The following is a 114,911-nucleotide window of genomic DNA, read 5'->3' on the forward strand; positions in this document are numbered from 1 at the left end:
CGCGTCGGTGCCGCGCGTGCTGGCGCTCGGGGCCGCGTGCTCGGTCCTGGTCGAGATCGCCCAGTACGCCTTCCGCCTCGACCGGGTCACCTCGGTGGACGACGTGCTGGTCAACGCGGCCGGGGCCGGGCTGGCCGCGCTGGCGTCGCGCCGCTGGTGGCGTACGCCCGCACCCCGGCCGGAATTGGTGACGGCAGACTGAGTCGCATGCGTGTGCTGATCGTGGAGGACGAGCCGTTCCTGGCCGAAGCCGTGCGGGACGGCCTGCGGCTGGAGGCGATCGCGGCCGACATCGCCGGCGACGGCCACTCGGCGCTGGAGCTGCTCAGCCTCAACTCGTACGATCTCGCCGTCCTCGACCGCGACATCCCCAGCCCCTCCGGTGACGAGGTCGCGCGGCGCATCGTCGCCTCGGGCAGCGGCATGCCGATCCTCATGCTGACCGCGGCCGACCGCATCGACGACAAGGCGTCCGGTTTCGGGCTGGGCGCCGACGACTACCTCACGAAGCCGTTCGAGCTGCGCGAGCTGGTGCTGCGGCTGCGTGCGCTCGACCGCCGGCGCGCGCACGCCCGGCCCCCGGTCCGCGAGATCGCCGGCCTGCGGCTCGACCCGTTCCGCCGCGAGGTCTTCCGCGACGGGCGCTACGTGGCGTTGACCCGCAAGCAGTTCGCCGTGCTGGAGGTGCTGGTCGCCGCCGAGGGCGGGGTCGTGAGCGCCGAGGAGCTGCTGGAACGCGCCTGGGACGAGAATGCCGATCCGCTGACCAACGCCGTACGCATCACGGTCTCGGCGCTGCGCAAAAGGCTCGGCGAACCGTGGATCATCGCGACCGTGCCCGGCGTCGGCTACCGGATCGACGCGTCATGACCGTCCGGGTCAAGCTCACCCTCAGCTACGCCGGGTTCCTCATGCTGGCCGGGGCGCTGCTGCTCGCGACGGTGTGGGTCTTCCTGCTGCGGTACGTCCCCGACCAGGGCCTCATCGTGCCCGGCACCCCGCTCACGGGCATCTTCCCGACCCGCTCGAATCTTCTGCACACCTTCGCGCCCCGCGCCGCCGTCGTGCTCGCCTTCCTGCTGGTCTTCGGCCTCACCGGCGGCTGGATCCTGGCCGGCCGCATGCTCGCCCCGCTGACCCGCATCACAGACGCGGCGCGCCGGGCCGGCCGGGGCTCGCTCTCCCACCGGATCCGCCTGACCGGCCGCCGCGACGAGTTCCGCGAGCTCTCCGACGCCTTCGACGCGATGCTCGAGCAACTCGAGTCCCACGTGGCCGAGCAGCAGAGATTCGCCGCGAACGCCTCCCACGAGCTGCGCACCCCGCTGGCGATCTCCCAGGCCCTGCTCGACGTGGCCCGCAAAGACCCTTCCCGCGTACGCCCTGAGCTCGTCGAACGCCTCCACGCCGTGAACGCGAGGGCGATCGACCTGACCGAGGCGCTGCTGCTGATGAGCCGCGGCGACACCTTCACCCGCGAGCCGGTGGACCTCTCCCTGATCGCCGAGGAAGCCGCCGAGACGCTCCTCCCCCTGGCCGAACAGCGCCGAATCGACCTATCCGTGACCGGCGACGCCGCCCTGACCCGTGGCTCCCCGTCCCTCCTGCAGCGAATGGCCACCAACCTCATCCAGAACGCGATCGTTCACAACCACCCCACCAACGGCACCGTACGGATCCACACCGCGACCGACGGCTCGACAAGCCTGCTGACGGTCGAGAACACCGGCAACCCGGTCGCGCCGCACCTCGTACCGACCCTCACCGAGCCCTTCCAGCGAGGAACAGCCCGCGTACGCACCGACGAGCACGCGGGCCTGGGTCTGGGCTTGGCGATCGTGAAAAGCATCGTCCAGGCCCACCACGGCGCTCTCACTTTGCAACCCCGCCCGGGCGGCGGCCTCCTCGTAAGAGTCCGCCTCCCCCGCACCGCATAGAGGCGCTCAGACTGCTGCATTTGCTTGCTTTGCTTTCTCAGTTGACGCTATCGTGGCGTCGGAGGTGACCTGAGATGGCAACCATCGAGGTTGATGAAGAAACGAAGCGCACCGTCTCGTTCGCGGCCCGGATGGCGCATCTCACCGAAGGGGCGGTCATTCGTCGATTGATCGCGACCAGCACCTGGACAGAAGAGGAAGCGCCACGCGCCACCGCCCAGGGTGTGGCGATCTACGCCGACTACGACGGGCATCGAGTGCGTGCGCGATACTTCGAACCGGCCCGGGTCGAGATCGTCGATGGCCCGCTCGCCGGCCAGTCGTTCAAGAGCCCGACCGGGGCAGCACGAGCCGTGATCAGGAACTTCAATCCTGACATCAACGACAACCGCAACGGTTGGGCCTTCTGGCAGATCGAGGACGAGACCGGCGGACGCCGCTCGCTACAGTCGATCCGTCCTGGCGCCCTGCGATCCGGGCGAGGCTCTTTGCGAGGCCAGCTCGCCGCCTCGGACGACTGGGATTCCGATGAGACCAATGACGGCATCGCCCGCGATTTCGGGCTGGCGCCGTGAGCCTGCTTCTCGACACTCACATAGTGCTGTGGTGGTTGGCCGACGATCCCACCCTGGCCGACGACGTCAAGGAGCGACTCGACCAAGAGGCCGACATCTACATCAGTTCAGCGACCGTATGGGAGGTCGCGATCAAGCATGCACTGGGCAAGCTCGAGCCACCCGAGCTGCCAGAACAGGTCCGCGACAGCGGCTTCCAGCTTCTCAACATCACCGCCGAGCACGGGATAGCGGCGGGCCGGCTGCCCATGCACCACCGCGATCCCTTCGACCGCATGCTGATCGCGCAGGCGCAACTCGAAGGCCTGACGCTGGTGACCCGCGACGCCCACATACCGAAGTACGACGTCGACGTGTTGCCCGTCTGAGTCGACGGGCCGCCACGCTGTCAGACCAGCTTGGGTGCGCCAGCCGTAGTTGAAAATCAACGCATGGCCCGATCGAATCGTCACATCCATTGAGCTGATAACAATGTCCGGTTATTTGGATACGAAGTCGGAGCGGCCACCGGCTTTGTGACGTTGGGTCGCTTTCACTCATCCTTACGAGGTTGAGCTTCTCGATCGCATCGCCGCTGGTCACACGCCCCTAAACGAAAGCGGCACCGCCCGTGTGGGCGGTGCCGCTTCCTCTTGTGGAGGTGCCGGGAATCGAACCCGGGTCCTTCGTCGCTTTGTCAGGGCTTCTCCGAGCGCAGCTCACTGTGCCTCTACTCGGCCCCTGGAATCACGTGAGCGAGTTCCTGTGACGGGCCCAGTCGCTGATTAATCTCGCCGTGAGGCCCCCGCGACCGGGACCTGTTGGCCAACCTCCTAGCTGATGCCGGAGATCCGGGACGGAGGTGTTCCCGGTCCGACAAGCTTGCTACTCGCCTCAGGCGGCGAGAGCGAAGCTGGAGCGCTTGGTTTCGGCGCTTATTGTTTTCCGACGACCGATTCTCGAGACGACGTCGGCTTCCTCGGCTCGCTTCCCCTGTCTCCACATTCGAAGTCGAAACCAGTCACCCCCGTGGGGAGTGCCAGGATCTTGCTAACTGCTTGTCCAGCTTACCTGACGCGACAAGAGCCGCCCACCGCATTACAGCCCGCTGGACGGGCGTCACCACGCCCGGTCTTGGACGTCTGGAAGCCGAACCTCGCGGAACGGCCTGGCTCGAGGCGTCCACCGGTCAGAACAAGCGTGCTGCCGTCCAGATTCCCGTTCGCGCCCCAGACGCCGCGCAGGCGCAGGTTCTCCAGGCCGGAGTGGCTGACCGTCACCTTCCACTCGACCGCGGTGTCGCCCTCGTTGACGACCCGGACCGATGCCATGTAGCCGGAGCTCCAGCTCGCGGTCACCGACACCGTCGCCTCGACGTCGGTGCGGGCCGGCGGGGGCGGCGACGCGGGCGGGGCTGCCGGCGGGGTTGCGGGAGGCGACGCCGGCGGCCGCGGGGACGAGGACGACGGCGCGGGCTTGGTGGTCGCGGCCGGCCCACCGGTGGACTTCTGGGTCGGTGTCCCGTCGGGCGCGGGGTCCGACGTGCGGGCGGTGGCCGAGGTCTTCGACGACGGCGAGGGCGTTCCTGACGTCGTACGGGAAGGGGGTTTGGAGGTGGCGCTCGCCGGGGCCGCCACCGTGACGCGGGGAATCGCCGGCAGCACGACCGCGGGGGCGTTGGACGCCTCGGCGGGACCCACCGCACGGACCGCGATCCAGACGGTCAGCAGCACCAGGATCGCCACGGCGAAACTCAGGACGAACCGAGCGGTACCGAACAAGCGCACCGAGTGGACCCCTCCCCACGGACCGGCGCCGAACGTGAAAACGCCGGCGGGGAAGGGTACCTGTCAGGCCATGCCTTTGGCACGCCGGCCGAGCGAGCGCGTGATCTCCTTCTGCGCGTCGCGGGAGGCCAGGTCTTGCCGCTTGTCGTAGCTCTTCTTGCCCTTGGCCAGGCCGATCTCGACCTTGGCGTAACCGTTGTTGAAGTAGACCTGGAGCGGCACGAGAGTGAGGCCGTCGTCGCGCAGCTTCGTGCGCAGCTTGACGATCTCGTCGCGCTTGAGCAGCAGTTTGCGGACGCGCCGCGGCTCGTGGTTGGTCCAGGTGCCCTGGGTGTATTCCGGGATGTGCAGCCCGTGCAGGAAGATCTCGCCGTTGCTCTCGTGGCCGAACGCGTCGGTCAGCGAGGCCCGCCCGGCCCGCAACGACTTCACCTCGGTGCCGGTGAGCACCATGCCCGCCTCGTACGTATCGAGGATGGTGTAGTCGTGGTAGGCCTTGCGGTTGGAGGCGACGACCTTGCGACCTTGTTCGCGTGGCATGCCGCCGAACCCCCTGTGAAATGAGTGATGGAACTTCAGAATCCTAGCCAACTACCCGCCCATGAGTGAGCGGGCTTGCGTTTACTTCCCCGCTGGCTGCGAGGTCAGGCCGCGTGTGGGTGATTGGCTGCACCCCAGCCGTCGGCGCCACGCTGGGCGATGTTGACGGCTGCGTTGACGTCTGCGGAGGCAACGACCCCACACGAACGGCAGTTGAAGGTGGCCTGGTCGGGCCGGTTCCGCTTGTCCCGGTACCCGCACTTCGAGCACGTCTGTGACGTGTGACGCGGGTCGACCTGGACGAGCGGGACACCGGCCCGGCGGGCCTTGTAGCTCAGGAAGCCGCCCAGTTGAGCGAAGCTCCACGAATGCAGTGCGGCCCGTTGGGGCTTCCTCAGCCGGACCCTCGCACGGATGCCTGTCAGTTCTTCGACGGCGATACCGCGCGAGGTGCGTGCAGCCTCGGCCACAATGCTTTTCGAGACAACGTGGTTGATGTTGGCGGCGTTGCGGGCTTCCTTCTTGTTACGGCGGGCCAGCAGCCGCTTCGCGGACTTGGTGGCCTTGGCCTGCAACCGGGCGCGCAGCCGGACCTGGCGGCGGCGGTAGCGGTTGAGCCGCTTCCCGGCATAGGTCTTGCCGTCGGAGGTGGTCGCGATCTGCACGATGCCCAGATCGACACCGAGCCAACCTTGCGGATCGATCAGGTCAGGCTCTACGACCTCGACGGTGGCATACCGGAACCACATGCCGTCACGGTGAACCAGGTCGGACTCACCGACCGGCAGGATGCCGACAGCTTTGAGCTGGTCCGGCGAGCCGGTGAACGCCACGTTCTTGACCCGGCCGGCGGTGGTCCAGATGGACACAGTGCGGGCATCGTGCTGCCACGACAGCATCCGCGCGTCGTACGGCTGGGCGGCGTCCCACCGGAACCCGATCGGGTCGCTCTCTACCCGACGTCGACGCTTACTGCCCGGCTTGCCGTAGTTGCCGGCCTTGAGGTTCGCCTTCAGCGCGGCGTACGCGTCGGCGACCTTCTTGATGACGTGCTGGGCGGCCTGCGCGCCGAGACCGTAGTCGGCCTTGATGCCCTGGTAGGCGCCCTTGCGCAGGTCGTAGTTGCGGTAAACGCCGCTCACGCGGGCCATGACGGCGACATCGGACGCGGCAGCGTTGCAAGCACGCAGGGTCGCCTCCAACGCCGCTGCCTGCTCGGGCGTCGGCAGGAGTTTGACCTGCACGACCAGCTTCACCCGACCACCGTATCGTTTGCCCTGTGTGACCACGATGGACCCCAGACCCCGTTGTCCGCCGCAGTCGCTCGGTCATATCCAACCTCCCCATCCGCTTGGTCCTCGACACCAAGTACCGGCACGCGGCACTCACCGACCCGACCCTCACCCGCAGCGAGCAGATCATGGCCGTGTGCCGGGATTTCGGCGCCGAAGCTGGTCAACAGCCTCAAGGGCGTCCCGGCCCGCAACCTACGCCAGGAACACGGCCCCGCCTGCGTAAATACCTGCGGGCGGGCACCCGTGGTCGCCGTCGTACTTCGCCGGTTCGTGCGGCGGAGCACCACTCTCCGTGGCCAAGGAGTACATCGAAAACCAGAAACGTCCCGCTGGGTGACGGCTTTCCTCCCAGCCCTGAACGGCCTGGGTTCCAGCCTTACGAACTACTGAAGTCTCAACACAGACAGGGCGGCAGATAGTTCGCCGGGTCGCGGGGCGAGCCGTCGAAGCGGGTCTCGAAGTGCAGATGGTTGCCGGTCGAGGCGCCCGTGGTGCCGACGCGGCCGATCACCTCGCCCCGGCGGACGAACTGGCCGACCTGCACGAGAATCGCCGATTGGTGGCCGTAGCAGGTCTGGAACCCGACGCCGTTGATGCGGCCGTGGCTGACGCAGGTGTAGCGGCCGTACCCGCCGGCCCACCCGGCCCGGATCACCCGGCCGAAGGCGGCCGCCCGGATCGGGGTGCCGCCGCCCGCGGCGATGTCCATGCCGGCGTGCAGCTGCCACACCCGGTAGTAGGGGTCGAACCTCGATCCGTAGTCGCTCGACTTCCAGCCGGACACCGGCATGAGCAGGCGCCCGCCGCCGTACTGGCCGTCGCCGGCCTTGAGCGAGTAACCGCGCAGCGCCGCCTCGATCCGCGCCTCCTCGGCCTTGGCCGCCTCGTAACGGGCGAGCACGGCGGAGCGCTGGGCGTTGGCGACCCGCAGCGCGGCGGCGCGGGTCTGGGTGAGCTTGTCGAGCGCGACCCGGGCGCGTTCGGCGGCGGCCTGCGCCGAGCGGGCGGCGCCGAGACGGGCGCGGGCGTCGGCCTCGGCCTCCTCGGCGGCGCGCTTGGCGAGGCCGGCGCGGTCCTGTTCCGTACGGGCCTCGCGGCGGGCGTCGACCAGTTCCTGCACGTCCTCCTGCTGGCGGCGCATGATCTGGTCGACGAGGCCGAGCCGCTGCATCATGTCGGCCGGGCCGCGGGCCTCGACGAGCATGTTGATCCGCGCGATGTCGCCGCCCATGTAGCTGGCCGTGGCGATCTCGTCGACCCGTTCGCGGGCGCCGTCGACGCGGTCCCGCGCCTGGTCGAACCGTCCGGCGACGGTGGCGTACGCGTCCTGGGCGGTCCTGGCCTTGCGGCTCGCGGTGTTGGCGGCTGTCTGCGCGGCGGCGACGACGCCCCGGGAGGTGGCGACCTTCTTCTGCGCGGCGGGCATCGCGGCGGTCGTGGCCTCGAGACGGCCGGCAGCCGCGCGGGCCACGTCGGTGGCATGTTCCAGTACGGCTTCAGCCCGCTGGACGGCCTTGCCGGCGCGCTCGGCGGCGTCGTCGGGGTCGGCGTGCGCGGGGTGCGGCGCGATGAGCAGGCACGCGCAAAACAGCAGAAGCGCCCATTTTCGGCTATGTCTACGTTTTGACCGCACGAAGAGCACGGTAACGCGACCTTCAGGGTCTTTGGCCCTAAAACGCCCAACGGCCGCGTCCCCTTGATCGGGAACGCGGCCGTCGTGTGTTCAGCGTGAGGGCGTCAGACCTTCAGGTAGAAGCGCAGGGTGACCCACGCGGTGACGGCGCTGACCGCCGCGCCGACCGCCGCCAGCAGCGGCAGCATGAGCCAGACGTTGCCGTTCTCGATCGGCGTGAGGATGGTCGTGAGGGCCTGCAGCTTGTTGTCCAGCAGCACCACCTTGCTCACGAAGAGCGCGATGAAGCCGAGGACCGCGCCGATCAGACCGGCGACCACCGCCTCGAGCACGAACGGCGCCTGGATGAACCAGTTCGACGCACCCACCAGCTTCATGACCGCGACCTCGCGGCGCTTGCTGTAGGCAGCCACCTGGATCGTGTTTCCGACGAGGAGCAGCGCGGCCAACGCCATCACCCCCGCGACCACAAGGGCACCCACCTGGATGGCGTTGAAGATGTTGAACACCTTGTCGAGCAGCGCCCGCTGGTCGATGATGTCCTGAATGCCCTGCATCCCGGTCATCTGGTCGGTGAACGTCTTGTAGGTCTCGGGGTTCTTCAGCTTGACCCGGAAGGACTCCGGCAGGCTGTTCGGCCCGACCGACGCGACGAACTCGGGCGAGTCCTTCCAGAGCTCCTGGAACCGCTTGAGCGCCTCTTCGCGGGTCTCGTAGGTGCGTTCCTTGACCAGCGGGTTAGCCGAGATGGCGGAGTCGATCGCCTGCCGCTGCGCCGCGCTGACGTCCGGGCGCAGGAAGATCGAAACCTCGATCTCGCCGTAGTAGAAGCTCTTCATCTGGTCGACCTGCAGATAAAGCAGCACACTCGCGCCCAGCATGGTCAGCGAGACCGACAAGGTGATGATCATGGCGACCGTCATCGTGACGTTTCGCCACAGGCCCACCAGGACCTCGTTGAGGACGTACTTCAAGCGCATCGGGGGGTTCCTTCCGGGACTCCGCGCGGTTCTTCAGTCGGGGGAAAAAGCGGAGCCGGCCTCAGCCGTAGACGCCGCGGGCCTGGTCGCGAACGATGCGGCCGCTTTCGATTTCGATGACCCGTCGGCGCATCTGGTTGACGATGTTGGAGTCGTGCGTGACCATCACGACCGTCGTACCGGTGCGGTTGATCCGGTCGAGCAGTCGCATGATCTCGATCGAGGTGTCCGGGTCGAGGTTTCCGGTGGGCTCGTCGGCGAGCAGGATCAGCGGCCTGTTCACGAACGCCCGGGCGACCGCGACGCGCTGCTGCTCACCACCGGAGAGCTCGTGGGGGTAGCGGTGTTCCTTGCCGCCGAGACCGACCAGCTCGAGAACCTCGGGCACGACCCGCCGGGACACGGCCTTGGTCTTGCCGATGACCTCCAGAGCGAAGGCCACGTTCTCGTACGCCGTGCGGTTGGGCAGCAGACGGAAGTCCTGGAACACGCAGCCGATGGAGCGACGGAAGTGGGGGATCTTCCACGACCGGATCGAGGTCACGTCCTTGCCGTTCACCTCGACCCTGCCCTGGGTCGGAGCGACCTCGTGGAGCAGGAGCTTGATGATCGTGGACTTGCCGGAACCGGAGGGGCCGATGAAGAAGACGAACTCACCCTTCTCGATACCGACGCTGACTTCGTCCAACGACGGCCGAGACGCCTTCGGGTACGTCTTCGTCACGTTCTCAAGCTGAATCACGGGAAGGCAGTCTACGCGGTGTAACGGAATCTCCAAGTCCGCCGGGTCCGTCAATCTGCACCACGGGTAAAGAAAACCTCGGCCGGACGGCGGCGTCTGACCGAGCGTTCAGACGCCGTGGCAGTCCGTGCCGAGGCGAGCCGTGCAGAGTGGATCAGGACGACTTCTGCGACGTCTTACGCCAGCGGATGCCGGCCTCGATGAACTCGTCGAGCTCACCGTCGAAGACCGACGTCGGGTTGCCGGTTTCCTGCTCAGTACGCAGATCCTTGACCATCTGGTAGGGGTGCAGAACGTACGAGCGCATCTGGTCGCCCCATGATCCAGTGGTGTCCTGCTTGAGCCCCGCCATCTTCGCCTCCTCCTCCTGACGCTTGCGCTCGAGCAGTCGAGCCTGGAGCACGCGCATCGCGGAGGCCTTGTTCTGAAGCTGCGATTTCTCGTTCTGACACGTCACGACGATGCCCGTCGGAATGTGCGTCAGCCGCACAGCGGAGTCGGTCGTGTTAACGCTCTGTCCACCAGGACCCGACGAACGGTAGACGTCGACGCGCAGCTCGTTGTCCGGGATGTCGATGTGATCGGTCTGCTCGACCACCGGCATCACCTCGACGCCGGCGAAGCTCGTTTGACGCCGGCCCTGGTTGTCGAACGGGCTGATACGCACCAGACGGTGGGTGCCCGACTCGACGCTGAGGGTGCCGTAGGCGTACGGGACCTTGACCGCGAAAGTGGCCGACTTGAGCCCGGCCTCTTCCGCGTAAGAGGTTTCGTAGACCTCGGTCGGGTAGCCGTGACGCTCGGCCCAGCGCAGGTACATGCGCATGAGCATCTCGGCGAAGTCGGCCGCGTCGACGCCGCCGGCGCCGGCCCGGATGGCGACCACCGCTTCCCGGGAGTCGTACTCCCCGGAGAGCAGGGTGCGCACCTCCATCTCCTCGACGGCCTTGCTGAGGCCGATCAGCTCTTCGCCGACCTCGTTCACCGACCCCTCGTCGCCCTCGGCCTCGGCCATCTCGAGCAGAAGCCCGGCGTCGTCGAGCCGGGAACGGAGACGATCCATCTTGGCGATTTCGCCGGAGACGTACGAAAGGCGGCTATTGACCTCTTGTGCACGGGCCTGGTCGTCCCACAGGTCGGGCGCAGAGGCCTGCTCCTCGAGATCCGCCTTGTCCCGCCGCAGCTTGTCGACGTCCAGGACGTTCTCGATGTTGCGCAGGGTGGCGTCGAGGGTCTTGAGTTGCTCGGGGTAGTCCGCAGCGGTCACAACACTCAAGACTACGCCGCCCCGCCCAGAAAGCTGGCCGGGGCGGCCCAGTCGTCAGTGGCCTCGTCACTGGCCTCGTCAGTCGCCTCGTCAGTTCGCCGGAGCGATCTTGAGCCAGCTCAAGGCGGCCTTGTGATAGGCGACGGCGAACTCGAGGGCGGCGGCGCCGTACTGATCGCCGGCCTTCTTGGCCTCCTTCGCCTGCTCCCGGGCCATCGCGAGCGCCTCGGAGTGATACTCGGTGGACGCGGTGTAAAGGGTCTGCAGCTGATTGCCGCTGTGCTGATCGCCGAAGGCGACCCGCAGCGCGACCGGGTTGCGCAAGGCGTCCCGGCCCGGGGCCTCGGCAAGCCACCGGCTGAAGGCTCGCTTGCCGGAGGCGGTGATGGCGTAGGGCTGGCTGGATCGTGGGCCTGGCTTGCCGAGGCGGACGTAACCCATTTCGGCGAGAACCGGCAATTCGCGGTAGACCTGGCTCCGCGTCATCGACCAGTATGGCCCGAGACGGCGTTCGGCAGCCGCCATGAGCTGTCCGCCGGTCATCGGCCCCTCGTGAAGCAGGCCGAGCAGAGCGGCAGCCGTGGGATTGATCTGAGAGTCGGGCATGCCTTCTAAGCTGCCACTTTGTCGCGCCGACGTCCAGGATTTCGCCCGATCCGTCCAGTTTGCGTCTCCACAAGCGACTGTCGCGCACAGACTGTCCGACCACGAGGGTCAAGACGGCGCGTTCTGCCTAAAAAATCGCCGTTGACCAGCTAAAATGGCGCTAGCCAAACGGTCAGACGGCGATGCCGGGCAGCAACCATCCGAAAACCGGACACAAAGCCGCTGAGAAACGGCCGCGCTCCCAATAAATGCGACATTGACCTCGGTTTCGTCGCGCCAGGACGCGGTTTCGGCCTTCGGACGCCCTTCGAGGCCCCCTTCAGACGCCCTTCGAGGCCCCCAGAATCGCCGCGTACCCTGAGCCCCATGACAGAGCAGGAGGTCGCAGCGGCCCCTAAACCGGCTGCCGCCGCCGAGCAGCCCTCGTCGAACGGTCTTCTGCTGGCCGGCGTCACGCTGGTCTGGATGGGCGCGATGCTGTGGTCGGCGCGCGCCACCATCACCGGGCGCGTCGACGTCGAAATGGAGGTCACCTCCACCGCCTACGCGCTGCCCGGTGCCATCTCGGCCAGCATCGTCACCGGGTCCACCGTGGCGCTCGCCGTGCTGGCCCTGCTGAGCCGCCGTCGCGAGCTCGGCGCGAGCACCCGTTTCGCGATCGCCACCGGCACCGGCCTGGTCCTCGGCATCCTGGGCGCCCTGGTGATCGTCACGATCAACACCGAGGGCTGGCTGTACGCGGTGGTCGGCGGCACGGTCGCGGCCGCGTCGACGATCGGCGGCGCGCTGGCCGGCTTCCGCATCCCCCGCGTGATCAACGCGGCCGGCTGGGCGTCGGTGGCCGTCTTCGTGGTCGGCTTCGTGCTCAACGTCTTCCAGGGCCCGCTGCTCGACGTGCTCAGTTCCGACGACGCGTCGTCACGAGCCAACGCGACACAGTGGTTCACCTACGGCCAGGGGCTGCTCAGCGGTCTCGCGGCGGGCATCGTGTCCTATCTCGTGCTGCGCCGCGCCCGTCGCCGCTCCGGCGAGCTGGACGTGCCCTGGCCGCTCTACGGTCTCGCGGGCGCCGGCCCCGGCCTGCTGCTCGTGATCGCCGAGATCCTCACCCGCACGGCCGGGCACCGCGTGCTCGACCTGGCCGGCCGGGTCAGCGAGCTGGAACTGGTGGTGCAGCAGACGCTCAGCGGTGCGCGGCTCAACAGCGCGCTGATCGTCCTGTTCATCGGCGCGATCAGCGGCACCATCGCGGTCGGCCGCACGATCAGCCCCGCCACCGACGACGAGGAAGAGCCCGCCCCCGCGAGCTAGGCCCTTCGCGCTCGCGGTCCGTTTCCCGGCGGCCCCGCACCGGCATCCAGCTCGCGCGGCCGCCGGCGGGGCACCGACGCGACAGAGCTCTTCGGAGCCGAGCTAGACCAGTTCGTCGAGCTCTGTCACCGCGTACCACTCCAGCTCGTGGTCCTCGGCGCTGTCGACCGTGAACTGGGCGTCGGGATCGCCCGCGGCGGCCTCGTCGACCACCTCGGCCGCAGCCGCCACCGCCTCGGCCGCGTCGGTGCCGTCAACGTGGATCGCGGCAATCTCCTTGAGCGACACCGGCTCGGGCAGCCGCACGGTGCTGGAGCCGAGCTCGACGTCCTCGCGCACGAGCGCCGTGGACGGCACGTCGGCCGAGACCACGACCCGCCGCCGCGGCGCCGCCGGGTCGAGGCGCAGCAGGTGGAGAGCGCCCTGGGCGGCCCGGGTGAAGGCGACGTATTCCAGCTCCTCCTCGTCGCCCTCCGCATACCACTCGCGGAGCGCCGGAGTCACGGCGTGCGCCTCCAGCGGCCCGGAGCCGAGGCTGCCCTTCGCACGCAGGGCCGCGAGCATCGGCACGGTGGCCGGCACGTAGACCCGGACCAGCTCGGTGATCGGCACGTCTCCTCCTGCGGTTGGACCGTCCCCGTAGTACACCGCCGCCGCGGTTTCGGGGTAGGCCCATTCCACCAGTCGTGCCCGGATCGTGGCGGGCCGGGGCGGCCGGCCTGTGGACAACCCGCTTTTGTGGATAACCCGGCCTGCTCCCACCTCCCGGGGCTAGTGTCGGCCGCCCCGGGTGGGAGAGGGCTCGGTGACAAGAGCTCAACAGCCGCAAGCCTCGGCCATCACCGGAGCAGTGCGAGGGTCGGCCGGGGCCATGACGTCGCCCAGCGGCGTGCGCAACGGAAATCCCTCCCGCACCCAATACTCGACGCCTCCGATCATCTCCTTGACCGCATAGCCGGCCCGGGCCAGCACGAGAGCCGCCCGGGTAGCGCCGTCACACCCCGGCCCCCAGCAATAGGTCACCACGGGCACCGCCGGGTCGAGTCCACCCGGCAGGTCCGCGGTCGGCCCGTGCACCGCCCCGGGAATGTGTCCCTGGTCCCAGGCCTGCTTCGACCGCGAGTCGACCAGCACGAAGCCTGGCTCCCCGCTCGCGAGGGCCGCCCTCACGTCGGCGACATCGGTCTGGAAAGCGAGCCGGGCGGCGAAGAATTCAACGGCGGTGATTGTCATGACACATCACGCTAGGTGCACGAACGCCACTGTTACATGGTCGTTCCCCGGCACATCTGGCGCTCGGCCGGGGAAAGACGCTTAAATGGCCGCCATGACCACGGATGCCGCGCTCGACCGTACGGACTGGCAGCTACTGACCGAGTTGCAGAAGGACGGCCGGACCTCGTACGCGGAACTGGCTCGTGCCGTGGCGATGTCTCCCAGTGCTGTCGCCGAGCGGATTCGCCGGCTCGAGGACGCGGGCGTGATCGCGGGCTATCGGGCCAGCCTCGACCCCGAGCGCCTGGGTCTTGAGGTGATGGCTTTCGTCCGGCTGCGCTACCCGACCGGCAACTACCGGCCCTTCCACGCCCTGCTCGATTCGACGCCCGAGATCGTCGAGGCTCATCACGTGACCGGCGAGGACTGCTTCGTGCTCAAGGTTCTGAGCCGCTCGATGCGTCACCTCGAAGAGATCACCGGCCGCATCGCGGGTCTGGGCCCGGTCACGACGAGCGTGGTCTATTCGAGCCTGCTCACCGGACGTGCCATCTCCGAGCCGAAGTGAAGCCATCGGTGGCAAACTGAGGCATTCAGGGGGTGAGATGACCGAACCACGCTTCCTGCTGCTCCCTGACGTCGCCGCCGAGCTGAACGTCTCGGAGTCGCAGGTCTATCACATGGTCCGTAGCGGCGAGCTCCCCGCGATCAAGATCGGCGGCCGGGGTCAGTGGCGGGTTGAGCGCGCCCGGCTCGAGCAGTACATCGAGCAGAAGTACGCCGAGACGGCCGACTGGGTGGCCCGGAATCCGCTGAACGCCGCCGAGGAACGCGACTGAACCACCCGGTTTGTCCCTCTTCTCGCCTGGCCAAGTTCGATCTCATCGCGCGTTGACCCGTCTTCAAAATGCCGGAGACAATCGTCGTCACAGGCAAACGAAGGCAAACAAAGGCAAACGCAAGATCGTGACAGGACTGGGGTGGGTGGAACGATGAACAGCACGTTGGAGGCAACCCTCACAGAGGCCGCGCCAAGCCGCCGCCCCCATCGCCGGAAAGGGCCGCAGACCACCGTCACCCTGCGTCCCACCCCGCGCTGCGAGCCGCCCTTCGACGACGAGTTGGAGCCCATCGTCTGGGCCACCGCCCACCAAATGGCCCTCGACTGGCCCGCGCCGGCGCAGCGCCCCACACCGGCGAAGCCGAATGACGCGCCCCCGGCCGCCATCGCCGGCGCCTCGGCCGACGCCAGGCTGGCCGTCCGCTGCTTCGTGCGCACCTGCGTCGAGGTCCTCAACGGTCACCGCCCGGCCGCCCACCTGCGCCGCCTCTCCCGCCCGATGGAGGCGTCCGAGGTCGTCGCTCAGGGCACGGCCGCGGCCCACCGCGTGGCCGATCTCCGCAAGGCCTCCCACCCCGGCCGCCGCACCCCGCGCCGCACCGCCCCCGTGGCCGTCATCCGGGTTGTTCTCTGCGAACCGCGCCCGGGCGCCATCGAGGCCGCCGTGGCCCTGTTGACCGCCGACCGCACCTGGGCACTGGCCCTGCGGCTCGAACTGCACCAGGAATCCTGGCGCGCCACGGCGTTGCGCCTCGTCTGAGAGCCCCCGGGGCGCCTGCCGACCACGCCCGGCAGCGGGCGTTCCGGGCCGGGACAGACGAACGGCCCGCGAGCAAGAACGCTCGCGGGCCGTCGGAAAGCTGGCTCAGGCGGCTCCAGGAGCCCCGTGGCAGCGCTTGTACTTCTTGCCCGAGCCGCAGTAGCACGGCGCGTTACGCGACGGCCCGTTCGACTCGGTGGCCTGGCGACCCGCGGTCCGCGACGACGTGTGCGCCGGACCGGCCGGCACCGGGGAACCGCCGGGGCCGATGCCGAGCGCCGGAGCCTCCTGCCGGGTCGGGCCGCTCTGGATCACCGGGGAGCCCTCGCCCGCCGCGCCGTCGATCGCCGGTGCGGTGTACTGCAGGTTCTGCGGACGACCGGGGCCGCCCAGACCCTTGGCCCGCACCTCGACGCGGTCGGAGTCGGTCTCGTTGTCGCCGGGGGCCATCACGCCGCCGGCCGGCAGGGGCACCGCCTTGCTGGGGTCGACGGTCACCGTGGGCTGCTCCTCGACCTGAACCTCCAGGTTGAACAGGAACCCGACCGCCTCCTCCTTGATGCCCTCCATCATCTGGTTGAACATGTCGAAGCCCTCGCGCTGGTACTCGACCACCGGGTCGCGCTGGGCGTACGCCCGCAGGTTGATGCCTTCCTGCAGGTAGTCCATCTCGTAAAGGTGCTCGCGCCACTTACGGTCGATGACGCTGAGCAGCACCTGGCGCTCGAGCTCACGCAGCGCCTCGGCCCCCAGCTCCTCTTCGCGGGTCGAGTAGGCCGTGCGGGCGTCCTCGACAAGCTGGGCGGAGAGGAACTCCTGGTCGATCGTGCCGCGTTCGCCGCCGGACTCCTCGACGATGTCGTCGATCGTGAGGCTGACCGGGTAGAGGCGGCGCAGGTTCGTCCAGAGCTGGTCGAGATCCCAGTCCTCGGCGTAGCCGTCTGTGGTGGCCGCGGTCACGTAGTCGGCGACCACGTCGTCGATCATGTTGGCGACCTGGTCGTGCATGTCCTCGCCGTCGAGCACGCGCTTGCGCTCGGCGTAGATGACCTGGCGCTGCTTGTTGAGCACCTCGTCGTACTTGAGGACGTTCTTGCGGATCTCGGCGTTCTGACCCTCGATCTGGGTCTGGGCGCTGCGGATCTGCCGGGTCACCATCTTGGACTCGATCGGCACGTCGTCGGGGATGTTGAACCGCTCCATGACGGCCTCGACCGCACCCGCGCGGAACCGCTTCATCAGGTCGTCCTGCAGGGACAGGTAGAACCGGGACTCGCCCGGGTCGCCCTGCCGGCCGGAGCGGCCGCGGAGCTGGTTGTCGATGCGCCGCGAGTCGTGCCGTTCGGTGCCGAGCACGTAGAGCCCGCCGGCCGCCTGGACCTCGGCGGCCTCTTCCTCGCAGGCCTCCTTCCAGATCGGCAGCACCTCTTCGAGGGCCTTCGCGTACTCCTCCGGGTTCTCGACCGGGTCGAGGCCGCGCTGGGCGAGCTCGTTGGCCGCGAGGAACTCGGGGTTGCCGCCGAGCAGGATGTCGGTGCCGCGGCCGGCCATGTTGGTGGCCACCGTGACGCCGCCCTTACGTCCGGCCTGCGCGATGATCGTCGCTTCCTGGGCGTGGAACTTCGCGTTCAGCACGCTGTGCGGGATGCCGCGGCGGCGCAGGAGCTGCGAGAGGATCTCGGAGTTCTCGACCGAGACCGTGCCGACCAGGATCGGCTGACCGCTGGCGTGGCGCTCGGCGATGTCCTCGATGACGGCCTCGAACTTGGCCTTCTCGGTCTTGTAGATGACGTCGGGGTGGTCGATGCGGATCATCGGCCGGTGGGTCGGGATCGAGACGACGCCGACCTTGTAGACGCTGTTGAACTCGCCGGCCTCGGTCTGCGCCGTACCGGTCATGCCGCCGAGCTTCTCGTACAGGCGGAAGTAGTTCTGCAGCGTGATGGTCGCCAGGGTCTGGTTCTCCTGCTTGACCTCGACGCCTTCCTTCGCCTCGATGGCCTGGTGCATGCCCTCGTTGTAGCGGCGGCCGTGCAGGATGCGACCGGTGAACTCGTCGACGATGAGGACCTCGCCGCCCTCGTCGACGATGTAGTCCTTGTCCCGCTTGTAGAGCTCCTTGGCCTTGATGGCGTTGTTCAGATAGCCGACCAGCGGGGTGTTCACCGACTCGTAGAGGTTGTCGATGCCGATGCGGTCCTCGACCTTGGCCACGCCGCGCTCGGTGATCGCGATGGTGCGCTTGGCCTCGTCGACGTCGTAGTCGGCCTCGCCCTCCTTGCCGCGCTGCAGCCGGTTGACCAGGGCGGCGAACTCGCCGTACCACCGGGCCGAGTGCTCGGCGGGACCGGAGATGATCAGCGGCGTACGCGCCTCGTCGATGAGGATCGAGTCGACCTCGTCGACGATGGCGTAGTTGTGGCCGCGCTGCACCAGTTCGTCCTTCGACCACGCCATGTTGTCGCGCAGGTAGTCGAAGCCGAACTCGTTGTTCGTCCCGTACGTGATGTCGCACTGGTAGGCGGCCCGGTGCTCGATCGACGGCCGGTTCGGCAGGATCACGCCGACGGTGAGGCCGAGGAAGACGTGCACGCGGCCGACCCACTCGGCGTCGCGCTGGGCGAGGTAGTCGTTGACCGTGATGATGTGCACGCCCTTGCCGCTCAACGCGTTGAGGTAGGCCGGGAACACGCCGGTCAGGGTCTTGCCCTCACCGGTCTTCATCTCGGGGATGTTGCCGAAGTGCAGGGCCGCGCCACCCATGAGCTGGACCTCGTAGGCCCGTTGGCCGAGCACTCGTTTCGCGCCCTCGCGAGCCACCGCGAACGCCTCGGGCAGCAGCGAGTCGAGGGACTCGCCGTCCTGATAGCGCTCTTGGAACTGCTGGGTGCACTCGCGCAGCTCTTCGTCGGTGAGGTCGACGTAGTCGTCCTCGATCGAGTTGACCGCTTGCGCGATCGCTTTGAGCCGTCGCACCATGCGGCCTTCGCCGGCGCGTAGGACCTTTTCCAATATCGACACGGGTCAGCGCTCCCCTAGACAGTCTGCCGAACCATCGTAGGCATCCTTCCGCCGGAGCAGTGACCCGAGCCTCCGGTTAACCGCACAAAGGGTGCGAAACTACACATCAAGTTCGCTGAGAGCGCAGGAGTTCAGGCAGGATAAGCCGGGAGAAGGAGAGGGCGGGACCATCGCACAGATCAACGGCACAGGGGTACGCCTCCGGGCGTTTCGCGCCGACGACGCCGAGGCACTCGCCATCGGGCTCGACGATCCGATCACCCAACGGTTCCTGCCCTCGTTGTCCACCCCGTTCACCCTCGCGCACGCCGAGCGCTACATCGCCGAGCGTGTCGCGGCCACCTACGCCGAGGGCGGCACGCTCTACGCCATCGCCGATCCCGAGACCGACGAGCTGCTCGGCGGCATCGGCTTCGACAAGGTAGTGCCTGCTCGCAGGCAGGCCGAGGTCGGTTACTGGGTCGGTCCGTGGGCCCGCGGACGGGGTGTGGCGACGGCCGCGCTGCGATCCCTGAGCCGGCACGCCCTGGCCCACGGTCTCGAACGGCTCGAGCTGCTGGCCCACTGGGAGAACCCGCTCAGTCACAGGGTCGCCCTCAACGCCGGTTACACCCGAGAGGGCGTACGTCGTGGGGCCGAGCCCGGCCGCGGCGGCGAACGCGACGACATGGTCGTCTTCACCCGCCTCGCCGCCGACTCGGGCGACCCTCCGCCGCGCCTTTTGCCCGATCTTCCGGGCGGCGAGCTCACCGACGGCGTGGTGCGTCTGCGTCCGCTCGGGCCGGGCGACGTCGACTTCCTCACAGAGCTTCGGGCACTGCCCGACGTGATCAACACGAGCGTGCCGCCGGTCGCCCCCACCCGGGAACAGAACCGTCGCCGCTGCGCGTGGGCCGAGGCGCAATGGCTTGCCGGCACCCGGGCCGACCTGGTGATCGAAGACGTGGCCGACGGGCGGCCGGCCGGCGACATCGGCCTGTTCTACGACGAGCCCTTCACCCAGCAGGCGATGATCGGCTACAGCATGCTGCCGGCCTACCGCGGGCGGGGTTTCCCGACCCGGGCGGCCCAGCTTCTGTCGCTGTGGGTCTTCGCCGAGACCGGCGTCGTACGGCTCATCGCCGGCGCCCACCCGGACAACCTGGGTTCCCAGCGGGTGTTGACCAAGGCGGGCTTTCATCAGGAGGCCTACCTGCGCAAACGCCTGCCGGGCCCGGACGGGACACGCACCGACGACGTGCAGTTCGTCCTCCTGGCCGAGGACCTTCTGAACTGAAGGCCCCCGGCGGTGATGGGTGACTAGCCCGTGGTCTCGAGCGACAGGATGCCGTAGTCGTAGCCGCGGCGGCGATAGACGACGCTGGGACGGCCGCTGTCCTTGTCGAGGAAGAGATAGAAGTCGTGGCCGACGAGCTCCATCTGGAAGAGGGCGTCGTCGACGGTCATCGGGTCAGCGGGGTGTTCCTTCTCCCGCACGATGCGCCACGGCTGGTCCTCGTCATGTTCCGCGAGGGCGGTGGCGACCGGTGAGGTCTCCTCGGCCGTTTGGGCGAGGAGGAGGTCGGTGGGCAGGCCGGCGGTGGCCGCCGCCACTGACATGGGGGCGTGACGCCCGCGGTGCACCCGGCGCCGGTCGGCGGAGCGCCGCAGACGGCCGTCGAGCTTGGTGATGGCGCAGTCCAGGGCTGCGTAGAAGTCCTTGGCGCAGGCCTCGGCGCGAATCACGGGGCCTCTCGTCATGACGGTGATCTCGACTCGCTGGCACGTGTCGGACTGGCGTGGATTGCGCTCGTGGAACAGCTCGACGTCTGTCCGGATCAGCTTCTGGTCGTAGCGCTCGACCTTGCTCAACTTGTCGGCGACGTGTTCCCGGTAGTGATCGGGAACCTCTACGTTGCGGCCCTTGACGACAATGTCCACTCGTGACCTCCCCCAACGTTTGCTTCTACAGACCCCTCCGACCGCCCCGCCCACCGCCCTGAAGACGGCTGAAGGCAGAGCTATTGGGAGCCGGGGGCGCCGTACTGCGACGCGGTGTTGATGATCGGCGGCGACGCCGTGAACGACCCCGATGGTCAGCTCACTGGGCGTGACCGATGGCGAAGTAGACGACTCCTTTCCGGTGCGGCGGTTCGCGGGAACGCTGCGCCTGGCCGGGTGGGCGGGATGAGCCGTGACTCATACCCTCGTCACAAAGACGCTAACGTGCCGACGCTCTCTCGTCACCCCTCGTTCGGGATACCGAATGCCCGAGGTTCCACCTTTTCTGTGACCCCAGGCGAGAAATTACCGAAACCGGATGACGACGATCTCCGCAACTGTGTGGCAGCTAACACCGCTGCACCCGCGACCTGCATCTTCGCCTCCTCGAGCCGACCCGTAGCGGCGGCCAGAGTGGCCCCCGTGGTGACGATGTCGTCGACTATGACCAGCGTGCCTTTCGGGGGCCCGGAGCGCCGCGGAACGCCGATTCGGGCCCGCCGGATTCGCAGGGAATCCTCAGCTACGGCACGCCGATCAGCCACGCTCAGTGACGTAGAGTCAGGGCGCGGTAACGCTTCGAGCCGAGGGGTGACAGAAGCGTCCCAACCCGCCACGCGCAGCCGCCGCACAGCGTGTGCGGCCAACCGCATCATGTGATCGCCGTGCCGCTCCCGGGCCGCCGCGGCGGTCGACGGCACGGGCACGAGAGCCACCGGTGTCCCGCGCGGGGCGAGGGCGGCCACCGCGGTCGCCAGCAGACCGCCGAGCGGCTTGGCCAGCCGGTGCCGGCCCTTCTCCTTGTAAGCCAGCAGCGCCCCGCGCAGCGCCCCGTCGTAGGGCCCGACGGCCACACAGACCGGCCAGCCCGGCGGGGGCGAACCCGGCGCGGTGCGGAACGGCCTCAGCGCCTCCAGACGCGCGGCGCAGGTCGCGCACGCGCCGTAGCGCAGCGGCACCCGCTCGGCCTCGCACCCGGCGCACGGGGCGGGCAGCACCAGGTCGGCGAGGTCGGCGAGAAGCCCGGCCACGGTCGTGCTCAGCCCAGGAAGAACGGGGCGGTCGGGCTGCCGCCGGACGACGGCGACGGCGCAGGGCCGGCCAACTGCTTCACGGTGATCTTCTCGGCCACGCTGAGTACGTCGTAGGCCTCGGTGCCGGCCATGTACGACTCCGAGTCCGACCACTCGCCGCCGTTCACCGGGCTCGACGGATAGGCCGTCAGGTAGGTCACCTGCTGGGAGCCGATGTCGTCGAGGCGGGTCTTGGAGAGCGCCCCGTCGATCGTCATGTCGAGCACGGCGTACCGCTCGTCCCCGGCGTCCCTCAGCGCACCGGCCACCACGAGGTAGGTCTCGCTGCTCCACGCCACCGCCGTCACCGTCTTCAACTTGGGCGCCAGCACCTGCTCGGGCTGGTTCAACGCGACCCCGTCGCCGCTGGTGTCGAGCGTCGCCCGATAGAGCCGGCCACCGCTGGTCACGGCCACCCGATAGCCGTCGGGAGCCACAGCGATCGCCGAGATGGGGCCCGGGGCGCCCGGCCACTCGACCGGCTGGGCCCGCGAGCCGACGGCGTCGAAACTGTAGAGCTTGTTGTTCATGGTGATCAGCCCGATCGCCCGGGTGGCGACGTCGCCGGCGGGCACCTGCGCCCAGACCGGCACACCGAGCGCGCCCGAGAGGAGACCCACCTCTTTGAGGTCGGCCTGCTCGCCCTGCGGCGCCTGCGCCACCCGCAGTTTGCGGCCGTCGCCCGATCCGGTCACCAGCGCCGCATAGGTGCGGGTCGGCGACGCGCTGAAGGCGGCGGAGGCGACGTTCTTGTTCGCGGCCGGCTTGATCAGGGGCACCGGCTCGTCGACGTGCGGCGACTCCATGAGCCGCCGGATCACCCCGCTCTGTACGGCGAACCGCTCGGGCGCGTCAGCGAGCCGATAGGCCGGATTACTGTCCAGGAACTCGCCGTCGACGCTGCGGACCGGGTCGTTACGGCCGATCTTGATCACGACCGTGCGCGCCTTCAACGGCCGGATGGACCACTGGAGCTGCCGTCGCAGCCGGTCGATCGCGCCCGCGTCGGCGCCCTGCGGAATCGCCTTCTCGTTGAGGTTGACCTCGAGCGTGTCGTTGTTGATCGCGGGCACGTTGTCGGCCAGCTGGGTGCCCTGCGGCAGGCTGTGGACCGCTTCGCGCAACCAGGGGGACGGGCCACCGGTCAGCCAGTCGAGAATCGTCGTCGGCTGCTGCACGCCCGGCACGGTGCGCGGCATGTAGCGCAGGTCGGGCACGAGCCCGGTGTTGTCGTTGTTCCACCAATAGATCGTGCGGCGGTAGTAGAACGATTCGAGCGCCTTGTCGGTCATCAACATCTCGGCCGGCGCGTTGAGCAGGTACAGACCTGTGCGGCCCTGCACCGAGCCGACCTCGAACGTGTACGACACGGGGTCGGTGGAGACCTGGGGGTGGAGCACGCCGTCGCTGGTCAGCGTGCCGACCACCTGCACCCTGAATGTGATCCTGGCCTGGCCGGGCGAGTAGTTGGGCTCCTCGACCTCGCGAACGATCTTGATGTCGTTGCCGGTCGAGAAACGGGCCGCCTCGTCGGGGGCCAGGAACGTCTTCACCCGGTCCAGCGCGGTGCCGGGGTCGCCGGCCGCCGCCTGCAGGTAATAGTCGGCGAGCGACTCGGTGTCGGTGGCGTTCTCCCTTGTGTACTGGGTCGGCGGCGGAAGCTCGACGCCGACCGAGCCCCCACCCGACGGCCCGTCGCCGACGACCGTCACGCTGCTCTCGTCCGGGATGCCGCACCCGCCGAGCAGGAGCGCGCCCAGCACGAGCACGGCACAGAGCCGACGCTTCATCAGAGCACCTCAGCTTTCGGCCCGGATGCTTTCGGCCCGGAAGCCTTAGGCCCGGAAGCATCCGGCTCGGACGGTTCCGCCGTGGTTTCCGGCGCGGTCTCGTCGACGGTGCGGTCGCGCGGGATCAACGGCAGCGGCGCCGCGAGCAGCCGGTCACCCGAGCGCACCGGCAGGGTGAGCCGGAACTGGGCACCCTCGCCGGGGGCGCCCCACGCCTCGAGCCAGCCGCCGTGCAAGCGCGCGTCCTCGGCACTGATCGACAGGCCCAGACCCGTACCCCCGGTCTGTCTCGCCCGGGACGGGTCGGCCCGCCAGAACCGGTTGAAGACCAGCCGTTCCTCGCCCGGTTTGAGGCCGATGCCGTGGTCGCGCACCGTGATCGCGACCGCGGACTCGTCGCTGGCCAGGGTGACCTGCACCGGTTTGCCCTCGCCGTGCTCGACGGCGTTGCCGACCAGGTTGCGCAGCACCCGCTCGACCCGGCGGGGGTCGACCTCGGCGATCACCGGCGTGTCGGGCAGGTGCAGCTCGATCGTCACGCCGACCCGCTCGGCCAGGCCGGACAGGCGGTCGGCGACCCGCTCGACGATCGGCACGAGATCACTGTGCTCGGCGTCGAGGGCGGCGAACCCGGCGTCGAAGCGGCTGATCTCGAGCAGGTCGGTCAGCAGGCTCTCGAACCGGTCGAGCTCGGCCTGCAGCAGCTCGGCGCTGCGCGCGACGGCCGGGTCGAACTCGTCGCGCTCGGCGAAGATCAGATCGGCTGCCATCCGTACGGTGGTCAGTGGGGTTCGAAGCTCGTGGGAGACGTCGGACGTGAACCGGCGCTGCAGGCGGGACAGCTCTTCGAGCCGCACGATCTGGCGCTGCAGGTTCGCCGCCATCTGGTTGAACGAGGCGGCGAGAAGAGCCAGGTCGTCTTCGCCGTCGACCTTCATGCGCTGGTCGAGCAGGCCGGCGCTGAGCCGCTGGGCGGTGCGCGCGGCGACCCGCACCGGCGTGACAACCAGACGGGTGACCAGGCCCGCGATCACCCCGAGCATGATGACCAGGGCCAGGCCGGTGGCCAGCACCGTCGTGCGGATCTGGTTGGCCGCGCTGTCCTCGGTGGTCAGCGGCACCAGGTAATAGAGCTCGACGTGACCGAAACTGGTCGGCACCGGGGAGCCGGTCACCAGGTATTTCGTGGTCCGGCCGTCGACCCGGGCGGTGACGATCTGGCGGGCCACCTTCTTCTCGTCGGAGACCTCACGCCTCAGGTCGAGGGTGATGAGCTGGTCGGTGTCGACGTTCGACGACGTGATCGACGGCAGCTCGGGGAACTGGCCGGCCCGCATGGACACCACGGACCCGCCGGACTCGGTCGGGTCGCCGTCGGCCAGCTGGTTCACGATCAGGCTGAACGTTTCCGGCAGTTTCGGATCGCGTGCGGCCGGGTTGGTCGTGAGCTGCTGTTCCGCGTACGCCACCTTGTTCCGCATCGAGACCTGGACCTCGTCCTGCGCGCGGTTGAGCAGGATCTTGGCGCTGCGGTCGGCGATGAACCAGCCGAACGCCCCGACGAGCAGGCTCGACGCGACCAGGGTGAGCGCCACGACGCGCAACTGGAGGGAGCGCCGCCAGGACCGGCGGGCCGGCGACGACCACACCTCGAAGCGGCGCGCGAGGACACGCCAGTATCGCCGCAGGACCCTCAGGGTGCGGCGGACGGGGAGCGGAAGCCAGGTGGGAGCACGCATTACGCGGCAAGATTAGCCGCTCGTCGCGCCTAGCCGGTGCCTGCCTTGTAGCCGACCCCCCGCACGGTCAAAATGATCTCGGGCCGCTCGGGGTCCGGCTCGATCTTGGCGCGCAGCCGCTGCACGTGGACGTTGACCAGCCGGGTGTCGGCCGCGTGGCGGTAACCCCACACCTGCTCGAGCAGCACCTCGCGGGTGAAGACCTGGCGCGGCTTGCGGGCCAGGGCCACCAGCAGGTCGAACTCGAGCGGCGTCAGCTTGACCTCTTCACCGTCGCGGGACACCGTGTGGGCCGGCACGTCGATGGTGATCTGGTTGCCGGGCGGCCCGATCGTGAGCATCTCGGGCGCCGCGTCCTCACCCCGGCGCAGCCGGGCCCGCATGCGCGCGACCAGCTCCTTGGGCTTGAACGGCTTGACCACGTAGTCGTCGGCGCCGGACTCCAGGCCGAGCACCACGTCGACGGTGTCGCTCTTGGCGGTCAGCATGACGATCGGGATGCCGGACTCGGCCCGGATCGCCCGGGCCACGTCAATGCCGCTCATGCCGGGCAGCATCAGGTCGAGCAGCACGATGTCGGGCCGGCTCTCGCGGAAGGCGGCCAGGGCTCGCTCCCCGTCGGCGACGAACGAGGGCAGGAATCCCTCACTCCGCAGGACGATGCCGAGCATCTCGGCCAGCGCTGGATCGTCATCGACGACGAGTACCCGGGCTCTCATGCGGTCCAATATTGCACTGTCCTCCCGAACCCCACGTACCCCGGGGGCGATCTTGCACAAATCAGGGGTCAGCTTAGGCGATCCGAAGGCCCGGAAGCGACACCCGGTGGCAGAACGGGCGGCCCCGCGAGGGACCGCCCGGCCGGCTACCTGTAGATCAAGCGCCGGGCCGGTCGAACTCCCCGGCCCGCACACCGGCGATGAAGCCGGACCAGTCGGTGTCGCCGAACGCGAGCACCGGACCGGAGGCGTCCTTCGAGTCACGCACGAGCACGGCCGACGGGACGGTCGCGACTTCGACGCAGTGGCCCGCGGCTCCGCTTCGAGTGCTCTTACGCCAGGAAAGAGTGGCGTCCTGCATCGTGGTTCCCCTTCCGAGGGTGTTAAAGGCACCCCCATTTCAGCTCACGATGCGGTCAGCAGGCGGAGCGCTTCCTCCCTCTCAGCGACAGCCGTTCGGCTCAACTCTGCCGACATCGAGCGTTCCCGCAGGTCAGACAGAGCGTCCCGATAGACGTCGACGTCGGCCGGCTTCACTCGGAAGAGACCACCGGTAAGGCCCTCGCTGTGCGCGACCGGCGCCCGCGTGCCCGCTTCGAACTCCAGAACCATGAACGGCTCGGTCATGCCCGCGTGCGCGCCGGCGCTGAACGGAAGCACCAGAAGCTCAACCCCCGGACGCCCGCTGGCCTCGACCAGCCGCGCCAACTGCCGCCGCAGAACCTCACGCCCGCCGACCTCGCGATGCAGCACGGCCTCGTCGAGCACGATACGCAACATCGGCGGCGGATCCCGGGTCAGCACGGCCTGACGGGCCATGCGCAGAGCGAGGCGCCGCTGGATGGTCTCGGCCGCGCCGACATCGGCCCCGACCTCGATCACGGCCCGGGCGTATTCGTCCGTCTGCAGCAGACCGGGGACGACCTGCGGTTCCCACTCGCTGATCAGCACGGCCTCGGCCTCGAGCGCGACGTATTCGTCGTAAGGGTCGGGCACCGAGGACCGATAGGGCGTCCACCACGCGCGGGCGCGACCACGACTGGCGAGCTCGCGCAGGCGATCACGGTCCTCGACCCGTACGCCGTAGGTGGTCAGCAATCGGTCGAGATCGGGCTCGGTGATGCCGGTGTGCGCGGTCTCGATGCGGCTCAGCTTGGACTCGGACCAGCCGAGCGCGGAGGCCACAGCGGCCCCCCGGCGGGCACCACGAAGGCGGCGCAGCTCATTACCGAGCTCGAGCCGCGCCGTGGAGGTCGCCCTGGCCATGCGGAACACCATAACGGCACATCGGTCGCTGTCTGCAACTTGCATTGCACGCTCTGCACTTGCACGCAGGTCAGAGGCCATGAAGTAATAGAGGTCGGCTACGGGCTCGGGGTGGCGGCAAACACCACCGACCCGAAGAAACGGGTCCCGTCCGTTCGCTCGGACGGGACCCGCTCTCGTCCGAGCGTTGAAGATCCTTAAAACCGCTTTCCCGTACGCCACGTGGAGCGCGACAACCGCGAGCACGACTCCTGCACGTCTCGCGCCGCCCTCTCCCGTCGTGGCCGGGCCCACTGCCGCGACTTTCGCCACGAGATCGAAAAAGCCGTCATCGCCCAGAGTCGGCCGGCGACCCCCGAGTCCTTGCGGCGAGGTTTGTCCGCTATGGGAAAAGGCACCGACCCCGAAGAGCGCCACTTGACCAGTCACCCACACGAGTTAGCGATCGAGGGCATACGGGTCTTGAGCACACCGATGGGCATGAGCGAGCGGATCGAACCGCACGCGAACGGTGGCAGGGGTGAACCGGCGCGGCAAGGGCGGGATACGGCCCGCGCGGCAAAGGGCGGGATGCGGCCCGCGCGGCAGGCGGTGGCGCGGCGGTCGAGGTCGCAGCGCATTGACGCATGGGCCGCGAAGCGCGAATAGCGAACGGGACGACAGGCCTAAGCCCGTCGCCCCGTTCATCCCCCCGGTTTGGTACCGCGCGCGTCCGTGGGACCCCCCGATCACCAATGACGCTGCGTGTTTATAGATTCACACTCCGCACAGGCCATGTCAAGCAAATCCGGAAATTTCCTATTTTCATTGTCTAACTGGGCGTTGCTAACGCTTCACCATCCGCCGTCAAGCAACCCGCCTCGACGGTAGGACCTTTCGGCCGGGCATCGACCCTGACAAGCGCTCTACTGCCCCGTAGTCGTCAAGCCCAGCCCGTACACACCTCTAGCCGCCCCACCCACCCGGGGAGAGGCGGGGCCGACCCTACGCTTCCCGGCGCACAACCGAGCCGAGTTATCCACAGGCGCAACGCGGCCACGAGCGGCTGGAAGTGCCGCCTGGGCGCCACGGGCGGTTCAGCGACGTAGAAGTCGGCCACGGCTGGACCGCGGTGGCTGCTCTGGTCGCCGCAGCCGCGGTCCAGCCACGAGCGGCTGGAAGCGGCCGCCGCCGAAAGCAGGTCAGGCGGGAACGGCGGCCACGAAGACCTGGCCTGTTCCGGCGACCTTGATGGCACCGGCGTCGGCGGGTGCGTAGGCCGCTGTGCCCGGCGTCAGTTCGACCGGGGTGCCGTCGACGGCCTCGCCCACGAACACGTCGCCCGAGACCGCGAGAATGATGCGCGGCCCCGAAGCCGGGATCTCCGTGGGCGGCCGGGTGCCGTCCATGTCGATTCTGAGCAGCTCGAAGTCGGGGACCGGCACCGACCACGTCGCGATGCCCGGGGCCACCTCCGTGCCGTGCAGGATCGGGTCTTCCAGGACCTCGAAGCGCAGCACGTTGAGCAGTTCGCCCACGTCGACCCGCTTGGGGGTCAGCCCGCCGCGCAGCACGTTGTCGCTGGCCGCCATCAACTCGACGCCCGCCCCGCGCAGGTAGGCGTGCAGGTTCCCGGCCGGCATCCAGATCGCCTCGCCGGGCTGCAGCCTCACGTGGTTGAGCAGCAGGGCCACCAGCACGCCGGGGTCGCCCGGATAGTGGCCGGCCAGATCGACCGCCAGCACGGACGACGGGTCATCGGAAGCCGAAGCAGCGGCCACCACCGCCTCGATCAATGGCGCCCGGTCGTCCGCGGGCCAGGTCAGCAGGGTCTGCACGGCCGTGCGCAGGTCTCCCCCGCGCAGCGAGTCCACCACCGGCGCCAGCGAGGCGATGCCGAACGCCTCGATCGCGTCGGCCGCGACAATCGGCGACCGGAAGCCGCACAGGGCCTCGAACGGGGTGATCGCGACCAGCATCTCGGGCTTGTGGTTCGCGTCGGTGTAGTTCTTCGGCAGGCCCGGGTCGGCGTCCTGCCGCGCGAAGGCCAGCTTCGCGTACGCCAGGTCGGGGTGGGCCTGCAGCGACAGCGGGCTCTCGGCCGCCAGCACCTTGAGCAGGTAGGGCAGGCGCGGCCCGTACGCGTCGAGCACCGCCTCGCCGAGCTGGCCCTTCGGGTCGTCGGTGATCAGCGCCTCGAGGCTGACCGGGCCGCCGGACGTGGCGACCGTGGCGGGGTCGCCGGGGTGGGCGCCCAGCCACAGTTCGGCCTCGGGCTCCGCCGTCGGGGCCGGGCGGCCCTGCAGCTCGGCGATGACGGTGCGGGAACCCCAGGCGTACGGCCGGACGACCCCGGTCAGCGAGTAGACGCTCATGATCGACAGCGTACCGAGGTCACGGGGCTGGCGAGGACGGAGATGCTAGGGCGGGACGATAGACGTCGGGCTCGATGTAGATGACCCGCGCGATCGGCACCGCCTCACGGATGCGGGCCTCGGCTTCGTCGATGCGGCGAGCCAGTTCGTCCGCCCGCTCCGCCCCGGGCACCGCGATCTTGACCGCGACCAACAGTTCTTCGGGGCCGAGGTGCAGCGTCTTCATGTGGATGATGCGTTCGACGCCCTCGCCGGCCAGAACCGCCTCTTCGATGCGGCGGGTCGACTCGGCGCTCGCGCTCTCGCCCAGCAGCAGGCTCTTGGTCTCGATGGCCAGGATCACCGCGATCGTCACCAGCAGCAGGCCGATCGCCGCGGTGCCGATGCCGTCCCACACGCCGTTGTCGGTGATCAGCGTGAGGGACACCCCGAACAGCGCGAAGACCAGGCCGAGCAGTGCGCCCGAGTCTTCGAGGAGCACGACCGGGAGTTCGGGCGCCTTCGCCCGGCGCACGAAGTTGACCCAGGAGGTCGTACCCCGGGTGCGGTTGGACTCACGGATCGCGGTGATGAACGAATAGGTCTCGAGGCCGATCGCGACCACCAGCACCAGGACCGGGACCCACTTCCAGCTCTCGATCGGCTCGGGATGCTGGATCTTGTGCCAGGCCTCGTAGAGCGCGAACAGGCCGCCGACGCTGAACAGAATGATCGAGACGATGAACGCGTAGATGTAGCGTTCCCGCCCGAACCCGAAGGGGTGCTCGGGGGTGGCCTGGCGGCGGGACCGTTTGCCGCCGATGAGAAGCAGTAGCTGATTACCCGAGTCGGCCACCGAGTGGATCGCCTCGGCCAGCATCGACGACGAGCCGGTGAGCAGCCAGGCGACGAACTTCGTGACCGCGATCCCGATGTTCGCTGTCAGGGCCGCGACGATCGCCCTGGTGCCGCCTTCAGCACTCACGTGGAACCACCAACCCCAGGATCACTGCAGCGCCTCGGGCAGTGGGTTCGACAGCTCTTTCATCTCGCTGATCGCGGGGACCGCCATCGGGTCGAGGCCGTGGGCCAGGGCGAGGTAGAGCGAGGCGAAGTCGGGCACGGCGGTGAGCGAGGCCAGGCGCTCCAGCGCGGACCCGCCCTCGGCGGTGAGCACGTCGCAGCGCACCCCGCGCCGCTCGGCCAGGGTCTGCACCGCGTCGGCCCGGCGCTCCTCGACGGCGACCGGCTCGTCCGCGTCTTCCTCGGGGTTGAGCCCGCCGTCGCGGAACAGCACGAGCCGGAGCCGGGTCGCGTCGGTCTCCTCGGTTTCGGGGTCGGCGAAGATGTCGCGCGACGACTCGGCGAGCCCGCCGAAGACGCCGTCGAGCAGTCCGACCCGGCCTCGGCCGGCCTCGCCCAGCGCGCCGGCCATCACGGGGTAGCGCGCGTTGGCGGCCAGCGTGTCGGCGAAGCGGCGAGCCGCCACCGTGGCCAGCGGGGACGAGCCCCAGACGATCGGGATCGAGCCGGCCAGGCCCAGGGCCAGCGCCTTGGCCGGGTTGACGAACGAGTCGGCGCCGGGCCGGCAGCGTTCGGCGTCGGCGTCGAGCCGGGTCGCGGTCTCGGCCAGGTCAGCCTCGTTGACCTTGACCAGGCCGATCGCGCGGGCGGCGAGCAGCACCGGCACGGCGAGCCCCCAGAGGCTGGCACGGGCGGGCGCGCGGCGCGGCACGGGGAAGAAAGGTGCACGGGCGCGGGCGGCCATCGCCTCGAGTTCGGAGTCGGGGTTGCCGACGGCGACCAGCCGGGCGCCGCGCCGGGCGGCCGCCTCGGCCGCGGCCAGCGCCTCGGGGCTGCGGCCGGAGGCGGAGACCGCGATGACCACGTCGGCCGCGCCGACCCAGCCGGGCAGGCCGGGGCTGCGGTGACCGATGATCGGCACCGGGCAGCGCGGGCCGGCCACGGTCGACAGGATGCTGCCGGTCAGACCCGCGGTGCCGATGCCGGCGACGACGACCGCGCGGGGGCGGCCCTCGTCGGCCAGCATGCTGAGGTCGGTCTCCGCGGCGAGCGCGGCGGCCTCACGCACCTGGGCGCCGGCCGACGCCGTGGCGCGCAACATGCCGCCCGGGTCGTTGGCGAGCATCGACTTCTCGTCGTCGAGCGCGGACTCGTCGACGTGCCGGTGACCGTGCACGCCGGCGCCGCCCTCGAGCGGACCCGCCATCAGGCCGCACCGTCCGCACGGTCGCCACCGGCGGGCAGTCGCGCCTCGTCGAGCAGGAGAACCGGGATGTCGTCGCGGATCTCGAAGATGCGCCCGCACTCGGTGCAGGTCAGCGTCTGAGCGTCGGCGTCGTGGGTGAGCGGCGCGTGATGGGTGTCCGGACAGGCCAGGATGTCCAGCAGTTGCGGATCGAGGGCCACCGAACGGCTCCTTACATGACGAAAGACATGACGAAAGGATGAGGCCACACGATCCTAGTGCGGTGGGGTCGAACGTTCATCGCGTTGGGGCCGGGTCCGATGGCGATAAGTACGGTCCGTGAAGACGGCTTGTCGCCGGGCGTGATGCGGGTCACGATGGGTGGGTCAGGAGGTGGCTCCTTGCCCAACCCGTGGCTCGCCCTCGACGCCGGTGCCGACCCCGTCGAGCGCATGCGTCTGGTCGGGCGTGCCCATGAGCGCTTCGTGACCGGTGAACCGTCCGCCGGGCCGCCGATGCGGTCGGTCGTGGCCGACTCGTGGCGGCGTTCCGCGGTCGCGCTGCCGAGCGCCGACGCCACCGCCCCGATCGAGCTCAGCGACGACGATCTTGAGTCCTATCGCGCCGCCCATCCGCTGGCCCGGGCCCTGCCGATCTTCCGCGACCTGCTCGGCGGCCTGGCCGAGGACGGGGAGCACCTGATGGCGGTCTGCGACGCGTACGGGCGCCTGCTCTGGGTCGAGGGAACCGCGAAGGTCCTGCGCGGGGCCGAGGCGATGAACTTCGTGCCCGGCGCCCGCTGGGACGAGGCGCACGCCGGCACGAACGCGCCGGGCACGGCCCTGGCCATCGATCACCCGCTGCAGATCTTCGCGACGGAACACTTCAGCCGCTCGGTGCAGCGCTGGACGTGCGCGGCCGCCCCGATCCACGACCCGGCCAGCGGGCGGCTGCTCGGCGCGATCGACGTCACCGGCGGTGATCATCTGGCCAACCCCCACAGCCTTGCTCTCGTACGGGCCACCGCGCTCGCCGCCGAGGCCTATCTGCGCGGTCATCTGCCGACGGCGGCGACCTCGGGTCTGGTCGCCGCGCTCGGTCGCAACGAGGCGCTGCTTACCTTCGAGGGCCGGCAGTGGCGTCTGGGACGTCGCCACTCCGAGCTGCTGGTGCTGCTGCTGGCCCACCCCGAGGGCAGCACCGGCGACGAGCTCGGCTTCGCTCTCTACGGCGACGACACGAGCCCCGTGACCGTGCGCGCCGAGTTGTCCCGGCTGCGCCGCGCCCTGGGCCCCGAGCTGATGGAGTCGCGGCCCTACCGCTTGCGGGCCGAGGTGGGGGCCGATTTCCGTACGGTCGTGCGGCTGCTCGAGCTCGGGCGGACCGCTGAGGCGCTGGAGGCGTACGCGGGACCGCTCCTGCCCTCCTCCGATGCCCCGGGCGTGGCCAAGCTGCGGCGGCTCGTCGATGACCGGCTGCGCTCGGCGCTGCTGGCCGCCCGCGACCGCACCCTGCTGCAGACCTGGCTGCACTCCCCGTGGGGCGCCGACGACCTGCAGATCTGGGAGGCGTACGCCCGGTTGTTGCCCTCGACCGCGGCCGACCGCCCGTTCGCCCTGGCCCGAATACGCGAGCTCCAACATGAATACGGTCTTGCAACGTCGATGCAACGTAGCCGTAACTAACGTCGGCCGTACCCCAGAGGTACGGAGGCTGTCATGACCGTCTATTCCGCGCCCGGAACCGAAGGCGCCATCGTCAACTACGAGTCGCGTTACGACCACTTCATCGGCGGCGAATACGTGCCGCCCGCGAAGGGGCAGTATTTCGCCAACCCCAGCCCCGTGACCGGTGAGGACTTCTGTGAGGTCGCCCGGGGCACCGCCGAGGACGTCGAGAAGGCGCTGGACGCCGCGCACGGCGCCGCCGACGCGTGGGGCCGCACCTCGACCGCCGAACGCGCGAACATCCTCAACAAGATCGCCGACCGGATGGAGCAGAACCTCGAGAAGCTCGCCGTCGCCGAGTGCTGGGAGAACGGCAAGGCCGTCCGCGAGACGCTGGCCGCCGACATCCCGCTGGCGATCGACCACTTCCGCTACTTCGCGGGCGCGATCCGGGCCCAGGAGGGCACGGCCGGCGAGATCGACGACGACACGATCGCCTACCACTTCCACGAGCCGCTGGGTGTCGTCGCCCAGATCATCCCGTGGAACTTCCCGATCCTGATGGCGGTGTGGAAGCTCGCTCCCGCGCTGGCCGCCGGCAACGCGGTCGTGCTCAAGCCGGCCGAGCAGACCCCCGCATCGATCCACTACTGGATGTCGCTGGTGGCGGATCTGATCCCGCCGGGCGTCGTCAACATCGTCAACGGGTTCGGCGTCGAGGCCGGCAAGCCGCTCGCCTCGTCGAACCGGGTCGCCAAGGTCGCGTTCACCGGCGAGACCACCACCGGCCGGCTGATCATGCAGTATGCCTCGGAGAACCTCATCCCGGTCACCCTGGAGCTGGGCGGCAAGAGCCCGAACATCTTCTTCGAGGACGTGGCCCGGGCCGACGACGACTTCTACGACAAGTCGCTCGAGGGCTTCTCGATGTTCGCGCTCAACCAGGGCGAGGTCTGCACCTGCCCGTCGCGGGCGCTGATCCAGCAGAGCATCTACCCCGACTTCCTGGCCGCCGGCGTAAAGCGGGTGGAGAACCTGAAGCAGGGCAACCCGCTCGACACCGACACCCAGGTCGGGGCGCAGGCCTCCAACGACCAGCTCGAGAAGATCCTGTCGTACTTCGACATCGGCCGGCAGGAGGGCGCGAAGGTCCTCACCGGCGGCAGCCGGGCCGACCTGGGCGGCAACCTGGCCGGCGGCTACTACGTGCAGCCGACGATCTTCGAGGGCAACAACGCGATGCGGATCTTCCAGGAGGAGATCTTCGGGCCGGTCGTGTCGGTGACCCCGTTCGCCGACTACGCGGACGCCATCAAGATCGCTAACGACACGCTCTACGGCCTCGGCGCCGGCGTGTGGACCCGGGACATCAACACGGCCTACCGCGCCGGGCGGGCGATCAAAGCCGGACGGGTCTGGACCAACTCGTACCACCTCTACCCGGCCCACGCCGCGTTCGGTGGCTACAAGCAGTCGGGCATCGGTCGCGAGAACCACAAGATGATGCTGGACCACTATCAGCAGACGAAGAACCTGCTGGTGTCGTACAGCCCGAAGGCCATGGGCTTCTTCTAAACCGATGGCTACCAGGGTAGATGTGACCCCCGCGGCTGCCGACATGATGCGGCAGTTGCGGGGTCAACACGGTCCGTTGATGTTCCACCAGTCCGGTGGGTGCTGTGACGGCAGCTCTCCGATGTGCTATTTGGAGGGTGAGTTCCGCACCGGCCAGTCCGACGTGCTGCTCGAGTCCCTGAAGATCGACGGGGTGGACGAGCCGATCACGTTCTGGATGTCGGCCTCGCAGTTCGAGCTCTGGAAACACACCCACCTGACCGTGGACGTGGTCCCCGGACGCGGTTCCGGTTTCTCGCTGGAAGCGCCCGAGGGCGTACGGTTCCTCATCCGATCGCGCCTGCTCAGCGAGCAGGAACTCGCCGAACTCTCCTGATCAGAGAGAGGTCTATCTCGTCACCCGCTGATCCGCGCACCGCCGCCGTCACGTATCAATGAAGACGGCGGCGGTTTCGCGTCGCCGGCACGCGACCGTGTTGCCGACCGACGAGGACAAGAGTGCGAGACGCTTTTCTACACTTCCTGACCTCTGTACGCCGACGGGTAGCCCCCGCCATCGCCGGGCTTCTCATGGTCCTGCGAACCCTCGATCGCCGCGCGTTCGACCTTGCACGCAGAGTGATCACAATAGAGCGGACCGGTGACGAAAACCCGGTCGAGTCCTCCCCCAAGCGTGTCGATTCACGCCGGGAAGTCGCAATTGGAGCCTTCCGCGCGGCAATGTCGGCAGTAGGACGACATGGGGAGGCTTTCATGCGGCTGTCCCGCGTCCGGAAGGCGATCCTTCTCGGTCTCGTGCTGCTCGCCATCGGCGCGACCGGACGGGCCTCGGCGGGCCCGATCGCCCAGCCGGCCGAGGTGCTGGCGGTTCCGGCCACGTCGGTCAGCGCGAAGCCGAAGCCGACCCCGGTCAAGACCAGGACACCCAAGCCGAAGCCCACCAAGCCGGACGGCCGCAAGGTCGTCAACCCACGCTTCGCCGGCCCGGCCGGCAGCCACATGCTGACCGGCACGAAGGGCGTCGCGCTGACCTTCGACGACGGACCCGACCCGGCCGAGACGCCGAAGATGCTCAAGCTGCTGGCCCAGCATCACGTGAAGGCCACGTTCTGCCTGGTCGGCGACAACGTGCGGCGGCATCCCGCGCTGGTGCGACAGATCGTGGCCCAGGGGCACACGCTCTGCAACCACACGTGGGACCACAGCTTGAAGCTGGGCAAGGACCCGGAAGCCAAGATCCGCGCCGACCTGAGCCGCACGAACGCCGCGATCCGCAAGGCCGTGCCCGGCGCGAAGATCAAGTATTTCCGCGCGCCCGGCGGCAACTTCACGCCCCGCCTGGTGAAGACCGCGAAAGACCTGGGGATGATCTCGATCTATTGGAAGGTCGACCCGCGCGACTGGGAGCACAAGAAGGGCGAATCGTCCGCGGCGCACCAGGCCAAGGTCATTCGCCAGATCGAGAAGCACTGCCGGCCCGGCGCGATCGTGCTGTCGCACGACTATGCCCAGCCGGACACGATCGCGGCCTACCGCAAGCTGATCCCCTGGCTCAAGAAGCGATACACGCTGGTCGCGCTGCCCGGCTAGTGGGACGGCGGGATGACCCGTAGGTGACCCCGGCGGCCGGTCTGGTGGCCGGGGAGATGCTCCGGCTCGTCGCCGCGCGGCGGCGGCGCGGGCGCGCGGGCCGACTCGCGCACGGCGTCGGCCAGCGCGACCAGGTCGTCGGTGGTCGGCGGCGGCGGGGCGAAATCGCCGTCGTGGCGGACCAGTTCCCAGCCCCGGGGGGCGGTGAGACTGCGGGCGTGCGGCTCGCACAGGTCGTACGTGTGGGGTTCGGCGAAGGCCGCCAAGGGGCCGACGACCGCGGTCGAGTCGCTGTAGACGTAGGTCAGCGTGGCGACCGCCTGTCGGGGACAGCCGTTCCGGGAGCAGCGCCGTGGTGACCTCACGGCGGCACGTTATCGCTCCGGCGGCCCGCGTGGGCGCCGAAACCGTGCGACACGCCGACCCACGATGCATCACGATTTCGTCATGGTCGTCCGACACGCGGCACCCGATGGGGCGAATTAGCGGCGTTCGGACCCGAAGGGGCGAATCACCGCGACGGGGGCAGGTCTGACTCCGGGTCACACCGTCGGAGGACTAGACTTGCGCGGTGACCACCAGTCCTGCCCGACGCGGCGACCCGTCCCGAGCGGCGGGCAAGTCCGCTCCCGGGCATCCCCCGCGTCGCGACCGGCACGGCCGCGGGCTGCGCGGCCGGCTCGTCCCGGCGACCGTGCCGCTGGCCCGCACCAAGGCCGAGATCTTCGACGACCTGGTGCTCGACACGGTCGAGAGCCTCGAACGCCGCTACGCCAAAGAGCTGGCCGGCGTCGAGTTCGCGGTGGAAGACGTGCCGCCCGACCTGAACGTCTACGACTCCGACGTGCTCGAGGACGGCGAGGTGCCGCTGGCCCGGCTGCTGCCCGGTCGCCCCGGCCGGCAGGAGCTTCCCCCTCGAATCGTGCTCTACCGGCGGCCGCTGGAATTCCGGGCGATGGACCGCGAAGACCTCGCCGACCTCGTCCACGATGTGATCATCGAGCAGGTCGCCAACCTGCTCGGGGTGGATCCTGACGAACTTTCCTGAGGCTCAGGCGCTGAGCCGGCTCAAGCAACCCGGCGCTTGAGCTTGCGACGTTCCCGCTCGGACAGTCCACCCCAGATGCCGAAGCGCTCGTCATGCCCCAGCGCGTATTCCAGGCACTCGGCCTTGACCTCGCAACGACCGCAGATCCTCTTTGCCTCCCGGGTGGACCCCCCTTTTTCCGGGAAGAAGGCTTCCGGATCGGTCTGCGAACACAGCGCCCGCTCCTGCCACTCGGGCGCGTCCCCGAGCAGGTCGACCCCTTCAACCTGCGCTTCCATCGGCGTGCCTCCCAATTTCCGCGCCGGAACCCGGCGCTGACCCCCCACGCACGCGGCGTGTTTTTTGCGGGCCGGACGCCTGCATGGTGCAGCGCCGCAGCCCACAACCCCACCGAAATTACACGCGTGTAAGACGTGCGTCGTCAAGCCGAACCTGATAAATAGGCCCGTTTCCCCGGCGCGCCTTCGGCGCGTCGTGGTCCCGTTCCTGCCCTATCTGTCCGAAGGCCCGCCAGGTAACGCGCTCCGTCCCACACGCGTCCAATTTAACCCGATTTGTGATCTACCGTCGACCGTAGGTCGTGGTCCGCTCCACCGCCGGGCGTCCGGCCGCCGCCGCGAGTTCCTTGAGCTCAGCGACCGTACGAGCCGATCCGTGCTCGGAACCCGCCATTCGGGAGATCGTTTCCTCCATCAGGGTGCCACCGAGGTCATTCGCGCCCCCGTTGAGCATGATCCGGGTACCGTCGTCGCCGAGCTTGACCCACGAGCACTGGATGTTGTCGATGCGACCGTGCAGCAGGACGCGGGCCATCGCATGGACGACCCGGTTCTCGCGCCAGCTCGGGCCGGAGCGCGCGATGCCGGCCAGGTAGATCGGCGCGTTGGTGTGGATGAAGGGCAGCCCCACGAACTCGGTGAAGCCGCCGGTCACGTCCTGGATGCCGGCCAGCACCCGGAAATGGCCCAGCCACTGTCGGGGGTGGTCGACGTGGCCGTACATCATGGTCGAGCTCGACCGGATGCCGAGCTGGTGGGCGTTGGTCACGACGTCGATCCAGGCGCTGGCCGGGAGCTTGCCCTTCGTGAGGACCCAGCGCACGTCGTCGTCGAGGATCTCGGCCGCGGTGCCCGGGATCGTGCCGAGGCCGGCCTCCTTGAGCTCGGCCAGCCATTCGCGCACCGGGACTCCGGCCTTGGCCGCCGCGGTGACGATCTCCATCGGCGAATAGGCGTGCACGTGCATCTCGGGGACGCGGTTCTTGATCGCGCGGATCAGATCGGCGTACGCCGTCACGGGCATCTTGGGGTCGATGCCGCCCTGCATGCAGACCTCGGACGCGCCGTCCTGCCAGGCCTGCTCGGCGCGGTCGGCCACCTGCTCGACCGAGAGGCGGTAGGCGTCGGCGTCTTTCTCGCGCTGGGCGAAGGCGCAGAACCGGCACCCGACGTAGCAGACATTGGTGAAGTTGATGTTCCGGTTGACCACGTAGGTGATGTCGTCGCCGTTGACCGCCCGACGCAGGTCGTCGGCGATGCGGGCGAGCTCGTCGAGCGCGGGACCGTCCGAGTTGAACAGGGCCATCGCCGCGTCCTCGTGCTCGGGCAGCAGCAGCTTGGCCGGGTCGGTCGAGGCCAGCTTGAGACCGGCCAGCACATCGGACTCGAGCCGTCGCGGGGCCTCGGTCGTGATGTGGGCGGCCACCTCGTCCCAGTCGCCGTAGACGTCGTCGAAGTCGGAGCGGCGGTCGCCCGTGCGGCCCTCGGTGTCGATCGTGGCGAACAGATCGGTGCGGCCGGAGCCGTACGCGTCGTCGGGCTCCTGCCAGGGACGGCCGATCACTTCGGCGTCCTCGCGAGCCAGACCGTCCTCGCCGGACAGCGCGGACACGTGCGCGGCCAGACGCGGGTCGAGCCAGCCCTCGTTGCCCCGCCGCACGAACTCGGGATAGATCGTCAGACGCTCGCGCAGCTCGAACCCGGCCTCGGCCGACCGCTCCCGAAGCAGGTCGATCTGAGGCCACGGGCGCTCGGGATTGACGTGGTCGGGGGTCACCGGCGACACGCCGCCCCAGTCGTCGATGCCGGCCCGCAGCAGCAGCGAGAACTCGGCGTCGATCAGGTTGGGCGGCGCCTGCAGCCGCGCCCGCGGCCCCAGGATGACGCGGCCGACAGCCACGGTGGCGGCCAGTTCGCGCAGCTCGGCGTCGGGCATTCCGCGCATCGCCGTGTCGGGCTTGGCGCGGAAGTTCTGGATGATGACCTCTTGGATGTGGCCGAACTCGCGCGCGGTGCGGCGCATCGCGAACAGCGCGTCGACCCGCTCGGCCGGGGTCTCGCCGATGCCGATGAGGATGCCGGTCGTGAACGGCACGCCCACCCGGCCCGCGTCGTCGAGCACGCGGAGCCGTACGGCGGGCTCTTTGTCGGGGGAACCGAAGTGGGGACCGCCGGGCTCGGACCACAGACGGGTCGCGGTGGTCTCGAGCATCATGCCCATGCTCGGCGCGACCGGCTTGAGACGCTGCAGCTCAGCCCAGCTCATCACGCCGGGGTTGAGGTGCGGCAGCAGACCGGTCTCTTCGAGCACGGCGATCGCGCAGGCGCGCACATAGTCGAGCGTGGAGTCGTAGCCGCGCTCGTCGAGCCACTGCCGGGCCGCGGGCCAGCGTTCCTCGGGCCGGTCGCCCAGCGTGAACAGGGCCTCCTTGCAGCCCTGAGCGGCGCCCTGGCGGGCGATCTCGAGAACCTCGTCGCGCTCCAGGAAAGCGGCGGGCAGCCGGTGCGGCACCGTCGCGAACGTGCAGTAGTGGCACCTGTCCTGGCACAGGCGCGTGAGGGGGATGAAAACCTTGCGGGAGTACGTCACCACGCCGGGGCGGCCTGCTTCGCGCAACCCGGCGTCGCGGACGGCGCCGGCGATCGCCAGCAGCTCGTCGAACTGCGCGCCGGTGGCGGCCAGCAGGGCGGTGGCCTCGTCGGCATCGATCGCCTTGCCGTCGGCCGCGCGGCGCAGGGCACGCTTGATGCTCGCGTCCGTGGGCTTGTTCTCGACCGTGTTGACCTCTGTCACCCCAGCAGCCTAGGCCGCGATGCCGCCTGTTTGCTCGGCCGAGCCCGAGCGCGCGCAGTGGTATAGGCCACGGCGCCCGGGCCGTCCGATCGTCCTACTTGCGGGGCGAGTCGTCACCGGCCGGGCCGAAACCCGGGCGGTCGTCGGAAATCTTCTCGGTACGGTCGTCGCCCGAGGGCTCCGGCGCGGGGACGGGCTGGGTCGGCTCGGCCCGGGGAACGGCCTGGGTCGGTTCCGAGAAAGCGCCTGGCTGCGGCGCGTACGGACCGGGCGGGGCCGACGTGGGAGGCGCGGGCGGCGCCGAAGCGGGCATCGGCATGGGCGGCTGGTTCCAGGCGGGCGGCTGCTGCGGCTGGCCGTACTGCCCGGGCGGCGGACCGTACTGCTGAGGGCCCGGCGGGTAGCCACCGGGCGCGTGGCCCGGCTGCGGCGGCTGGCCATAACCCGGCTGACCCGGCTGCGGCGGCTGGCCGTACCCCGGCTGACCCGGCTGCGGCGGCTGACCGTACCCCGGCTGGCCCGGATAGGCGCCCGGCTGCCCGTAGGACGGCTGGCCGTAGACGCCGGGCTGCGGCTTGGGCTTGGCCACCTGGAACAGGCCCTGCCAGAGGCGGAAGACCGCGTACGCCGCCACGCCGAAGACGGCCAGCCAGGCCGCCCGCACCAGCAGCTCTTCGAACGCGACCCGCGCGCCGTTGTTGCTCGCGTGGTTGATGAGCCCGATCAGCAGGCCGAACAGCACCCCGAACAGAGCCACCACGCCGTATTCAACGAGGGCGATCAGGGTGATGAGCTGGGCCTTCGGGTGCCGGGGCAACACGAGCAGCGCCAGCAGCACGGCCGCCAGCGGCATGAAGATCGTCGCCGTGTTGACGAAGCCGTAGAAGCTGTCCTGCGTGCGGTAGCCGAACTGGTCGGGTCCGCTCGGGATCAGCCGGATGACGGCCACGAGGAGCAGCAGCGCCGGAGCGCCGACGAGCGCGTACGCCGCGAGGTCACGCAGCGGGCGGAGGAACTGGCCGGCCGGTTTGACCTCGCCCGGCGGGGGCTGCGGTTGGCTGGTCACGGAATTCTCCTGACGAAGTTAAGTTTGGTCGGCTCAGGGTAGTCGGGTCGTGCATCACGCCCCGATACCCGGCGCGGCGTTCCGTCATACCCGTGCGGGAAGATGTGGGAATGCGGATCGTGGTCCTTTCCGGTGGCATCGGCGGTGCGAAGTTCCTCGTCGGCGTGCGCGCTCAGGCCCGCGCGCTCGGCGCCGAGGTGACCGCTGTGGTCAATGTCGGCGACGACGTGCGCATGCACGGCCTGCAGATCTGTCCCGACCTCGACAGCGTGATGTATACGCTGGGCGGCGCCCACGACCCCGATCGTGGCTGGGGCCGCGTCGGCGAGAGCTGGGTCGTCAAGGAGGAGCTGGCCGCTTACGGCGCCGAGCCGTCGTGGTTCGGTCTCGGCGACAAAGACACAGCCACCCATCTCGTACGCACCCAGATGCTCACGGCCGGCTATCCGCTCTCGGCCGTCACCGCCGCGCTCTGTGCCCGCTGGCAGCCCGGCATCACGATGCTGCCCGCCACCGACGACCGGCTCGAGACCCACGTCGTGGTCGACGTCGACGGCGAGCGCAAGGCCATCCACTTCCAGGAGTGGTGGGTGCGCTACCGCGGCGACGTGCCGACCCACCGCTTCGTCTTCGTGGGCGCCGAGGCCACCAAGCCGGCGCCCGGGGTCCTCGACGCGATCGCCTCGGCCGACGTCGTGCTCGTCGCGCCCAGCAACCCGGTGGTCAGCATCGCCCCCGTCCTCGCCGTCGGCGGCCTGCGCGACGCGATCACCGCCGGTCCGGCGCCGGTCATCGGCGTCTCCCCGATCATCGGTGACTCCCCCATCCGCGGCATGGCCGACAAGTGCCTGGCCACCGTCGACGTCCCGGTCACCGCGGCCGGCGTCGGCGCGCTCTACGGCGCCCGCTCGGCCGGTGGGCTGCTCGACGGCTGGCTGGTCGACACGTCCGACGCTTCCACCGAGGTGCCCGGCGTCCCGACCAGCGCCGTCCCGTTGTGGATGTCCTCCGAGGAGGCCACCGCCCAGATGGTCAAGGACGCGCTGGCCCTGGCCGGGGTCGCCTGACCCTCCGTCTTCGCCGAAGAGGCAGAGTGACCGGGGCTCTGTCGCGCCGCCATCGGGCGCCGGGCAAGCTGAACCCCGGAAGATCTCGAAGTGGAAGGGGCGGCGTCGTGACGGACGGGCTGGAGATCCTGCCAGTACGTGGCATCGGCGACATCGGGGCCGGCGACGACCTCGCCGAGCTGATCACCGCGGCGGCTCCGTGGCTGGCCGACGGCGACGTCCTGGTGGTCACCAGCAAGATCGTTTCGAAGGCCGAGGGCCGCCTCGTCGAGGTGCCCGCGGCCGAGGGTCCCGAACGTGACCGGGCCCGCGCCGCCGTGCTCGAGTCCGAGTCGGCCCGCGTGGTCGCCCGCCGCGGCCCGACCACGATCGTGCAGACCCACCACGGCTTCGTGATGGCCGCCGCCGGCATCGACGCCTCGAACGTCGACCCGGCCCACCTGGTACTGCTCCCGGCCGACCCCGACGCCTCGGCCCGCCGGCTGCGCGCCGACTTCCAGAAACGCGGCCTCGACGTGGCCGTCATCATCTCCGACACCATGGGCCGCGCCTGGCGCAACGGCCTCACCGACGTGGCGCTGGGCTCGGCCGGCATCGACCCGATCCGCGACCACCGCGGCGAGAAGGACCCCTACGGCAACCAGCTCGAGATCACCCAGACGGCGGTCGTCGACGAGCTCTCGGCCGCCGCCGAACTGGTCAAGGGCAAGGTCGACCAGGTACCCGTGGCGGTCGTCCGCGGCTACTTCGCCACCGCCGCCGACGACACGCCGGGCGCCTCGGTGCTGCTGCGCGACGCCGCCTCCGACATGTTCAGCCTGGGCACCGCCGAAGCCCGCGCCGAAGGCCTGCGCCTGGCCGCCCAGCTTCCCGACGGCCCGCTCGCCGCGCTGCCCGGCCTGCCCGTCGATCTGGCCGCGATCGAACGCGCGCTTGATTCCGTACGGGAAACGCTCTTCCGCGGCACGACGGTCAGCCCGGCCGAGGTCGTGGCGGGCAGCGGAGCCACGGCGGCCCTGAACCTGAGCTCGAGCAACATCTCGCCGGTCGGGCTGCTGCGGCTCGGCGCCGACGCCCACCGGGTGCGGGCCGCCCTGGCCGCCGAGTCGATCGCGACGCTGTCACTGCCCCACCAGAACAGCATCCGGCTGGAACTCTCCGGCACATGAGCGCTTCCCCAGGAGATTCCGTGACCTCTCTGTACGACGACGCCGTTCGGGTCCTGACCGAGTGGCAGGCGACCTCGGACGAGGCCGACGTCTTCCGCAAGCAGACGTCGGAGCTGCTGCAGGACGGGCCGGTGGCTATGACGCGGGCGCATCGGCGGGGGCACGTCACCGCCAGCGCCCTGATCGTCGACGGGGACGGGCGCGTTCTGCTGTGCCTGCACGGGCGGTTGAACAAGTGGATGCAGTTGGGCGGGCACTGCGAACCCGGCGACGTGTCGCTGGCCGCCGCCGCCCTCCGCGAGGCCACCGAGGAATCGGGAATCGCCGGTCTGGTGCTGGACCCCGACCCGATCGACGTCGACATCCACGAGGTTCGCTGCGGAGCGGCCGAGGGCGTCAGCGCGACCCCGTCGGTCCACTACGACGTACGGTTCCTGTTGCGCTGCCCGGCGGGCACCGAGGAACAGATCAGCGAGGAATCGGCCGAGCTGGCCTGGTTCTCACCGGACAACCTGCCCAGCCCGCTCGCCTCAGGCACGGTCCGCCAGATCGCCCCGGCCCTGGCCCGCCTGCGCTGAGAACAAATCGCCACTCGGGCCAGCTGTTCGCCCCGAGCCGGCCTTCTTTTTCGGCCTTCTCTCAGCATCAAGCCTCCCTCCCGCGTCAGCCCGCTGTCCCGCGTCAGCCTTTCCTCCCGCATCAGCCCACCCTCCCGCGTCAGCCTTTCCTCCCGCGTCAGCCTTTCCTCCCAGCGCGACCGAGACGGAGGGCCGCGATCAGGAAGAAGATGGCGCCGGGGATGGCGTAGCCGATCGCGTTGGTCAGTGCCGGCTCGGCCGCGGAGGCCGCCGCGACGAACGACCCGCCCGCGAGCACGGAAAGCCCGCCGCTGACGATCATCGGCCACTGGCCGCCCATCGCGCGACGGGTGACGCCCACGACGAGCTGAATCACCCCGGCGACGATTGCCCACGTGCCCCAGACCCGCAGAACCTCCGGGATCCCGGCCGTCCCCGCGACCGCCAGACCGGCGGCGGCAAGAAGGCTGACCGCCATGTTGAGCCGCAGAAGAATCGGCGACCCGGTGCCGCGTGACGCCCGTACGTCGACCACAGCCGCCCCGACATCGACCAGGGGGTAGAGCACGAACAGCGCGACAGCAACGGCATCGAGGTCGTCGACGACCGCGAACGCCAACCCGGCCCAGACAAGGGCGAACGCGAAGCGAGCGAAGTAGAGCCGTCGCAGGGCTGACGCCGGGGAAAGGCCGGGAGCGGCGAGGGTCGTCATGGTCATCCTCTCGAATTCGGTAGATAGAACGTTCGTTCCACCAGAACTCACACTGAAGCCCACGCCGCTCGTTGTCAAGACCGAACGTTCTATCTACTACGATGGGCGCATGACGCGACGCGAAACCTCGGAGGCCCGGCTCCGGCTGCTCACCACGGCAACCGAGATCTTCTACGCCGAGGGCATCCACGCGGTCGGCGTCGACCGGATCATCGCCGCCGCCAAGATCACCCGGGCCACGTTCTACCGGCACTTCCCCGGCAAGGAAGACCTGGTGCTCGCCTATCTGAGCGAGGTACACGGCATGGACCGCGCCGCGGTCGAGGCGGCCGTCGCCGCCCACCCGTCACCGGCCGACGCGCTCCTGGCCATCGCCGACACGATCGCCGCGGGCATCCTGTCCCCCCGGTTCCGCGGCTGCGCGTTCCTGAACGCCGCAGCGGAATATCCCGACCCCGGCCACCCGGTGCACCAGCAGGTCATCGCCCACCGGCAGTGGTTCCTCGACACGCTGCAGGGGCTGATGGCCCAGGTGGCCCACGACTCGTCCGGCGCCGCCGCCCGGCACTACGTCATGCTCCGCGACGGCGCGATGGCGGCCGGCTGCCTCTTCGACCCCGCGCTGGTGGTCGAGACCTTCCTGCGGGGAATCGAGGGACTCGTCCGGATCCACCGGGAACGCGAGCCTCAGATGTAGCCGAGTTCGCCCAGTTCCTTGAGCTCGTCGACCAGGTGCTTCACTTCCTGGGCGCGCTCCCGGGGGCAGACCAGCACGGCGTCGGGAGTGTCGACGATGATGAGGTCACGTACGCCCATGGCCGCGATCAGGCGCCCGTCGGTGGGGACCACCACGAGCCCCTCGGTCTCGCGCAGCAGCACACCCGATTTCTGGCTGGGGTCCCGGCCGACGATCACGTTGCCGGACGGGTCGGCGGCCAGCACCTCACCGAGGGTGTGGAAATCACCGACGTCGTTCCAGCCGAAGTCGCCGGGGACCGTTCCCACCCGGCCGGCCGAGGCGGCGCCTTCCATGACCGCGTAGTCGACCGAGATGCGCGGCAGGGTGGGCCAGACCTCGCCCAGCACCTCTTCGCGCTCGGGCGAGTCCCAGACGGCCGCGATTCTCGACACGCCGGACGCGAGCTGGGGCTGCTGCCGCGTGAGCTCGGCCAGGAACGTGTCGACGCGCCAGACGAACATGCCGGCGTTCCACAGGTAGTTGCCTGACTTCACGTAGCCCTCGGCCACGTCGTAGGTCGGCTTCTCCTTGAACTCCTCGACGGCCAGGACCGGGCCCTCACCGATAGGACCGCCGCACTGCAGGTAGCCGTACCCGGTCTCGGCGCGGGTCGGGGTGATGCCCAGGGTCATGAGCAGGCCCTCGCGGGCGCCGATCATCGCCTTGCGGATGACCTCGGTGAAGCGTTCCTTGTCGGAGATCAGGTGGTCGGAGGCGAAGGAACCCATGATCGCCTCGGAGTCACGCCGCGCAATGACGGCCGCGGCCAGGGCGATCGCCGCGCAGGAGTCCCGAGGGGACGGTTCGACCAGCACGTTCGTCTCGGGGATGCTGCTCAGCTGACGGGAGACGGCCGCCGCGTGCGCCACCCCGGTGACCACGAAGACGCGGTCGGTCGAGGCGAGCAGGTCGAGGCGTTCGACGGTGGCCTGAAGCAGCGACGCCTCGGTGCCGGTCAGCGGGTGCAGGAACTTCGGGTGACCGGCACGGGACAGCGGCCATAGACGGGTGCCTGTCCCGCCGGCCAGAACCACGCCGTAGAGTCCGCCGAGTTGATCGCTCATGTATACAGAGTGTAGTGGTCAGAGACCTGCAACACGTTTCCAGGTTGTGACATGTACTTCCGCACTCGAGGCCCAGGCGAATTCCTTGGCCCGGTCGAAGCCCGCCTTGGCCAGGGTGACGCGCCGGGGCTCGTCGTGCAGCAGGTCGGCCAGGTCGGCCGCGATGCGATCGGGGTCTTCGGTCGTGTAGGCCACGGCGTCGCCGCCAACCTCGGGCAGGGAGAGCCGGGGCGTGGTCAGCACCGGGGTGGCGCAGGCCATCGCCTCGAGGATGGGCAGGCCGAAGCCCTCGCCGAAGGACGGGTAGCAGGCGACCAGCGCGCCGCCGAGGAAGCCGGGCAGGTCGGCGTAGCGCAGGTAGCCGGGGCGCAGCAGGCGCAGGTGGGACGGCACCTCGGCGACGGCACGGTCGATCTCGTCGTCGTGGCCCTGGCCGCCGGCGAGGACCAGCGCGGGCGGGTGGGGCCAGTCGGCGACGGCACGGGCCCAGCCCCGGATCAGGTTCGGCACGTTCTTGCGCGGCTCCTTGGCGCCGAGGAACGCCACATAGCCGGAGTCACCGAGGCCCAGGCGGGCGCGTACGCGGGCCTTCTCTTCCTCGGTGGGCGCGTGGAAGGCCGCCTGGTCGACGCCGTGGTAGGCCACGTCGATGCGGGTCGGGTCGGCGTCGAGCAGGCGGATGAGCTCGTCGCGGGTGGCCTTGCTGGGCACGATGACCCGGGCGGCGCGGCGCAGGGAGGTCTTGATCGCGCTGCGGAAGAACGTGCGCTTGGTGTTGTCGTAGTGCTCGGGCTCGGTGAAGAACGTCGCGTCGTGCACGGTCACCGTGACGGGGCAGCCGGCGCGCAGCGGGCACGTGTAGAACGGCGAGTGCAGCACCTGGGCGCCGACCTGCTGGGCCAGCAGCGGCAGACCGGTCTGCTCCCACGCCAGGCGGGCGGGCCGGTGGGCCACGGCGGCCGGGCCGGCGATCACCTCGGCCTTGTTGTCGAGCATGCGGCTGTAACGCTCCGCATCTGAACGCTGGGCCACGACGGCCAGATCGACCCGGTCAGGGTCGACTTTCCCGAGGGCGCCGAGCAGGCCGTCGACGTATCGGCCGACGCCTCCCCGGTCGGCGGGAACGCTGGTGGCGTCGACGAGCACTCGCGGGGGGCGACCGGCGGTCACGAGGCAACTCCCAAGCAGGTTGTAATTCAGACCACTGGCAAGGGTACGCCCGCAACGTATCGCGCACGTGACCGCGACACCGCCGTTGTTCGAAGCGTTTCCGGGTTCTCATCGCCCGCTCAGGATCGACTACGAAGGGTGACGAGAATCGGGCGCACTATCGTGGTGCCCGTGCAGACCACGATCCCGCAGGTGCTGGCGGCCGCCGTGCGCCGCGACCCGACCACCCCGCTGTTGACCTTCTACGACGACGCCGGCGGCGACCGCACCGAGCTCTCCGGCGCGACCCTCGACAACTGGGTCTCGAAGACGGCGAACCTTCTGGTCAACGGCCTCGGTCTGGGCAACGGCGACACCGCCGCGGTCACGATGCCGCCCCACTGGCAGACCGCCGCGATCCTCCTGGGCGTGCTCTCGGCCGGCGTCGCCGCCGACACCACCGATCCCACGGCGGCCGACGCGCTCTTCACCACGCCCGATCAGCCAACCCAGACAAAAGCCCCGGACAGGTATGCCACGGGCCTTCTCCCCTTCGCGATGCCGCTGCGCGAGCTCCCGCCCGGCTTCGCCGACTTCGTGCTCGAGGTACGCCAGCACGGCGACTACTTCCCCGGCCAGCCTGTCGCCCCTGGCGACCTCGCGTTGAACGGCCGCACCCACGCCGAGACGCTGGCCGCCGCGACCGCCCGCGCCGCCGACTTGGCCATCACTCCCGGCGCCCGAGTCCTGATCGACGCGACCACCCACCCCGACCCGGTCGACTGGCTGCTGGCCCCCCTGCTCACCGGCGCCTCAACAGTCCTCTGCGCCCACCTGGACGCCACCAAGATCTCGACCCGCGCCGAATCGGAACGGGCGACTCTTCTGCTGACCTAGGCGCGAGGGCGTGTTCTAGAATCGCACACGTGGGTCACGTCGACAGCGAAGCAATCGGGCGGCGAATCGCCGAGGCCAGGGCCCGGTCCGGCCTGACGCAGGCTGACCTGGGTGGCGCGACGGGCCTCGACCGCAGCGCGATAGCGAAGATCGAGAACGGTCTGCGGCGCCTCGGCGCACTGGAACTCGCCCGCATCGCGGAAGCGACGGGCGAGTCGTTCGAGTGGTTCGTCACCGAACCGCCGCCGGCGATCGTTTCGTATCGCGCGGGAATCGACTCACCCACGACCTCCGCGATCGACAAGCTCTTGGAGACGATCGCGTTCGACGTCGAGCTTCTGCAAAGCCTCGGCGAGCTCAGTGTCGACGAGATACATCCCGTTGACCAGCCGACCGACCGGCAAGCCGCAGAGAGGCTGGCGGCGCGAGCCCGCGCGTTGATCGGGCTCGACGCCGGTGAACCCGTCAGCGATCTGGTCAATCCCCTGGCCGACTTCGGCCTCTTCGTCTTCGCGAGAGATCTCGGCCCCGACGCACCTGACGCGGGAACGACCCTTCTCCGGCACGGTGGCGTCACCGTCATCAACTCCCACCGCGCGGTTGGCCGCCGACGGCTCGCGCTCGCCCACGAGTTCGGGCACTACCTCCTCGCCGACGACTACACCGTCGACTGGCGCATCGGGGCCTGGACGGACAGCCAGCGGGTGGAACGACTCATCGATGCTTTCGCTCGTGCGCTGCTGCTACCCGCCGACTCCGTACGAGCCCGATGGTCCGACCTACGCTCGCGGTCGTCCGTTCGAGACGCGGCGGTGCTCGTCGCCAGCGAGTTCCGCGTCGATATGACCACCCTGGCGGCTCGGCTCTCCGACCTCGATCTCGCTTCGGGCGAAGACCTGGCTCGCGTGCGCTCCACCACGACGACTCGAGCCGACATCATCGAGCACAACCTGGTAGTGGCGATCGACCTCGAAGGCACCACGGTTCCCCGGCGTTACGCGAGGGCCGTCCTGGCGCTCTATCGGGCCGAGCGCATCAGTGCCGATCGGGCCGTCAGCCTGTTGCACAGCACTATCGATGAGACGGAGCTTCCAACGCTTCCCCCCGTCAACGAGAACGAAATCTGGAAGTTCGTCTCGTGAGCAACACGCTCGTCTTCGACACAGGGCCACTGGATCCAGGTCGACCGTAGCGACGATGTGCCTCTGCTCGACGCCTATGCGCGCTACGCCCGGCGACTCGCTTCGGGATCGAAGAACCGCGGCGAGTGCGGTGTGCTCGCACTCGCCGAGGTCCGAGGCTACGTCGCCGTCCTCGACGACCGCGCCGCGCGACGGGTCGCCGAGGAGAACGAGGTGGAGATCTGCGGGACTCTCGCGTTGATGTGTGAGGGCATTCGGCAGGGCATGCTCACCATCCCATTGGTGGCCCGCATCGCCGATGATCTCTTGGCCACGAAGTATCGACTCCCGGTGAAGCCTGGCCGGTTCGAAGCGTGGGCCGACGAGCACGGTCTGATCTAGGCGCGTTTGCGGGCGAGTTCCTCGAAGGCGAGCAGGGACTCGGGGTTGGCGAGGGCACCCTTGGCGGCGGCTGACTCGACGGGGGTGCCGGTCAGGATGCGTTTTACGGGGACCTCGAGTTTCTTGGCGGAGAGGGTTCGGGGGACGGCCCGTACGGCGTGGATCTCGTCGGGGATGTGCCGGGGGGACAGGGATCCGCGCAGTTCGGCGGCGATTTTGGCGCGGAGCGCGTCGTCGAGTTCAAGGCCGTCGGCCACGACCACGAACAGGAGCAACTCGCCGTTCGGGTTGTCGGGCTTCTCGAGGTGGACCACGACCGAGTCGGTGATCTCGGGCAGGCTCTCGACGACCGAGTAGAACTCCGAGGTTCCCAGTCGTACGCCGCCGCGGTTCAGCGTCGCGTCGGAGCGGCCGGTGATGACGCACGTGCCGTCGGCGCCGATCGTGATCCAGTCGCCGTGGCGCCACACGCCCGGGAAATAGTCGAAGTAGGCCTCGCGGTAGCGCTTGCCGTCCGGGTCGTTCCAGAAGCCGACCGGCATGCTCGGCATCGGCGCGGTGATGACCAGTTCGCCCAGCTCGTCGAGCACCGGCGCGCCTGAGGGGTCGTACGCCTCGACTCTGGCCCCCAGGGCGCGGCAGGCGATCTTGCCTTCGATCACCGGGAGCAGCGGGACCGAGCCGACGAAGCCGGTGCACACGTCGGTGCCGCCGGACAGCGACTGGAGTTGCAGCCGGTCGCCGACCGCCTCGTAGACCCAGTCGAAGCCCTCGGGGGGCAGCGGCGCGCCGGTCGAGCCGATGCCCTTGAGCCCGTCCTTGCGCGGGGTGAGGCCGGCTTTGCGGCAGGCCATGAGGAACGGCGCCGACGTGCCGAAATAGGTGATGCCGGCTTCATCGACCAGGTTCCACAGCGTGGACATGTCGGGGAAGGCCGGGTTGCCGTCGAACAGGACGATGCCGGCGCCGACGGCCGGGCCGCTGACCAGGAAGTTCCACATCATCCAGCCGGTCGTCGTGAACCAGAAGAACCGGTCGCCGGGGCCGAGGTCGTGATGCAGGGCCAGCATCTTGAGGTGTTCGAGCAGGATGCCGCCGTGGCCGTGGACGATCGGTTTCGGCAGCCCCGTCGTGCCCGAGCTGTAGAGCACGTAGAGGGGATGGTCGAACGGCACGGCGGCGTACGCCATGGGCTCGTCGCCGTTGAGCTGGTCGAACGTGCCGCTTTCGGGGTGCAGGTAGCCGATGGTGACGACGTGTTCGATCGACGGGAGGGCGGCGGTGATGGCCTCGACCTCGTCGCGACGGTCGACCGCCTTGGCGCCGTAGCGGTAGCCGTCGACCGCGACCAGGACCTTGGGCTCGATCTGCTGCCAGCGGTCGATCACGCTGCGGACGCCGAACTCGGGCGCGCACGACGAGAAGATCGCGCCGAGACTGGCGGTGGCGAGCATCAGAACGTACGTCTCGGGGATGTTCGGGGCATAGGCGGCAACCCGATCACCGGGGCCGACGCCGCGCGCCTTCAGGCCGGCCCTCACCCGTCGCACCTGTTCACGCAGTTCGGCGGCGGTCAGACGTACAGGAGCACGGGTCTGCGAATGGGCGAGAACGACCGCATCGTCGTCGGCCAGGCCCGGCATGCGCAGCACGTGCTCGGCGTAGTTGAGGGTGGCGCCGGGGAACCAGCGGGCGCCCGGCATCGACGCGTCGGGCAGCACCGCCGTGGCCGGGGTGTGGGCGATGACCTCGAAGTAGTCCCAGATCGACTGCCAGAACGCGGGCAGGTCGTCGACGGACCACTGCCACAGGGCGGCGTAGTCGTCGGCCTCGATGCCCCGCTCGCGCCGCAGCCAGGACATGTAATGCCCGACCCGCGACGTCTCGCGGATGTCGGCCGGCGGCTGCCACAACACTGTGCCCGTCATGGGAACACCTTAACGTTCACTCAGGTTTCTCCTCCTCGGCGTGGGCCTCGCCGCGGGCCTCGGCACGGGTCTCGGCGCGGGCCCGCTGGATCGCGGCCCGGCGGGACAGTCGGTGTTCCCGCCGGATCAGAGCCTCGCGGAAGCGGCGCTCGTCCTCAACGTCCTCGGGCAACACAGGCGGGACGCTGCGAGGGTGGCCGGCCACGTCGACAGCGACGAACACCAGGTAGGCGGTCGCCACGGTCAGCGGTTCGGGCGACACGACGTCCCAGCGCTCGGCGACGACCTTGACACCCACCTCCATCGAGCTGCTGCCGGTCCAGTTCACCTGGGCATAGGCATGCACAAGATCACCCACCCGTACGGGCTCCACGAACACGATCTCGTCGATGGCCGCGGTGACGGCCGTGCCGCCGCTGTGCCGGGCCGCCGCGGCACCGGCCACGTCGTCGACGAACTTCATCAGCACCCCGCCGTGCACGGTGCCGTAGAGGTTGACGTCGACGGCGGTCATGATCCGGCTGAGGGTCACGCGCGAATGACTGGTGGGACGACCGGGCTCGTTCATGCGGCGAAGATTACGGCGACCCTCCGTCCGGCCACCTCCGTCCGGCTGCTTCCGCCCGGTTGCTGAGCGGCGGTACGGTGCTGGACAGGGAGAAATCGCAGCTCGGAGCGGGGATCAGCATGCGGCACGTCAGGTCTGTCTTGTATGCCTTCGTGCTCGCGCCGGCGGTTTGGGGCCTCGCCGGAGCGGGGCTCACGCGCGATCTGACGGCGCGCGGGCGCGACGACTTCGCGGTCGAGTCGGTGACCGGCCTGCTGCTTCTCGTGCTCGCCGGGGCGGCGTACGCGATCCTGTTGCTCGCCCCGATCTCGGCGGCCGGGCCGCTGGCAGGCGGGCTGGCGTTCCTGGGCATCTCGGTGTGGGTGCTGGTGTCGCCCGCGGGATATGCGTCGATCTGGCCGGAATCGGTGGCCAAGGAGGGTTTCGACCTGAGCCGGCCGGGCTACGGGCTGGCGCTGCTGCTGGCCCTGCCGTTGATCTGCGTGGCGCTGAGTCCGCGGCGGTGGGCGCGGCCGTCGGTGCGGCGCGACTCGTCCGACCCGACCGAGGAGATGCGTCTTCCCCTGATCATGCCCGCCTCCGACGACACGACAACCGTGCTGACGGCCCGCCCCCCGGATGACCCGACCGAGGTGCTTTCCTCCGACGAACCGACCGTGGCTGTTCCGGCGGCCGAGGCCACGCTCGCGGTGCCGACCCACCGGGACGAGCGGCGGACCGTGATCGTGGTGTCGTGGGACGAGGTCGCGGCGGTGGCGGCGCTCGGCGAGGGCGAGGCGTCGACCGAGGTCGCACGCCCCGCGATCACGGCACCGGCAGACCCCGATCACACGCGGCCGATCACCCTGGCCAGGCCCGACGACGCGGACGTCACCCGCCCGATCACTGTGGTCGCGGCCGGCGATTCCGACGCGACGCGGCCTATCGCCGTGGCCGGTTCGGACGAGGCGGAGGTGACCAGGCCGCTGACTGTGCCGGCGGCGGCGACGATGCGGCTGCTGCCGCCGCCCACGCCCGCGCCACTGGCCGGCCACCCGGGCGAGGCGACCGCCGTGATCGGACGGCCCGTCGACGAGGACGAGACTCAGGTGATCGGGCTCGACCCGGAGCGGACGCAGATCATCCGGCCCGGCTCGGTCGAGGGGCCCGGGGAGCGTACGGAGATTGTCAGGCTCCCGGTCAAGGACAGGGCCGCGATTCCGGCGCAGCGCGGCCCGAACCGTGAGCAGCCGCCGGAGAGCGACATACCCGCATAGCCCTCACCAGGAAAGTTACGGGCAGTCACTCATCCGAGTCGTACATTTGATCGAAGGCTGTAGTAGCATCACCACATGTCCACGGACGACGTGCCCCTGAGCAAGCGGCAACGGCAAATCTTCTCGATGATTCGCGAGTGGATCGACCAGCACGGCTATCCACCCACCATCCGCGAGATCGGGGCCGCGGTCGGGCTCGACTCGCCCTCGTCGGTGGCCCATCAGCTCAAGGTTCTGGAAGACCGCGGTTACATCCGGCGGGGCGCCCGTGGCTCCCGCGCGATCGATGTGCGCACCCCCGGCGAGCAGGGCAATGTTCCAGTCCCGGTGCTCGGCACGATTGCCGCCGGCACCCCGATCCTGGCCGACGAGCACATCGACGAAGAGATCACTCTCCCGTTGAGCCTGGTCGGCCACGGCACGCTGTTCGCCCTGAAGGTCAAGGGCGACTCGATGATCGAGGCCGCGATCTGTGACGGCGACACGGTCGTGGTGCGTCAGCAGCAGGTCGCCGACAACGGTGACATCGTCGCCGCCATGATCGAGGGCGAGGCCACGGTCAAGGTCTTCCGGCGCAACGGCGGCCACATCGAGCTCGTCCCGCGCAACGCCGCCTACGACATCATTCCCGGCGACGACGCCACGATCCTCGGCAAGGTCGTGACCGTGCTGCGTCGCATCTGACCCGGCACGAGAAATGCGCCCGGGCCGCATCAGCGCGATGCGGCCCGAGCACCCGGGGTGGTTCGTGGTGCGGATGCGAGGGCATGGACGGAACCCTCGACCCGCTGTCGACCTGGGTCGCGACGTCCGGGGAGTCGCGGTCACCGGGCACGGGGGAAGCCGCGACCGGAGCTGTTCACCGACCGGGCACGGTGGACGCCACGGTCAGAGGAACCGGCTTTCAGTGACGCTTGCCGTCGCGGTCCTTGTGGTCGCGATCCTTGTGGTCACGGTCCCTGTGGTCCCGGTCACGGTCCCGGCCACGGTCGTGGTCGTGGTCGCGGCCACGGTCGTTGTCGCGGTCGCGGAAGTCGTGACCGCCGCCGCGCCAGTTGCGCTCGACCTCGAGGGCGTACAGGCCGCGCTTGAAGCCGAAGCGGACCCGGTCGCAGTCGTAGTCCTCCCAGCGGTCGGCCCACTCGCCGATGCGGCCGGCCTTCTCACAGGCGCGCAGGGTGCGGAAGTAGCCGACGACGACGTCCCGGTCCCAGTGCTTCTGAACCTTGGTGGTGGTCGCGGGCTTGGCGGCCGGCGCGTCAGCGCTTCCCGCCGCGAGCGCCGGTCCGGCGCCGATCGTCGCGCCGGCCATCAGCCCCAGGCCCAGCATCGTGAACATCCGAGTTGCCTTGTTCATCTCTACCTCCAGGTGATTGCTGCCCTTACGCCACAGATCGTGGCATATCGGACGCAATGGACCATGCGAGGCTAGTACGTACTTTCGGCTGATCTTGACTGACCGTTTGTGCCCCCGGTCACAGCCGTGTCCTATTCGGCTAGCGCGGTGGCGAGGGCGGTGGCGAAGTCGGCGAGAACGTCGGCGTCCGGCGCGTGGTCGGGGTTGACCTCGGTGAGAACCAGAGCGGCGAATCGAGGATCGCGGGCGAACAGAGCCACGCTGGTCAACGCCTCGTGCAGGGACAGCCCGACGGGATCGCCGCCCGAGTCGGGTACGTCGGCGATCGGCATGTCGGCGAAGCGCAACACGTCCACGTCGAAATGCAGGACGAACGACGGGCCGGGAATCGCGGCCAGCGCCCGTACGGCCGCTTGATGAACATCGCGGTGAACGTCGGCCGCCGAGATCCGCGCGATGGAAAGCTCGGTCAGAAGTTCGCGCTCGTGGTCGTGGGCCTCGTCGGGCAGAGCGTCCCCATAGGACACGACACGGTCGGTGGTGAGCGGCGGCCCGACGGACGCGACCTCGATCAGACAACCGGGAAGTCGCAGCAGATGACCGACGCCCATCGCGTCGAGATTGCCGTTCGGCCGCGTCTCGGGCGTGAACAGATCGGGCCCACCGTCCATATAGAGCAGACCCGGCTCGTACGTGGCCCGGTCGAACCCGGCCATGACGCCGACCGTGATGCTGCAGTCCCCGCCGACGACCAGCGGCGTACGCCCGTCGGCCAGGATCGCCGCGACACCGGCGGCCACGTCCTCGGCGACGGCGGCGACCGCGGGCGCGTTCTGACCGTTGGGCCGGCCCGGATCGGGACGCCACCGGAAGCCCGGCACGTCGCCGCGGTCCTCGACGTCGAGACCCGCGGTCCGCAGGTTGCTGACCAGACCGGCGGCCCGCAGCGCGGCCGGCCCCTGCTCCAGGCCGGGCGTGTGCGCCCCCGCACTCGAGGGCGCGCCCAGCACCGACCATCGACGACTCATCGCTTCATCCTCGCAACAACGAGCCGTATCCGCAGGTCAGGAGTCGGAGCAAGCGGGCCGGCCGCGTCACGTCAGGACGCGGAGCGGCCCAGCCGTGTCAGGGTTCGGGGTAGCGGGCCAGGCGCAGGCGCCACTGGAAGACGGCCAGGGTGCCGCCGACGCAGATCAGCCACGTGACGCCCATGTGGGCCAGCCCTCGCCACACCAGGTCGAGGCTGCCGCCGTCGACCGCGTAGGTGCCGATCTCGCGCGCCGACCAGAACGGCATCAGCTTGGCCGTCAGCCCCGCCGGATCGGCCAGCATCTGCACCGCCACCACGCTGAGCAGGGCCAGCGCACCCTCCAGCTCGCGCGGCAGCAGCGCCCCGATCAGGCTGCCCAGCGGCGCCGCGACCAGCGCCGACACCAGCATCGTCAGGGCCGCCGCCCACAGGTGGAGCACGTCCTGGTCGATGGCTACCAGCGTCCAGTAGCCGAGCGCCAGCGCCACCCCGAGCCCGGTCATCGCCAGCAGCCGCCCGCCGATGATGCTGACCACCGACGCGCCGGTCAGCCGCAGACGCGGGTCGACACCGCGCGACGCGTTGACCACGAACAGGGTCAGCGTCGAGATCGCCCATCCGATGCCCAGCGTCAGCATGCGGATCGACTGGCCGGTCAGGTCGCGCCGCACCAGGTAGAACCAGAACGGCAACGCGATCACCAGGATCAGCGCCGCCCGCCTGCGCCCGACCTCACGGGTCGACAGGGAGGCCACCACCAGCGTTGTCATCGTTCCCCCAGATCGAGCACGTGGTCGACGTTCTGCAGGTCGTGCAGCAGGTGGGTCACGACCACGATCGCCCGCCCGGCGTCGCGCCAGGCGAAGACCTGCTGCCAGAAATCGAGGTACGCCCCCTGGTCGAACCCCTGGTAGGGCTCGTCGAGCAGGAGCAGGTCGGGCGCGTGCAGCTCGCCGAGCACGAGGTTGAGCTTCTGCCGCGTGCCGCCCGACATCTGTTGCGCCCGCTGCTTGCGCCCCGGCCGCCAGGCCAGTCGCGTCGCCAGGTGCACGCCCGTCGACCGCGCCCGCCCCGGCACCATGCCGGCCGCCGCGCCGAACAGCGTGAAGTGTTCCTCGGCGGTCAGCCACCCGGCCGTCCCACCGTCCTGCGGCACCAGCCCGACCCGCCGCACCCGCCTGACCTCGCCCGACGTCGGCCTGGTCAGCCCCGCGCAGATCCGCAGCAGGGTCGACTTCCCGCAGCCGTTCGCGCCGACGATCGCCGCGACCTCGCCCCCTCGTACGGTCAGATTGACGTCTTGGAAAACGGTCTGCCGGCGGTATTTCTTGCCCACCCCGGTGAGGCTGAGCAGCACCGGTCCGGCTTCAAACCGCGTACGGGTCGTTGCGGCCGCTGGTGCGTTGAGCTCGGCCATCAGGTGGCGGGCGTAGAGGTGTGCCGGCCCGAAGACGTCGCCCGGCGTCGCCGCGCTCTCCGCCGCCTGCTGAGACGTCTCGTCGGCGAGCCGCCGCGCCCGGCCGGGCTGCACCCCGAGCCGCAGCAGCTCCGCCTCGAACGCCGAGGGCCAGTCACTCATGAGGCACCGCGCTCAGCAACGAGTCAACACCGTCGCGGAACCGTCGCCAGTCCCCCGCCTGCTGCTCGAGCACGTCGAGCCCGGCTCCGGTGATCGCGTAATACTTCCGCCGCGGCCCCGACTCGGACGGCCCCCAGCTCGGCGTGGCCAGCCCCTGCTCCTCGAGCCGGAGCAGCGCCGGGTAGAGCGTGCCCCCGGGCACCTCGGCGACCCCGGCCGCCGCCAGCCGCTGCGACAGCCCGTAGCCGTAGTCGGCCCGCTCCCGCAGCATCGCCAGCAGGCACAAATCCAGGAACCCATGTAACCAAGGTCGTGGCGTCATGGCTAGGCAGACTACCTACTAACCAGAAAGACTAACTAGCAGGGTCGCCTGTTCTCCTGGAGATGAGACCTGTGGTGTGCGGGCGTTACTGGCGGCTGTCGGACCAGGCCTGCCAGAGAGTGGCGTAGAGGCCCGGCGTGGCTACCAGGTCGGGGTGAGCGCCCATCTGGACTATTCGGCCGTTTTCCAGGACTACCACTCGGTCGGCGGCTACGGCCTGGGTCAGGCGGTGAGCGACGATTACCGCGGTTCGGCCGGAGAGGGCTGTTGCGGCGGCTCGTTCCAGGATGCGGGCCCCGGCACTGCCGGCCTCCGCGGTTGCCTCGTCGAGGATCGCTACCGGCGGGTCGGCCAGCATCAGGCGGGCAAAAGCCACCTGCTGGGCCTGGGCCGCCGTCAAGGTGTGGCCGCCCTCGCCTACTTCCGTGTCCAGGCCTTCGGGCAGCTGGGTCACCCACCCGAGGGCGTCCACCGCCGTGAGGGCCGCACGCACCTCGTCATCCGTCGCGGACGGGCGGGCCAGGCGCAGGTCGTCGGCGAGGGGGCCGGCGAAGACGTGCACCTCCTGGGTGATCAGTACTGCCTCGCCGGCGGGCACGGTCACGGTTCCGGCGGTGGGCTCGTGGACTCCGGCGATCACCTTGGCCAGGCTCGTCTTCCCCGCGCCGGTCGCGCCGACCACGGCCACCCGTTCACCTCGGGCCACGGTCAGGTTGATCCCGCGCAGCACCGGTCGATCCGGGCGGTACGCGAAGTCGAGGTCGCGCACCTCGATGGCGGCCGGCCCGTCGACGACCGTGGCCGGCTCGTGCGCCGGCGGGTCGAGGTCGGCCACACCGACAAGGCGGTCCAGTCCCGAGGCTGCGGCCTGCGCGTCGTCGACCAGGGCCAAGGCCGTGTTCACGGGGTTGAACAGCCCGTGGAAGTACAGGGCGGCCGCGGTCGCCGTGCCGATCGTGATCGCGTCACCGCGTACGAGGAAGAAGCCTGTTGCGAGGACGGCGGCGAGCCCGGCGAATTCGGCGACGTGGAGCCGGGCGTAGAAGCGGGTCTGCAACGCGATGCCGCGCAGCAGCAGGTCGACGGCCTGCTGGGACCGGGCCGCTACCCGTCCACTGTGCTCTCCGGCGATGCGGAACGTGCGGATCGTCGGCGCGCCGTCGATCGTGGCCAGCAGGTGGTGCTGCTGGGCGGCCACCGCGACCCGCTGCTTGGCGTAGAGCGGGACCGCCCGCTTGGCGTACCACCGGACCGTGTAGATCTGCACGGGCACGGCTACCAGGGCCGCGACCAGGAACCGCCAGTCGAGCACGGCGAGCCCGCCGAGGGTCAGCACGATCGTCAGCAGCGCGCGCGTGAACTCGGGCAGTGCGGTGCGGGCCGCCTCCGCCACGACGGCCACGTCGTTCGTCACGCGCGAGGTGAGGTCGCCCGCGCCGGCCTGTTCGACCTGTTCGAGCGGGAGCCGCAGCGCCGACTCGACGAACCTCTCCCGCAGACGGGCGAGGGTGTCCTCGCCGACCTGGGCGAGCAGCGCGACGCCGAGCCCCGCGAGGGCCGCCTCGACGAGTGCGGCCGCCACCAGACCGACTCCGGCCAGCACGAACTCGCCCGTCGTGCCGCCCGAGGACGCGAGGTCGACGATGTGGCCGAGCAGCGGCGGCGCGGCCAGTCCGGCGATCGTGCCCGCGACGAGCAGCGCGAGCGCGCCGACGAGCCGGGCCCTTTGCGGTTTCAAAAAGACCAGGACAACGGCCCGCGTACGCCGCCCGGCCGCGATCGGAAGCATCGTCGTCATGCCAGCACGGTCTCCCGGTAGGTGTCGTCGCCCGCGGCCAGTTCGCCGTGGGTGCCGTCGGCGCGGACCGCGCCCTCGTGCAGCAGGATCACCCGGTCGGTGACCGCCAGCAGGGCCGGGCTGGTCGTGATCAGGATCGTGGTGCGGCCCGCGCGCAACTCCCGCACGCGCGAGGCGATGCGGGCCTCGGTCACGGCGTCGACGGCGGTGGTGGGGTCGTGCAGCACGAGCACCGGCGCGTCGGCGGCCAGCGCGCGGGCCAGGGCGATCCGTTGCCGCTGGCCGCCCGAGAGCGTGCGGGCGCCGTCGTCGAGCACCGCGTCGGCGCCGTCGGGCAGGGTGCGGGCCACCTCGTCGGCGTCGGCAGCGACCATCGCGGCCTCGACGATCTCCGACGAGGCCCGGTCGAGCGACACGGCCGAGCGGATCGTGCCGTCGAACAGGTCGGTGTGGTGCTCGACGGCCAGCAGTCCGGCGCGCAGCGAGCCCGGGTCAAGCGAGGCCAGCGCGGTGCCGTCGAGTTCGATGAGCCCGTCGTCGGGGTCGGCTGACCGGTCCAGCAACCGTACGATCTCGGCGGCCACGGCCGGGTCGGCGGCGACCACACCCACGAGTTCTCCGGGGGCGATCTTGACGGCCATATCCCGTACGCGGAGGTCGATCTGGCCTTTGAGCGAGGTGTCGAGGGTCGAGTCGCCACCGCTGACCGCGACCGGCGCGGAGAGCACGGCAGCGACCCGCCGGGCCGACGCACGGCCCTGGGCCAGGTCAGCACCCACCCAGCCGAAGGTGGACAGTGGACCGACCAGGAACTGCGCCAGCCCGACCGACGAGATCAACTGGCCCACGGTGATGCTGCCGCGGGCCGCCAGGATGCCGCCGACCACCGCGATCACGGCCAGGAAGAGCCCGCTGACGGTCAGGACCACACCCCGGTACGCCGCCTCGGTGCGCGCCGACCGCACGGTGGCCGCCAGCGCGCTGCGGCTGCGCAGCCGGTAACGCCCGACCGCGGCCTCCTCGGCCCGCAGTCCCTTGATCACCCGAAGCCCGGAGACCAGGTCGGCCGCGATGCCCGAGGCCTGCGCGCCGTGTTCCTGCTCGGTCTCGCTGCGCTCCTCCAAGGGCTTGCCGATCACCCGGGTCAGCCACATCAGCGGCGGCAGGCCCAGCAGCACGAGCAAGCCGAGCGGGATCGAGATGGACAACAGCAACACGGCCGTGAAGATGACCGCGACGACAGCGGCGGTGCCGTAGACGATCGCGACGGCGACCGCACCCACCCGGGCGGTGTCACTGGTCGCGATCGAGACCAGCGCACCGGGCAGCCGGCCCGTCTCGGCGCCGCCACGATCGTGCAGCACCCGGCGGGTCACGCGCAGGCGCAGGTCGTGGGCGGCCTGCTCGCCGGCCCGTTCAGCGGCGCGGGCGCCGTAGCGGAAGCTGTAGCTCAGCGCTATGTAGACCGCGCCGAGCACGCCGAGCCAGAAGACGAGATCGCCGGCACCGCCGTCGACCGCGTGGTCGATGATGACGCCGATGAGGAACGGGACGGACGCCTCGCCGGCCTGGTGACCGGTGGCGAGCAGCGCGCTGACGGTGATCAGCCGGCGCTGCTTGGTGAGCGCCTCCTTCACGCGCGGGCCGCCTCGGGCGTACGGACCCCGCGCCGGCGGTGACGGTCGGCCGGGACCACCATCGGGGTGGACGTCTCGGGGTCGTCGACGACTCGGCAGGGCATGGCGAACACGTCCTCGACAAGCTGGGCGGCCGAGGTCACCGCCGCGCCGAGGAAGGCGAACCAGACGTACCCGGTGGCCGTGGAGACGCCGACGAAGGCGATCGCGATGAAGACGGTGGACAGTCCGATGGTGCGGCTGCCGACCGCGATGCTCAGTGCGACCGCGATGGCCAGCACCACCAGGCCGGCGGCGAAACCGATCCAACGCCGTCTCACTGACCGGCGAGGTCTCGTGTCAGGTGGGGCCGTCAGCACGGCGGTGCCCTGGGTCAACGCGGACTCTCTTGCGTCAGTCGGAGTGTTTAGGTGAGGCTAACCTACACTTCCGCCGAGGTCGCCGTCCTGAGGGGCCTCACGTCCTGGCGAAAAGGATCAGTCCGTGCGGCTATCTCGTATCCGGCGGACCGCCCCGGCAGCTACCGCCCGGCGTACGGCCGCGACGATCAGCAGCGCCATGCCCACCAGCTGGAAGACGGTGAGCACGAGGCTGGAGGTCAGCATCGCCGCCGGGAAATCGGCGAGGCCCGGCAACCCCTCCTCGAACCTCGGCAGCTCGGGAGCCTCCAACAGAGCCGCCTCCGCCTCCCCCACGCCGTAGACCGCGACCAACGTCGCGAACCCGCCGATGGCCGGCTTCGCCGCCGCACCGAGCCGTTCGCGCCGGACGATCGCCGCGACCAACGCCGCCACGAGCACAATCGGATAGGCCAGGTACAGCAGGTCGGTCAGCATTGCGGCTCCCGCGCGAGGGCCGGTGCCCGATCGACGAGGATCGCCGCGACCAGCATCGCCAGCCCGGCCACGGTCGCCACCTCGACGGCCGTTGAGAAGATCACGCCCAACTCGACGTACGTCGACCAGTGCAGGGCGAAATCGCCGCCCTCGATCAGGTTCAGCTTGCAATGCCACCACGCCGCGTTGCCGATCAGCGCGATCGCCTGCAACACCAGCCCGCCGACGGCCATCCACGAGGCGCGGCGCCACCCGACCCAGGCGGCCCCGGCCAGCAGAACGAGCAGCAGGGGCAGGTCTCCCCACACCATTATCGTTCGCATCGCGAGCCTCCCGGCATCCTGATCAGACGATCATGATGCGGAGACGGCAACGGCATGTCCAGCGCATTCGGTTCGCCGAAGGCCTTGAGAGCTGCCGAGGTCCAGGTCTGCGCCGGGAAGCTCAGTGCAGGCATCCGGTTCGCGTGGCCGGGCTCAGGCTTGATGCGCGGCCGCCATTGCCATTCCGACAACACTGAGCTCCCCTTCGGAAACCTCGCGTCATCGCCCCGCAACGCAGAGTCCCAGCAGGTGGCACCAGTGTCAAGCGATCGCTCTCGATGGATTGCAGCTCGAGACCCACTCCGAGTGAACTTAACACTTAACTTAACACTCCTCTTGCAGGGTGTTAAGTTGAGTGCTGAGATGGTGTCATGTCGGCCGAGAACATCACCGAAATGCTGGCCACTCTCCGCCGGATCGGTGGGGAGCCGACGCGGGTTGAAGCAAAGCGGGCAGCCGGCGGTCTGCCGAAGTCCCTCCGAGAGACGCTCTCAGCGTTCGCCAACACAGACGGCGGAACGATCCTGCTCGGAGTCGACGAACAGAGCGGGTTCAGCCTGATCGAATTGGCCGATCCCGTCACCCTTCGCGATGGCCTGGTCCGCATGTCGCGAGACGACATCACGCCGCCTCTCCAGATCAGCACCGAGATCGTCGAGGTCGACGGCCTCCGATTGGTTACCGCCGAGGTTCCGCCCTCAACCGCGGACCAACGCCCCGTCTACGTCACCGCCCAGGGCATAGCCGGCGGCACCTACCTGCGCGGCGGGGACGGCGACCGCCACATGACCGAAGCAGAAATCGCGCTCGTGATGACCTCGAGGGTGCAACCTCTGTACGACCGCGAATCGATCATAGGAACATCGGTGGACGACCTGGACGACGAGGCGGTACGCCGGACCCTGCGACGAGTGCGCCTTGGCTACCCCAAGCTGGCGCAGGCCGACGACCTCACTGTCTGTTATCGGCTGGGAATCACGGCGAGGCAGGAACCCGGATCTCCGTTGACCCTGGCTGGACTGCTCACATACGGGCAGTTTCCGCAACAGCTCTTTCCTCAGCTGATGGTCTCTGTGATCGTGCACAGTCCAGATCCGTCATCCGGCACAAGATTCCTCGACAACCAAACGGTACGAGGATCGATCCCCGAGATGATCGAGACCACCCTGTCGATAATCCACCGCAACCTTGCGGTCCGCGCTGTCATCAGCGATCGGGGCGGACGAGTGGACGAGGTCGAATATCCGCTCGAGGCCGTTCGAGAGGCGCTCGTCAACTCTTTGCTGCACCGCGACTACAGCCCTGTCACGAGAGGCACGCAGGTTCAGATCGAGCTCTTCCCCGACCGCCTCGTGGTTCGCAGCCCGGGTGGCCTGTATGGCGGGGTCGTCGTTGACGAACTAGGCGAAGAGGGAATTTCTTCGTCCCGCAACGCTGTGCTGGCAAGCCTTCTGTCGGACACATATCTCCCGTCAGGGAACGAACTCGTGGCCGAGAATCGATCATCGGGCATTCCCGCGATGCTGGCCGTAGCACGTCAACGTGGTCTGCCCAGACCGAACTTCCGCAGCTCGATCGCCAGTTTTGTGGTCACCATGTCGCGTTCGGAGCTTCTTAATCCTGAGGTCCGCAAGTGGATCGCGGGTCTGCACGCTCATCTCCCGACGCCCGCGCACCAGATCGCGCTCGCAATGCTCCGTGAGAACTACCTCACCAACGAGATGCTGCGCCAATGGGGCGTGGACCGCATCGCCGCCGGCCAAGTCCTGAGAGATCTGGTCGACCAGGGATTGGCGGTCAAGGAAGGTGGACGGCGCTACGCCCGCTACATTCTCGATCCGTCGGTAACCGGCAGACAGGCAGAGCCTGACCTCTTCTCGGCGTTCGTCGCCGACCAACGACCGACGGTCGGCGAAGCGTTGAGAAGCAGCGGAGAGGCGACCGCCGCTGAACTCATGGAGCTCACCGGACAGTCGCGTACCGCGGTCGTCAAGCACCTGAACAAACTGATGACGGCGGGTGACGTCGACGCCGTCGGAATCGCGCGGAGCCCCAACCGCCGCTACCGCTGGGTCGGGCCCAGCCCGTCGGAGGCCGGATGACAGTCAGTCTTTGAGGAGCTGCCGCGCCATGACGATGCGCTGGACCTGGTTGGTGCCCTCGTAGATCTGGGTGGTCTACGACGACACCCTCTCCGAACTGGTAAAACTCGGTTTCCGGAGACCTCGGCCAGGATCTGGCCAGGATGCCCGGAACCCTTCGGCAGCCTCAACGTAGGTCAACCCGCCAAGGCCATCGAAGTCTAACTATCAAAGATCAAACCAACGACGACCGGCAACAACCACTACAACCCGCCGACCACGAGGCACCACGCCCTGGTGTTCTCTCGATCGGTCCCGCTGATGGGCGCATGTCGACGTGGACCGCCCCGCGCAGCACCGGACGCGCTCCGAACAGAGTCTGTTCACGCCGAGTCCTGAGATCCGTGTGGCCAGCCGGGCGCAGGGGGCGAAGAACCAGTTTTTCTCGAATCGGTCGGTCTCGGACCGGCTGAGCACGTTCGCCAAGGTCGAGATGGTGGGGCCGCTGGTCGGGTGGGTCATCCGGTGGCCCGCCTTCCGGGAAAGTCCGCCGCGCCGGGATGATGGCGTCTGCAGTCGGGACCAAGCCCGCGGGCCATCTACCCAGTCCCTGCGTAGCCAGCCTTGAACGCCTCCCCAGGAGACCACATCCCACTGAAAGTCACTCAGCGTAGCGACATTCGATTCACGTTCCCGCGGCAGCCGCTCGCTCCACATAAGTGCAGGTCAGCACCATTGTCGTCACGCAGGCGAAACGGTAGACCGATCCGCGCATTCCGATTCATCAGTAGATGCGGCCAGGGTTTGGCCAGAACGCCATGCCACGGAAGCCCTTGCCGTACTGCGGCGGATGGGCGGAGAACCGACACGGATCGAAGTCAAGCGCGCCGTCGGCGGGATGCCGAAGTCCGTCCGGGAGACGCTTTCCGCATTCTCGAACACGGACGGCGGGACGATACTGCTCGGCGTCGACGAGGCGAGCGGCTTCGGCCTTGTGGAGCTGACGGACCCTCCGGCGCTCCGCGACGCGCTGATGCAGATGTCATGGGATGACATCACGCCACCTCGCAACCCCTGGCAACGGCAGAATTCGCCCCCCGTACGGCATCGAATTCGAATCTAGGCGTTGGTTCCTTCCACGATGGAGTCCGGTTCGCCGGGGGAATCGACGGTGACGACGCGGTTGCGTCCGGCGCGTTTGGCTTGGTAGAGGGCGGCGTCGGCGTTGGCGAGGTGCGTTTCGACGTCGGCCTGTTCGGCGGTGAGGAAGGCGACGCCGATGCTGATGGTGACGGTGAGTGGGCCGGCGTCGGTGTCGATGGGCTCGTCGGCGATGGCGACGCGCAGCCGCTCGGCCAGAACCTGCGCGCCGTCGAGGCGGGTGTCCGGGAGGATCAGTGCGAACTCTTCCCCGCCGTAGCGGCCGAGTAGGTCGGTCGTGCGCGCGGTGTGGGCCAGGCGCCGGGCCACCGCGGTGATGACCTGGTCGCCGGCGTGATGGCCGTGGACGTCGTTCACCTGTTTGAAGTGGTCGATGTCGATCATCACGGCGGCGAGCGGGCTGTGTTGGCGACGGGCCACGGCGATCGCGTGCAGGGCGTTGGTGAAGAATTGCCGGCGGTTGGACAGCCCGGTGAGGGCGTCGGTGGTGGCCATCCGCTCGGTCTGGGTGAACAGCCGGGCGTTCTGGTATGCGGTCATGCCGTGGCTGGCCAGAACTCCCGCGATGTCGCGCTGGGCGGGACCGTAGCCGGTGGGCTGGTCGGTGGCGAGCACAATAACGCCGACGGCGGTGTCCGCCAGCCGGAGCGGGATCGCCATCCAGTTCTGGTCGGCCGAGCCGAACGTGGGTGGTGGAGTGGTTCCGGGGTCGCCGATCAGCGGCTCGACGGCCGCGAGGAGTTGGTGCAGCGCGGGATCGGCGTCGGCCGCCGACGGCGCTTGGGTCGAGTCCTCGTGATCGGTTCCGACGTAGACGTGGATCTTGTCGGTGTCCAGGACAGCCAGCCAGGACCGGTCGGCGGACAGGACCCGGGCGGCGGTGCCGTGTAGCCGGCGCAGCACGTCGGCGGGGTCGAGGGTGGTGGACAGCTCGGACATGGCCACCCGGAGTGTCTCGGCGAGGTCGCGTTCACGCCGGACGGACTCGGCCGAAACGGCGAGTTGGGCGGCGCGGGCGGTTTCCAGCGCGGCCGCGACATGGGTGGTCAGCGCGGCGAGCACCCCGACGTCGGCGGCGGTGAACATGCCCTTCGCAACACGGCTGTCGAGGTAGACGACGCCGAGGAGCTGGCCGCCGAACTGCAGCGGTGCCACCAGGATGCTGCGTAGCCCGTGAGCGACAACGCTCTGCGAGCCGAGGGCGGCGCCCTCGTCGGTGCCGGTCACGACCAGGGCCTCGCGGGTCTGGCGGACGCGTTCGACGAGGGTGGATCCATAGTCGGTCAGTTCGGTGAGGTCGTTGTCGGCGGTGTCCCGGCCGAGGTGGGGTGTCAGGCGACCGTCGGCCGCGGTGAGGAACATGAACGCCCGTTCGGCCGACAGCAGCCGGACTATCTCGTCCAGGGCGACTCGGGTGAGTTGACTGGGGTCGAGGATGCCCGACGCCGCGTTGGTCATCTGTTCCAGCGCCGTCATCAGTTGCCGGTGCGTCGCCACGGACGTGGTGCTGCTGAGACGATCCGTCCCGCCACTGAGCTGGGTGCCGGTTGTGCGCAGGTCGGGGAATTCCGTACGAATCCATTGTGCACGGTGCGGCCAGCCGTGTGTCTCGGCCAGGACGAGTGCGCCGGCGGCCGCGACGGTGGCATCGGCGGGCCGGTCCAGGGCGGTCAGGGCCCGCGCCCGCAGCCGGGCGGTCTCGAAGCTGACCGCGGGCGCGTGCACGCCACCCGATCGGTGCTCGGCCTTCGCCAGGATGGCCAGGGCGCCTCGATGGTCACCGCGCAGATGGTGCAGGAACGCCTTGGCGACGCGGTAGTGCGCCCTGCTTATCGGGCCGGGTGCCTTACCGAGTTGTCGTACGGCGCCGCCAGCGGCTTCGAGCGTGCTGGCGCGACGCTCGGGTGCGGCGCGGCGGCATTGGTCGAGCCGGCCGTACGCAAGGATCGGGTAGATCGTCACCTGTGACGGCACCAGCGTCCGCGGGTTGACCCGCATCGCTGCGAAGTCGGCGGCGACCCGGTCGAACGTCGCGCCGACGTCCTGCTGCTCGACGGCCGCGGTCGCCTGCGTCAGCAGCGTGATCAGCCGGCGGGCCGGCTCGCGGGGTACGGACGGTTGGGTTTCGATCCGGCGCAGCATCGTGTCAGCCTCGGCGATCTGGCCCAGCGCGGACGCGATGGCGATGCCGCACAGCGTCAGCTCATGATCGGCCAGCTCGGCAGTGGCCAACCGGGCAGCGGTTCGGTCGCGCAACACCTGAGCGTCCCGTGCGTATCCCGCACCGATCAGCTGCCAGATGCCGTAAACGGCCACGCTGGTGAAATCGTATGACGCGATCAGGCTGGCGCGGTCGGTGATCCGAGTGGTGAACGTGCGAAGGTCACCGGTGTTGAGCACCTCGATGGACCGCCGCATCCACGCCACATTAGCTGCAAACGCTGGGTCGCTGAGCATCGCTGCGGCCATCTCAGCACGGCGGTACGCCGCGTTCGACGGCAGGCCGACGCCTCTTGAGATCGCACCGACCACGGACCACGTACGAACATATGTTCCGCAGGGTCTCAACCGGCTCGCCGGATACAACGCGCGCAGGTTCAACGCGACGGAACCTAGCGTGTCCAGCGTGATCAGGCAATTGATCGACAGCTCGATGAACAGGGTGGCCTTCAGCTCGTACCGGGCGTGCCGGGCGGCGTCTCGGGTCCGCAGACCGAGGCGCTCCACGACCAGGCCGGCGCAGAACCAGACCAGCGACGAGACGATCAGGATCAGCCCGTGCGGGGGCGGCCGCCAACCCATCTCGGCAAATGCCCGAAGGACCGTGACCCGGGCCGCCCCGAAGTCGCCGGCGCCGAAGTACACATTGTAAATGTGCTCGAGGACGCGGGCCCGGCCAACAGGATCGGTCCTGGCTGCCAAGGCCCGGTCCAGCGCGCCGAGCGCGGCGGTGAACTGACCGGCCCGGGAGTGCGCCGTGCCGAGCAGTTCGTCGACCTCGCCGCGACGGGCCCCCAGCGCCTGATCGGCCAGGTGGCTGGCCTGTTCGAGCAGCGTGGCCGCCTCAGCGGGCGCGGCATCGGCCAGCGCCTGCCGCCCGGCCGCCAGCAACGCCGGGAAAGCTCGTGCCGGGGAGCGGTCGGCCTCGCCGTGCAACCAGTGGCGGCCCAGGGCGTAGATGTGTGCCGGGTCGGTGCAGTCCATGTCATGCAGGACCTCGGCGATGCGTTGGTGCAGCCGGCGGCGGGCCGGCTCGTCCAGCGTATCCAGCAGTGCGTGGCGGATGCCGTCATGGACGAACCGCGGCGCACCGTCGCGGTACTCCACCACCATCCCGGCCGCCGCCTGATCGAGCAGTTCCGAGGCCTCGCCCGCCTCCAGGTCGCTGACCTTGGCCGCCAGCTCGCCGTCGAAAAGCAGCCCGATCGCCGCGCCCACGGTCAACAGATCACGGCACCGCGGCCCCAGTCCGTCGACCCGCCGCAGAATCAGCTCGAACACGTCCTCCGGCAGGGCCAGGGCGTCCAGCCCCGCCAGGTCGAGCTGGACGGTGCCCCAATACGGCACCAGCAGGCCCGCGTCGACGACCGCGCGAACGTACTCCTGAACCTCGAACGGGCTCGCCCCGCAGCCCGCGGCCAGCCGTTCGGTCGACTTGGCGTCGACCGCCAGACCGCGGGCCGACGCGGCGACCAACGAGAGCACCGACTCGGCGCTCAACGCCGGCAACGTCAGGACGCAGTCGGCCGTGGGCCCGATCGCGTCCGCCGCCTCATGCCCGGTGAGCACCACCAACAGCGGAGCGTCGGTCAGCTCCGGGGCCAACAGCCGCAGCACGGCCCGGCTCGCCTCATCAGCCCGTGGTACGTCGTCCAGACACACCAACGCCCCGCCATTGATCCGCGCCAGCTCGGCGAGGAAGGCGGCCGTCGCGCGGGTGAGAGCGTCCGGATCGGCCGTACTGTCGGCCGTACTGGACGGTTCGGGGGCGCCGCTGGTCAGCACCTCGGCCAACGCCGGGCTGAGCCGGCACAGCAACGCCGCGGCCGCGCCGCCCGCCTCGCGGATCTGCCCGATCGCAGCGTCCCGGGCCTCCGGCGGGAGCCGGCGCAGCCGCGAAAGGTGGTACTCGACCCCCGCCCGGATCGCCGACATCGGCCCGGCGTCGCCGTCACAGGCGGCCCGCAACACCGGCACCGCCTGCCGCTCGACCACCGCGACCAACTCCTGCACCAGCCGCGTCTTGCCGGCCCCCGATCCGCCGTAGACCGCCGCCACGCCGCCGCGCCCGCCACGGGCCCGTTGCCAGCGCTCCTCCAGCCGTGCCCGCTCGGCGTCGCGGCCGATCAGCGGGACCAGGCCGACCTGATCGGCGGCGTCGGCCGGCGCTCGGCCGGGCATCGACGGGTCGACCGTCAACGCCCGCAGGTCGGCGACGAGCGACATGCTCGTCTGGTAGCGGTCGTCCGGATCTTTGGCCAGCAATCTGGCCACGGCCTCGGCCAGCGGCTCGGGCACCTCGGGGTCAAGCGTGTCGAGCCGGGGCGCCGGTGTTGCGACGTGCATCCGCAGCAGCTCGGCGACGTCGTCGGTGACGAACGGCGGCCGGCCGGCCAGTGCTTCGAACAAGGCCACGCCGAGCGAATAGAGGTCCGACCGCGCGTCCACCGGGCGCTTGATCATCCCGGACTGCTCCGGCGCGCAGTACAGCAGCGTTCCCATGACCAGATCGGCCTGATGGCCGCCGGCCTGGGCCGCGGCGCCAAAATCGATCAACCGGACCCGCCCGCCGGGCTCGATGATGATGTTGTCCGGCTTGACATCGCGATGCACCAGGCCCGCCGCGTGCACCGCGGCGAGTGTCTCACCGATCTGAACGCCTACCTCGATCACCAGCTCGATCGCCGCCCGCCCGCCGGCCAGCATCGCGGACAGCGACCGGCCCTCGACCAGGTCCATGATCATGTAGGACCGGTCCCCGGCCTGTCCGACCTCGTGGACCTGCGGCAGCCCGGCATGACCGACCCAGGCCAGCAACGCCGCCTCACGCCGCAAGGCCACCAACGACAGGCCCTCGTCATCGACCGGATCGGTGAACACCTTCATGGCCCAGTCGCGACCACCGCGGCGTACCCGGTACACCACACCGTGGGCACCACGGCCCACTTCCCCCACTATCGTCACACCGGCCGGCAGCGCCAGGTCGGCGGGCACGCCGGACGGCCCCACCGACGTCCCACGACGCTCCGATGACTGCGTCACACCAACATCATCGGCCGCGAGGCAGCACCGATGAGCAAAACGCCGACCCAACCGGCCTGGGCCGGAGGTGATCGAGGGCAACGCAACGGCCCATTCATCGGTAGAGGCGGCCAGGATTTGGCCAGAACGCTAACCGAAAGTATCCACAGAGGATCGAGCGCATCGGCATGAGAGCCACCCACCAGCGAGCAGCGGCCCCTCGCCTCTGAACTGGGAAAACTCCCCTCCAAACGCGCACGCGATCCGCTCGCCAGCGCCGATCCCGCCAAGCCCGGAGCACACATTCGTGAATCGCAGGATTCAATGGGCACTCGTAGATAGCAAAACGGGGCTGACTACTTGCAGTCAACCCCGCTCTTACCTGCGAAAACTTGCCTTTCAGCCCTTCAAAAGCTGCCTCGCCATGACGATTCGCTGAACTTGATTGGTGCCTTCGTAGATCTGGGTGATTTTGGCGTCGCGCATCATGCGTTCGACCGGGTAGTCGCGGGTGTAGCCGTAGCCGCCCAGGAGCTGGACCGCGTCGGTGGTGATCTCCATGGCCGCGTCGGAGGCGAAGCATTTCGCGGCCGCGCCGAAGTAGGTCAGGTCGGCGTCGCCGCGTTCGCTCTTGCCGGCGGCGGCGTAGGTGAGCTGGCGGGCCGCCTCGAGCTTCATGCCCATGTCGGCCAGCATGAACTGCACGCCCTGGAAGTCGGCGATCGGCTTGCCGAACTGCTTGCGCTCCTTGACGTAGTTCTTCGCGAAGTCGAGTGCGCCCTGCGCGATCCCGAGCGCCTGCGCCGCGATCGTGACCCGGGTGTGGTCGAGCGTCTTCATCGCCGTCGCGAAGCCCGTGCCCTCGTCGCCGATCATGCGGTCGGCGGGGATGCGTACGTTGTCGAAGTAGACCTCGCGGGTGGGCGAGCCCTTGATGCCCAGCTTCTTCTCGGGCGCGCCGAAGCTGACACCCTCGTCGGACTTCTCGATCACGAACGCCGAGATGCCGCGCGACCGGGCTGTCGGGTCGGTGACCGCGAAGACCGTGTAGAACTCGGACACGCCCGCGTTGGTGATCCAGCGCTTGACGCCGTTGAGCACCCAGTGGTCGCCGTCGCGCACGGCCCGGGTCGTCATCGACACCGCGTCGGAGCCCGCGTCGGGCTCGGAGAGGCAGTAGGAGAACATCGCCTCGCCGGACGCCACCTTGGGCAGGTAGCGCTGCTTCAGGTCGGCTGAGCCGGCGATCAGCAGCGGCATCGTGCCCAGCTTGTTCACCGCGGGGATCAGCGACGACGAGGCGCAGGCCCGCGCCACCTCTTCGATGACGATCGCCGTGGCCAGGGCGTCCGCGCCGGCGCCGCCGTACTCGACCGGGATGTGCGGCGCGTGGAAGTCGCTGGAGCGCAGCGCGTCGTAGGACGCCTTGGGGAACTCGCTGGTCTCGTCGGCCTCGGCCGCGTTGGGCGCCACCCGGGCGTCGCAGACCTCGCGCACCGCGGCGCGGATGGTCTCGTGGTCCTCCGGCAGCTGGTAGACGTCGAACTCGCTCATCGCCCTGGCTCCTTCACTCAAGCGGTCCCGCCGCTATGTTACTGGCGCGTAGCGTACGCCCGCCAGGGGTCCGGTCGTTACTCGGAACATGATCACTCTGTCGTTCCTGGGCACCGGCTATCTCGGCGCCACCTACGCCGCCTGTTTCGCCGAGCTCGGGTACGACGTGCTCGGCTACGACGTCGACGAGGCGAAGATATCCAAACTCGCCACCGGCGAGGCGCCGTTCCACGAGCCCGGCCTCGACGACCTGCTGCGCCGCAACCTCGCCGCCGGCCGTCTGCGCTTCACTACCTCGCTGCGAGAGGTCGCCGACCACGCTGACGTGCACTTCGTCTGCGTCGGCACCCCGCCGCGCCCGGATGGCGAGAGCGCCGACCTCAGCTTCGTCGAGAGTGTCGTGACGTCCCTCGCGCCCCTCCTGTCCCGCCGGGCGCTGATCGTCGGCAAGTCGACCGTCCCCGTCGGCACCACCGCCTGGGTCGAGCGGCTGGTGACCGAGAACGCCGACCCGTCGCTGGGCGTGGAGGTGGCCTGGTCGCCCGAGTTCCTCCAGGAGGGACACGCCGTCGAGGACGTGCTGCGCCCGCACCGCATCGTCGCCGGGGTGTGCTCGGACTGGGCCCGCGAACGGCTGCACGCGGCCCACAAGGGGGTCTTCGACCTGGCCGCGAACGAGGATCGGGACGTACCCGTCGTGGTCACCGACTTCGCCACCGCCGAGCTGGTCAAGGTGGCCGCGAACGCGTATCTCGCCACCAAGATCAGCTTCATCAACGCGATGGCCGAGGTCTGCGAGGTGGCGGGCGGTGACGTCACGCTGCTGGCCCGGGCGATCGGCTACGACCCGCGGATCGGCCACCGCTTCCTGCAGGCGGGGCTGGGTTTCGGGGGCGGCTGCCTGCCCAAGGACATCCGCGCGTTCCAGGCCCGCGCGCGGGAACTGGGCGCGGGCGCGGCCCTGCGGTTCCTGCACGAGGTCGACCTCATCAACCAGCGGCGACGGGAACGGGCGGTCACGCTGGCCGCCGAGCTGCTGCCGGCCCTGTCCGGGGCCCGCATCGCGGTGCTGGGCGCCACGTTCAAGCCGCAGACCGATGACGTACGGGACGCGCCCGCGCTCGCCGTGGCCGCTGCCTACGCCGAGGCGGGTGCCGTCGTACGCGTCTATGACCCGGAAGGCATGGACAACGCTCGACACGCCCGCCCCGATCTGACGTACGCGGAAACTCTGACGGACGCCGTGAGCGGGGCCTCGCTGGTTCTCGTGGCGACCGAGTGGGCCGAGTTCCGCAACGCCGACCCGGTGCTCCTCGGCGATCTGGTCGCCGAGCGGAAGGTCATCGATGGGCGGAACTGCCTGGACCGCGCCCGGTGGACACGTGCCGGATGGGTCTACCGAGGGATGGGACGCTGACCGTCTAGGCGTTTTCTATGGTTCTCGCCCCCCGTGAGCCTGTTCTAATGAGGTGTCGTACCGGCATGCTCTAGTGAGACGGGTGGCCGGCAGGTCGAGGAGGTTCCGTGGCGCAGGCTGAACAGCCCGACGGCTACGACGAAGAGCTGGCCCGCATCGAAGCGTCGATCGCGGATCTCAAGATCCGTGACATGGCCGCGGCCAAGGAACGCACCCAGATCGCGGCCAAGATCCAGGCGGCGCAGTTCCAGCGGGACATCCTCTCGCACGCGAACACGAAGAAGAAGGCGACGACGAAGAGCCGCCGCCAGCGCCCCGCCAACGACAAACCGCGTCCGACGTGGTCACCCCCCGGAACCGCGCGCACCGGCCCGCCCGGCGTCGCCACCGACGGCGTGACCGTGCTGGTCGACGACCCGCCGCCCACCGAGCGGGTCGCCCCACCCCCGCCGCGACGCTCGGCGGGCTTCACCGGCGCCGAGCACCACCCGCCCGAGCAGTCCTCCCAGTCGGTGCAGAACATCCTGCTCGCGCTGGGCGCGCTGCTCATCGGCGTGGCCGCGGTGGTCTTCGCCGGCGTCGCCGTGACCAACCCGTTCGCCCGCGCGTTCATCCTCGCCCTGGCCACGGCGGCCGCGCTGGTCGCCGCGCCCGGCATCGCCCGCCGCGGGCTGAGCTCGACCGGCGAGACGGTCTCGTGGGTCGGCCTGATCCTGCTGCCGCTCACCCTGTTCGCGCTGCACGGCAGCGAGCTGACCGGCGGCGAAGACGTGCCCGTGCCGCTCTACCTGGGCATCACGTTCGCGATCACGTCGGTCGCCAGCTTCGTCTACGCCGGCGCCACCCGGCTCGCCGCGCCGCGCTACGCGACCGTGGTCGCCGTCCAGCCCGTCCCGCTGCTGCTGGCCGCCCCGATGATCCAGAGCCCGGCCGGCTGGGGCATGGCGCTGACCGTCGTCGCCGTGCTCGACCTGCTGCTTCTCACGACCGTGATCCGCAAGGGCCGCCTGCTGCCGCGCTGGCCGATGGGCCGCCCGGCGCCGGCCGACCGCGAGACGGTCGACCCGGACCCGCTCGACGAAGACGCCCCCGAGCGCCCCGAGAGCGCGCCCGAGGAACCCGACCTGATCATCCACGGGCTGTCCGGCCGGCGCCGCAAGGGCTGGCTGCGCACCCGCATCTTCCCCGGCCCACGGCCTGAGGGCGCCCCCGCGGCCGGTTCGGTGCCGCTCGCGCCGCCCGCCACCCCGCCGTCGGCCGACTGGCTTCGCGAGCTGACCTTCGCGCTGCTCTGCGTGGCGAGCGCGGGCGCCCTGCTCTATTCGTCGGTCGCGCTGCTGCAGGCCCGGGTGCTGCCCGACGCGCTGCGCTCCGGGCTGGTGCTGGTGCTGGCCGCGCTCACCGCCACCGCCGCCGCCTATCTGCTCGACAACCTGGCCGCCCGCAACATCGCCGGTGGCGTGCTGGTGCTGGCCGTGATCGGCGCGACCGCCCGCATCGCCGGGGTCGTCTCGCCACCCTGGACGCTGGTCGTGGCGGCCGCCGCGATCGCGGTCGCCGGGGCCGTGGTCACACTCATTCCGCCCGAGGTGCGTCGCGGGCCGCAGATCGCCTCCGCGGTCGCGCTCGTCCTCATCGGTGTCGTCCTGGTGCTCGACTGCCTGCGCGCCGCCCTCGCGCCGCTGCAGGCCGCCCGCCCGGTCTGGCAGGCCGACACGGCCGGCTACGCCCAGCGGCTGGCCGAGGCGGCCGGCGATCTCGGCTGGCTGCTCGCGTTCAGCGCCCTGGTGGCCACCGTCGCCGCCGCGCTCGCCCTGCCGCCCAGCGTGCGGCACGAGGGCGCGGTCGCCGGCATCGCCCTGACCGCCCTGGCCGTGCCCGCCTCGCTCGGCCTGAACTGGTCGGAGGCCCCGTGGCCGCTGGTCGTGGCGGCCGTCGGCATCGGCGCCGCCGGTCTGGCCGCGACCACCCGCCGCATAGCGATCGTGCACGTGGCCGCGGCCGGTGTGGTCGGTCTCTTCGGGGCCGGCGCCGCCCTGGGCGCGGCCTGGCTGACCGCCGCCGTGCTGACCGCGCTGGCCGGGGCGGGTGTGATGGTCGCCGTGGCGGCCCGGCAGATCCCGATCCGCCTCTACGCCTGGCTGGTCGGCGACTGGGCGTCCGGCGCCGCCGCGCTGGCCCTGCCCGGCGCCGTGGTCACCGCCGCGCTCGCCGTCAGCGACAAGGGCGACGGTCCACCGCCGACCGAGGCGGTCACCGTGCCCGCACTGGCCGTCGGCTTCCTCGCCGTCGCCGCCACCCTCAGCTACGCCGCCGTGTTCCAGGTGGCCCGCCGCGACATCAGCCTGCCGCTGACCGCCGGCACCGGCCTCGGCGCGATCGCCCTGGCCCTGGCCGCCCTGCTCGCGCCCGGTGCCACCGCGCCCGACGTGTGGGTCGGCGCCCTGCTGCTGGTCGCGGCCGGCCTGCTGTTCTTCTCGAAGTCGATCGACAGCGGCCGCCGCAGCGACCGCATGCTCGACGGCCCCGACATCGCCGCCGCGGCCGCCACCGTCGCCATCGTCGGCGCGCTGGCCCGCGTCTTCGCCCTCGCCTTCCCCGACGCGCCGCTCGCCGTCGCGGGCGTGGTCGTGCTCATCGTCGCGCTCGGCGTGGCCGCGCTGCCCGAAGACTGGAGCCGCGGCCCCAACCGCGGTCTGGCCGTCGCGGGCGTGGTCGTCGGCGCGATCGCGGGCTACATCGCACTGGCCGGGGCGATCCGCATGCTGGCCGCGCCGGCCGAGCTCTGGTCGGACGGCCCGATCACCTACCCGAGCCCCGGCGCGGGCGTCTGGCAGGCCCCGTTCGCCCTGGTCGCCGTGTCGATCGCCGCCGCCATCGCCGCCCCGCGCCCGTGGAACCACCTGTTCTCGGCGATTGCCGGGGCCCTGGCCGCGATCGGCGCGCCGTTCGCGCTCGGGCTGCCCTGGTGGTCACCCCTGCTCATCGGCGCCGCGGTCGCCGTGGCATACTCGATGGCCGCCATCGCCGCCACCGAGCCCGCCGCCGCCCTCTGCCGGGCCGGGGCCGGCGCGGCCGTGCTGGTCCACGCGGTGCTCGCCTCGCTCGCCCGACCCTGGTCGACCGCGCTGTCCCTGCTGACCGTCGTGATGATCGGCGCACTGACCGCGGTCATGGCCCGCACCCGCGTCGCCCCGCTGGAAAGCCCCGAGGCCGAGGAAGACCTGGCCCGCGACGACACCGGCATGCCCCGCCACCGCGCCCAGATCGGCGGCGCGGCCACCGGCGCGATCATGCTGGCGCTGCCCGGCGTGCTGGCCAGCGTCGCCGCCGACCAGCGCCACGACGCGATGGTCGTGCTCACCGCCGCCCTCGCCGCGTCCAGCCTCAGCCTGGCCATGCTCGCGCTGGCCGGCCGCTTCATCCCGCAGTTCCTGCCCTGGGCGACCGTGGGCCTGGTCCTCGGCGCGACGATCACCGCCTTCGCGTCGATCCCCACCTCGCACCCCACGGCCCTCTACGCCGCCGCGGCCGCCCTGCTCGGCGTCATGGCCGAACTCCTGCGCGGCTCGATCCCCGCCCCCGGCCTCACGCTGGCCCGCGAGGGCGTCTTCTCCGGCAGCCCCTACCGCGCCCGCCGCTGGACCTCGGGCCGCCCGCTCGGCCTCACCGGCCGCTGGCTCGTCGACCCGGCCACCAGCGCCGTCGTGCTGGCCCTGATCCCCACCGTGCTGGCGATCTTCTCGATCGCCCCCGCCCTGCGCGCCGCCCTGATCGACCCGCTCGGCCAGCTCTCGCACATCTGGGACGGCCCGATCCCGGCCCTCGCACAGCCCTCGTCCGGCTACGTCGACGGCACCAGCGTCCTGGCGATCGTCCTGCTCACCGGCGCCTCCGCCCTGGCCGCGATCGGTTTCGGCGGCCGCGCCTCCGAGGCCGTCCCGGTGATCCTGCCCGGCCTGGCGATCACCATCCTGATCGCACCGATCGCACTCGACGCCCCCTACCCCACCGCCACCACGGCGGCACTGGTCGTCTTCACCATCTCGATGCTCGGCCTGGCCCTCACCCCGCCGCCCGCCGGCCGCCGCTCGTCGCTGCTGGGCACGGTGCGCACCATCGTCTTCATCATCGGCCTGCTGGCCGGCAACGCGGGTCTGGCCGGCAGCCTCGCCGAGCAGCGCCTCACCCTGCTCACGCTGGGCAGCGCCGTCTTCGTCGGCCTGGCCGCCGCGCTGAGCGGCAAGAGCCGCTTCGCCCGCATCCTGGGTTGGCTGTTCGCCGCGGTCATGGCCCAGTTCTTCGTCCTCACCGCCGCGATCGCCGCCGGTGTGGCCCGCCCCTGGGCCGCCTTCGGCGTGCTGGCCGTCGGCGCCGCCCTGCTGATCCTCGAGGCCACGGTGCCCCGCCTGGGCCTCCCGCAATACCGCGCCGAAGCCACGACGATCGAGTGGAGCGGCTACGCCTCCGCCCTGATCGCCGCCGTCATGGCCTTCGACTCCCCCGCCCACCTGGCCGCGATGCTGGCCGCCTGGGGCGCCGTCCTAGGCTTGGCCGCCGCCCGCGCCGGCCGCCCCGCCCGCCAGCGACGCGCCCTGTTCTGGACCGCCGTCGGCTTCGAGATCATCGGCTGGTGGCTCTTCATCGCCCTGGCCGACGTGGGCCTGCCCGAGGCCTACACGCTCCCCTTCGCCGCCCTGGCCCTGCTCGTCGGCGTCATCGAGTCCCGCGACCGCCCCGACCTGAGCAGCTGGGCCGCCTACGGCCCCGCCCTGCTGGCCGCCTTCGTGCCCACCATCGGCATAGTCCTCTCCGGCAACGGCGGCGAACTGCGCGAGGTGCTGCTCCTGCTGGCCGCCGTAGCCACCCTGATCATCGGCTCCCGCACCCGCCAGCAGGCCCCCGTGGTCGTCGGCGCCGCTGCCACGCTCTTCGCCGCCGTCCACTTCGCTGTCACGCTGGTCGGCCCGTGGCTGGTCCTGGTCCCGCTGGGCATCATCCTGCTCTGGGTCGGCGCCACCAACGAGAACCGCCGCCGCACGCGGGAGGGTCTGCGCGGCGCCCTCGTCAAAATGCGCTAACCCATTTCGTACGAGTTCCCCGACGCGTACTGCTTCGACAGACCCGGCTAAGTGGTGGGTCACCCTCCCTGCGCCCGCTGCGGGCGGGCCCACGACGAAAGCCGAGAGCACATGAAAACCCTCTACGTAGTCACCCACCCCGAGGCAACCCACCACGTCGACGGCTTGGTGGGCGGCTGGCACGACTCCGACCTCACGGATCGCGGCGTAACCCACGCCCACGACATCGCCGACGCCTTGGCCGACCGTCTGCCCAGCAATTCGTCGGCCCACCCGCCCAGCGCGTTCTCGGCGGGCCCGCCCACCGCGGAAGTCCACTCTTCCGACCTGCTGCGTACTCGCCGAACAGCCGAAGTCATCGCCACCCGCCTCAACACCAAGCCACTCTTCGACCCCGGCCTAAGCGAGAAGTCCTTCGGCGAAGCCGGCGGCCGTCCCCAGTCCTGGCTGGACGCCCGCTTCATCCCCCCACCCGCGACCGGCGAACGCATGCGCCACGACGAGGGCCCACCCGGCGCCGAGACAAAATGGGACCTGGCCGTCCGAGTCGACGCGGCCCTGACCCGAATCCTGACCTCCGAAGCGCCCCACCAGGTGATCGTCACCCACGGCATGGCCGCCACGTTCCTCCTGGCCGCCTGGATGGAAATGCCCCTGGAAGCCGCGGGCCGCGTGGCGTTCCGCTTCTCCCCCGGCGGCATAACCACGCTCCACGAGGACGACTACTTCCACAACCACGCCATAGTCACCCTGAACGACACCGGCCACCTGAAATAACCAGATTCTTCGAATCTCGTCCAGAGTGCGGCCGTTCGCCGCGATGGCCACGGCACCGGCGTTCTCTCGTGCGAGGGAGCGCTTGACCGAGTCATCAGCCCTGGCCGGGATGCGGGTCGGATGACCCGTCGGCGAATCGCCCGGCGATCCACTACTGGTCGTCGGCATTCCGCGATCGGCGCCACCGGCTCGACCGCCCTGGGCAACAGCCGCCGTTACGTTCTCGGCATCGCGCATGCTGCCGCCCTCGGGAAACGGGGAGCCGCCGCGTGGCCGCCGGGCCATCTGGTCACTACCGGTCGAACGAGTCGGATCTGGTCGACATGGCGGTATGGCTCTCTGTCCGTGCCGTCGCGACGGCCGCCGACGATTACCGCCATTGAATAGACGAATGCAAGCGCGGCTCAGGCCGACAAGTTTCGCAGGACGAAGGCGCGCCAGTGGGCGATCGCGGTGGGTGGGGTGGTGGCGTGGGGGCCGGGGTGAGCTATGAGCTGTTTGTCGGGGGAGGCCAAGTGGTCGAAGAGGGTCAGTTGGCTCTGGCGGGGGAAGATTTCGTCGTGCCACTGGAGGTGGAAAAGCGTGGGTGCGGTCAGCCTGCGAGCGTCGGCGGTCGTACGGGCGGGTGTGTCTATCGCCCTCAGTGGGGCGGGGGCGGCCCGCAGGCCGAACTTGCCGAGGACGACCGCTCGCAGGCGGGGCCCGAGGGCTACCGACGTGGGTATCCCGAAGCGGGCCCCCATCGACGTTCCGATGTAGGCGATGGTGTCCGTGTCGGCCTCGGGCGCCAGCGCGTCGACGGTGGTCAGCCAGTCGGCGGCCATGTGGTCGAGGATCGCGGGCATGCCCTCGGCTCGGACCCGGGTGCGGTAGTCGGGGAGTGTCCCGCGGTCGCCGTGGCTGGGGCCGTCGATGGCCGCGACGGACAGGCCCGCCTCGAGAACGAACCAGGTGGCCAGTTCGACCGTCCGGGCGTTCCGTTTGTGGCCGCTGCCACCGTGTCCTAGCAGGACCAGCGGGCGACGGGTGGCAACCGAAACGGGTGACCACAGGATGCCGGGCACCGGGCCCGACGGGCTGCTCACGCGGAACGGACGCTCGGTCACACCGGCGGACTCGACGGGATCGGCCCAGGTGATCACAGGGGTGCCGGGTGGCAGAGCTGCGGGTTGGCCAGTTCGGCCCAGGGGCGGTCCCCGTGGGAGCGGATGATGTCGGCGCCCAGCTGGTTGGTCAGGTAACGCAGGAAGCTCGCGGTCAAGGAGTGCGCCTCCGGGTCGCCGTGGGTGTAGCCGAGCTCGGTCTCCCAGAAAGGGTAGGTGCCGTTGTCGGCGTCGACGACCGCCGCGGGGTGACCGTCGATCCGTACGAGGGCCAGATTGTCACGGTCGGTGGCGGCGCCCAGTTCGCTGTAACCGAGAGCGCCGGGGGTGCCGGCTACCGTGCGTAGCACGTCCTCGGTGGAGTCGCGGGCGCAGCGGACCACGCCGGGTGGCGTACCGGGGTCTCGGTCTCGGCAGGTGTCGGAGTTGCTGCCCGGTTCGCGGACGCCGTCGAGGACGCGCCGTTGGAAGGCGGCCCGTGTTCCGGAGCCGGGGTTGCGGCTGATCAGGCGGACCGGTTCGTCGCGGCCGCCGATCTGGGACCAGTTGGTGATCTCGCCACGGTAAAGCCGGCGGATCTGCGGCGTCGCCCACGTCGTTGGCGGTCGCGTCCATCTGCACCCGGTAGCCGAGCCGCTTGCGGCCCTTGACGACGAACTCGTAGATCGCCGCGATGCCGGTCACGACGATGCCGAGGCCCGCGAGCGCCACACTCCACCAGAAGTCGATGACCGCCTCCGATCGTGCCGGCTGCCTCGATCGTAGATTCGTGCGCTGAACGCGGTTCCAGAGAGCTTTGCCGCGGAGGTCTGCCCTCAGCTGTCCCGGGTCGGGCATCGGCCCCGGTCGAGCATTCGGCCCCGGTCGAGCATTCGGCCCCGGTCGGGCATTCGGCCCCGGTCGGGCATCCGCTTCCCGTGGCCGGTCGCGGCGGCACGGTGGTCACCGAGGCTTCCCAGGCAGGCCCGCGTCGTGGTGCCGCCCGGTGCCGCCGGTTGCGCTGACAAGCAGTCAAGCCGAACAACAGTTCCCATGTTCAGGAATACAGGCCCCTTCCCTTCCATGATCGATCCGAGATTCTGGTTTCAGGCCCCTGGAACGCGATTGAGGCCCCTACTTCAAGGATCAGCTCAACGATCAAGCCGGGGAAGGGCCCGTTTCCTGGTTTTAGGCACGGCAGCGAGCCAACCGGCCACCGCGACCGGCCGCACCAGTGCGGCACCCCGACGGTGGCCGGCCTGGACAGCCTGCGCGACCAACCAGTCACCGCAACCGGCCGTCACGGGTGAGATGGTCTGGGACCCGCGGCGAACGGCCGCGCGAACCGAATGCCTGCACCGGGCCTCCAGGGCAGACCTCGAGTCCGGAGGCTCTCTAGCGCGAATGAACGCGGGACAGCCCGGAAGCAGCGTGAGGAGGGTGACCACCCACCGAGCGTGGCCGTGCGGAAGCACGCGTCGGGAACCCCGTACGTTAAAGGCTTTTGACTGTGCGGGGTGACGGGTTCACATAGGAGCGATCGGGTGTGACGACCGTGGGGACGGTTTCGTTGCCGTCGGCGACCGAGCGGACCGAGGCGGCGCCGTCGGGGTCGGACCAGATGTCGACCCAGTGGTATCGGCGGGCTTCGCGGGCCAGGGAGGTGCGCAGGCGCAGGCAGAACGGGCAGCCGGGGCGCCAGTAGATGATCGGCCGGCCGTCACGGGACTGGGCGTCCCGGGCTGACTCGTCGGTGATCGACTCGGGGAACGCGCGGGGTGAGAAGACGACCGCGGCGCCGAGGAAGACCACCAGGACGAGGACGCCGGCCAGCGTCGAGCCGCTCGCGACGAGCAGGCCACCGACGACCAGGCCGGCGACCGCGTAGCCGACCGTGGAATGCCAGCGTCGCGTCATGACCGAACGTTACCCGAGCAGGCGGTCGCGCAGGGCGGCGTCTTTCTCGGCTACGAGCTTTTCCAGACCGGCCTGAAAATCGGACATTTTCCGGCGTAGTGCCGGGTCGGACGCGCCGAGGATGCGGACGGCGAGCAGGCCGGCGTTGCGGGCGCCGCCGATCGAGACGGTCGCGACGGGGACGCCGGCGGGCATCTGCACGATCGAGAGCAGGGAGTCCATGCCGTCGAGGTGCTTGAGCGGCACGGGGACGCCGATCACGGGCAGCGGGGTGAGCGCGGCGACCATGCCGGGCAGGTGAGCGGCCCCGCCGGCCCCGGCGATGATCGCTTGGAGGCCACGCTCGGCGGCGCTCTCGGCGTAGTCGACCATCTTGCGGACGGTGCGGTGGGCGGAGACCACGCCGACCTCGAACGGGACCTCGAACTCGGCCAGGGCCAGCGCGGCGGCCTCCATCGTGGGCCAGTCGGAGTCGCTGCCCATGATGATTCCGACAAGCGGTGCCATTTACCGGCCTTCCTGGAGCCACTGGGCGGCGCGGGCCGCGCGGGCCCGGACCGAGGTCATGTCGTCGCCGAGCACGGTCACGTGGCCGATCTTGCGGCCGGGGCGGACCTGCTTGCCGTAGAGGTGCACGCGGGCGCCGGGATCTTCGGCGAAGAGGTGGTGCAGACGTTCGTCGATCGAGATGCCGCCGGGCTCGCCACCGAGCACGTTGGCCATGACGACCGCGGGGGCGGTGAGTGCGGTCTCGCCCATCGGGTAGTCGAGGACGGCGCGCAGGTGCTGCTCGAACTGGGAGGTGCGGGCGCCCTCGATGGTCCAGTGGCCGGAGTTGTGCGGGCGCATGGCGAGCTCGTTGATCTTCAGGCCGCTGTCGGTCTCGAACAGCTCGACCGCCAGCAGGCCGACGATGCCGAGTTCGGTGGCCAGGTCGATGGCGAGCTGCTGGGCCTTGAGGGCCAGCTTCTCGTCGAGGTCGGGCGCCGGGGCGAGGACCTCGACGCAGATGCCGTTCTTCTGCACGGTCTCGACCACGGGGTAGGCCGCGACCTGGCCGAACGGGGAGCGGGCGACGAGGGCGGCGATCTCGCGGCGCAGGGTCACCCGCTCTTCGACGATCAGCGGGGTGCCGGTCGCGACGAGCTCGGCGGCCTGCTCGGGCGAGTCGAGCATCCAGACGCCGCGGCCGTCGTAGCCGCCGCGGGTCGCCTTGGCCACGACCGGCCAGACGCCGCCGGCGAAGGTCACGATGTCTTCGGCGCTCTCGACGCGGGCCCAGCGCGGGCCGGGAGCGCCGAGGTCGGCGAGCCGCTCGCGCATCATGCCCTTGTCCTGGGCGAAGACCAGCGCCCGGGAACCGGGGAAAATCTTGACGCCCTCGGCCTCGAGCGCCTCGATGTGCCCGGTAGGCACGTGCTCGTGGTCGAAGGTGACGGCGTCGCAGCCCTTCGCGAACTCGCGCAGCGCGGCCAGGTCGGTGTGCGTCCCGATGCGCACGTCGGCCGCGACCAGCGCGGCACTGTCATCGGGCGTCTCGCTCAGCACGCGCAGTGATTGACCGAGAGAAATAGCGGCCTGGTGGGTCATGCGGGCCAGTTGGCCCCCGCCCACCATGCCGACCACAGGCAGACCGGTTCGTGTATCCATCGCCCGCCAAGCCTACCGAGTAAGCCGCGTCACCAACTCGTCCGGGCTGGTCACCGGGCGGTCACAGACAAAACCCCGGCACACGTACGCCGTGGGGACGCCGCTCTGCAGAGGCCGGTCGGCCAGCAGAGGCACGCCGGGCCGGTCGGGCGCGCCCGCGACGATGACCGTGCCGGGAGGGGCGTGCCGGAGGGCCGCGGCCAGCAGCGGGCCCTCCTGACCGGCCGGGGCCGCGATGGCGATCTCGTACGGCCCGGTGAGCGCTGCCTCGGCGACGGCGGCCGCGTAGCCGGCGAAGCGGGGGTGCCCGCCGATCACCGGACCGGCCGTGGCCAGGGCCGCGTCGGCCGCCTCGCGATAGCTGGGCTCACCGCTGAGAGCCGCGTACGCCACCAGGGCCGCACAGATCGACGACAGGCCACTCGGTGTGGCGTTGTCGGTCGGGTCGGCCGGGCGGGTGACCAGGCGCTCGGCGTCGTCGGCGGTGTCGTAGAACCCGCCCTCGCCGGTACCGAAGTGCTCGAGCGCCACGTCGATCAGCTCGCGGGCCTGCTCGAGCCACACCCCGTCGGCGGTGAGCTGGTGGACGGCGAGGAACGCCTCGGCGACGCAGCCGTAGTCGTCGAGCACCCCGACCGGCTCCCCCACCACGCCGTCGCGGGACACGCGGCGCAGCCGACCCTCGACCACATGACGTTCCGCCAGCACGGTGGCGATCTCGATGGCAGCCACCCGGGTCTGCTCGGCCCCGGTCAGCAGGCCGTGCTCGGCCAGGGCGGTGACGGCCAGGCCGTTCCACGAGGCGACGACCTTGTCGTCGCGGGCCGGCTGGGGCCGCTGGGCGCGGGCGGCCAGGAGGCGTTCGCGCACGTCACGCCAGCGGTCGATCAGGGACGGGTCGGCGGCGTCGATGTCGCGGGCCAGCACGAGGACACTGCTGCCGTGCTCGAAGGTGCCCTGCTCGGTGACCCCGAACAGGTCGGCCGCCCACCCGCCGTCGTCGTCGCCGAGCACCTGCTTCAGCTCGGCGGGCTTCCACGCGTAGGTCAGGCCCTCGACCCCGGCCGCGTCGGCGTCGAGCGCGGAGGCCAGGCCGCCGTCTTTCGTCCCCAGGTCGCGCAGCATGAACTCGGCCGTCTCGTCCGCGATGCGCCGGGCGAACGGGTCGCCGGTAAGACGCCAGAGCTGCGTGTAGGCCCGCAGCAGCAGGGCGTTGTCGTAGAGCATCTTCTCGAAGTGGGGCACCGTCCAGGTCGCGTCGACCGCGTAGCGCGCGAAGCCGCCGGCGAGCTGGTCGTAGATGCCGCCGCGGGCCATGCGCTCGGCGGCGAAGCGTACGGCCTCGAGCGCCTCGGGCTCGCCGGTGCGCTGGTGGTGGCGCAGCAGGAAGAGCAGGCTCATGTGCGGCGGGAACTTCGGGGCGCCGCCGAACCCGCCGTTGGTCGTGTCCTGATCTTTGAGCAGGCCGTTGGCGGCGGCGAGAAGCAGCTCGGCGCTGATGGGCGCCTTGGGGCCGCCGACGAGCTGAGCGCCACCGATCGCCTCGACGACGCTCGCGCCCTGCTGGACGACCTGCTCGCGCTGGTCGCGCCAGGCGGCGGTGACGGAGTCGAGCAGGCGGGAGAAGTTGGCCTTGGGGAAGTAGGTGCCGCAGAAGAAGGGATTGCCGTCGGGGGTGGCGAACACGGTCATCGGCCAGCCGCCCTGACCGGTCATGGCCTGGGTGGCGGTCATGTAGACGGCGTCGACGTCGGGCCGCTCCTCGCGGTCGACCTTGATCGCGACGAACCCGTCGTTCATGAGCTTGGCGACCTGCTCGTCCTCGAAGGACTCGTGAGCCATGACGTGACACCAGTGACAGGCCGCGTACCCGACGGAGATCAGAACCGGCACGTCACGGCGCTTCGCCTCGGCGAACGCTTCGTCGGACCATTCGTACCAGTCCACCGGGTTGTCAGCGTGCTGGAGCAGATAGGGCGAGGTCGCGCCGGCGAGACGGTTGGCCATGCCCCCAGCCTCTCACTCCGGGCGGCTGCCGGCTCGGGGGCAGGCCGATGTTGGGGATAACTACGAGGCGTCGTCGGCGCGGAGGGGGCGGATGTTGGCCGGCGCGGCCTCGGCGAGCTGCGTCAGCGCCTGGACGATGCGGTCGGCCGGCATCGGCTTGCAGAAGTGGTAGCCCTGGGCCGACGGGCATTTGAGGGCGACGAGCGCCGCCCTCTGCTCGATCGTCTCCACCCCTTCGGCCACGACCCGCACCCCCAGCCGGGCTCCCAGCTCGACCGCGCCCCGGACGACCGCCTCGGCGGCCGGGGATTCGATCATGTCGTCGACGAAGGAGCGGTCGATCTTGATCTCGTCGACCGGGGCGCGGGTGACGATCGAGAGGGACGAGTAGCCGGTGCCGAAGTCGTCCAGGGAGAGCTGGATGCCGTTGTCGCGCAGCTCGGCCAGCACCTCGTCGACGATGCGTTCCTCGCTGACCGCGACCGACTCGGTGATCTCGAGGACCAGGTGGGCGGCGGACGCGTGGTGGCGGCGCAGCGCCTCGGCGACCTGGGTGGGGAAGCCGGGGTCGAGCAGGCTGCGGGCCGACACGTTGACCGAGACGGGCACGTCGATGCCGGCCGCCTGCCACCCGCCGGCCGCTTCGAGGGCCAGGTCGAGGACGCGGACGGTGAACGCGGTGTGCAGCTCGGCGGAGTGTTCGACGGCGGGGACGAACTCGTTCGGTGAGAGCTGGCCGCGGCGCGGGTGCCGCCAGCGCACGAGCGCCTCGACGCCGGTCGGCGCGGCGGTGACCAGGTCGACCGCGGGTTGCAGGTGGAGCAGGATCTGGTCGTCGGCGGCGAGCGCGTCCTGCAGCTCGGCGAGCAGGGCCAGCCCGTCGGTGGTGACCGCGTCCTGGCCGGTGTCGAAGGCGCTGACCGCCACCCGCTGCCGCTTGGCCTGGCGCAGCGCGAGGGACGCGCGCCGGACCAGCTCGGTGAGGTCGGCCTGCCCGGCGTTGGCGGCCGCGACCCCGATCGCCACTTCGACGGCGAGCCGTACGCCGGACACCTCCATCGGCCGGATCAGGTGTTCGACCAGCTCGCGGGCCCGGCGCAGGGCGGCCGGCAGCGGGCTGGGCTGTTCGAGCAGTGGCACGGCCGAGTCGGTGAGGGTGACGACAGTCGGCAGGAGCAGGGCGAACTCGTCATCGCCGGTGCGGGCGACCAGCTCGCCGTCGCGGGCCAGCTCGCTCAGCCGGCCGGCGATGACGCGCAGCACCTCGTCGCCGTGGCGGTGCCCGAGGACGCCGTTGACCTCGCGGAAGTCGTTGATGTCGAGCAGCAGCAGCGCGACCGGGCGGCCGCGTTCGAGTGAGCGCAGCAGTTGATCGCCGCGGGTCAGCAGGGTGCCACGGTTGAGCAGACCGGTCAGTCTGTCTTCGGCGACGTCGCGGGCGGCGCGCTGTTCGAGCCGGGCCAGCCGGGCGCGGGTCGCCGCGTCGTGCAGCGCGCCGGCCAGGGCGTCGCCGAACGCGGAGATGGCGGCCTCGTCGCGCGGGGCCGGCAGGGTGGGGTCGGAGAGCCACACGGTCAGCTCTCCGACGGGTTCTCCGCCGACCGCCATGGACCTGGTGATCGCGGGTCCGGGCAGGCCGGCCACCGCGTTGTCCTGTCCGGGGCCCTCCTCGACGTACGAGTCGCCGCGCACCTCGATCTCGACGCGGCGGGCGCCGAAGACCTCGAGCGCGGCGGTCAGCCCGGCCGCCGCGACCTCGACCTCGGTGCCGCCGGGCAGCTTCGCGGTGGCCGCCGAGAACGCCTCCCACATGCGGCGTTCCTCCTCGGCGCGCAGGTGGAAGCGGTAGGTGCGCTGGAGCAGCCACAGGCCGGGCACGAACGCGAGCAGCCAGAGCGGGCCGTCGACCACGGCGTGGATGGCGGCCAGGCCGACCACCACGTTCCCGACGAACATCGGGATCTTGGCGTACGAGGCCCGGAGCAGGATCTGCCGGGCGGGCGCGTCGCGGTGCAGGGTGAGGGTCAGCGTGGCCAGCCCGAAGGTGATGCCCAGGTAGACGAGCGCGCCGACGATCAGGCCGGCCATCGTGCGGGTGCTCAGAACCGCGGTGTCGCCGGCCACGAGCTGGGTCACGGCGGTCGCGGCGGCCGTGCCGAGGGTCAGCGACGCGGCCAGGTGGGCGACCTCGGCCACGTTGTGGTGCGAGTCCCACCAGGAGAGCAGCGCCCAGGCGACGAGGGCACCGATCAGCGTCGCGGCGGGCAGCCAGCCGGGCGGGCCCACGACGAAGCCGATGATGAAGGCGGCCTCGCCCCAGCTCACCGAGACCACGCCGCGGCCGAGCCGGAAGCGCAGCCGGGCCAGTTGACCGGCGGCCACGAGCAGCACGGCCAGCGCGGCGCCGGCGACCGGCGTGAGTGGACGGTCGGCCGGGCGGTCGACGGGCAGCAGGACGGCGAGCACGGCCACCGCGACAGCCGAGCCGGTCACCGTGGCGGTGAGGGCGCGGACTCCCCGGGAACGGCCGGCGAGGCCGACGACGTCGATCCAGGATCGACGGACGGGGGCCTCGGTGACCTCGTGCGCGGTCACGGAAAACTCCACTTGAACAGTGGCACTCGCGGATGCACGTGCATCTGCAGTGGAGAAAACGGGGGGCGGGGAATGGTCATTTTCGGCGCCCCCTTCCGCGCAGGGATCGGGGGCGGCGAAGCCCCCGGCGGAAGGCTAAATCAATACCGATGAACAGAACAGGGCTTGACGTACGACCCGTATCACCCTTAGGTCAGACCAATACGGTGGGTGTTGTCGCCCGGCGCGACCGGCAAGCCTGCGACGAGGTCAAACGCGGCGCGGGTCGCCGTCCGCGGAGTCGCCGTCACGCTGAGTAGTATTGCCCGTGACCTCGCCCTCCGTTGCGACTCCCGTCGCGGTGGATCGACTCGTGTCGCTGTCTGCGACACCCTCGGCGACACCGGAACGGGCGAGGTCGGCATTCAGCTGAGCAATCTCAGCCTCACGCTGCGTCTGCTTCGCGTCAGGAAAACTGTCGGGAAGCCGACGCAAGCGCTTGTTCATGTTGCGGATCAGCAGGACAGTCGCTATGGACATGAGCACGATGACGAACAGCCCCATCGGGCCGGCCAGGCCACCCGACCGGGTGTCGCCGAAATTGTTGACCGCGAAGGTGGTCATATCCATAGGGCGACTGTACCGCTCAGCGAGCCTCGACCGACTCGCGGATGCCCGCGAACAGGTCGGATTCGGGGATCGGGCTGTCGACCAGTGAACGGGCCAGCTCGAAGTCCTCGGTCGGCCACACCTTCTGCTGCAGGTCGAGCGGGATCTTGAACCAGAAGCCGTCGGGGTCGACCTGGGTGGCATGGGCGCGCAGCGCGTCGTCGCGGGTCTCGAAGAACTCGCCGCACTCGACCCGGGTGGTGATCTTGTCGCCCCGGTCTTCCCGGTCGTTCCACTTCTCGAGCCACTCGGTGTAGGGCGACTCGAGACCGGCGGCGATCATGCCCTCGTGCAGCGCGAGCATGCGCGCGCGGGTCCAGCCGGAGTTGTAGTAGAGCTTCATCGGCTGCCACGGCTCGCCCAGTTCGGGGTAGCGCTCGGGGTCGCCGGCCGCGTCGAACGCCGCCACCGACACCTTGTGGCACATGATGTGGTCGGGGTGGGGGTAACCGCCGTTCTCGTCATAGGTGGTCATGACATGGGGGCGGAACTCGCGGATCAGCTTGATCAGCGGGATGGCGGCGGCCTCGGGGTCCTGCAGGCCGAAGCAGCCCTCGGGGAGCGGGGGCAGCGGGTCGCCCTCGGGCAGGCCCGAGTCGACGAAGCCGAGCCACGACTGCTCGACGCCGAGGATCTCGCGGGCCTTGTCCATCTCGGCGCGGCGGATCTCGGAGATGTTCTCCCACACCTCGGGACGGTCCATCCGCGGGTTGAGCACGCTGCCGCGCTCGCCCCCCGTGCACGTCGCGACCATCACGCGCGCGCCCTCGGCGACGTAGCGCGCCATCGTCGCGGCGCCCTTGCTGGACTCGTCGTCGGGGTGTGCGTGAACCGCCATGAGGCGCAACTGCTCAGCCACTGAAGTCTCCTCGGACCTGACCCGCGGCGAGCGGGACGGTGTCGGCTGCGAGAATGGACCCTGCCATTCTGTCGGATCCCCCCGACAGGAAACGCACGAGAGGTGCCACAGGTGAGCGAGACGCGCACCACAGCCCCGGCCTTCCCGCCGGGACGCTACGGACGGCGCCGCTCCGGCCGCCGCCGGCCGGTGCTGCCGATCCTCGTGCTGGTCCTCGTCGTCGGCGCCTCCCTGCTGCTCTCGGTGCGGCTCTTCCAGCAGTTCGGCCAGACCGACTACGAACCCCAGATCGTCGGCTGGTCGGAACCGTCCGACGCCGTGATGACGATCGAGTTCAAGGTGCGGGTTCCCGCCGGCCGCGCGGCCGAGTGCATTCTGCGCGCCCGCGACTACGACGGTTTCGAGGTCGGCCGGCGCACGGTCGTCGTGCGGGCCGAGGGCGACGGCCGATCGATCGACGCGAAAGAGTCGGTGCCCACGAAATCGCGCGCCAGCGTCGGCGACATCGTGCGTTGTCAACCGGCCGATTAACCGGGTGCCGCTCCGCGTACAACTAGTGCAAGATCGAGCAAACCAGACGGTATGCGTACCGCTGGTAAGCTTAGTGATTCGCTCCGTTCAGCATCGCCCCCAGTGATGCTGAGCTTTTTACTTTTCCGATCGTGCCCCCGTTCCAGCAAGGAGATCGACCGTGTCCAGTTCAGAGGCGCCCAAGACTTGGCTTTCTCAGGACGCTCACGACCGGCTTCAGGCCGAGCTCGACGAGCTGATCGCCGGACGCCCGGCGGTCGCCGCGGAGATCAACGCGCGTCGCGAGGAGGGTGACCTCCGCGAGAACGGTGGCTACCACGCCGCCCGCGAGGAGCAGAGCCGCCAGGAGGGCCGGATCCTGTACCTAAAGGAGTTCCTCCGCACCTCCGAGGTCGGCGAGGCGCCCACGGCGGACAAGGTCGCCCCCGGTTCGGTCGTGACGATCTACTTCGACGACGACCAGAGCGACACCGAGACGTTCCTGCTCGGCTCGCGTGAGATCTCCTCCACCACCGACCTCACCGTCTACAGCCCCGAGTCGGCGCTGGGCACGGCCATCCTTGGCGCGAGCGAGGGCCAGACCGTCACCTACACGGCGCCCAGCGGCTCCGACATCAAGGTGACCGTCGTGAAGTTCGGTCCCTTCGAGGGCTGATCCCGCACTTCTGGGAGCCCGCGGCCCTCGCCGCGGGCTTCCTCGTTTCATGGGGTCGTGTCGGCCAGCAGCGAGACCCGGTAACCGGATTCGCGCAGCGTGCTGATCAGCGCGGCCGAGTGATCCGGTCCGCGGGTCTCGACCGAGAGCGCGACCTCGGCCTCGCCGAAGCTGAGCCGCGGGCTCTGCCGTGAATGCGCCACATCGACCACGTTTGCCCGCTGCTCGGCGATCTGGCCCAGCAGCCGCGCCAGCTCCCCCGGCCGGTCGGTGCAGCGCACGGCCAGCCGCAGGAAACGGCCGGCCGACGCCAGCCCGTGCTCGATCACGCGCAACAGCAGCATCGGGTCGATGTTGCCGCCCGACAGGACGGCCACCACCGGGCCGTCCGGCTGGGGCACGTAGGCGCCGGTGAGCAGCGCCGCCACGGCCGCCGCCCCGGCCGGCTCGACCACCGACTTGTGCCGCTCGAGCAGCACCAGCAGGGCCGCCGACAGGTCTTCGTCGCTGACCGTCACGATCTCGTCGACCAGCTTGCTGACGTGCGCGAACGTGAGATCACCGGGCCGCAGCACGTTGATGCCGTCGGCGATCGTGACACCCCGGGCCAGCCGCTGGGGCGACCCGGCGGCCAGCGAGGGCGGGTACGCCGCCGCGCCGCTGGCCTGCACGCCGATCACCCGGATGTCGGGCCGCACCGACTTCGCCGCGACCGCCAGCCCCGAGATGAGCCCCCCGCCACCCACCGCGGTGATGATCGTGGCCGCCTCGGGGCACTGGTCGAGGATCTCCAGGCCCAGCGTGCCCTGCCCGGCGATGACGTCGGGGTGGTCGAACGGGTGGATGAACACCGCGCCCGTACGGTCGGCGAAGTCGCGGGCCGCCTCCAGCGAATCTTCCACACTCGTGCCGGCGTACTCGATCGCCGCACCGTAACCCCGGGTCGCGGTGACCTTGGGCAGCGGCGCCCCCTCGGGCATGAAGACCGTGGACCGCGCGCCCAGCAGGGAGGCGGCGAGCGCCACACCCTGCGCGTGGTTGCCGGCGCTGGCGGCGACGACCCCGCGGGCTCGCTCGGCGTCCGAGAGGCGGGCGATGCGCGCGTAGGCGCCGCGCACCTTGTAGGAGCCGGCGCGCTGCTGGTTCTCGCACTTGAGCCAGGCTTCTACGCCGGTGAGCTCGGTCAACGGGCGGGACGGGATCAACGGCGTGGTCTTGACCACGCCGCTCAGCAGCTCACGCGCGCTGCGGATGTCGGCCAGCGAGAGCAGATCGAGCGGCTGGGGGGCACCATTCATTCCATGAATGCTGCCACCCCTCAGGCAAAGGCGATCCGCTGCCACGGGTTGAGGACCTCGAACTGACCCGCGACCGCCAGGAGCAGGGCCTCCGAGTCGGGCGGGCCGACGATCTGCACGGCGAGCGGCAGGCCGTCGGGGCGGGTGCCGACCGGCACGACGATGGCGGGCAGCCCGGCGACATTCCAGGGCGCGGCGTACGGGGCGTACCGCATGCTGACCGACATGTTGTGCCGCCACGACCCGGCCGCGTAGCCGTCGGCCGGCGGCGGGGCACTGGCCAGCGCGGGCGTGAGCAGCAGATCGATCGAGTTGTCGGCGAAGAACCGGATCGAGGTCTCACGGTAGGCGTCACGCTGCTTGGCACGAACCAGGCCGCTGCGCAGCGCCCATTTGCCGAGCCGGATGTGCTGCCGCGAGCGGGGCTGCAACCGGGCCAGCTGGTAGTCGCGCGACTCGCGGTAGGCCGAGGCGAACCAGGTCGCCAGAGTGCCGATGCCCAGCGTCTGCGGGTACGGCGGGTTCGCGGCGACCGTGTCGTGGCCGGCCTGCACGAGCAGCTTGGCGGCCGTGGTCACCGCGGAGGCGTTCGGCTCGTCCGGGCGTACGCCCGCAAGCGGTGACTTCGTCGAGACGGCGACCCGCAGGCGGCGGGGCTCGACCAGCTTGATCGGGTCGCGGCCGGCCAGCACCGAGAAGCCCAGCACCGCGTCGGCCACCGTGGTGGTCAGCACGCCGTTCTCGACCAGGCCGTACCAGTTGCTGACGCCGAGGTCGGACGGGACGACGCCGCGACCGGGCTTGAGGCCGACCAGCCCGCAGCAGGCCGCCGGGATGCGGATCGAACCGAGCCCGTCGTTGCCCTGAGCGATCGGCACGAGGCCGGCGGCGACCGCGGCGGCGGAACCGCCCGACGACCCTCCCGGCGTACGGTCGCGGTCCCAGGGGTTGCGGGTGGCGCCGTCGGCGTCGTCGGTGACCGCCCACAGGCCCATCTCGGGCATGCGCGTGGTGCCGACCACCACCGCGCCGGCGCCGCGCAGACGCCGGACGACCTCGTGGTCCTCCTCGGCGACCGCCGTCGTGCGGGCGGCCGCCGAGCCCAGCCAGGTCGGCAACCCGGCGACGGCGGTGTTCTCCTTGACCGCGACCGGCACCCCGGCCAGCGGAAGGTTGGCCAGATCTTCCTGGTCGTCGACCTTCTCGGCCTCGGTGATCGCCTCACCGCCGCGGATCACCCGGAAGGCGTCCAGCGCGGGATCGGTGATGGCGATCTGTTCCAGGTGGTCGGCGACGACCTGAGTGGCTGTCACGTCCCCGCGCCGCACGGCGCGCGAGATCTGCTTCGCGGTGGCGCCAACCCAGGTCGTCGCGTCCGTCATGTCGACCTTCCGTCCATTCAGCCGAGTGCCTGCTCCAGGTCGGCGAGCAGATCGTCAACGGTTTCGATGCCGACAGACAGTCGCACGAGATCGGCGGGGACTTCAAGCACGGAGCCCGCAGCGGACAGGTGTGTCATCTGGCCGGGGTGCTCGATCAGGGATTCGATGCCGCCGAGCGACTCCGCGAGCACGAAGAGCTTCGTACGGTTGCAGACGTCGACGGCCTTCTCCATGCCCCCGGTCGTGCGGAACGACACCATGCCGCCGAAGCGCTGCATCTGCTTGGCCGCGACCTCGTGACCCGGGTGCGACTCGAGCCCGGGATAGAGCACCTCGGTCACGGCGGGGTGGTCGCTGAGGAAACGAACGATGCGCTCGGCGTTGTCGCAGTGCCTCTCCATGCGTACGCCCAAGGTCTTGATGCCGCGCAAGGTGAGCCACGCGTCGAAGGGACCGTTGACCGCGCCCATCGCGTTCTGGTGGAACTGCAACTGGTCGCCGAGCTCGTCGTCCGCCGTGATCAGGGCGCCGCCGACCACATCGGAGTGTCCACCCAGGTATTTGGTGGTCGAGTGCACGATGACGTCGGCGCCGAGCGTGAGCGGCTGCTGCAGGTAGGGCGAGGCGAACGTGTTGTCGACCACGAGCAGAGCGTCGTACTCGTGGGCGAGCCCGCCCAGCGCGGCGATGTCGGCGATGCTGAGCAGCGGATTCGTCGGCGTCTCGGCCCAGATCAGCTTCGTGACACCGGGACGGAACGCGGCGCGCACCTGGTCGAGGTCGTCGAGAGGCACGGCCGTCCACGACAGGCCCCAGTTCTCGGCCACCTTCGAGAAGAGCCGATAGGTGCCACCGTACGCATCACTCGGGATCACGACATGGTCACCCGGACGGCAGACGGCGCGCAGCAGCGTGTCCTCGGCGGCGAGACCGCTGGCGAACGCGAGACCGCGGCGGCCGCCCTCGATCGCGGCGAGGCACTCCTGCAACGCGTCGCGGGTGGGATTGCTGGAGCGGCTGTACTCGTAACCGAGCCGTGGTGCGCCGACGGCGTCCTGGGCGTACGTGCTCGTCTGGTAGATCGGGGGCACGACCGCGCCGGTCCGGGGGTCCGGATCCTGGCCGGCGTGGATGGCGAGGGTGTCGAACCCGTACTCGTTAGCCGTCATGCTGCGCAAGGCTAGTCTCAGCTGGTGGCATCGTGTGTGTTCTGCGACATCGTGGCGGGGACGGTGCCCGCTTTCCAGGTCGTCTCTACCCCGGACGGGGTCGGTTTCCTTGATACGCGGCCCGTCTTCAAGGGTCATGTGCTGGTGGTTCCCCGCGACCACGTGGTGACGCTGCCCGATCTGCCGGTTGCCTTATTGCCCGGATTTTTCGGACTTGTGCAGCGAGTGGCGGCGGCGGTGCCGGCCGCGCTCGGAGCGCAGGGGACATTTGTGGCGAACAACAACGTCGTGTCGCAGTCGGTGGCGCACCTGCATTTCCACGTGGTGCCGCGGACGAAAGGCGACGGACTGCGCGGGTTCTTCTGGCCCCGTACGCGGTACGCGTCGTCCTCGGAAGCGGAGTCGTACGCTGCGACCATCGCGGCCAAGCTCGGGTAAGGAACGGACCCCCTCCGGCGTTGCACACAGCGGATGAAGGGAGTGACCGTGTTCCTGCGGCACAAGAAGCTCGAGCTGATTACCCCCGATCAGGCCCTGCCGGGCCGCCCCCTCCAGATGCCGGTCGCCTCAGCACACACCGTGCTCGGCACCCCGCTGCAGGGCCCGTGGCCGACCGGCTTCGAGGTCGCCGTGTTCGGGATGGGCTGTTTCTGGGGCGCCGAGAAGATCTTCTGGCAGCTGCCGGGCGTCTATTCGACGTCGGTCGGCTACGCGGGCGGCTTCACGAAGAACCCGACCTACGAGGAGACCTGCTCCGGCTCGACCGGCCACGCCGAGGTGGTCCAGGTCGTCTACGACCCCAGCAAGATCCAGTACGAGGACCTGCTGAAGGCCTTCTGGGAGAACCACGACCCGACCCAGGGCATGCGCCAGGGCAACGACGTGGGCACCCAGTACCGCTCCGCGATCTACACGACCACGGACGACCAGGCCCGCATCGCGAAGGCCTCGCTGCAGGCGTTCCAGCCGGTGGTCACCGCCGCCCGCAAGGGCACGATCACCACCGAGATCCGGTCGCTCGGCACGTACTACTTCGCCGAGGACTACCACCAGCAGTACCTCTCCGACGCGAAGAACCCGTACGGCTACTGCAACCACGGCCCCAACGGCATGACCTGCCCGGTGGGCGTGGCAAGAACGGCCTGACGGTCAGAGCCTCGGCGCCGCTGCCCCGTCGGCGGCGCCGGCTCACACGAAAACTGCACAGTCTTCGCGCCAGTAACTGCCTATGCTTCAAGCATGAATGCCGTGCCGTTCACTGACGCCCGCAACCGCCTGTCGGAGCTCATCGACGAGGTGGCCTCTACGCACGAGCGCGTGGAGATCACCAGGCACGGCCATCCTGCCGCGGTGCTCATCTCGGCTGACGATCTTGCGGCGCTGGAGGAAACGCTGGAGGTTCTCTCCAGCGCCGAGGCCATGCGCCAACTCGCCGAGTCCAAAGCGGCCGTCGAAGCCGGTGACGTCCTCGACGGCGACGAGCTCGCAGCATTGATGGCAAAGCGGTCGAGGCGAGCACGGTGACCGAACCGGAGCCCGACCGCTACCGACTTCAGGTCATTGGGCCGACGGCACGCGTCCTCGCCGGGCGATTGCCGGCAAAGATCGCCGCAGCGGTCTACGCGTTCATCACCACCGCTCTCCTCGTCAACCCCGATCGCGTCGGCAAACGGCTGCTCCTGCCGCCGTACGAAGGCACTTGGTCGGCCAGACGCGGCACCTACCGTGTCCTCTACGAGATCGACGAAGACGACCTGGTCGTAACCGTGACAGCCATCGAACACCGCGCGGACGCATACCGGTCACGCTGAACCGGCACGGGGTGCTTTGCCAAGCCTCGCTCCCCACGGCATGACCTACCCCGGTCGGGGTCGCGCGAGTAGCGGATCGTTACTAGCCTGGCCGCGTGCCCGGCCCGGACGATACCGTCGCCGAGATTCGACTGTCGCCTCCTGCCCCTCGGGGAAGGAGGCGAATACTTTACGGCATCGGAATCGCCTGGCTGGCCGTAGCGATCGTCGAGCTGAACGACATAAAAAATGTGTCCCTGGTGGCGCTGGCCGTCCCGCCGTTCGAGCTGACGTTGTGGCTCACCGCGGGCGTCCTCACCATAATCGCGGTCGGCCGGTCCCCGCGTTCGGCCGCGACAAGGGGGGCGGTGCGGGTAATCGCCGCAGTCGGCCTGCTGGCCGCGACGATTCACTTCAACAACTGGTCGATCTTCGAACCGCGCTCGTACTACGCGAGACCTGCTCGACGATTGAGCACGTCGCCCGTTGTTCGGCGGGCCCCGGCAACTACCGGGGCCCGTTTTCATGCCTCAGGGTGGAAAAGATCGACATGTCCCGACGCGTTTCGCACACTGGGAAACGACTGCGGGATCGCGGGAGGTGAAACCATGCCGACCTTTTACAACGACGAGGAACGCCAAGCTTGGCGGGACGCCGAGTCGCTCGCCGCGCAGGCCGAGGAGATGATGCGGGAGGCGGAGGCGGCGCTTGAGACCTGGAAGACCGGCAAGGAGATGAACCGGCTGCGCTGCGCTCGTAAGGGGATCAGCGAGTCGGACGCGGAGATTCGCTGGGCGGCGTCGGCCAACTCGAAGAACGCGCTGACGAACAACAGTTTTCACGTCGGGCTGGCGACGATGTATTTCGGGGCGGCGGCCGCCAATTATTCGCGGGCGCTCTATTTACGCAGTCTCGGCGGCCGGCCCATGGCCGCCTAAGCGGGATCTTGCTCGGCCGCGGACGACTGTGACTGCGTCGGCGGCTTGGGGGCCGGGTCGGGCGTCGCGGCCGAGGCGGGCGTGGCCAGGGTCAGGCCCAGGATGGCGCCGGCGCCGATCAGGCCGAGGCCGGCCAGCGAGACGGGACGGCGTTCAGGCTTCTCCATCAAGACCTCCGGTTGAGAGCCGGCCTCCCAAGATGCCACCCCTTGCTGTGGCCCGGCTGTGCACAACCTGCTAATCGAATGACCTGTTAGCGGGCCTCACGTTCAAGGCAGGATGAACGGATGGAGATCGCGGGCGAAACCGAACGCAAATACGACGTGCCCACCGAGTTCCGTCTGCCCGATCTCTCCGGAAAGGCCGGGATCAGCAGCGCGGACGGCGCTGAGACGTATGAACTCGACGCTACGTACTTCGACACCGACGAGCTGACCCTCATGAGCAACCGCCGCACGCTGAGGCGGCGCACCGGTGGCAGCGACGCGGGCTGGCACCTGAAGACGCCGGGCGACGGCACCAGCCGCACCGAACATCGCGTGCCGCTGGACGGTGCCGTCGACGTCGTGCCGGCCGAGCTGGCCGGGCAGGTCCGCGCGATCGTCCGGCGGGCCGAGCTCAGGCCGATCGCCCGGCTGCGCACCCACCGGGTCGAGACGCCGCTGCGCGACGCCGACGGTCACACGCTGGCCCTGGTCGCGCAGGACCAGGTGATCGCCGAGACCGACGGGCACGAGCAGCGCTGGCAGGAGGTCGAGGTCGAGCTGGTCGACGGCGGCCCGAAGCTGCTCGCGGCGGTCGAGAAGGTGCTGCTCAAGGCCGGCGCGACCCCGGCCGAGGGCCCGTCCAAGGTCGCCCGCGCCCTCGGCAACAGGCCCGTCCCACCGGCGCCCGGCAAGATCAAGAACCCCGTTCTCCGGTACGTCAAGGAGCAGCGCGACGCCATCACCGGTTTCGACCCGGGCGTACGCCGGGGAGACCCGGAATCGGTGCACAAGATGCGCGTCGGCACCCGCCGCCTGCGCAGCACCCTGAAGACGTTCAAGCGCTCCTTCCCCGACGACGCCGACCTGGGCGACGAGCTGAAGTGGCTGGCCGACCTGCTGGGCCAGGTGCGCGACGGCCAGGTGCAGGAGGGCAAGCTGCTCGCCGGGCTCGACGAGGCGGGCGAGCAGTTCCAGCCAGTCGCCGCCCGCATCCGCGAACACCTCGACAAGCAGGTCGCCGAGGGCCGCGCCGCGCTCGACGAGGCCCTGGAGAGCGAGCGCTACCTGACCCTGCTCGACCGCATCGACCGGCTCGCCGCGCAGACGACGGTCGAGGACGACCCGGTGCGCCGTGCCCGAAGGAGCCTGGCCAAGGCCGACGGCCTGCTCGACGAGGCACTGGCCCACGGCGAAGATCACGAGCTGCACGACGCCCGCAAGGCCTACAAGCGAGCTCGATACGCGGTCGAGGTGTTCGCCGACGGCAAGCCCGGCAAGCAACTGGTCGACGCGCTGACCGATCTGCAGGACGTGCTCGGGGCCCACCAGGACTCGGTGGTCGCCCGCGAACTGCTGCACGAGCTCGGCCAGGACAGCTTCTGGTTCGGCGTTCTCTGGGCCCGGCAGGAACAGGTGGGCAAGGACACGTACCAGGAATTGCCTGTGGTGGTCGAAACGTCTCGGAAGGGGAGCCTTCGCCGGTGGCTGGACTGAATGTTCACCTCGTCACTCGTTGAGTCGACACCGGGGGTGGGTATGTAGTCGCGTCATGCAGTCGGAGGCGGAGCACACGCATCACAACGGTTACGAGGACGATCAGGATCTGACGACGAGCCCGTACGACGGGCCGATCGCGGAGCTGGGTGGCTATCGGGTCGCGGATGACGATGACGACGACCCGGTGCTGCTCAACGCCGACGGCAGCCCGGTCGACACGTGGCGCGAGGACTACCCGTACGACGAACGCCTCCCCCGCCCCGACTACGACCACCACAAGCGGCTGCTCCAGATCGAGCTGCTCAAGCTGCAGAACTGGTGCAAGAGCACCGGCGAGCGGCTCGTGATCCTCTTCGAGGGGCGCGACGCGGCCGGCAAGGGCGGCACGATCAAGCGGTTCATGGAGCACCTGAACCCGCGCGGCGCCTCGGTGGTGGCCCTCGAGAAGCCGAACGAGCGCGAGAGCACGCAGTGGTACTACCAGCGTTACATCAACCATCTGCCGGCCGCGGGCGAGATCATGCTGTTCGACCGGTCCTGGTACAACCGGGCCGGCGTCGAACGGGTCATGGGCTTCTGCACCCGCGCGGAGTATCTCGAGTTCATGCGCCAGACCCCCGAGCTCGAGCGCATGCTCGTGCGCTCCGGCATCCACCTGGTCAAGTTCTGGTTCTCGGTGACGCAGGGCGAGCAGCGCACGCGCTTCGCGATCCGCCAGGTCGATCCCGTACGGCAGTGGAAGCTCTCCCCCAACGACCTGGCTTCGCTCGACAAGTGGGGGGACTACACCGAGGCCAAGGAGGCGATGTTCTTCTACACCGACACGGCCGACGCGCCGTGGACGGTGGTGAAGAGCAACGACAAGAAGCGTGCTCGGCTCGAGGCGATGCGGCACGTTCTGAACCGGTTCGACTACGACAACAAAGACCCCGAGGTCGTCGGCACGCCGGATCCGTTGATCGTCGGCCCGGCCTCGCTCGCCGTGGAGGGGACCGAAATGTCCCCCCGGGTATTCCCGCGTCTGTAGTGATTCAAAAAGTGTTGGCGAGGTCTGCTTCCGGTGGTTAACGTAGCCGTACACGTGAAGGGAGGTGGTCCGAAGTTGTATAGCAACGGGACTCGTGAGGTGGCTGTCCGCTAGCCGCTGTCCTTGACAGCTTCGTCAGAAGTAACACGTCGAGACCGTGTGGCAGCGGTGCGGCGAGTACCAGACAGCCACCCGACCCCCGGGGATCCGGCCTTGTCCGACCGGACCACGCACACGTGCGTGGAAGTCCCCGGGGGTCGCTTCATATCGGGGTTCGGTTCTTCCGCGGGGGCGTTCAGTGCGCGAGTTGGTCACGCTCGGCACGGCGAGCCAGGTCCCGACCCGGTATCGCAACCACAACGGATACGTCCTGCGCTGGGACGACGAGGTGATCCTCTTCGACCCGGGCGAGGGCACCCAGCGCCAGATGCTGATGGCCGGCCTCCCGGTCACCCCTCTCAAGCGCATCTGCATCACCCACTTCCACGGCGATCACAGCCTCGGCCTGCCCGGCATCCTGCAGCGCATCTCGCTCGACAAGGTGCCCCACCCGGTGACGGTCCACTACCCGGGCGCCGGACAGGAGTTCTACGACCGGCTGCGGCACGCCACCAGCTACTGGGACAACGCCGAGATCGTGCCCTCGCCGATCACCGGCGACAGCTTCACGGTCCCCACCCCCGCCGGTCGGCTCACGGCGCTGCCACTGTGGCATTCACTTCCCACGTACGGGTACCGCCTCGACGAACCGAGCGGGCGCCGCATGGTTCCCGCGCTGCTGGCCGCGCACGGCATCGCCGGCCCCGCGGTCGGCGAGCTGCAGCACGCCGGACGGATCGGCGACGTGACCCTCGATGAGGTCAGCGTCGAACGGCCCGGTCAGAGCTTCGCGTTCATCATGGACACCGGCCTGTGCGACAACGTGTTCGCCCTGGCCGACGGCGTCGACCTGCTGGTCATCGAGTCGACCTTCCTCACCGAGGACGCCGAGATGGCCGCCCAGGTCGGGCACCTCACGGCGGCTCAGGCGGGCGCGGTGGCTCACCAGGCGGGCGTACGAACCCTGGTGCTGACGCACTTCTCGCAGCGCTACCAGGATCCGGCTCGGTTCCTCGACGAGGCACGGGCCAACTTCGCCGGCGAGATCGTGGTCGCGGAAGATCTGGGCCGCGTGCCGGTGCCCCCGCGGCGGGCCGCTACGGTCGCGTGATGAGCGTGCTCCTGCGTACGGCGAAAGACTCTGATCTGGTCGCGGTCGGGGCGGTGCACCAGCGCTCGCGGGTCGCGGCCTACGCCCACATCCTCGCGGCCGACACGTTGGCGCTGCGGACGGCCGAGTCGTTCGGCGAGTGGTGGACCGAACGCTACCGCTGGGAAGCCGACACCCACCGCCTGACGGTCGCCGAGCTGGACGGGCGGGTCGTCGGCTTCACCTACGTCGGCCCGTCGGAGACTCCCGGGGCCGCCGAGCTGTACGCGATCCACGTCGAACCCGATCTCGTCGGCACGGGCGTGGGCCGGCGCTTGATGGAGGACGCACTCGACGGCCTCGAGAAGGTCGGCGGCTCGCGGGCCGTCCTGTGGGTGCTGGCCGACAACTCGCGGGCGCGGCGCTTCTACGCGGCGGGTGGTTGGATCCCCGACGGCGCGACCCGGGTCGAACCCGTCAACGGCGAGCCGGTCGAACAGCTCCGCTACAGCCGGCCGCTGATCGGCTCCTGAATCGGGCCCGATGATGCTGCGCCCGGTCTTGCCGGGTCGGGCGCACCGGAACTCGCGCGCACCGGCCTCTCCGGCCCACACACCGCTAGCTTGCCCACCCACCCGGGGCTTGGGAGGACGTTACGCGGTCGGGGTGACATTCCCGGGCGGTTGTCCACAGGCGGTCACCCTCGAGGGTTGGCCGTTGGACGCTGTCCGCAGGGGCTGGCTGGGCGTCGACTGGCGCCGGCCGGCCGCGAGGCCCAAGGCGGAGCCTGGCCGGCCGCGAGGTGCGTGGGGCCAGACGGGGGTTGGCTGGGCGGGAGCGCGAGACCGTGATGGAACGGGGGAACCTGTGGTCTCGCACTCCCGCCAACCGTCCCGCCCGAACCGGGGTTTCGCGTCTGGCCGGAGACGCTGGACCAGCGGAGGCGTGCCGGTCCTGGGCCGATTCCAGGGCGGGTCCTTACAGGCGGGAGATCGCGACGCTGGCGGGGCGCAGCGGACTCACCGCCGGAAGACGTCGTCCCGGGCCGGGTAGCCCTGCCTGCCGGGGGAGGTCAAGCTGACGGGCGACGTCGAAGGCTCTGTGAAGTTGTCCTACTCGAAGCAGCCGCGGTTGCGACGACGGTCGTCGTAGCCGGCGCGCAGACCCGGCATCGCGCGGATGCTGTTCAGGTCGTGCCGCACGGTCCACGCCTCGCGCCAGGGCTGCCTGGACGCGAGGTCGGCGCGTTCGGCCAGCCGTCTCGGCGCGCACGGCCATCGCCATCCACACCAGACGCAATTGCCGTCCACCCCCGGCTCCGCGTGCCGCCCGAGCATCTGCTGGGCGTCCCGCCACAGGAGGCGGTCCACGATGTCGGCCGGCATCTCGTCGGCGATGACCATTCCCCTACCCTTTCGTCGGCGGTTCGGGTGTCGGCCGGGTCGTCATACGTCCGTCACGACCTATACAACCGCGCGACACCATCCGTCGGTCGGACTTTCTGTGCGACTGTGACGACCCAGCGTGACGAGCACGTGTTCGCCGTGGGCGGACGCACCGGTGACATCGACCTTGCTCAGCGCACTGTTGAAGCGGCCATGGATACCGAACACACGGGTGTCGATTCACAGGCGCTCGATGCCTACAGCCGTGTGGTGACCGGCGTCGCCACCAGCCTGTTGCCGTCGGTCGCCGCTCTCTCCGTGCGTACGGCGCGCGGTCAGGGCGCCGGCTCGGCGGTCACCTTCACCGACGACGGATTCCTTCTCACCAACGCACACGTGGTCGCCGGCGCGACCGGCGGCACCGCCGACTTCGCCGACGGCACCGAAACCCGCTTCGACGTGGTCGGCGCGGATCCCCTGTCCGACCTGGCCGTCGTGCGCGTGCAGAACGCGGGCGCCCCGGCCGCCCCGCTCGGCAACGCCGACGAGCTCAAAATCGGCCAGCTGGTCGTGGCCGTGGGCAACCCGATGGGTCTCGCGGGTTCCGTCACCGCGGGCGTCGTCTCGGGCCTCGGCCGTTCACTTCCGGCCCGCGACGGCCGGACCGTACGCATCATCGACAGCGTCATCCAGACCGACGCGGCCCTGAACCCGGGCAATTCCGGCGGCGCGCTGGCCGACAGCACGGGAACCGTGGTCGGGATCAACACGGCGGTCGCCGGCTACGGCCTGGGCCTGGCCGTCCCGATCAACGCCACCACCCGCTCCATCATCGGCGAGCTGGTCGCCACGGGTCGCGTCCGCCGGGCGTGGCTCGGTGTGGCCGGGGTGCCCGCCCCGCTGCCCCCCGCGCTGGCCGAGCGCCTGGGTCAGAAGCTCGGCCTGCGGGTCGTCGAAGTCGTCCCCGGCAGCCCCGCCGGTAAGGCCGGCATCTACCTGGGCGACATCATCATCGCGGCCGGCGGTCAGCCCGCCCAGACCGTGCAGGCCCTCCAGCGCCTGATGCTCGGCCCCGCCATCGGCACCGACCTGCCGATGACCCTGCTGCGCAAGAACGCCCTGGTCGACGTCGTCACGGTCCCGGCCGAACTGCCCTGACCGCTCCCGCCTCGCCGTGCTCGCGATGCGATACTCCCCCGCATGACCGAGCCCGGCGAAGCGGAAAGCCTCCTGCTGATAGCCGTCGTCGACATGGCCCCCGCACACCCGCACGAGGGCAGGCAGTACGAGGACGCCGTCCTCGCTCTTCTGCCCCGCCACGGCGGCACCCTGGAGTCCCGTCTGCCGAGCACCGACGGCCGCGCCGAGGTCCACACCATCCGCTTCCGCGACCGGGCCGGCTACGAGTCGTTCATGGTCGACCCGGACCGCCAGGCCCTCCGCGCCCGCCTCGGCGACGCCGCCCCGACAACCCGGGTCATCGAGATCGCCGAGCGCTGACTCTCAGAAACGACCGCCGCCACCCCGCCGACCGCCGCCACCCCCACCGGTGCGGCGCCCCCGCGAGCCGCTGCCGCCGTAGCCACCGCCCTGCCACCCGCCCGAACGGCCACCACCACCCGCGAGGATCCCGCCGAGCACGGCCCCGGCAAAGGCCCCCGCGTCGAACCCACCCGGCCGACCGGAACCGCCACCCCAGCCGCCCCCGCCGCCGCCCCAGCGGTTGACGTCGAGGTTGGCCTCCTGACCCGCCCGCGCCGCCAGCTGCCGGGCCTGACGCGCCTCGGCCAGAGCAGTCGCCGGATCACTCCCGGCCAAGCTTTCAGCCACCGAAAGATGCCGCAACGCCTCGGACAACGTCGCCCGAGCACCTGACCCGACCGCCCCGCGCCGGGTGGTGATGAAGTCATTCGTGGCCGCCACCTCGGCCCGAGCCACCGGCAACTCCTGAGCCAGCAGGCTGCGATCGTGCGCAAGCCGCTCGGCCACGTCTCGCGCCTCGGCCAGGGCCGCGTCCAGCACAGCATCGGCCCCCTGCAGCCGGGCCACAGCCTCCACCGGATCAGGCCGAGCCACCGCCAAAGCCGCCCCCACCTCGGCCAACGCCTGCTGACCGCCCTCGATCGCCGCAGTCAGCCCCGCCACGGCACCCGTGCCCGCCTGCAACGCGGCCCGCCCAGCCGCGATCTCCCCGGTGATCTCGTTGATCAGCGCATCAGCCGCCGCCCGCGCCGCCGGCAGATCAGCCGCCGCCCGCCCCACCGCCACCACCAGCTGATCGGCCTGATCAACCGCCTGCTCAGCCGCCCGCACCGCCAGCGCCGCCTCAGCCCGCCCGCCACCCGGCACGCCAGACTCCGTCAACCCCGCCCCCGGCACCCCACCACTCGGCACCCCAGCGATCGGCACCCCACCACTCGGCACCCCAGCGTTTGTGTCACCAACGTTTGTCTCCCCCGCGCCTGTCTCCCCCGCGGCGAGGGCTTCACGGGCCTTCGAAAGCGCCGAGGCAGCAAACGACAGCCGCTCCCGAGCCTGCTCGACATTCGCCGCCACAGCGGTGACAGCGCCACCCGAGTAGCTGCCCACCAACTGCCGCACAGTCGCCTCGGCCGCGACCAGCGACGCCTCCACGACAGACCGCCGCTGATCGATCTCCGCCGCCGCTTCCGCAGCCCGCCCTTCCAGGTCACGAAGACGATCGAAGGCCTCGGACTCGGCGTCCAGCCGTCCGTTGGCCAACCGGCACAACTCGATGATGCGCGTCAGAGTCTCGCGTCGCGTCGCCTCATCCGGAGCCGGTTCCTCGTCAAGAGTCATCCGCAGCCGAAACGCCTCGGCGACCTCCCGCCGAGACGTCTCCAGCGACTCTTGGAACGGCCGGGTCGCCTCAGCCCCGTACTGCGCCACGGCCAGCCCCAGCTCACGCTCACCGGCCCGCAGATCGTCATCCAGCTCGATCAGCAGCGCGTTCGCCTGGTTCGTCAACTCCTCCAGGCTCGGAGCCGCAGGCCCAGCCGGCGCGGACGACGCCGCCGCCCCTCGCCCAACCGACGCTGTCCGCCGTCGCCGCCGCAACCAGACCCAGGCGATCACGACGATCACCACAAGCACCAGCACCAGAAAGACCCAGCCGAAGCCCCCACCGGAACTAGCCGCCGCGGTGTAACCCTGAGCAGCCGAGATCACCGCCCCCGACCAGTCCCCCCGGGCCAGGGCAGGCTCGATGTCCTGCTGCGCGACGTTGGCCAGCTCACTGTCGCTGATCCGCGAGTCGTCCGGGAACGAGTAGGCATACGCCCGGTCGCTGACCGCCACCGCCAGCAGCGCGTCCCTGTCCCCCAGGTCACTGAGCCGCGCAGTCTCATCCGTCCACTGCTGCGCCGCCATCCCGTCAAACGACTCAACCACGACAACAAACAGCTGCAGCCCAGTCTCTTCTTGCAGGTTCCTGAGCGCGTCATCGACCCCCGCCCGGTCTTGAAGCGCACCCGCTTGGTCAGTCACCTGGGTAGCCAGGCGAGCGGGCGGAGCCGCGACGACCGGAGACGCCGCTATCAAGACAGCCACAGCAGCCACCAGGAAAACAGCGAGTCGGCACAGCGTCGAAGTCACCAGCCCAACCTATGCTCCGGAAAGCCGTCCCGCCCGGCTTGCTCCCTGGGCTGTGGACAACAACCTCACCCGCGTCCCCGCCGTCCGCAGCAAGGACAAGAGCAAGACCGTGGGGGCGCTGCCCCCACACCCCCGGCCGAGCGCTCGGAGACCACCTGCGGATTACTCACCCTGGGTGGGTTGGGTGGTCTCCTCGCAACAACAGCCAAAAGCGAATCGTAAAAGGGGAAGGGCGCAACCAAACACCGGTTGCACCCTTCCCCTTTTCACGATGGGCCCAGGCCGCCGTCGCGAGGAGACCACCCAACCCGAGAGCTTTCGAAAAACCAAGACCACCCACGCAAGATGCTGCACCTCCAGCAAAGCGCTGTTCGCAGGTTCGACCACGAGTGTCTCCCCAAGCCGGTGGTGACCCCCACCTGAACCACGGCTTGGTCTTGACCCCACTATGGGCGCGAAGCGTCCGAACCGCACCCGGCAGACAATGTTCGCTTGACCCACCACCGAGTCCGGCCAGGGTGACATGTTTCCCCAGGCCAACCACAGCGCGGAAGCCGACCTACGGCCCGTGAGGTGACCGCCCGGCTTCAGCTGCACCCAGCAGCCGGTGACCCATTTCCTGGCAGTTACTTTCTCCCATGCAAGGTTGGAGGCCGCAAGAAAGCCAACAATCAGGAAAGATGAACCAACAAATCCTGCCGAGTAAGAACCCCAGCCGGCTTCCCATCAATCAACACCATGGCCGCATCCGATTTCTCCAGCAACTGAACAGCCTCGCTGACAGGCTGCCCTCCACCGATCATCGGAAGCGGATCCCCCATATGACGCTCGATGGTGTCATGGAGATGGGCCTGCCCCGTGAACAACGCGTCCAGCAATGCCTTCTCCGCTATCGACCCCGCAACTTCCCCAGTCACCACCGGCGGCTCCGCCTTCAGGACCGGCAACTGCGAAATGCCGTATTCGCGCATGTAGTCGATCGCGTCGCGCACGGTTTCTGTCGGGTGGACGTGAACCAGCGGCGGCATGGCCCCGCCTTTGCCCTCCAGCGCGTCCGCCACTGTGGGCGAGCCCTCTTCGGTCCTCAGGAAGCCGTAGCGGGCCATCCAGTCGTCGTTGAAGATCTTCGACAGGTATCCCCGGCCGCCGTCCGGCAGGAGCACGACGATCACATCGTCCGGCCCCGCTCGGCGCGCCACCTCGAGTGCCGCCACCACCGCCATGCCGCATGATCCCCCGACCAGCAGTCCTTCTTCCCTGGCCAGGCGGCGCGTCATCTCGAACGAGTCCGAGTCGGAAACCTCGATGATCTCGTCGCAGATGCCGCGGTCGTAGGTTTCGGGCCAGAAGTCCTCGCCGACGCCTTCGACCAGGTAGGGCCGCCCGGTGCCGCCGGAGTAGACCGAGCCTTCCGGGTCGGCGCCGATGACCCGTACGGCCGGGCTCTGTTCTTTCAGATAGCGCCCGACTCCGCTGATCGTGCCGCCCGTGCCGACGCCGGCGACGAAGTGGGTGATCCGCCCGTCGGTCTGTTTCCACAGCTCGGGGCCGGTTTCCTCGTAGTGGGAGCGCGGGTTGGCCGGGTTGCTGTACTGGTCGGGCTTCCACGCGCCGGGCACTTCGCGGGCCAGGCGGTCGGAGACGTTGTAGTAGGAGCGCGGGTCTTCGGGGGCGACCGCGGTCGGGCAGACCACGACCTCGGCGCCGTACGCCTTCAGGACGTTGCGCTTGTCTTCGCTGACCTTGTCGGGGCAGACGAAGATGCACCTGTAGCCGCGCTGTTGAGCCACCAGGGCCAGGCCGACGCCGGTGTTTCCGCTGGTGGGCTCGACGATGGTGCCACCGGGCTGCAGCAGGCCGGCCTTTTCGGCGTCGAGCACCATCCGCAGGGCGATGCGGTCTTTGACCGACCCGCCGGGATTGAAGTATTCGACCTTGGCCAGCACCGTCGCGGCGATGCCCTCAGTGACCTTGTTCAATTTGACCAGGGGGGTGTCCCCGATGATGTCGACGACGTTGTCGTAATAGCGCACGCCTCAGACTACGACTACCTGGTCCTGACGCCTCTCCCAGTCCAGGAAGCGCTCGGTCTCGGCCAGGATCGAGCCGGCCAGCCAGGCCACCGCGACCGCGTCGTCGACGAGGCCGACGACGAGCAGGAACGCTTCGGGGATCACGTCGATGGGGGACAGAACGTAGGCCGTGGCGGCCGCCATCATCGCCACGCGCATGCCGCCGTCGTATTGACCGCGCACGGTGGCCTTCATCATTCGCGGGACCGCCGCGATGCGGGTGCCCAGCGACGGGCCACCTCGGGCGCCCGCCATGAGGGCTTTGGCCAGGGCGGTGAACGCCGCCGTCCGTTTCAGCGTCTTCGCCATGCTGTTCTCCCTTCGCTCACCGGCAACTCAGCCGCCACTCCAGCATGACGTGGCCGCGCCATGATTGCTTGTCGCCCGCACGCGATAGCCTCGAATTCCTGAGCCGTTCTTGATCTTCGAAGTTGGCGAAGCGACAGCGAGGGAGCGTGTGAGCACCAATCAGATCTCCGCGGAGGACTGGCGCCGGATCAAGCTGGCGGGCCAGATCCTCGGTGGTGTGACGGGCGTGGTGGCCGGGGTGACCGCGCTGTCGGCCGGCCTGCTCATGCGGCAGGCGGCGGACGCGCGCCGCATCATTCCCATGGCCGAGGCGCCTCCGCCGCGCGGCGACGGGCTCTACGGGGGCAAGTTCGGCGGTAAGGCGATCACCATGGTCATCCTGGGTGACTCGTCGGCGGCCGGCTATGGCGTGCACCGTCCCCGCGAGACTCCCGGCGCGCTGCTGGCCACGGGGGTGTCGCGTCGCCTGCGCCGGCCCGTGCGGCTGCACCGGCTGGCCGTCGTCGGTTCGATGTCGTCGGGCCTGCCGTACCAGGTGGACGCCGCCCTCGAGTACAGCCCGGACGTGGCGATCATCCTCATCGGTGGCAACGATGTCACCCACATCTCCGACCGGGTCGGCGCCGTGCGGCATCTCGGTGATTCGGTGCGCCGGCTGCGCGAGGTGGGCTGCCGGGTGGTCGTCGGCACGTGTCCCGACATCGGGGCGATCCAGCCGATCAAGCCGCCACTGCGCTGGCTGGCCCGCAAGTGGAGCCGCGACCTGGCCGCCGCGCAGACGGTCGCGGTGGTCGAGGCCGGCGGTCGTACGGTGTCGATCGGGGGCCTGCTCGGGCCGATGTTCGAGGCCGACCCGGTGCGCATGTTCAGCTCGGACCGGTTTCATCCGTCGGCCGAGGGCTATGCGCGGGCCGCCGCGGTGGTCATGCCGACCCTGATGGCCACGCTCGGCGAGGATGACCGCACGGTTCTTTCCGGGGCCGACGGGGTACGCAGTTTGGAACAGGCGGCTCAGGAAGCGGTCCACGCTCCCGGCACCGAGGTCAGCGCGGCCGGGCGGTGGGCGGTGCTGCGCCGTCACCCGTGGTTCGGCGAGCCCCGATCCTGGTTCGGGCATCGCACCACCGCGGCGCCGGGCGGGACGGCGGCGGACATTCCCGGCGGCCGCTCCGCGTCGAGCGCCGTAGGGTGGACCCCAGAGGATCATTAGGGAGGGAGTGGCATGTCGGGGCTGAACGCACGGATCGGCAGGACGGCGGCCACCGGCCTGCTCGCCGGCGCGGTGGGCGGCGCCGCTCTGATCGTCGGCGAGTTGCTCGCGGCGAAGGCTCGCCGTTACGCGAAGCCGACGATGGGCCTGGCCCTGCGCACGTCGATGGGCCCGGTCTCGGCCCCGCCGCTGCGCCTGGTGCTGCTGGGCGACTCGGCCGCGATCGGCGTGGGTGTGGAGTGGCTGAGCGAGACCGTCGGCGGCCACCTGGCCCGGTTGCTGGCCGAGGGCAGCCCCGAGGCCGGCGAGCGCCACGTGCTGCTCTCCAGCGTGGGCGTGGCCGGTTCCCGCTCGTCCGACCTGGCCACCCAGGTGGCCCGGGCCCTGCTCGGCGACCGTCCCGACGTGGCGGTCGTGCTCATCGGCGCGCATGACGCGACCAGCCTGCGCAGCCCCGAGGAGTCGGCGGCCCAGCTCGGCGCGGCCGTGCGGCGGCTGCGCGAGGCGGGCGTACGCGTCGTGGTGGGCACCTGTCCCGACCTGGGCGCCGTGCGGGCGATCGCCCCGCCGCTGCGCCAGATCGCCGGCGTGCTGGGCCGGCGCATGGCGAAAGCGCAGGCCAAGGCCGTGACCGCGGCCGGCGGCGCCGTGGTCGACCTCGGCGAGGAGACGGGCGCGGTTTTCCGGGCCGACGCCGGCACGCTCTGCTTCGACGGGTTCCACCCCTCGGCCGACGGCTACCGGGTGTGGGCGCACGCCCTCTACCCCGCCGTCGTGAAGGCGGCGATGAGCCCGGCCGGGTGATCGCACCATGACGGTTGTGTGACAAAGTTGTACTTTCGGCTAAGTTACCCGCCGGTTAAATTGAGCGCATGCCGGAAGCTGTCATCGTCGCCACCGCCCGATCCCCCATCGGCCGTGCGGTCAAGGGATCGCTGAGGGACCTGCGTCCCGACGACCTGGCCACCACGATCGTCGATGCCGCGCTCGCCAAGGTGCCGCAGCTCGACCGCACCCTCATCGAAGACCTTTACCTCGGCTGCGGCCTGCCCGGCGGGGAGCAGGGCTTCAACATGGCCCGCGTGGTCGCCACCCAGCTCGGCCTCGACGGGCTGCCGGGCGCGACCGTCACCCGCTACTGCTCGTCGTCGCTGCAGACCACCCGCATGGCGTTCCACGCGATCAAGGCCGGCGAGGGCGACATCTTCGTCTCGGCCGGCGTCGAGACCGTCTCGCGCTTCGCCCGGGGCAGCTCCGACGGCCTTCCGCCCGAGATCCAGGCCCAGGTGGGCGGCGGCTGGGACAACCCGAAGTTCTCCGACGCGCGCGGCCGCACCGCCCGCTCGGCGAAGGGCGGCACGACCTGGCACGACCCGCGCGAGGACGGCCTGCTGCCCGACGTCTACATCGCGATGGGCCAGACCGCCGAGAACCTGGCCCAGCTCAAGGGCGTCACCCGCCAGGACATGGACGAGTTCGGCGTACGCAGCCAGAACCTCGCCGAGAAAGCCATCGCCGACGGCTTCTGGGAACGCGAGATCACCCCGGTGACGCTGCCCGACGGCACTGTCGTGTCGACCGACGACGGTCCCCGCCCCGGCGTCACGATCGAGGCCGTTTCGCAGCTCAAGCCCGTTTTCCGCCCCGATGGCACGGTCACCGCGGGCAACTGCTGCCCGCTGAACGACGGCGCCGCCGCTGTGGTGATCATGAGTGACACCAAGGCCCGCGAGCTAGGCATCACGCCGCTGGCCCGGATCGTGTCGACCGGCGTCACCGCCCTCAGCCCCGAGATCATGGGCCTGGGCCCGGTCGAGGCGTCCAAGCAGGCGCTGAAGCGGGCCGGCATGACGATCGGCGACGTCGACCTGGTCGAGATCAACGAGGCGTTCGCGGCCCAGGTCATCCCCTCGTACCGGGATCTCGGCATCCCGATCGAGAAGCTGAACGTGAACGGTGGCGCGATCGCCATCGGTCACCCGTTCGGCATGACCGGCGCCCGCATCACCGGCACCCTGCTCAACAGCCTCGACTGGCACGACAAGAGCATCGGTCTCGAGACGATGTGCGTCGGTGGCGGCCAGGGCATGGCGATGGTCCTGGAACGCCTGAGCTGAGTTTCCGCCGGGCCCGGCCTGCCACGAGCGGCCGGGCTCGGCGGTGTTACAACGACGCCTTGAGCGCGTCGACCGCCGCGGTGGCCTCGGCCAGAACCGACGGCGACGGGCCGGCGGCCAGCAGATCGTCGGCCGTCACGCGGAGCTGGTCGGCCAGGATCATGTCGTGCTCGCGGGGCACCGGGCGGCGCGGACGCTGCTCGGCGTCGGCCCCGAGGTCGGCGAGCAACTGCACCAGGGCGTACGCCCGGTCGTTGCGGCCCTCGGCCTGCCAGCGTGGCTGCTCCCAGAAGCGCACCTGGTTGAGCAGCCGGTCGATCGACGTCGCGAAATCGCTCACGGGCCCAGCGTAAAGAGCGGCGCCCGGCTCGTCCGAGGACGGGCCGGGCGCCGGCACAGCGAAGAGATCAGTCGTCGCCTTGCAGGAAGCTCAGCAGGCGCAGGATCTCGAGGTAGAGCCAGACCAGGCTGACCAGGATGCCGAACGCGGCCACCCAGGAGTAGCGCTGGGGCAGGCCCAGGCGGACGCCTTCCTCGACCTCGTTGAAGCTGAGGATGAAGCTGAGGGCGGCGACCACGATGCAGACGATGCTGAAGATGTAGCCGATGGCACCGTTGTCGCGCAGGCCGGTGCTGACACCGAACAGCGAGAGCACCAGGTTGATCAGGATGAGCGCGAAGATGCCGCCCATCACGGCGTACATGCCGCGCTGGAACTTCGGCGTGGCCCTGATGACCTTGGCCTTGTAGAGGATCGCCATCAGGAAGAAGACGCCGAACGTGGCGGTCACCGCCTGAAGGACGATGCCTTGATAGCCGAGGATCTCTTGGAAGAACTTGCTCGCCATGCCAACAAAAACGCCCTCGATGACCGCGTAGGTCACGATGAGCGCCGGGTTGGCCATGCGCATGAACGAGATGACCAGGCCCAGGATCAGACCGATCACAGCGGCGCCGATCCACGCGGCGCCGGTGGCCGAGTCGGGAACCACGTTCCAGGCGACGACCGCGGAGACGCCGGTGATGCCGAGCAGCGTGACGGTCTTGACGACGACGTCGTCAATCGTCATGGGCTTCACGGCGGGCGGTGCGGCGGGGTAGTCCGTCGCGCCGGGGTACGGCTGACCGTAACCCGGGGCGCCGGTGGGGCCGTATGCCCCGTACCCGGCAGTACGCTCCCGCTCGGCCGCCTGGCCGAGGCGCGAGAGCACCGGGTTGGAAGTCTTCACTGTGTCCAGCCTCCCTTGAGGTTGAGGCACGTTGACGTGCTCATCAAGGGTAAGGGTTGAACCCCGTCTAAGTA

At 69.9% G+C, this 114,911-nt stretch carries 107 protein-coding genes, 1 other RNA gene and 3 pseudogenes (1 of these 111 only partly in view); 47 read left to right on the forward strand and 64 right to left on the reverse strand.

The features are described 5' to 3' along the window. From EER30_RS07050 to EER30_RS07070, 5 genes are all read left to right on the forward strand, one after another. Positions 1-202, forward strand: the 3' portion of a protein-coding gene (locus EER30_RS07050; RefSeq protein ID WP_240669873.1) for a VanZ family protein. The gene continues 425 nt to the left of window position 1, outside the view; only the last 202 of its 627 coding nucleotides appear in the window; its start codon lies beyond the left edge, outside the window; its stop codon occupies positions 200-202. Between the two features lie 5 nt (positions 203-207). Next, on the forward strand, positions 208-870 hold the full coding sequence (locus tag EER30_RS07055) for a response regulator transcription factor (protein ID WP_127499552.1): 663 nt from the start codon (positions 208-210) through the stop codon (positions 868-870). Further along, on the forward strand, positions 867-1,937 hold the full coding sequence (locus tag EER30_RS07060) for a sensor histidine kinase (protein ID WP_127499553.1): 1,071 nt from the start codon (positions 867-869) through the stop codon (positions 1,935-1,937). The genes EER30_RS07055 and EER30_RS07060 overlap by 4 nt, the downstream gene beginning before the upstream one ends. A gap of 74 nt (positions 1,938-2,011) precedes the next feature. Beyond that, positions 2,012-2,512 (forward strand): hypothetical protein, encoded by a 501-nt coding sequence (locus tag EER30_RS07065; protein ID WP_205650133.1) that lies wholly within the window; start codon positions 2,012-2,014, stop codon positions 2,510-2,512. Continuing rightward, positions 2,509-2,880, forward strand: coding sequence for a type II toxin-antitoxin system VapC family toxin (locus tag EER30_RS07070; protein ID WP_127499554.1), 372 nt, complete (start codon positions 2,509-2,511; stop codon positions 2,878-2,880). The genes EER30_RS07065 and EER30_RS07070 overlap by 4 nt, the downstream gene beginning before the upstream one ends. Positions 2,881-3,144: 264 nt before the next feature. Here the strand turns inward: EER30_RS07070 and ssrA are convergent. From ssrA to EER30_RS07095, 4 genes are all read right to left on the reverse strand, one after another. Next, positions 3,145-3,520: a transfer-messenger RNA gene (gene ssrA / locus EER30_RS07075) on the reverse strand. Positions 3,521-3,558: 38 nt separating this feature from the next. Beyond that, positions 3,559-4,278, reverse strand: coding sequence for a cellulose binding domain-containing protein (locus tag EER30_RS46935; protein WP_164842250.1), 720 nt, complete (start codon positions 4,276-4,278; stop codon positions 3,559-3,561). 63 nt (positions 4,279-4,341) lie between these two features. Then, positions 4,342-4,818 carry an SsrA-binding protein SmpB gene (gene smpB, locus EER30_RS07090; protein ID WP_127499556.1) on the reverse strand — a complete coding sequence of 159 codons (477 nt, stop codon included), beginning with the start codon at positions 4,816-4,818 and terminating at the stop codon, positions 4,342-4,344. A gap of 104 nt (positions 4,819-4,922) precedes the next feature. Then, positions 4,923-6,074, reverse strand: coding sequence for an RNA-guided endonuclease InsQ/TnpB family protein (locus tag EER30_RS07095; RefSeq protein ID WP_127499557.1), 1,152 nt, complete (start codon positions 6,072-6,074; stop codon positions 4,923-4,925). A gap of 74 nt (positions 6,075-6,148) precedes the next feature. Here EER30_RS07095 and EER30_RS07100 point away from each other — a divergent pair. Continuing rightward, positions 6,149-6,450 (forward strand): annotated as a pseudogene (locus EER30_RS07100) (IS200/IS605 family transposase). A 57-nt stretch (positions 6,451-6,507) separates the two neighbouring features. On the opposite strand, the gene EER30_RS07105 reads toward EER30_RS07100, so the two are convergent. The 5 genes from EER30_RS07105 to EER30_RS07125 all read right to left on the reverse strand — a co-directional run bounded on the left by EER30_RS07105 (position 6,508) and on the right by EER30_RS07125 (position 11,341). Then, complete coding sequence (locus EER30_RS07105) at positions 6,508-7,746, reverse strand: M23 family metallopeptidase (RefSeq protein WP_164842251.1); 1,239 nt, start codon at positions 7,744-7,746, stop codon at positions 6,508-6,510. Between the two features lie 104 nt (positions 7,747-7,850). Continuing rightward, complete coding sequence (gene ftsX, locus EER30_RS07110) at positions 7,851-8,726, reverse strand: permease-like cell division protein FtsX (protein ID WP_127499558.1); 876 nt, start codon at positions 8,724-8,726, stop codon at positions 7,851-7,853. Between the two features lie 61 nt (positions 8,727-8,787). Next, positions 8,788-9,468, reverse strand: a complete 681-nt coding sequence (ftsE, locus tag EER30_RS07115; protein ID WP_127499559.1) for a cell division ATP-binding protein FtsE — start codon at positions 9,466-9,468, stop codon at positions 8,788-8,790. A 154-nt stretch (positions 9,469-9,622) separates the two neighbouring features. Continuing rightward, complete coding sequence (prfB, locus tag EER30_RS07120) at positions 9,623-10,735, reverse strand: peptide chain release factor 2 (protein WP_127499560.1); 1,113 nt, start codon at positions 10,733-10,735, stop codon at positions 9,623-9,625. A 90-nt stretch (positions 10,736-10,825) separates the two neighbouring features. Continuing rightward, positions 10,826-11,341 carry a PadR family transcriptional regulator gene (locus tag EER30_RS07125; protein WP_127499561.1) on the reverse strand — a complete coding sequence of 172 codons (516 nt, stop codon included), beginning with the start codon at positions 11,339-11,341 and terminating at the stop codon, positions 10,826-10,828. Between the two features lie 366 nt (positions 11,342-11,707). Between EER30_RS07125 and EER30_RS07130 the strand changes: the two genes are divergently transcribed. Beyond that, positions 11,708-12,652 (forward strand): hypothetical protein, encoded by a 945-nt coding sequence (locus EER30_RS07130; RefSeq protein WP_127499562.1) that lies wholly within the window; start codon positions 11,708-11,710, stop codon positions 12,650-12,652. A 102-nt stretch (positions 12,653-12,754) separates the two neighbouring features. On the opposite strand, the gene EER30_RS07135 is transcribed toward EER30_RS07130, so the two are convergent. Beyond that, on the reverse strand, positions 12,755-13,216 hold the full coding sequence (locus EER30_RS07135) for a DUF6912 family protein (RefSeq protein ID WP_127500214.1): 462 nt from the start codon (positions 13,214-13,216) through the stop codon (positions 12,755-12,757). 252 nt (positions 13,217-13,468) lie between these two features. Then, positions 13,469-13,885: a rhodanese-like domain-containing protein gene (locus tag EER30_RS07140; protein ID WP_127499563.1), complete on the reverse strand. Its 417-nt coding sequence runs from the start codon at positions 13,883-13,885 to the stop codon at positions 13,469-13,471. Positions 13,886-13,979: 94 nt separating this feature from the next. On the opposite strand from EER30_RS07140, the gene EER30_RS07145 reads away from it, so the two are divergent. The 3 genes from EER30_RS07145 (at position 13,980) to EER30_RS07155 (ending at position 15,468) form a co-directional block, all read left to right on the forward strand. After that, positions 13,980-14,435, forward strand: coding sequence for an Lrp/AsnC family transcriptional regulator (locus EER30_RS07145; RefSeq protein WP_127499564.1), 456 nt, complete (start codon positions 13,980-13,982; stop codon positions 14,433-14,435). Positions 14,436-14,472: 37 nt separating this feature from the next. Continuing rightward, positions 14,473-14,706 (forward strand): helix-turn-helix transcriptional regulator, encoded by a 234-nt coding sequence (locus EER30_RS07150; RefSeq protein ID WP_127499565.1) that lies wholly within the window; start codon positions 14,473-14,475, stop codon positions 14,704-14,706. A gap of 153 nt (positions 14,707-14,859) precedes the next feature. Continuing rightward, on the forward strand, positions 14,860-15,468 hold the full coding sequence (locus EER30_RS07155; RefSeq protein WP_127499566.1) for an Rv3235 family protein: 609 nt from the start codon (positions 14,860-14,862) through the stop codon (positions 15,466-15,468). Between the two features lie 105 nt (positions 15,469-15,573). On the opposite strand, the gene EER30_RS50240 is transcribed toward EER30_RS07155, so the two are convergent. Beyond that, positions 15,574-15,918 (reverse strand): SEC-C metal-binding domain-containing protein, encoded by a 345-nt coding sequence (locus EER30_RS50240; protein WP_489884457.1) that lies wholly within the window; start codon positions 15,916-15,918, stop codon positions 15,574-15,576. Positions 15,919-15,975: 57 nt separating this feature from the next. After that, a pseudogene (secA, locus tag EER30_RS07160) lies at positions 15,976-18,489 on the reverse strand (preprotein translocase subunit SecA); the annotation flags it as partial. 91 nt (positions 18,490-18,580) lie between these two features. Here secA and EER30_RS07165 point away from each other — a divergent pair. Then, on the forward strand, positions 18,581-19,765 hold the full coding sequence (locus tag EER30_RS07165) for a GNAT family N-acetyltransferase (RefSeq protein ID WP_240669874.1): 1,185 nt from the start codon (positions 18,581-18,583) through the stop codon (positions 19,763-19,765). A 23-nt stretch (positions 19,766-19,788) separates the two neighbouring features. On the opposite strand, the gene hpf is transcribed toward EER30_RS07165, so the two are convergent. The 7 genes from hpf to EER30_RS07200 form a co-directional block, all read right to left on the reverse strand. Continuing rightward, positions 19,789-20,409, reverse strand: coding sequence for a ribosome hibernation-promoting factor, HPF/YfiA family (gene hpf / locus EER30_RS07170; protein WP_127499568.1), 621 nt, complete (start codon positions 20,407-20,409; stop codon positions 19,789-19,791). A gap of 302 nt (positions 20,410-20,711) precedes the next feature. Then, positions 20,712-21,500, reverse strand: a complete 789-nt coding sequence (locus tag EER30_RS07175) for a ComF family protein (RefSeq protein WP_127499569.1) — start codon at positions 21,498-21,500, stop codon at positions 20,712-20,714. Between the two features lie 8 nt (positions 21,501-21,508). Then, positions 21,509-23,332 carry an LpqB family beta-propeller domain-containing protein gene (locus EER30_RS07180; RefSeq protein WP_127499570.1) on the reverse strand — a complete coding sequence of 608 codons (1,824 nt, stop codon included), beginning with the start codon at positions 23,330-23,332 and terminating at the stop codon, positions 21,509-21,511. Further along, positions 23,332-25,071: an MtrAB system histidine kinase MtrB gene (gene mtrB, locus EER30_RS07185; protein WP_127499571.1), complete on the reverse strand. Its 1,740-nt coding sequence runs from the start codon at positions 25,069-25,071 to the stop codon at positions 23,332-23,334. The genes EER30_RS07180 and mtrB overlap by 1 nt, the downstream gene beginning before the upstream one ends. A 29-nt stretch (positions 25,072-25,100) precedes the next feature. Beyond that, entirely contained in the window at positions 25,101-25,790 is a 690-nt protein-coding gene (mtrA, locus tag EER30_RS07190; RefSeq protein ID WP_089293161.1) for an MtrAB system response regulator MtrA, read from the reverse strand. A 157-nt stretch (positions 25,791-25,947) separates the two neighbouring features. Continuing rightward, complete coding sequence (locus EER30_RS07195) at positions 25,948-26,151, reverse strand: DUF397 domain-containing protein (protein ID WP_127499572.1); 204 nt, start codon at positions 26,149-26,151, stop codon at positions 25,948-25,950. Positions 26,152-26,195: 44 nt separating this feature from the next. Beyond that, positions 26,196-27,056 carry a DUF5753 domain-containing protein gene (locus tag EER30_RS07200; RefSeq protein WP_127499573.1) on the reverse strand — a complete coding sequence of 287 codons (861 nt, stop codon included), beginning with the start codon at positions 27,054-27,056 and terminating at the stop codon, positions 26,196-26,198. Between the two features lie 222 nt (positions 27,057-27,278). Here EER30_RS07200 and EER30_RS07205 point away from each other — a divergent pair, with 222 nt between their 5' ends. Next, the gene (locus EER30_RS07205; protein ID WP_127499574.1) at positions 27,279-27,704 is read left to right on the forward strand and encodes a hypothetical protein; all 426 of its coding nucleotides are present in this window, start codon (positions 27,279-27,281) and stop codon (positions 27,702-27,704) included. Between the two features lie 533 nt (positions 27,705-28,237). On the opposite strand, the gene manA is transcribed toward EER30_RS07205, so the two are convergent. The 4 genes from manA to EER30_RS07225 are packed head-to-tail and all read right to left on the reverse strand — an operon-like array spanning position 28,238 to position 31,819. After that, entirely contained in the window at positions 28,238-29,410 is a 1,173-nt protein-coding gene (gene manA, locus EER30_RS07210) for a mannose-6-phosphate isomerase, class I (protein ID WP_127499575.1), read from the reverse strand. Between the two features lie 19 nt (positions 29,411-29,429). Beyond that, a complete protein-coding gene (locus EER30_RS07215; RefSeq protein ID WP_127499576.1) occupies positions 29,430-30,374 on the reverse strand; it encodes a cation diffusion facilitator family transporter in 945 nt (314 codons plus the stop codon). Positions 30,375-30,395: 21 nt separating this feature from the next. Next, the gene (locus EER30_RS07220) at positions 30,396-31,619 is read right to left on the reverse strand and encodes an SIS domain-containing protein (RefSeq protein ID WP_127499577.1); all 1,224 of its coding nucleotides are present in this window, start codon (positions 31,617-31,619) and stop codon (positions 30,396-30,398) included. After that, entirely contained in the window at positions 31,619-31,819 is a 201-nt protein-coding gene (locus tag EER30_RS07225; protein WP_127499578.1) for a Trm112 family protein, read from the reverse strand. The genes EER30_RS07220 and EER30_RS07225 overlap by 1 nt, the downstream gene beginning before the upstream one ends. A gap of 180 nt (positions 31,820-31,999) precedes the next feature. On the opposite strand from EER30_RS07225, the gene EER30_RS07230 reads away from it, so the two are divergent. The 4 genes from EER30_RS07230 to EER30_RS07245 all read left to right on the forward strand — a co-directional run bounded on the left by EER30_RS07230 (position 32,000) and on the right by EER30_RS07245 (position 36,430). Next, a complete protein-coding gene (locus tag EER30_RS07230) occupies positions 32,000-33,283 on the forward strand; it encodes a GAF domain-containing protein (protein ID WP_127499579.1) in 1,284 nt (427 codons plus the stop codon). 33 nt (positions 33,284-33,316) lie between these two features. Then, a complete protein-coding gene (adh, locus tag EER30_RS07235; protein ID WP_127499580.1) occupies positions 33,317-34,840 on the forward strand; it encodes an aldehyde dehydrogenase in 1,524 nt (507 codons plus the stop codon). 4 nt (positions 34,841-34,844) lie between these two features. Further along, positions 34,845-35,216 carry a DUF779 domain-containing protein gene (locus tag EER30_RS07240; RefSeq protein WP_127499581.1) on the forward strand — a complete coding sequence of 124 codons (372 nt, stop codon included), beginning with the start codon at positions 34,845-34,847 and terminating at the stop codon, positions 35,214-35,216. 377 nt (positions 35,217-35,593) lie between these two features. Continuing rightward, complete coding sequence (locus EER30_RS07245) at positions 35,594-36,430, forward strand: polysaccharide deacetylase family protein (protein ID WP_127499582.1); 837 nt, start codon at positions 35,594-35,596, stop codon at positions 36,428-36,430. Here EER30_RS07245 and EER30_RS07250 read toward each other — a convergent pair. Further along, complete coding sequence (locus tag EER30_RS07250) at positions 36,427-36,795, reverse strand: DUF3499 domain-containing protein (RefSeq protein ID WP_127499583.1); 369 nt, start codon at positions 36,793-36,795, stop codon at positions 36,427-36,429. The two genes, EER30_RS07245 and EER30_RS07250, sit on opposite strands and share 4 nt — an antisense overlap. 302 nt (positions 36,796-37,097) lie before the next feature. On the opposite strand from EER30_RS07250, the gene EER30_RS07255 reads away from it, so the two are divergent. Further along, positions 37,098-37,478: a metallopeptidase family protein gene (locus EER30_RS07255; RefSeq protein WP_189205811.1), complete on the forward strand. Its 381-nt coding sequence runs from the start codon at positions 37,098-37,100 to the stop codon at positions 37,476-37,478. 20 nt (positions 37,479-37,498) lie between these two features. Here the strand turns inward: EER30_RS07255 and EER30_RS07260 are convergent, their stop codons facing one another. From EER30_RS07260 to EER30_RS07270, 3 genes are all read right to left on the reverse strand, one after another. Next, positions 37,499-37,756 (reverse strand): WhiB family transcriptional regulator, encoded by a 258-nt coding sequence (locus EER30_RS07260; RefSeq protein ID WP_014688021.1) that lies wholly within the window; start codon positions 37,754-37,756, stop codon positions 37,499-37,501. A gap of 283 nt (positions 37,757-38,039) precedes the next feature. Further along, positions 38,040-40,550 (reverse strand): bifunctional FO biosynthesis protein CofGH, encoded by a 2,511-nt coding sequence (locus tag EER30_RS07265; protein WP_127499585.1) that lies wholly within the window; start codon positions 40,548-40,550, stop codon positions 38,040-38,042. A gap of 94 nt (positions 40,551-40,644) precedes the next feature. After that, the gene (locus tag EER30_RS07270; RefSeq protein WP_205650134.1) at positions 40,645-41,616 is read right to left on the reverse strand and encodes a hypothetical protein; all 972 of its coding nucleotides are present in this window, start codon (positions 41,614-41,616) and stop codon (positions 40,645-40,647) included. Between the two features lie 110 nt (positions 41,617-41,726). Here EER30_RS07270 and cofD point away from each other — a divergent pair, with 110 nt between their 5' ends. The 3 genes from cofD to EER30_RS07285 all read left to right on the forward strand — a co-directional run bounded on the left by cofD (position 41,727) and on the right by EER30_RS07285 (position 44,430). Beyond that, complete coding sequence (gene cofD, locus EER30_RS07275) at positions 41,727-42,683, forward strand: 2-phospho-L-lactate transferase (protein WP_127499586.1); 957 nt, start codon at positions 41,727-41,729, stop codon at positions 42,681-42,683. Positions 42,684-42,790: 107 nt separating this feature from the next. Beyond that, a complete protein-coding gene (locus tag EER30_RS07280; protein ID WP_127499587.1) occupies positions 42,791-43,852 on the forward strand; it encodes a coenzyme F420-0:L-glutamate ligase in 1,062 nt (353 codons plus the stop codon). Further along, positions 43,849-44,430 (forward strand): NUDIX hydrolase, encoded by a 582-nt coding sequence (locus EER30_RS07285; protein ID WP_127499588.1) that lies wholly within the window; start codon positions 43,849-43,851, stop codon positions 44,428-44,430. Before EER30_RS07280 ends, EER30_RS07285 begins: the two co-directional genes overlap by 4 nt. 157 nt (positions 44,431-44,587) lie before the next feature. On the opposite strand, the gene EER30_RS07290 is transcribed toward EER30_RS07285, so the two are convergent. Next, positions 44,588-45,142, reverse strand: coding sequence for a hypothetical protein (locus EER30_RS07290; protein WP_127499589.1), 555 nt, complete (start codon positions 45,140-45,142; stop codon positions 44,588-44,590). Between the two features lie 109 nt (positions 45,143-45,251). Between EER30_RS07290 and EER30_RS07295 the strand changes: the two genes are divergently transcribed. Further along, positions 45,252-45,839: a TetR/AcrR family transcriptional regulator gene (locus tag EER30_RS07295; RefSeq protein WP_127499590.1), complete on the forward strand. Its 588-nt coding sequence runs from the start codon at positions 45,252-45,254 to the stop codon at positions 45,837-45,839. On the opposite strand, the gene EER30_RS07300 is transcribed toward EER30_RS07295, so the two are convergent. Together EER30_RS07300 and EER30_RS07305 are read right to left on the reverse strand one after the other, a co-directional pair. Continuing rightward, positions 45,830-46,945: a mannose-1-phosphate guanylyltransferase gene (locus EER30_RS07300; protein ID WP_127499591.1), complete on the reverse strand. Its 1,116-nt coding sequence runs from the start codon at positions 46,943-46,945 to the stop codon at positions 45,830-45,832. The two genes, EER30_RS07295 and EER30_RS07300, sit on opposite strands and share 10 nt — an antisense overlap. Before the next feature lie 18 nt (positions 46,946-46,963). Further along, positions 46,964-48,115: a glycosyltransferase family 4 protein gene (locus tag EER30_RS07305; protein ID WP_127499592.1), complete on the reverse strand. Its 1,152-nt coding sequence runs from the start codon at positions 48,113-48,115 to the stop codon at positions 46,964-46,966. A 171-nt stretch (positions 48,116-48,286) separates the two neighbouring features. Here EER30_RS07305 and EER30_RS07310 point away from each other — a divergent pair, with 171 nt between their 5' ends. Genes EER30_RS07310 through EER30_RS07320 form a run of 3 tightly spaced genes read left to right on the forward strand, consistent with a single transcriptional unit; the run spans position 48,287 to position 50,514 of the window. After that, on the forward strand, positions 48,287-48,991 hold the full coding sequence (locus tag EER30_RS07310; RefSeq protein WP_127499593.1) for a TIGR03089 family protein: 705 nt from the start codon (positions 48,287-48,289) through the stop codon (positions 48,989-48,991). Between the two features lie 29 nt (positions 48,992-49,020). Further along, on the forward strand, positions 49,021-50,133 hold the full coding sequence (locus tag EER30_RS07315; RefSeq protein WP_205650135.1) for a helix-turn-helix domain-containing protein: 1,113 nt from the start codon (positions 49,021-49,023) through the stop codon (positions 50,131-50,133). 57 nt (positions 50,134-50,190) lie between these two features. Next, positions 50,191-50,514: a PIN domain-containing protein gene (locus EER30_RS07320; protein ID WP_127499594.1), complete on the forward strand. Its 324-nt coding sequence runs from the start codon at positions 50,191-50,193 to the stop codon at positions 50,512-50,514. Here the strand turns inward: EER30_RS07320 and EER30_RS07325 are convergent. Then, positions 50,511-52,442 carry an acetoacetate--CoA ligase gene (locus tag EER30_RS07325; protein ID WP_127499595.1) on the reverse strand — a complete coding sequence of 644 codons (1,932 nt, stop codon included), beginning with the start codon at positions 52,440-52,442 and terminating at the stop codon, positions 50,511-50,513. The two genes, EER30_RS07320 and EER30_RS07325, sit on opposite strands and share 4 nt — an antisense overlap. A gap of 16 nt (positions 52,443-52,458) precedes the next feature. Continuing rightward, positions 52,459-53,010 (reverse strand): acyl-CoA thioesterase, encoded by a 552-nt coding sequence (locus tag EER30_RS07330; protein ID WP_127499596.1) that lies wholly within the window; start codon positions 53,008-53,010, stop codon positions 52,459-52,461. 152 nt (positions 53,011-53,162) lie between these two features. Between EER30_RS07330 and EER30_RS07335 the strand changes: the two genes are divergently transcribed. After that, positions 53,163-54,266, forward strand: a complete 1,104-nt coding sequence (locus tag EER30_RS07335; RefSeq protein WP_127499597.1) for a hypothetical protein — start codon at positions 53,163-53,165, stop codon at positions 54,264-54,266. A 75-nt stretch (positions 54,267-54,341) separates the two neighbouring features. After that, positions 54,342-54,950 (forward strand): transcriptional repressor LexA, encoded by a 609-nt coding sequence (gene lexA, locus EER30_RS07340; RefSeq protein WP_127499598.1) that lies wholly within the window; start codon positions 54,342-54,344, stop codon positions 54,948-54,950. 220 nt (positions 54,951-55,170) lie between these two features. Here the strand turns inward: lexA and EER30_RS46940 are convergent, their stop codons facing one another. The 10 genes from EER30_RS46940 to EER30_RS07390 all read right to left on the reverse strand — a co-directional run bounded on the left by EER30_RS46940 (position 55,171) and on the right by EER30_RS07390 (position 63,148). Beyond that, on the reverse strand, positions 55,171-55,623 hold the full coding sequence (locus tag EER30_RS46940; protein ID WP_164842252.1) for a hypothetical protein: 453 nt from the start codon (positions 55,621-55,623) through the stop codon (positions 55,171-55,173). Positions 55,624-55,754: 131 nt separating this feature from the next. After that, complete coding sequence (locus EER30_RS07350; RefSeq protein WP_127499599.1) at positions 55,755-56,651, reverse strand: arginase family protein; 897 nt, start codon at positions 56,649-56,651, stop codon at positions 55,755-55,757. A 97-nt stretch (positions 56,652-56,748) separates the two neighbouring features. Beyond that, the gene (locus tag EER30_RS07355; protein WP_127499600.1) at positions 56,749-57,423 is read right to left on the reverse strand and encodes a hypothetical protein; all 675 of its coding nucleotides are present in this window, start codon (positions 57,421-57,423) and stop codon (positions 56,749-56,751) included. Next, on the reverse strand, positions 57,420-58,232 hold the full coding sequence (locus EER30_RS07360) for an ATP-binding cassette domain-containing protein (protein ID WP_127499601.1): 813 nt from the start codon (positions 58,230-58,232) through the stop codon (positions 57,420-57,422). Before EER30_RS07360 ends, EER30_RS07355 begins: the two co-directional genes overlap by 4 nt. After that, positions 58,225-58,554 (reverse strand): PadR family transcriptional regulator, encoded by a 330-nt coding sequence (locus EER30_RS07365; RefSeq protein WP_127499602.1) that lies wholly within the window; start codon positions 58,552-58,554, stop codon positions 58,225-58,227. The genes EER30_RS07360 and EER30_RS07365 overlap by 8 nt, the downstream gene beginning before the upstream one ends. 85 nt (positions 58,555-58,639) lie before the next feature. After that, complete coding sequence (locus EER30_RS07370; RefSeq protein WP_127499603.1) at positions 58,640-60,352, reverse strand: ABC transporter ATP-binding protein; 1,713 nt, start codon at positions 60,350-60,352, stop codon at positions 58,640-58,642. After that, positions 60,349-61,989 (reverse strand): ABC transporter ATP-binding protein, encoded by a 1,641-nt coding sequence (locus EER30_RS07375; RefSeq protein WP_127499604.1) that lies wholly within the window; start codon positions 61,987-61,989, stop codon positions 60,349-60,351. The genes EER30_RS07370 and EER30_RS07375 overlap by 4 nt, the downstream gene beginning before the upstream one ends. Then, a complete protein-coding gene (locus EER30_RS47865; RefSeq protein ID WP_205650180.1) occupies positions 61,986-62,309 on the reverse strand; it encodes a hypothetical protein in 324 nt (107 codons plus the stop codon). Before EER30_RS47865 ends, EER30_RS07375 begins: the two co-directional genes overlap by 4 nt. 156 nt (positions 62,310-62,465) lie before the next feature. Continuing rightward, positions 62,466-62,825, reverse strand: coding sequence for a hypothetical protein (locus EER30_RS07385; RefSeq protein ID WP_127499605.1), 360 nt, complete (start codon positions 62,823-62,825; stop codon positions 62,466-62,468). Beyond that, positions 62,819-63,148 carry a hypothetical protein gene (locus tag EER30_RS07390; protein ID WP_127499606.1) on the reverse strand — a complete coding sequence of 110 codons (330 nt, stop codon included), beginning with the start codon at positions 63,146-63,148 and terminating at the stop codon, positions 62,819-62,821. The genes EER30_RS07385 and EER30_RS07390 overlap by 7 nt, the downstream gene beginning before the upstream one ends. Positions 63,149-63,519: 371 nt before the next feature. Between EER30_RS07390 and EER30_RS07395 the strand changes: the two genes are divergently transcribed. Together EER30_RS07395 and EER30_RS07400 are read left to right on the forward strand one after the other, a co-directional pair. Next, a complete protein-coding gene (locus EER30_RS07395; RefSeq protein ID WP_127499607.1) occupies positions 63,520-65,250 on the forward strand; it encodes an ATP-binding protein in 1,731 nt (576 codons plus the stop codon). A gap of 829 nt (positions 65,251-66,079) precedes the next feature. Further along, the gene (locus tag EER30_RS07400) at positions 66,080-66,352 is read left to right on the forward strand and encodes an AlbA family DNA-binding domain-containing protein (RefSeq protein ID WP_127499608.1); all 273 of its coding nucleotides are present in this window, start codon (positions 66,080-66,082) and stop codon (positions 66,350-66,352) included. Here EER30_RS07400 and EER30_RS07405 read toward each other — a convergent pair. Together EER30_RS07405 and EER30_RS07410 are read right to left on the reverse strand one after the other, a co-directional pair. Next, positions 66,349-71,652, reverse strand: a complete 5,304-nt coding sequence (locus EER30_RS07405) for a diguanylate cyclase (RefSeq protein WP_127499609.1) — start codon at positions 71,650-71,652, stop codon at positions 66,349-66,351. The two genes, EER30_RS07400 and EER30_RS07405, sit on opposite strands and share 4 nt — an antisense overlap. 378 nt (positions 71,653-72,030) lie before the next feature. After that, a complete protein-coding gene (locus tag EER30_RS07410) occupies positions 72,031-73,185 on the reverse strand; it encodes an acyl-CoA dehydrogenase family protein (RefSeq protein WP_127499610.1) in 1,155 nt (384 codons plus the stop codon). Positions 73,186-73,273: 88 nt separating this feature from the next. Here EER30_RS07410 and EER30_RS07415 point away from each other — a divergent pair, with 88 nt between their 5' ends. The 3 genes from EER30_RS07415 to EER30_RS07425 all read left to right on the forward strand — a co-directional run bounded on the left by EER30_RS07415 (position 73,274) and on the right by EER30_RS07425 (position 80,460). After that, the gene (locus EER30_RS07415; RefSeq protein WP_127499611.1) at positions 73,274-74,602 is read left to right on the forward strand and encodes a UDP-glucose dehydrogenase family protein; all 1,329 of its coding nucleotides are present in this window, start codon (positions 73,274-73,276) and stop codon (positions 74,600-74,602) included. 107 nt (positions 74,603-74,709) lie between these two features. Continuing rightward, positions 74,710-79,683 (forward strand): SCO7613 C-terminal domain-containing membrane protein, encoded by a 4,974-nt coding sequence (locus EER30_RS07420; RefSeq protein WP_127499612.1) that lies wholly within the window; start codon positions 74,710-74,712, stop codon positions 79,681-79,683. 111 nt (positions 79,684-79,794) lie between these two features. After that, positions 79,795-80,460, forward strand: coding sequence for a histidine phosphatase family protein (locus EER30_RS07425; RefSeq protein ID WP_127499613.1), 666 nt, complete (start codon positions 79,795-79,797; stop codon positions 80,458-80,460). Positions 80,461-80,864: 404 nt separating this feature from the next. Here the strand turns inward: EER30_RS07425 and EER30_RS07430 are convergent, their stop codons facing one another. The 9 genes and pseudogenes from EER30_RS07430 to mca form a co-directional block, all read right to left on the reverse strand. Then, entirely contained in the window at positions 80,865-81,566 is a 702-nt protein-coding gene (locus EER30_RS07430) for an alpha/beta hydrolase (protein WP_127499614.1), read from the reverse strand. 32 nt (positions 81,567-81,598) lie between these two features. Beyond that, positions 81,599-82,144, reverse strand: a pseudogene (locus EER30_RS07435) (substrate-binding domain-containing protein); the annotation flags it as partial. A gap of 892 nt (positions 82,145-83,036) precedes the next feature. Next, on the reverse strand, positions 83,037-83,459 hold the full coding sequence (locus EER30_RS07450; RefSeq protein ID WP_127499616.1) for a glutaredoxin domain-containing protein: 423 nt from the start codon (positions 83,457-83,459) through the stop codon (positions 83,037-83,039). Positions 83,460-83,468: 9 nt separating this feature from the next. Beyond that, positions 83,469-83,966, reverse strand: coding sequence for a 5-(carboxyamino)imidazole ribonucleotide mutase (gene purE, locus EER30_RS07455; RefSeq protein ID WP_127499617.1), 498 nt, complete (start codon positions 83,964-83,966; stop codon positions 83,469-83,471). Beyond that, on the reverse strand, positions 83,967-85,109 hold the full coding sequence (locus EER30_RS07460; protein WP_127499618.1) for a 5-(carboxyamino)imidazole ribonucleotide synthase: 1,143 nt from the start codon (positions 85,107-85,109) through the stop codon (positions 83,967-83,969). It lies immediately after the preceding gene. A 12-nt stretch (positions 85,110-85,121) separates the two neighbouring features. Beyond that, on the reverse strand, positions 85,122-87,116 hold the full coding sequence (locus EER30_RS07465; protein WP_127499619.1) for a thioredoxin domain-containing protein: 1,995 nt from the start codon (positions 87,114-87,116) through the stop codon (positions 85,122-85,124). A gap of 60 nt (positions 87,117-87,176) precedes the next feature. Then, complete coding sequence (locus EER30_RS07470) at positions 87,177-89,711, reverse strand: putative bifunctional diguanylate cyclase/phosphodiesterase (RefSeq protein ID WP_127499620.1); 2,535 nt, start codon at positions 89,709-89,711, stop codon at positions 87,177-87,179. Positions 89,712-89,960: 249 nt separating this feature from the next. Beyond that, on the reverse strand, positions 89,961-90,320 hold the full coding sequence (locus EER30_RS07475; protein ID WP_127499621.1) for a hypothetical protein: 360 nt from the start codon (positions 90,318-90,320) through the stop codon (positions 89,961-89,963). Positions 90,321-90,336: 16 nt separating this feature from the next. Next, the gene (gene mca / locus EER30_RS07480; protein ID WP_127499622.1) at positions 90,337-91,218 is read right to left on the reverse strand and encodes a mycothiol conjugate amidase Mca; all 882 of its coding nucleotides are present in this window, start codon (positions 91,216-91,218) and stop codon (positions 90,337-90,339) included. A 111-nt stretch (positions 91,219-91,329) separates the two neighbouring features. Here mca and EER30_RS07485 point away from each other — a divergent pair, with 111 nt between their 5' ends. Together EER30_RS07485 and greA are read left to right on the forward strand one after the other, a co-directional pair. Further along, positions 91,330-91,749, forward strand: a complete 420-nt coding sequence (locus EER30_RS07485) for a DUF4307 domain-containing protein (RefSeq protein WP_127499623.1) — start codon at positions 91,330-91,332, stop codon at positions 91,747-91,749. 160 nt (positions 91,750-91,909) lie between these two features. Continuing rightward, a complete protein-coding gene (greA, locus tag EER30_RS07490; protein ID WP_127499624.1) occupies positions 91,910-92,404 on the forward strand; it encodes a transcription elongation factor GreA in 495 nt (164 codons plus the stop codon). A gap of 47 nt (positions 92,405-92,451) precedes the next feature. On the opposite strand, the gene ilvA is transcribed toward greA, so the two are convergent. From ilvA to EER30_RS07505, 3 genes are read right to left on the reverse strand one after another with little or no spacing between them, the layout of a single operon-like run. Then, positions 92,452-93,702 carry a threonine ammonia-lyase gene (gene ilvA, locus EER30_RS07495; protein WP_127499625.1) on the reverse strand — a complete coding sequence of 417 codons (1,251 nt, stop codon included), beginning with the start codon at positions 93,700-93,702 and terminating at the stop codon, positions 92,452-92,454. 20 nt (positions 93,703-93,722) lie between these two features. Beyond that, positions 93,723-95,084: an amidase gene (locus EER30_RS07500; RefSeq protein ID WP_127499626.1), complete on the reverse strand. Its 1,362-nt coding sequence runs from the start codon at positions 95,082-95,084 to the stop codon at positions 93,723-93,725. A 17-nt stretch (positions 95,085-95,101) separates the two neighbouring features. Beyond that, on the reverse strand, positions 95,102-96,253 hold the full coding sequence (locus EER30_RS07505; protein WP_127499627.1) for a cystathionine gamma-synthase: 1,152 nt from the start codon (positions 96,251-96,253) through the stop codon (positions 95,102-95,104). 24 nt (positions 96,254-96,277) lie between these two features. Between EER30_RS07505 and EER30_RS07510 the strand changes: the two genes are divergently transcribed. The 5 genes from EER30_RS07510 (at position 96,278) to EER30_RS48480 (ending at position 98,981) form a co-directional block, all read left to right on the forward strand. After that, positions 96,278-96,691, forward strand: a complete 414-nt coding sequence (locus tag EER30_RS07510) for an HIT family protein (protein WP_127499628.1) — start codon at positions 96,278-96,280, stop codon at positions 96,689-96,691. 48 nt (positions 96,692-96,739) lie between these two features. Next, on the forward strand, positions 96,740-97,399 hold the full coding sequence (gene msrA / locus EER30_RS07515) for a peptide-methionine (S)-S-oxide reductase MsrA (protein ID WP_127500218.1): 660 nt from the start codon (positions 96,740-96,742) through the stop codon (positions 97,397-97,399). 93 nt (positions 97,400-97,492) lie between these two features. Further along, positions 97,493-97,777 (forward strand): type II toxin-antitoxin system Phd/YefM family antitoxin, encoded by a 285-nt coding sequence (locus EER30_RS07520; protein ID WP_127499629.1) that lies wholly within the window; start codon positions 97,493-97,495, stop codon positions 97,775-97,777. Beyond that, positions 97,774-98,064, forward strand: coding sequence for a type II toxin-antitoxin system RelE family toxin (locus tag EER30_RS07525; RefSeq protein WP_205650136.1), 291 nt, complete (start codon positions 97,774-97,776; stop codon positions 98,062-98,064). The genes EER30_RS07520 and EER30_RS07525 overlap by 4 nt, the downstream gene beginning before the upstream one ends. A gap of 95 nt (positions 98,065-98,159) precedes the next feature. After that, complete coding sequence (locus tag EER30_RS48480; RefSeq protein WP_240669875.1) at positions 98,160-98,981, forward strand: hypothetical protein; 822 nt, start codon at positions 98,160-98,162, stop codon at positions 98,979-98,981. On the opposite strand, the gene EER30_RS46945 is transcribed toward EER30_RS48480, so the two are convergent. Further along, positions 98,978-99,148: a hypothetical protein gene (locus tag EER30_RS46945; protein ID WP_164842254.1), complete on the reverse strand. Its 171-nt coding sequence runs from the start codon at positions 99,146-99,148 to the stop codon at positions 98,978-98,980. The genes EER30_RS48480 and EER30_RS46945 overlap by 4 nt on opposite strands. A 120-nt stretch (positions 99,149-99,268) precedes the next feature. Between EER30_RS46945 and EER30_RS07535 the strand changes: the two genes are divergently transcribed. From EER30_RS07535 to EER30_RS07550, 4 genes are all read left to right on the forward strand, one after another. Continuing rightward, positions 99,269-100,681 (forward strand): CYTH and CHAD domain-containing protein, encoded by a 1,413-nt coding sequence (locus EER30_RS07535; RefSeq protein WP_127499630.1) that lies wholly within the window; start codon positions 99,269-99,271, stop codon positions 100,679-100,681. A gap of 55 nt (positions 100,682-100,736) precedes the next feature. Continuing rightward, positions 100,737-101,711, forward strand: coding sequence for a polyphosphate kinase 2 (ppk2, locus tag EER30_RS07540; protein WP_127499631.1), 975 nt, complete (start codon positions 100,737-100,739; stop codon positions 101,709-101,711). 298 nt (positions 101,712-102,009) lie between these two features. Next, on the forward strand, positions 102,010-102,921 hold the full coding sequence (locus EER30_RS07545; RefSeq protein WP_127499632.1) for a ribonuclease Z: 912 nt from the start codon (positions 102,010-102,012) through the stop codon (positions 102,919-102,921). After that, positions 102,921-103,433, forward strand: coding sequence for a GNAT family N-acetyltransferase (locus EER30_RS07550; RefSeq protein ID WP_127499633.1), 513 nt, complete (start codon positions 102,921-102,923; stop codon positions 103,431-103,433). Before EER30_RS07545 ends, EER30_RS07550 begins: the two co-directional genes overlap by 1 nt. Before the next feature lie 579 nt (positions 103,434-104,012). On the opposite strand, the gene EER30_RS07555 is transcribed toward EER30_RS07550, so the two are convergent. Further along, positions 104,013-104,303 carry a hypothetical protein gene (locus tag EER30_RS07555; RefSeq protein ID WP_127499634.1) on the reverse strand — a complete coding sequence of 97 codons (291 nt, stop codon included), beginning with the start codon at positions 104,301-104,303 and terminating at the stop codon, positions 104,013-104,015. 108 nt (positions 104,304-104,411) lie between these two features. On the opposite strand from EER30_RS07555, the gene EER30_RS07560 reads away from it, so the two are divergent. Both EER30_RS07560 and EER30_RS07565 read left to right on the forward strand, forming a co-directional pair. Next, complete coding sequence (locus EER30_RS07560) at positions 104,412-105,443, forward strand: S1C family serine protease (RefSeq protein ID WP_240669876.1); 1,032 nt, start codon at positions 104,412-104,414, stop codon at positions 105,441-105,443. A 42-nt stretch (positions 105,444-105,485) separates the two neighbouring features. After that, a complete protein-coding gene (locus EER30_RS07565) occupies positions 105,486-105,785 on the forward strand; it encodes a hypothetical protein (RefSeq protein WP_127499635.1) in 300 nt (99 codons plus the stop codon). Between the two features lie 3 nt (positions 105,786-105,788). On the opposite strand, the gene EER30_RS49575 is transcribed toward EER30_RS07565, so the two are convergent. From EER30_RS49575 to EER30_RS07580, 3 genes are all read right to left on the reverse strand, one after another. Further along, complete coding sequence (locus EER30_RS49575) at positions 105,789-107,900, reverse strand: TPM domain-containing protein (RefSeq protein WP_284699703.1); 2,112 nt, start codon at positions 107,898-107,900, stop codon at positions 105,789-105,791. Between the two features lie 671 nt (positions 107,901-108,571). Next, complete coding sequence (locus EER30_RS07575; protein WP_127499637.1) at positions 108,572-109,933, reverse strand: cystathionine beta-synthase; 1,362 nt, start codon at positions 109,931-109,933, stop codon at positions 108,572-108,574. Positions 109,934-109,936: 3 nt separating this feature from the next. Next, positions 109,937-110,281 carry a YkvA family protein gene (locus EER30_RS07580; protein ID WP_127499638.1) on the reverse strand — a complete coding sequence of 115 codons (345 nt, stop codon included), beginning with the start codon at positions 110,279-110,281 and terminating at the stop codon, positions 109,937-109,939. Positions 110,282-110,429: 148 nt separating this feature from the next. Here EER30_RS07580 and EER30_RS07585 point away from each other — a divergent pair, with 148 nt between their 5' ends. The 3 genes from EER30_RS07585 (at position 110,430) to EER30_RS07595 (ending at position 113,608) form a co-directional block, all read left to right on the forward strand. Next, complete coding sequence (locus tag EER30_RS07585) at positions 110,430-111,491, forward strand: SGNH/GDSL hydrolase family protein (RefSeq protein WP_205650137.1); 1,062 nt, start codon at positions 110,430-110,432, stop codon at positions 111,489-111,491. Positions 111,492-111,503: 12 nt separating this feature from the next. After that, positions 111,504-112,295, forward strand: a complete 792-nt coding sequence (locus EER30_RS07590) for an SGNH/GDSL hydrolase family protein (RefSeq protein WP_127499639.1) — start codon at positions 111,504-111,506, stop codon at positions 112,293-112,295. 68 nt (positions 112,296-112,363) lie between these two features. Beyond that, positions 112,364-113,608 (forward strand): acetyl-CoA C-acetyltransferase, encoded by a 1,245-nt coding sequence (locus EER30_RS07595; RefSeq protein WP_127499640.1) that lies wholly within the window; start codon positions 112,364-112,366, stop codon positions 113,606-113,608. Positions 113,609-113,654: 46 nt separating this feature from the next. Here EER30_RS07595 and EER30_RS07600 read toward each other — a convergent pair whose 3' ends face one another. Together EER30_RS07600 and EER30_RS07605 are read right to left on the reverse strand one after the other, a co-directional pair. After that, positions 113,655-113,948: a hypothetical protein gene (locus EER30_RS07600; protein ID WP_205650138.1), complete on the reverse strand. Its 294-nt coding sequence runs from the start codon at positions 113,946-113,948 to the stop codon at positions 113,655-113,657. 67 nt (positions 113,949-114,015) lie between these two features. After that, on the reverse strand, positions 114,016-114,837 hold the full coding sequence (locus EER30_RS07605) for a Bax inhibitor-1/YccA family protein (protein ID WP_127499641.1): 822 nt from the start codon (positions 114,835-114,837) through the stop codon (positions 114,016-114,018). Positions 114,838-114,911: the final 74 nt, after the last annotated feature.

Source organism: Actinoplanes solisilvae (genome assembly GCF_003999975.1).
Classification (GTDB): Bacteria; Actinomycetota; Actinomycetes; order Mycobacteriales; family Micromonosporaceae; genus Actinoplanes; species Actinoplanes solisilvae.

Coding starts and splice junctions, on each gene's coding strand:
- EER30_RS07055 (WP_127499552.1), top strand. CDS start 208: ATGCGTGTGCTGATCGTGGAGGACGAGCCGTTCCTGGCCGAAGCCGTG.
- EER30_RS07060 (WP_127499553.1), top strand. CDS start 867: ATGACCGTCCGGGTCAAGCTCACCCTCAGCTACGCCGGGTTCCTCATG.
- EER30_RS07065 (WP_205650133.1), top strand. CDS start 2,012: ATGGCAACCATCGAGGTTGATGAAGAAACGAAGCGCACCGTCTCGTTC.
- smpB (WP_127499556.1), bottom strand. CDS start 4,818: ATGCCACGCGAACAAGGTCGCAAGGTCGTCGCCTCCAACCGCAAGGCC.
- ftsX (WP_127499558.1), bottom strand. CDS start 8,726: ATGCGCTTGAAGTACGTCCTCAACGAGGTCCTGGTGGGCCTGTGGCGA.
- EER30_RS07125 (WP_127499561.1), bottom strand. CDS start 11,341: ATGCCCGACTCTCAGATCAATCCCACGGCTGCCGCTCTGCTCGGCCTG.
- EER30_RS07130 (WP_127499562.1), top strand. CDS start 11,708: ATGACAGAGCAGGAGGTCGCAGCGGCCCCTAAACCGGCTGCCGCCGCC.
- EER30_RS07135 (WP_127500214.1), bottom strand. CDS start 13,216: ATGCTCGCGGCCCTGCGTGCGAAGGGCAGCCTCGGCTCCGGGCCGCTG.
- EER30_RS07140 (WP_127499563.1), bottom strand. CDS start 13,885: ATGACAATCACCGCCGTTGAATTCTTCGCCGCCCGGCTCGCTTTCCAG.
- EER30_RS07145 (WP_127499564.1), top strand. CDS start 13,980: ATGACCACGGATGCCGCGCTCGACCGTACGGACTGGCAGCTACTGACC.
- EER30_RS07150 (WP_127499565.1), top strand. CDS start 14,473: ATGACCGAACCACGCTTCCTGCTGCTCCCTGACGTCGCCGCCGAGCTG.
- EER30_RS07155 (WP_127499566.1), top strand. CDS start 14,860: ATGAACAGCACGTTGGAGGCAACCCTCACAGAGGCCGCGCCAAGCCGC.
- EER30_RS50240 (WP_489884457.1), bottom strand. CDS start 15,918: ATGGCCCCCGGCGACAACGAGACCGACTCCGACCGCGTCGAGGTGCGG.
- EER30_RS07180 (WP_127499570.1), bottom strand. CDS start 23,332: ATGAAGCGTCGGCTCTGTGCCGTGCTCGTGCTGGGCGCGCTCCTGCTC.
- mtrB (WP_127499571.1), bottom strand. CDS start 25,071: ATGCGTGCTCCCACCTGGCTTCCGCTCCCCGTCCGCCGCACCCTGAGG.
- mtrA (WP_089293161.1), bottom strand. CDS start 25,790: ATGAGAGCCCGGGTACTCGTCGTCGATGACGATCCAGCGCTGGCCGAG.
- EER30_RS07195 (WP_127499572.1), bottom strand. CDS start 26,151: ATGCAGGACGCCACTCTTTCCTGGCGTAAGAGCACTCGAAGCGGAGCC.
- EER30_RS07200 (WP_127499573.1), bottom strand. CDS start 27,056: ATGGCCAGGGCGACCTCCACGGCGCGGCTCGAGCTCGGTAATGAGCTG.
- manA (WP_127499575.1), bottom strand. CDS start 29,410: ATGAGCGTCTACTCGCTGACCGGGGTCGTCCGGCCGTACGCCTGGGGT.
- EER30_RS07220 (WP_127499577.1), bottom strand. CDS start 31,619: ATGGCGGGTCCGCTCGAGGGCGGCGCCGGCGTGCACGGTCACCGGCAC.
- adh (WP_127499580.1), top strand. CDS start 33,317: ATGACCGTCTATTCCGCGCCCGGAACCGAAGGCGCCATCGTCAACTAC.
- EER30_RS07240 (WP_127499581.1), top strand. CDS start 34,845: ATGGCTACCAGGGTAGATGTGACCCCCGCGGCTGCCGACATGATGCGG.
- EER30_RS07245 (WP_127499582.1), top strand. CDS start 35,594: ATGCGGCTGTCCCGCGTCCGGAAGGCGATCCTTCTCGGTCTCGTGCTG.
- EER30_RS07260 (WP_014688021.1), bottom strand. CDS start 37,756: ATGGAAGCGCAGGTTGAAGGGGTCGACCTGCTCGGGGACGCGCCCGAG.
- cofD (WP_127499586.1), top strand. CDS start 41,727: ATGCGGATCGTGGTCCTTTCCGGTGGCATCGGCGGTGCGAAGTTCCTC.
- EER30_RS07285 (WP_127499588.1), top strand. CDS start 43,849: ATGAGCGCTTCCCCAGGAGATTCCGTGACCTCTCTGTACGACGACGCC.
- EER30_RS07290 (WP_127499589.1), bottom strand. CDS start 45,142: ATGACGACCCTCGCCGCTCCCGGCCTTTCCCCGGCGTCAGCCCTGCGA.
- EER30_RS07295 (WP_127499590.1), top strand. CDS start 45,252: ATGACGCGACGCGAAACCTCGGAGGCCCGGCTCCGGCTGCTCACCACG.
- EER30_RS07300 (WP_127499591.1), bottom strand. CDS start 46,945: ATGAGCGATCAACTCGGCGGACTCTACGGCGTGGTTCTGGCCGGCGGG.
- EER30_RS07325 (WP_127499595.1), bottom strand. CDS start 52,442: ATGACGGGCACAGTGTTGTGGCAGCCGCCGGCCGACATCCGCGAGACG.
- EER30_RS07330 (WP_127499596.1), bottom strand. CDS start 53,010: ATGAACGAGCCCGGTCGTCCCACCAGTCATTCGCGCGTGACCCTCAGC.
- lexA (WP_127499598.1), top strand. CDS start 54,342: ATGTCCACGGACGACGTGCCCCTGAGCAAGCGGCAACGGCAAATCTTC.
- EER30_RS46940 (WP_164842252.1), bottom strand. CDS start 55,623: ATGAACAAGGCAACTCGGATGTTCACGATGCTGGGCCTGGGGCTGATG.
- EER30_RS07350 (WP_127499599.1), bottom strand. CDS start 56,651: ATGAGTCGTCGATGGTCGGTGCTGGGCGCGCCCTCGAGTGCGGGGGCG.
- EER30_RS07355 (WP_127499600.1), bottom strand. CDS start 57,423: ATGACAACGCTGGTGGTGGCCTCCCTGTCGACCCGTGAGGTCGGGCGC.
- EER30_RS07360 (WP_127499601.1), bottom strand. CDS start 58,232: ATGAGTGACTGGCCCTCGGCGTTCGAGGCGGAGCTGCTGCGGCTCGGG.
- EER30_RS07365 (WP_127499602.1), bottom strand. CDS start 58,554: ATGACGCCACGACCTTGGTTACATGGGTTCCTGGATTTGTGCCTGCTG.
- EER30_RS07370 (WP_127499603.1), bottom strand. CDS start 60,352: ATGACGACGATGCTTCCGATCGCGGCCGGGCGGCGTACGCGGGCCGTT.
- EER30_RS07385 (WP_127499605.1), bottom strand. CDS start 62,825: ATGCTGACCGACCTGCTGTACCTGGCCTATCCGATTGTGCTCGTGGCG.
- EER30_RS07390 (WP_127499606.1), bottom strand. CDS start 63,148: ATGCGAACGATAATGGTGTGGGGAGACCTGCCCCTGCTGCTCGTTCTG.
- EER30_RS07395 (WP_127499607.1), top strand. CDS start 63,520: ATGTCGGCCGAGAACATCACCGAAATGCTGGCCACTCTCCGCCGGATC.
- EER30_RS07400 (WP_127499608.1), top strand. CDS start 66,080: ATGGGCGGAGAACCGACACGGATCGAAGTCAAGCGCGCCGTCGGCGGG.
- EER30_RS07410 (WP_127499610.1), bottom strand. CDS start 73,185: ATGAGCGAGTTCGACGTCTACCAGCTGCCGGAGGACCACGAGACCATC.
- EER30_RS07415 (WP_127499611.1), top strand. CDS start 73,274: ATGATCACTCTGTCGTTCCTGGGCACCGGCTATCTCGGCGCCACCTAC.
- EER30_RS07425 (WP_127499613.1), top strand. CDS start 79,795: ATGAAAACCCTCTACGTAGTCACCCACCCCGAGGCAACCCACCACGTC.
- EER30_RS07450 (WP_127499616.1), bottom strand. CDS start 83,459: ATGACGCGACGCTGGCATTCCACGGTCGGCTACGCGGTCGCCGGCCTG.
- purE (WP_127499617.1), bottom strand. CDS start 83,966: ATGGCACCGCTTGTCGGAATCATCATGGGCAGCGACTCCGACTGGCCC.
- EER30_RS07460 (WP_127499618.1), bottom strand. CDS start 85,109: ATGGATACACGAACCGGTCTGCCTGTGGTCGGCATGGTGGGCGGGGGC.
- EER30_RS07465 (WP_127499619.1), bottom strand. CDS start 87,116: ATGGCCAACCGTCTCGCCGGCGCGACCTCGCCCTATCTGCTCCAGCAC.
- EER30_RS07475 (WP_127499621.1), bottom strand. CDS start 90,320: ATGGATATGACCACCTTCGCGGTCAACAATTTCGGCGACACCCGGTCG.
- ilvA (WP_127499625.1), bottom strand. CDS start 93,702: ATGAATGGTGCCCCCCAGCCGCTCGATCTGCTCTCGCTGGCCGACATC.
- EER30_RS07500 (WP_127499626.1), bottom strand. CDS start 95,084: ATGACGGACGCGACGACCTGGGTTGGCGCCACCGCGAAGCAGATCTCG.
- EER30_RS07505 (WP_127499627.1), bottom strand. CDS start 96,253: ATGACGGCTAACGAGTACGGGTTCGACACCCTCGCCATCCACGCCGGC.
- EER30_RS07520 (WP_127499629.1), top strand. CDS start 97,493: ATGAATGCCGTGCCGTTCACTGACGCCCGCAACCGCCTGTCGGAGCTC.
- EER30_RS46945 (WP_164842254.1), bottom strand. CDS start 99,148: ATGGAGAAGCCTGAACGCCGTCCCGTCTCGCTGGCCGGCCTCGGCCTG.
- EER30_RS07535 (WP_127499630.1), top strand. CDS start 99,269: ATGGAGATCGCGGGCGAAACCGAACGCAAATACGACGTGCCCACCGAG.
- ppk2 (WP_127499631.1), top strand. CDS start 100,737: ATGCAGTCGGAGGCGGAGCACACGCATCACAACGGTTACGAGGACGAT.
- EER30_RS07550 (WP_127499633.1), top strand. CDS start 102,921: ATGAGCGTGCTCCTGCGTACGGCGAAAGACTCTGATCTGGTCGCGGTC.
- EER30_RS07555 (WP_127499634.1), bottom strand. CDS start 104,303: ATGGTCATCGCCGACGAGATGCCGGCCGACATCGTGGACCGCCTCCTG.
- EER30_RS07565 (WP_127499635.1), top strand. CDS start 105,486: ATGACCGAGCCCGGCGAAGCGGAAAGCCTCCTGCTGATAGCCGTCGTC.
- EER30_RS07580 (WP_127499638.1), bottom strand. CDS start 110,281: ATGGCGAAGACGCTGAAACGGACGGCGGCGTTCACCGCCCTGGCCAAA.
- EER30_RS07590 (WP_127499639.1), top strand. CDS start 111,504: ATGTCGGGGCTGAACGCACGGATCGGCAGGACGGCGGCCACCGGCCTG.
- EER30_RS07595 (WP_127499640.1), top strand. CDS start 112,364: ATGCCGGAAGCTGTCATCGTCGCCACCGCCCGATCCCCCATCGGCCGT.